Source organism: Sphingomonas sp. UYEF23, assembly GCF_040546165.1.
Classification (GTDB): Bacteria; Pseudomonadota; Alphaproteobacteria; order Sphingomonadales; family Sphingomonadaceae; genus Sphingomonas; species Sphingomonas glacialis.
The window spans coordinates 223705-315850 of the sequence record NZ_JBEPNG010000005.1 but is presented as its reverse complement, the minus strand read 5'-3'; the positions used below and the strand labels follow the sequence as shown (position 1 = coordinate 315850).

Here is a 92146-nt window from a genome sequence, read left to right as displayed (position 1 = left end):
CCACCGCTTGACCCACCCCCGCGCCGCGGGACACTATATCCACCCGGGTCACTTCTCGATGAAAATCCCGGGTCAACTCTCAGCGGAAATCAACAGAGAGTTTCAAGTTTTTCATTTCTCCCCCTGATGAACTGCTTGCGTTGGGCAACGGATCGTTCTCACGCGATGCGAAGGGAGCGGCCTTCATCCAAGGGACGCTTCCAAGCGCCCCGAAATGCCCCACTTGCCGTGGCTTTCTACATCGAAATGGCATGCAGGTAGGTCACATAAAGGCGAAGCGCGAAGGCGGCATGGGGGTCATCGAAAACTCGATGATGCAGCACCCTTTCTGCAATAGCACGATGGCTAATTAACGGTATCTCGCACAGGAACTATCGGATCTCGCATATCGGTTCGGCACGCCGCGCGCATAGTCTCCGAAACGGCATCAAGCTATTCCCCGGTTACGCTTCATAAGCCAGCCTAGGAACTTGCAGGACCGACGCAGTGAGCACCGCATTACAATTGCCCAAGGTAGAGTCTGCCGCGCCTCCAAGCCTTCGCTTGCAAAAACTGACGTGAAGGTGCGTGAAAAGCTTCCCATCCAGGCCCCACCGGAAGACCGTTACGGAAGCAACAGCGACGCGTCCCCGTATGAGTAGAAACGATAGCCATTCTCGATGGCATGGGCGTAAGCCTCTTTCATAAGCTCCGTCCCCATCAACGCACTGACCAGCATGAACAGGGTCGAGCGTGGCAGATGGAAGTTGGTCACCAGCCCGTCGATCCCGCGGAAACGATAGCCCGGCGTGATGAAGATCGCGGTATCGCCCTCGAACGGCCGGATCACCCCGTCCTCGCCCGTCGCGCTCTCGATCAGCCGCAGGCTGGTCGTGCCGACCGCGATCACCCTGCCCCCGGCGGCGCGCACCGCGGTGAGGCGGTCGGCGGTCGCCGCGTCGATCCGGCCCCATTCGGCGTGCATCTTATGCTCCGCAGTGTCGGTCGCCTTGACCGGCAGAAAGGTGCCCGCGCCGACATGCAGCGTCAGCGTGGCATGCGCGATCCCGGCGGCAGCGAAGCGCGCCATCAGGTCGGGGGTGAAGTGCAACGCCGCGGTGGGCGCTGCGACCGCGCCCTTTTCGGCGGCGAACATCGTCTGGTAATCGTCGGCGTCCTGCGCATCGGCGGCGCGGCGCGCGGCGATATAGGGCGGCAGCGGCATCCGCCCGGCGCGCTCGAGCAGCAGTTCGACCGGCTCGTCGCCCTGGAATTCGAGCGCGAAACTGCCGTCTTCGCCGCGATCGTGCGCGGTCGCGATGACGCCGCTGCCAAAATCGATCGCGTCGCCATCGCGCAACCGCCGCGCATTCCGGATGAAGGCGCGCCAGCGACGCGGCCCCTCGCGCTTGTGCAGCGTCGCGCCGATCCGCGAATCGCCGCGCGTCCCCTCGAGCTGCGCCGGGATAACGCGCGTGTCGTTGAACACGAGCAGATCGCCCGCGCGTAACGCCCCCGGCAGATCGCCGACGCTGCGGTCGTGCAGCGCAGTGCCCTCGACCACGAGCAGCCGCGCCGAATCGCGCGGCGACGCCGGGCGCAGCGCGATCCGCTCGGGCGGCAGGACAAAGTCGAACAGGTCGACGTTCATTGACCGCATGCTCCCCGCCGCGAAGACCTGGCTTACGCGGCCTTCTTCTTCGGTGCAGCGGCCGGCTTGCCCTTGAGCATCGGCTTCACCGCCGGCTTGCTCGGGGCAAGCGTAGCAGGCGCGATCGTCGGCTCGGGCGCCGGCGGCGCAGGCACATAGGCCGGCGGGCTGTCGGCGGCGATATAAGCGTGGAGGATGCGCGACGGGCGCGTCGGCGGCTCGCCGCGCGCGATCGTGTCGACATATTCCATGCCAGAGATCACGCGACCGAAGATCGTGTACTTCTTGTCGAGCTTCATGTTCGGGTTGAACACGATGAAGAACTGGCTGTTCGCGCTGTTCTCCGCCTTGGTCACCTGCTCGACGGTCGCGCCTTCGGCCGAGCCTTCGCGCGCTGCCGAGACCGCGCCGCGGACGTGCGGCAGCCAGTTGAACTCGGCGGGAACGTCCGGGAGCGTCGAACCGCCTGTGCCGTCGCCCTTGGGGTCGCCGGTCTGCGCCATGAAGCCTTCGATCACGCGGTGGAACAGCAGGCCGTCATAGAAATGCTGGCGCGTCAGCGTCTTGACACGCTCGACCATTTTCGGCGCGGCGTCGGGGCGCAGCCAGATGATCACGCGGCCGCCGGTCGACAAATCGAGGTACAGCAAATTCTCGGGGTCGGTCGCCGACGGGATCGGCGGGCGGCCGGCAGTCGTCACGACCGCGGACTTGGCGTCGTCCTTCTTCTTGTTGGCAAGGGCGGGTCCGGCGAGAAACGCCAGGAGAAGGACAAACAGGCTGGCAACGAAACGCATTATTTCCCCGCGAAATATCTCGGAATGGAGTTGCGCTTAGACCATGTGCCGCTTTGCGCCAAACTGAACGTTGCCGGGCAAAGGCGACCGAATTAGGGCCGCATGCCCTTTCGGCCGATCTGCTCGACGCGGTCGACGACGTCTTGCGCCACGCTCGGCGTCACGAACCGCGTAACCGGCCCGCCATGGAAAGCGATTTCCTTGACCAGCCGGCTCGCGATCGGCTGGAGCGCCACGTCGGCCATCAGGAACACCGTCTCGACGCGGTCGTTGAGCGCGCGGTTCATGCCCGTCAGCTGATACTCATATTCGAAATCGGTGACGCCGCGCACGCCGCGCAAGATGATGTTTGCCCCCTGGGCCTCGGCGAAATCCATCAGCAGCGAATCGAATGCTACGACGCTGACGCCCTCGATCTCAGCGGTTTCGCGCTCGATCATCGCGAGCCGCTCGTCGAGCGTGAACATCGGCGACTTGGACGCATTGGTCGTGACGCCGATGACGAGCCGGTCGACCAAGGTCGCGCCGCGCCGAATGATGTCCATATGCCCCAGCGTCACCGGGTCGAACGTCCCCGGATAGACGCCGATGCGATCGGTCAACGATCGCGCTCCAGCGTGAAGCGGGCGATATCGCGGAGCAGATCGGCTTCGGGGCCGAAATGCTGGAGATGCTGGATCGCCTGATCGACCAGCATCCGCGCCTGCGCGCGCGCGCGGTCGAGACCGAGCAGCGAGAGGAAGGTTTCCTTCCCCGCGCCTTCGTCCTTGCCGAGCTTCTTGCCGACGGCGGCCTCGTCGCCCTCGACGTCGAGAATGTCGTCGGCGATCTGGAAGGCGAGCCCCATGTCGCGCGCATAGCCACGCAGGCCCACGCGCCCCTCGGGCGGCACCTTGCCGAGGATCGCACCTGCCTCGACCGAACAGGCGATCAGCGCGCCGGTCTTCATCGCCTGGAGCCGCGTGACGGTCGGCAGGTCGAAGGTCGATTTCTCGGCCTCCAGATCCATCGCCTGCCCGCCCGCCATGCCCGACGGGCCGGCCGAGCGCGCGAGATCGAGCACCAGCTCGCTGCGCACGAACGGATCGGGATGCGTCGCGGGATCGGCGAGAATCTCGAACGCCAGCGCATGGAGGCAATCCCCCGCGAGAATCGCGGTCGCTTCGTCGAACGCCTTGTGCACCGTCGGCTTGCCGCGCCGCATGTCGTCATCGTCCATCGCGGGGAGATCGTCATGGATCAGCGAATAGACGTGGATGCATTCGATCGCGGTGGCGACGCGCCCGGCGCAATCGCGATCGACCGCGAACAGCCGCGCCGTCGCGAAAACGAGCAGCGGTCGCAACCGCTTGCCCCCGCCGATCGCGGCATGGCGCATCGCGCGATACAGATCGGCGCGCGGGTCATTGGGGATGGTGAGGAAGGTGTCGAGCCGGCGATCGACGTCGGCGCCGACCTGAGACAAGGCCGCCTTGAGCGACAGGGACGCTGCGGTCATGCCATCAACCTGCGGCAAAGGGCTGCGTGCCGACGGCACGCCCCTCGCTGTCGGTACGGATCGCTTCGATCCGCGCCTGTGCCGCCGTCAGACGGTCGTCGCAACGACGCCGCAATTTATCGCCGCGCTCATAGAGCGCGATCGCCTGGTCGAGCGGCGCATCGCCGCTCTCGAGCCTCGACACGATCCCCTCCAGTTCCTTGAGCGCCGCTTCGAACGTCAACTCTTCGATCGGTGTATCCATTTGGCAGCTATGCGGCACGCGAGCGTTTGGGGTCAAGGATACGCGAGGCCTCGGTTGCGTTTGTTGTTCGTCCCCAATGAGGAATACCCCATGTTTACCAGCATCGACCCCGCCACCGGCGCGCCGGGCCAATCCTATGCCGAGCTGACCGGCGCAGAAATCGAGATCAAGCTCCAGCGAGCGCACGACACCTTCCGCGAATGGCGGCTGACCGATCTCGCGACCCGCACCGCCCTACTCGAGCGAATCGCCGAGCAATTCGACGCCAATACCCAGCGCCTCGCCGAAACCGCGACGCGCGAAATGGGCAAAACGCTCAAGTCCGCCATCGCCGAGGTGCAGAAATGTGCGCAGGCGTTCCGCCATTATGCGCAGGAAGGCGCGGCCATGCTCGAACCGCGCAGCTTCCCCGGCGCGACCGCGACGTGGCATCCGATGGGTCCGGTGCTCGCGGTGATGCCGTGGAATTTCCCGTATTGGCAGGTCGTGCGCTTCATGGCGCCGACGATCCTGGCGGGCAATGTCGGGCTGCTGAAGCACGCGTCGAGCGTGCAGGGTTGTGGAGCGGCGCTCGAGGAGATGGTGATCGCCGCGGGCGGTCCAGCGGGGTTGTTCCAGAATCTGGCGATCAAGTCGGACAAGGTCGATGCGCTGATTGCCGATGATCGGATCGTCGCGGTGACGCTGACGGGCAGCGAAGGCGCCGGGATGAAGGTTGCCGAGGCGGCGGGCCGTGCGCTCAAGAAGGTCGTGCTCGAACTTGGCGGGTCGGACCCGTTCATCGTGATGTCCTCGGCCGATCTCGATGCGGCGGCCAAGGCCGCGGTGACCGCGCGCGTGCAGAATACGGGCCAGTCGTGCATCTGCGCCAAGCGGATGATCGTCCATGCTGACATCTACGACGCCTTCCTCGAGAAATTTTCGGCGGGGATGCAGGGGGTCGTCGCCGGCGACCCGATGGATGCGGCGAGCGACATGGGCCCGCTATCGAGCGAGGAGCAGCGCGCGACGGTACTCGGCCAGCTCAAGCTGTTCGAGCAGGCGGGCGCGAAGCTGCTGTTCGGCGGCGAGGCGCTTCCCGGCAAGGGCGCGTATATGTCGGCCGGCATTCTGGTCGACGTGCCGACTGATCACGAAGTCGCGAACGAGGAACTGTTCGGGCCGATCGCGATGCTGTTCAAGGCGGCGGATATCGACGAGGCAATCGGTATCGCCAATGCCGTGCCGTTCGGACTGGGCTCGTCGGTGTGGACTCAGGACCAAGCGGAGCGCGCGCGTTTCGAGCGCGATATCGAGGCGGGGATGATCGCGGTCAACAAGATGCTGGCAAGCGCGCCCGAGGCGCCGTTCGGCGGGGTGAAGCGCTCGGGACACGGGCGCGAGTTGGGGCCATACGGGCTGCACGAGTTCATGAACCTGAAGACCGTGCTGGGGTAAGGTGCCTCCCGCCCTCTCCCGCGAGCGGGAGAGGCTACGGAGACTTGGGTCGCGCTTCTTCAGCGCGGCCCTGGTCGTCGTCGGTGAGGGTCTTCCTTTTTTACGAGCGTCGAGAATCAGAAGAAAAAGATCCTCACCCAACCCTCTCCCGCAAAAGCGGGAGAGGGCTTTGAAGGCTTGCATTCAGTCCATCGTCAGCACGATCTTCCCGATATGATCCCCCGCCTCCATCCGCGCATGCGCAGCGGGGGCTTCGGCGAGCGGGAAGCTGCGGTCGAGGATCGGCTTTAGCCGGCCCGCTTCGACATGCGGCCACACCGTGCGGTGGAGTTCGTCGGCGACGAGGCTCTTGAACGCCGAATCGCGCGGACGCAGCGTCGATCCGGTCAGCGTCAGGCGGCGGCGCATGATGTCGAAGATCGGGATGGTGGCGGTCGCCCCGCCCTGCACCGCGATCGACACGTGCCGACCGTCTTCGGCCAGGCATTGGAGGTTGCGCGGCAAATAGTCGCCGCCGACCATGTCGAGCACGACCGCGCAGCCCTGGCCGTCGGTGATCTTGGCGACCCGTTCGACGAAATCCTCGGTCTTGTAATTGATCGCATGCGCCGCGCCGAGTTTCAGCGCCGAGGCGCATTTGTCGTCGGAGCCCGCAGTGATGATCACGCTCAGCCCGAAGATCGCGCCGAGGCTGATCGCCATCGTCCCGATCCCGCTCGTCCCGCCATGCACCAGCACGGTGTCGCCTTCGGTCGCATAGCCGCGCTCGAACAAATTGGTCCACACGGTGAAGAGCGTTTCGGGCAAAGCCGCTGCCTCGATCATCGACAAGGCATGCGGCACGGGCAGCACTTGCCCCGCCGCAACCGCGACATATTCGGCATAGCCGCCACCCGCGAGCAAGGCGCAGACGGGCTGCCCCATCAGCTCGAAATCGACGTCAGCGCCTTGCGCGACGACGATTCCCGACACCTCGAGCCCCGGGATCGACGGCGCGCCCGGCGGCGGCGCGTAGCCGCCCTTGCGCTGGAGCACGTCGGGCCGGTTGACCCCGGCCGCGGCCACACGGATCAGCACTTCATCGGGGCGCAGTGTCGGAACGGGCCGTTCGACCACGCGCAGGACTTCGGGTCCGCCCGGACCATCGGGGTCGATTGCGCGCATGGTATCCGGAATTCCGTCCATCGATCTTATGCCCCGTTTTGCCTGCGCGCCTTATTGACATGGCCGCTCGCCGGGTCAACGATCCCGCAATGGACTTGGACGAGATTCTCCCGAAACGCGCGGGCGATCCGCTCGCGGCGCTGATCGCGCAGGACCTCGACCCGTTGTCGGTCGCGGAACTTGAGGCGCGGGTTGCCGCGCTGCAAACCGAGATCGCGCGCACAACCGCGAAGATGGAACACGCCGCCAGCCATCGCGTTGAAGCCGATAATCTGTTCAAGTCTTGATGCGAGCCAGCCCTCCCATCCGCTATAAGATGGCAGTAAGGGCGGCGAACGATTTTCAAGTGCTTGCAGTGGCGGATACGCCTTCCAACATAGGCGCAAAGGGCTGCGCTTTCGCCGCAGCCCGCAAGGAGTGAAGACCTGATGCCATCCTTTGCCTCCGCGCTTGAAACCACGCTTCACAAGGCGTTGGAAGCCGCGTCGTCACGTCGCCACGAATATGCGACGCTCGAACACTTGCTGCTGGCGCTGATCGATGACGAGCATGCCTCGAAGGTGATGCAGTCGTGCAACGTCGATACCGCCGAGCTGACCGCGACCGTCAAACATTATCTCGATACCGAGCTCGAAGCCTTGAAGGTCGATGCGGCGACCGACCCCTCGCCGACCAGCGGCTTCCAGCGCGTCGTCCAGCGCGCGATCCTCCACGTCCAGTCGTCGGGCCGCGACGAAGTAACCGGCGCCAACGTGCTCGTCGCTCTGTTCAGCGAGCGCGAGAGCTATGCCGTCTATTTCCTGCAGCAGCAGGACATGAGCCGGCTCGATGCGGTGAGCTTCATCAGCCACGGCGTCGGCAAGGGCGGCGCGGCACCCGAAGCGTCAACTCCCAAGGGCGTCGAGGAAGAGAAGCCGCAAAAGCCCGGCGAGAAGGGCAAGAGCGAGTCTGCGCTCAAGCAGTTCTGCGTCGATCTCAACGAGAAGGCCAAGAAGGGCAAGGTCGATCCGCTGATCGGTCGCGGCCCCGAGGTTGATCGCACCGTGCAGATCCTGTGCCGTCGTTCGAAGAACAACCCGCTCTATGTCGGCGATCCCGGTGTCGGGAAGACCGCGATCGCGGAAGGCCTCGCGCGGAAGATCGTCGAGGGGAATGTTCCCGAGGTGCTGCTGCCGGCGGTGATTTACTCGCTCGACATGGGCGCGCTGCTGGCCGGCACGCGCTATCGCGGTGACTTCGAGGAACGCCTCAAGGCGGTCGTCACCGAGCTCGAGAAGATGCCCGATGCGATCCTGTTCATCGACGAGATCCACACCGTGATCGGCGCTGGTGCCACCAGCGGCGGGGCGATGGACGCGTCGAACCTGTTGAAGCCGGCGCTGTCGGGCGGCACGATCCGCTGCATCGGCTCGACGACGTACAAGGAGTTCCGCAACCACTTCGAGAAGGACCGCGCGCTGCTGCGGCGCTTCCAGAAGATCGACGTCAACGAGCCGACGATCGAGGACACGATCAAGATTCTCGCGGGCCTGCGCTCGGCGTTCGAGGACCATCACAAGGTCAAGTACACCCCCGACGCGATCAAGTCGGCGGTGGAACTCTCGGCGCGCTACATCAACGATCGCAAGCTGCCCGACAAGGCGATCGACGTGATCGACGAGGTCGGCGCGATGCAGATGCTGGTGCCGCTCGCCAAGCGCAAGAAGACGATCACGTCGCGCGAGATCGAGCAGGTCATAGCAACGATGGCGCGCATCCCGCCAAAGTCGGTGTCGACCGACGACACCAAGGCGCTCGAATCGCTCGAGACCGATCTCAAGCGCGTGGTGTTCGGGCAGAATGCGGCGATCGAGAAGCTGGCGTCGGCGATCAAGCTGTCGCGCGCTGGCTTGCGCGATCCCGAGAAGCCGATCGGCAACTATCTGTTCACCGGCCCGACGGGCGTCGGCAAGACCGAAGTCGCCAAGCAGCTCGCGACCATCATGGGGATTCCGCTCCAGCGGTTCGACATGTCCGAATATATGGAACGCCACTCGGTCTCGCGGCTGATCGGTGCGCCGCCGGGCTATGTCGGGTTCGACCAGGGCGGTTTGCTCACCGATGCGATCGACCAGCAGCCGCATTCGGTGCTGTTGCTCGACGAGATCGAGAAGGCGCATCCCGATTTGTTCAACATCCTGTTGCAGGTGATGGACAACGGTCGCCTGACCGACCAGCACGGCAAGACGGTCGACTTCCGCAACGTCATCTTGATCATGACGACCAATGCGGGTGCCAGCGACATGGCGCGCGAAACGCTCGGCTTCGGCAACCTCACCCGTGAGGGCGAGGACGAGCAGGCGGTGCAGAAGATGTTCACGCCCGAGTTCCGCAACCGTCTCGATGCGATCGTGCCGTTCGGCTATCTGCCGACCGAAGTGGTCGCGCGCGTGGTCGACAAGTTCATCCTGCAGCTCGAGCTGCAGCTGGCCGACCGCAACGTCCATATCAAGCTCGACGACGAATCGAAGACGTGGCTCACCACCAAGGGCTATGACAAGCTCTACGGTGCCCGCCCGATGGGCCGCTTGATCCAGGAAAAGATCAAGCAGCCGCTTGCCGAGGAATTGCTGTTCGGCAAGCTGGTCCATGGCGGCGAGGTGACGGTCAAGCTGAAGGACAACGCGCTTGCGTTCGAGATCACTTCGGCCCCACCCAAGAAGCCCAAGAAGAAGCCGGTGAGCCGCACCGACAAGGACACGACCACGGTAAAGTGACCGATATGACCGCTGGGTGCGAACACCGCGTTCGCGCCCGGCGGTCCTGTTTGCCGTAGAGACCGCTGGCCCGGCGATCGAGATTGCGCCCAGCCGCAATCCCTCCAGCCGCATTAACGGTCTTTTCGTCAAAGGCGCTCTATGGCGCCGCTATGCAAAGTGCGCCGCACTACCGTCTTTTGAGCCTTGTCGCCGCTTTTCTGCTGGCGCTTGGCTGGTCGTGCCCCGTCACTGCGCAGACCGACCGATCCGGCCAGCCGGTCTCTGTCTGTGTCGTCCGCGCCCAGCCTGGGATGACGCCGCAGTCGCTGTTTGTCGGCACGACACGCTTCGACTGCAATCCGCAACAGACGACGCTTGGCGGCGGCGATTATTGGGTGCGCTCGGTTCCGGTGCAGCGATCGGGTCCGGTCGAAATCCGCGTCGCCAGCCTGTGGCAGCGCGCCGTGACGCTCTACGCGCTCTACGCCGATGGCACGGTCGTATCGCAACGGCTCGATCAACAAGGCACGATGCGGCATATCCAGCTCGGCGCGATCGTCGGCCAGCCGCTGCCCGCGCGCGGTGCACCGCTGGTTCGATTGCTCTGGCATGTCGAAGGTGCTGCCAATCTGCGCGGCATCCTGCGCGATGCGCGGATCGCGACGCCTGAACAAGCCGTGCGATCGAACCTGCTGCTGGCCGCGCTGTATGGCGGGTTCGCCGGCCTGTGCATCGCGCTGTTCACCTATAATCTGGCGCTGTGGGCGACGCTGCGACATCGATTCCAGCTTGCGTATTGCGCGATGGTGCTGGGGTTGTTGTGCTACGCCATTTCCTCGTCGGGCGCGCTCGCCTGGGCTTGGCCCGAGCTTGCCAATAACGACCGGATGCGCATCAACTACCTTACGCTCGGCGTATCGGCGGTGGCTGCCCTGCTGTTTGCGCGGACCTTTTTCGAGCCGCGCGTCTTTGCAGGCGGGCTGGGGCGACTGTTCACCGTTGCCGCCGCGACGATGCTCGCGGCGACGCTCGGCTATGCGCTGTTCGGGCCGAGCAATGTCTGGCTGCTCGACCGCTGCTTCACCTTGGCGTTTGCCGGCCAATTGCTTGTCGTCGGGTCGATGCTGTGGCGCGCGTGGCGGACACGGAGCAACTATCTGTGGCTGTTCGCCCTCGCCTGGGGCGCGCCAGTATTCGTCGCCTGCTTCCGCGTGGCGAGCGGGCTCAGCCTGATCCAGTGGAACTTCTGGATCGACAATTCGACGATCGTGATGATGACACTCGAAGCCTTGCTGTCGAGCTTTGCGATTGCCTACCGCGTGCGCGTGCTCAGTCTCGAGCGCGATGCCGCGCGCGAAGGCGAGCTCGCCGCGCTGTTGCTCGCCGAGATCGATCCGCTGACCGGCCTGCTCAACCGCCGTGCCTTTCTGGCGGCCGCGATCGGGCGCACGGGCGAGCAAATGCTGCTCATCCTCGATCTCGACCATTTCAAGCTGATCAACGAAACGATCGGCCATGACGGCGGCGACGACGTGCTCCGCGCGGTCGCGCGCACGCTGCAACTGTCGGTTCCCGACGCGGCGCTCGTCGCGCGGATCGGCGGCGAGGAATTTGCGATCGTGCTTCCCGCCGACACCCCGATCGAACCCCGCGACATTCTCGATCGATTGCGCGCGACGCGGATGCCGTACGACGTCGCGGTGACCGCGAGCATCGGCAAATGCATTGGCCCATTGCACCGTGAAGTCGATTGGAAGGCGCTCTACGGCGCCGCCGACCGGGCCTTGTACGACGCCAAGAGCGCCGGGCGCGATCGCGCGCGGATCCGCGCGCTGCCCGACCGCATCGCCGCGTGAGACGCCTTGCCGCGAATCGGCACTGAGCGTACAAGCGCAGCCCAAGGGGATATGCTGTGCGCAACCGTCGCATCATGGTCGGGTTCGTCGCAGTCGTCGCGCTGATCGCGGTGGCGCGCCATCCGAGCGCCGATATCCAGATCCTCACCCATGATTCGACCGACCCCGCGCCGCATCGGATGAAGGCCGCGATCGATCTCGGTCTCGTCGGCATTTCGGTGCTGGTGACCTGGACGGGAAACCATTTGTAATCCGCTGACTATCCGCGGACGGCGCCGGTGGGTTGCCGGGAACGGAAGGCTTGCTTACACACATGTCAATGAGCGATCCTGAAGCCGTTTGGCACGAATCCTATCGTCACCCCACTGCCTGGGACAGCGTCTATCCGCCGCTTTCGGTGGTGGATATGTTCGATCAATCGGCCGCCAGCGCGGGCAAGGCGCCGCTGATCGATTTTCTTGGGCGGCAGTACAGCTATGCCGAGACGCTCGACGGCGCCAATCGCGTCGCGGCGGGGTTGCAGGCGCTGGGCTATGGTCCGGGTGACCGGATCGGGCTGTTCCTGCCCAATGCGCCGCATTATCTCGCGGCCTATTACGGCATCCTCAAGCTCGGCGCGACGGTGGTCAATTTCTCGCCGCTCTACACCGTTGCCGAGCTCGCACATCAAGTCGAGGATTCGGGGACGCGCGTGCTGTTCACGCTGTCCGCCAGCGCGCTGCTCCCGACCGCGCTGAAAGTGCTCGAGACCAGCCAGCTCGAGCGGCTGATCGTCGGGTCGATCGCGGGGGCGCTGCCCGCCTCGAAATCGATCCTTTACCGGCTGTTCAAGCGCAAGGAAGTCACGCCGCGCCCGAACGATCCGCGCATCCTGAGCTTTTCGGGGCTGATCGCCAATGATGGCAAGCACGCACCCGCGACGATCGATCCGATGACAGACGTCGCGTTGATCCAATATACCGGCGGCACCACCGGCACCCCCAAGGGCGCGATGCTGACGCACCAGAATCTGTCGGCCAATGCGCGGCAGGTAATGGGGATCGACCCGCACCCGAACGAACCCGACCGTATTCTCGGCGTGCTGCCGCTGTTCCACGTCTTCGCCAACACCTGCGTGCTCAACCGTACCGTGCTCAACCGCGGATGCATCGTGATGCTGCCGCGCTTCGAGGCTGGCGCGGTGCTCGGCGCGATCACGCGGACCAAGGCGACCGCGCTTCCGGGCGTGCCGACGATGTACCAGGCGCTGCTCGACCATCCCGACATCACCAAGACCGATTTCTCGTCGTTGCGCGTCTGCATCTCGGGCGGCGCACCGCTCGCCGCCGAGTTGAAGGCTAAGTTCGAAGCGGCGACCGGGGCGACCGTGGTCGAGGGCTATGGCCTGTCGGAAAGCTCGGGCGTGCTGTCGGCCAATCCGTACGAGCGGCCCGGCAAGACCGGCAGCATTGGCCAGCCGATCCCGTCGACGCATCTGCGGCTCGTAGACAAGGCCGATCCGACCCAGCCCCCGCCCCCCGGCGAGCCGGGCGAGATCGTCGCGATGGGGCCGCAGATCATGAAGGGCTATTGGAACCGGCCCGACGCCGATGGCGAAGTGTTCGTCACCAATGCCGCAGGGCGCTGGCTGCGCACCGGCGATGTCGGCACGATCGACGAAGACGGCTTCGTGCGGATCGTCGACCGGTTGAAGGACATGCTGTCGGTATCGGGCTTCAAGGTCTTCCCGAGCCAGATCGAGGCGATCCTGCACCATCATCCCGCGGTCAAGGAGGCGATGGTGATCGGCCTCCCCGATCCGTATCGCGGCGAGCAACCGCGTGCCTATGTCACGCTCAACGAGGAGGTCGCGGCGACCGGCGCGGAGTTGCGCGACTGGCTCAACCCGCAGCTCGGGCGGCATGAGCGCGTCGACGACGTAGTGATCCGCCTGACGATGCCCAAGACGATGATCGGCAAGCTCAGTCGCAAGGATCTGATCGCCGAGGTGATGGCGGAGGCGCCCAGCGTATGACCGCTTCCCCGCCCGTCATTCCCAAGAAACCGGGTGTCTGACTTTCTTGGGAATAGCGGAGTGGCTGCGCACCGTATGACAGTTGCGTGAAGGTCAACGATTCCGATTGTAACAATCTGTCTGCATAGACCCAAGACCAGTATGGCTTCGGGGTTGTCGACGATGGACGCTGTGACCAAGATCGCAATGAATGGTCTGTCGGGCGGCACGATCGCCGATCTGGCAGACTTCGCGCACTCGCAACCGTCGATTCCGGAGCGGACGATCAGCGAGCGTCGGCGCTATCGCACGATCTGGATCTCCGACATCCATCTCGGCACGCGCGGCTGCAATGCCGATCTGCTGATCGACTTTCTCGACCATGTCGACAGCGAGACGCTCTACCTCGTCGGCGACATCATCGATGGCTGGCGGCTGAAGAAGAAGTTCTACTGGCCCGCCGCACATAACGACGTCGTCTGGCGCCTGCTCAAGCGCGCCAAGCGCGGCGCGCATGTCGTCTACATCCCCGGCAATCACGACGAAGTCGTCCGCCAGTTCTGCGGGCTCGATTTCGGCGGCATCGCGATCCGCCGCAACGCGGTCCATGAAACTGCCGACGGGCGTCGGTTGTTGGTGCTGCATGGCGACGAATTCGATGCAATCACCCTCGCGCACCGCTGGCTGGCGCATGTCGGCGATGCGGCGTACGAATTCATGATGGCGCTCAATCGCTGGGTGAACGCCTATCGCCGCGCTTTCAGCCTGCCCTATTGGTCGCTGTCGAAGCATGCCAAGGCCAAGGTCAAGAACGCGGTGCAGTTCATCTCCAATTACGAAGAAATTGTCGCGCAGGCGGCTGGCGCGCGTGGTGTCGACGGGGTCGTTTGCGGCCATATCCACACCGCCGAGTTCCGTGATATCAACGGCATTGCCTATTATAACGACGGCGACTGGGTGGAAGGCTGCACGGCCTTGGTCGAGCATTTCGACGGGAGAATGGAATTGCTGCACTGGGCCGACGAGATTGCCGCGCGGGAAACGTCCCGGCCGACGGCGCAGATCGAGATGTTGGCGGCCTGACCCGCGTGCGGATCGCCATCGCCACCGATGCATGGAGCCCCCAGGTCAACGGGGTCGTGCGCACCTTGCAAGCGGTGCGTGCCGAACTCGAGCGCCAGGGCCATGAGGTGCTGATCGTCTCGCCCGATCTGTTCTATTCGATGCCGTGCCCGACCTATCCCGAGATCCGCCTGGCCTTTGCCAGCACCGCGAGCGTCGGCAAGATGCTCGCCGATTTCGCGCCCAACGCGATCCACCTCGCGACCGAGGGGCCAGTGTGCCTTGCCGCGCGGCGCTGGTGCCTGACGCGCGGGTTTCCCTTCACCACCGCCTATCATACGCAGTTCCCCGATTACGTCTCGGCGCGGACCGGGGTGAATCCCGAATGGGTGTGGCGCTACATTCGCTGGTTCCACTGGCCCGCCCAGTCGATCCTCGCCTCGACGCCGTCGATCGCAGCGACGCTCAAGTCGCATGACCTCACCAAGATCCGCCACTGGGGCCGCGGCGTCGATCTCGGGACGTTTGGTCCGCAAGTCGCCCCGCTTGCAGCGATCGAAGCGCTCAAGGCGACGAGCGGCGGGCCGATCCAGCTCTATGTCGGGCGCGTCGCGGTCGAGAAGAATATCGAGGCGTTCCTCACCGCCAAGCATCCCGGCACCAAGGTGATCGTCGGCGACGGCCCGGCACGCGCCACGCTCGTCGCGCGCTACCCCGACGCGCATTTCCTCGGGCCATTGTTCGGCGCCGATCTCGCCGGCGCCTATGCCGCCGCCGACGTCTTCGTTTTCCCGAGCCGCACCGACACGTTCGGCCTGGTGATGATCGAAGCGCTCGCCAGCGGCACCCCCGTCGCGGCCTACCCAGTGACCGGGCCGGTCGATGTGCTCACCCCGCAGGTCGGCGCGATGGACGAGGATCTCGACACCGCGATCGCCACCGCGCTGACCCGCGACCGCGGGGCGTGTGCCGCTTATGGCCAGACCTTTACCTGGGAAGCGAGCGCACGCCAGTTCCTCGGCGCGCTCGTTCCCGTCGAGCATCCCGAGGCGATCGCGGCTTGAGCGACTAGCGACGATGCGGTAAATTGTGGCGCTGCTGTTGGAGGTCGCACGATGGACGTACCTGTTGGGCCGCATTGGGAAAGCTTCGTCGAGACAAGTGTCGCCGAGGGCCGCTATGCGTCCGCGGTCGATGTCGTGAACGAAGGTCTGCGGTTGGTCGAAGAGCGCGATGCGAAGATCAAGGCGCTGCGCGAGACGCTGCAGGCGTCGATCGCCGAGAATGTCTGGCACTCTGCCGACGACGTATTTCGCAGGCTCCATGAAGATCTCGATGCTTGGGAGCGCGAGCGCGGCTGATGCGCCGCCTCAAAATGAGTCAGGCGGCGCAGCGCGACCTTAAGGCCATCGCGCGCTACATCGCAAACCAGAGCGGCAGCGACATCGCGCGCGGCTTGATAGACGGGGTGCGCGAGCATTGCGACCGCATCGCCGCGCTTCCCGGTTCGCTCGGGACTGCGCGGCCGGAGCTGGGCGCAGACCTGCGCAGTACGCCGCATCGTCGCTACATCATCTATTTTCGCTACACCGAGGACGCGCTTGAAGTGATCAACGTGTGAGACGCGCGTCGGGATACCGTCGCATATCTCGCCGAGCTCGACGCCGATCTCTAACAGACCGCAACCGCGCTTGCCCTCCCCTGCCATTCGCTCTACATTGCATGTCAGCAAAAGTGGCCGCTCCGAAAGGGGCGGCCCTTTCCGTTTTTGAGGAGTATCCCGTGGCCCAGCCGCTCATGCCGCACGCGACCGCCGCCTGGCTCGTCGACAATACCGCGCTCAGCTTCGAGCAGATCGCCGAATTTTGCGGCCTGCACATCCTCGAGGTCCAGGCGATCGCCGATGACACCGCCGCGACCAAGCTGACCGGCCGCGACCCGATCCGCGCGCACGAGCTGACGCAGGACGAGATCGACAAGGGGCAGGCCGATCCGGAGTACACGCTCAAGATCCTCAAGGGGCCCGAGCAGGTCCGCCGCACCAAGGGGCCGCGCTACACGCCGGTGTCGAAGCGGTCGGACAAGCCAGACGGCATTTCGTGGATTATCCGCAACCATCCCGAGATCAGCGACGGCGCGATCGGCCTGCTGATCGGCACGACACGCACGACGATCGCGGCGATCCGCGACCGCAGCCACTGGAACATCGCCAATATTACCCCGAAGGATCCGGTGACGCTCGGCCTGACGACGCAGCGCGAGCTCGATGCCGCGGTCGCCAAGGCCGCCAAGGCGGCTGGCCTCGAAGCTCCGGTCGACACGCGGCTCGAGGGTGACCGCGAAGCGCTGATCACCGAGCTGCGCGCGCAGCGCGACCAGCTTGCGCGCGACGCCGAAGCCGCCGAGAATGGCGAAGTCGTCGCCCCGCGCGCCGAGCCGACCGCCGAGACGCTGTTCAAGCGCTGATGTAATCTGTCACCCCCGCGAAAGCGGGGGTCCCGCTTCTACCGCCGGCCCGGAGAAGAAGCGGGATTCCCGCTTTTGCGGGAATGACGGCAGAAGGGGTCCGGGAAGTAAGATGACCCAGCCTCCTCGCTTCGATTTCACCATCCACGCCACCGACGGCAAGGCGCGGACCGGCGAAATCGCGATGCGCCGCGGCACGATCCGCACGCCGGCGTTCATGCCCGTCGGCACCGCCGCGACGGTCAAGGGCGTCAAGCCCGCCGACGTCCGCGCAACCGGCGCCGACATCCTGCTCGGCAACACCTATCACTTGATGCTCCGCCCCGGCGCCGAACGCGTCGCGCGATTGGGGGGCTTGCACGATTTCATGGGCTGGGACCGCCCGATCCTCACCGATAGCGGCGGCTATCAGGTGATGAGCCTCAGCGACCTGACCAAGCGCGACGAGAATGGCGTGACCTTCAAGTCGCACCTCGACGGTTCGCGCCACACGCTCAGCCCGGAGCGCTCGATCGAAATCCAGCGGCTGCTCGGCTCGGACATCGTGATGGCGTTCGACGAGCTGGTGCCGACCACCTCGACGCCCGAAGTGCAGGCAGCCGCAATGGCGCGCTCGATGCGCTGGGCCAAGCGCTCGCGCGATGCGTTCGACGGCGGTGGCGCGCACGCCGAGGGCGCCGCGATCTTCGGCATCCAGCAGGGCGCGCTCGACCAGACGCTGCGCGGCGACAGCGCGGCGGCACTGATCGACATCGGGTTCGACGGCTATGCGGTCGGCGGGCTCGCGGTCGGCGAAGGGCAGGAGGCGATGTTCGCGTGTCTCGACTTCGCGCCGGGCCAGCTCCCCGTCGACAAGCCGCGCTACCTGATGGGCGTCGGCAAGCCGACCGACATCGTCGGCGCGGTCGAGCGCGGGATCGACATGTTCGATTGCGTGCTGCCGACGCGGTCGGGGCGCACGGGGCAGGCGTTCACGCGCAACGGGCCGATCAACATCCGCAACGCGAAATTCGCCGAGGACCAGGGGCCGCTCGATCCCGCGTGCGGCTGCCCGACCTGCCAGCATCCCGAGCACGGTGGCAGCCGCGCCTATCTGCACCATTTGGTCCGATCCAGGGAAATCCTCGGCGCAATGTTGATGACCGAGCACAATCTGTGGTTCTATCAGGCGATGATGGCCGACCTGAGGGCAGCAATCGCGGCGGGGCGGCTCAAAGCCTTCGCCGATGCGTTCCGACAGGCATATGAGAGCCACGCAGAGAGGGTGTAATGTCCAAGATCAACGAAATCGAAGCCGCCGCGCTCGAACACAAGCGCGTCCGTGATGCCGCCGAAGCGAAGGGTGAGAAGCACGGCAACTGGCCGGTCGCGCCGATCGCGATCGGGGTCGGTGTCGGATCGGCCGCGCTGGCGGCGGCGCTGCTCTACGTGAACCGCTCGAAGAAGCCGTAAGCGCCGTCACCCCGGCCTTGTGCCGGGGTGCACCGTGCCGCGTGGTCACCGTGCGATCATCGAACGCTGCGCAAGCATCGGAGTGGCCCCCGGCACAAGGCCGGGGTGACGATGTATCGGGTGGTGTGCCATCTGATTGACACCGCCCCTGCCGCCGCGCGACACAGTGGCGCAACACCGCCCCCATCCGGAGCCTCCCTTATGCTGTCCCGTGCCGCCCTCCTGCTGGGCGCCGCCCTGCTCCCGCTCACCGCCGCCACCGCGCAACCCGCCCCAACCACACCCGCCCCCGCGATCAAGCCAATCGCCTTTACCGAGCGCACGCTCGCCAATGGCCTGCGCGTCTATGCGATTCGCGACACGACCACGCCCAACGTCTCGGTGCAGGTCTGGTACGATGTCGGCTCGAAGGACGATCCCGCCGGGCGTTCGGGCTTCGCGCACATGTTCGAACATTTGATGTTCAAGGCGACGCGCAACCTCGTCTCCGAACAGTTCGACCGGCTGACCGAGGATGTCGGCGGCAACAACAACGCCTCGACCAATGACGATTACACCGAATATCACGAGACGATCCCGGCGAACCACCTCCAGCGGCTGCTGTTCGCCGAGGCCGACCGCATGGCCGCGCTCGTCGTCGAGCCCAAGAGCTTCGCGTCCGAGCGCGACGTGGTGAAGGAGGAGCTGCGCCAGAACACCAACGCGCGGCCCTACGGCAAGCTGTTCTCGCTTTATTTCCCGGCCGTGTCCTACATGCGCCATCCGTACGCACGCGGGACGATCGGCAGCCTCGACAATCTCGAGAGCGCGCAGATCGACGATGTCCGCGCGTTCCACGCGACCTATTACCGGCCCGACAACGCCGTGCTCGTCGTCTCGGGTAATTTCGATGCGGCGCAGCTCGATGGCTGGGTCGACCAGTATTTCGCGAAGATCAAGCGCCCGACATCGCCAATCCCGCGCGTCACCGTGGCTGAGCCCGAGCGCACCAAAGCGACGCATTACGTCGTTCACGAAGCCAATACGCCGCTGCCTGCGGTGATGATCAGCTATCCGATCCCCGCCGACAACCATCCCGACGGCCCCGCACTGAGCGTGCTCAACGCGGTATTGTCGCAGGGCGAGAGCTCGCGGTTGTACGAATCGCTCGTCTATCGCGACCAGCTCGCGCAGAGCGCCGAGAGCGTGCTCGATTCGAAGCAAGGCCCGGGCAACCTCGCGGTGTTCGTGATCCTCGCAGGCGGCAAGACCGCAGCAGTCGGCGAGACAGCGCTGCGCCGTGAAGTCGCGAAGCTGCGCGATACCCCGGTGAGTGCCGCCGAACTCGCCGAGGCGAAGAACGAGATCCTGACGAGCGCACTCCAGGCGCGCGAGACTGCCGAGGGCAAGGGCCGCACGATCGCCTCGTCGGTGATCATCGACGGCGACGCGCGCGCCGCCGACCGGCAGCTCGCCGCGATCGGCCGCGTCACCGCCGCCGACGTCCAGCGCGTCGCCGCCAAATATCTGCGCGACCAGCGTTCGGCGACGATCCAGTATCTCCCCGAGGATGCGACCGCCAAGGCACCGCAGAACGACCGGATCGAAGTCGCCGATACCGTGGTGGTCTCGCCATTGGTCGCGCCCGGCAAGATCGAGGTGGTGACGCCCGCCAGCGCTGCCGACCGCATCGCCCCGCCACCACCCGCCGCCGCGATCGCCGCAGCCGCACCGCTGACCCACGAATTCGCGCTCGCCAACGGGATGCGTGTCGTCGTGGTCGAGAAGCACGACCTGCCGCTGCTCACCGCGTTGCTCGTCGCGCAGGGTGGGGCGGCCGACGACCGGCCCGATCGCGCCGGGGTCAACAGCCTCGCCGCGGACTTGCTAACCAAGGGCACCACGACGCGCTCGGCGACGCAGATCGCGCGGCAGATCGAGGCGCTTGGCGGTTCGATCTCGAGCGATGCGAGTTGGGACGGCAGCTCGATCGAGGTGACCGTCAAGTCTGACCAGGCGACGCCGGCACTGGCGATCCTCGCCGATGTCGCGCGCAACCCAGTCTTCGCGCCCGCCGAGATCGAGCGCGCGCGCGCGCAGACGATCGACGGCGTCCAGGTCGCGATCAAGGATCCGAGCCAGCTCGCCGGGCTCGTCGCCGCGCGCGCGGCGCTCGGTGCCTCGCCGTACGGGCATCCGCGCTCGGGCACGCCGATGTCGCTCAAGGCGATCACCGCGAGCGACATCCGCGCCGCCTATGCCAAGGCCTGGGCGCCCGCACAGGCGACGCTGGTGATCGTCGGCGACGTGACCCCGGCACGCGCCAAGGCGCTTGCCGAAGCCAATTTCGCCAGCTGGAAGGCGAGCGCGCCGGTCGGTCCCGATGGCCCGCGGCAGATCTACCCCTCGCCGCGCGTCGTCGTGGTCGACATGCCGGGCGCGGGCCAGGCCGGCGTCGTGGTGGCGCGCCCGGGAATCGCGCGCAGCGATCCGGCCTATTATCCCGCGGCGGTCGCCAATACGGTGCTCGGCGGCGGTTTCTCGTCGCGGCTCAACCAGGAAATCCGCATCAAGCGCGGGCTCGCTTATGGCGCGGGAAGCAGCGTGCAAGCCGGGCGTCTGCCGGGCGTCGTCGCCGCGCGGACCTCGACCAAGAATCCGAGCGCGCCCGAGACGGTGTCGATCATCCTCGCCGAGATGAAGCGGCTCGGCGCGGAGCCGGTCAGCGCGGCCGAGCTCGATACGCGTAAAGCGGTGCTGGTCGGCAATTTCGGCCGCGCGACCGAGACGACGGGCGGGATCGCCGGGACGGTCGGCGGCTATGTCGTCCAGGGCCTGCCGCTGAGCGAGCTCGGCCAGTACACGCAGCGCGTCTCGGCGGTCGATCCGGCGGCGGTGCAGGCGGCGGCGGCAAAGCTGCTCGATCCAGCGGCGACGAGCGTCGTGGTGGTCGGCGATGCCAAGCTGTTCCTGCCCGAGCTGCGCAAAGCGTATCCGAACGTCGAGGTGATCGGCGCGGACGTGCTCAAGCTCGACAGCGCGGCGCTGCGCTGAGCAAACCCATGTAACCGTCACCCCGGCCGCGCCGGGGTGACCGAACCGCTGCATTAACCACCAATCGTATCGTCGCGAGACACCCCTAAATCAGCAGCATCGCAGCGCGCCAAAATCGGCTACAGCGCGCGCGTGTATTTGCAGGCGGTCCTTGGCTGGGTGAAGATGCGGCGGCTGAGCAAGCTCGGTGCCGTGGGTCTGTGCGCGCTCGTGCTCGCGGGCGTATCGGCGCATGCGGCGCTTCGCGCGATCATCCTCCAGCACGCCAGGGCGGCGCAGCACGCCCCTGCGCCGAGCGGTTATGAGATCGAGGATCATTTCCCCGGCGCCGCGTATTTCAACGCGGCCGACGATGCGGTGCAGAGCGACAGCGCCCCGGCGCGCGGCGCGACCGGGACGATCGCACTCCCCGACCTGCCGCTCCCGGTCGGCGCGGCGGCGCTCGCGGGGGATACATCGGTCCGTCCCGCCCTCCCCTTTTCGATGGCGCGCGCGAGCGCGATCGACCGTGGCCGCGCGCTGCAATGCCTGACCACCGCGATCTATTATGAAGCCGCGAGCGAGCCCGACGCCGGGCAACAGGCCGTCGCGCAGGTGATCCTCAACCGCGTGCGGCACCCGGCCTTCCCGGCGACGGTATGCGGCGTGGTGTTCCAGGGTTCGGAACATACCGGCTGTCAGTTCAGCTTCGCGTGCGACGGCGCGCTCCAGCGTGGGAGCCCGTCGCAAGCTTATTGGCTGCGCGCGCTGAAGGTCGCCGCCGCGGCGCTCAACGGGCATGTCATGCCGCAAGTCGGGCTCGCGACGCATTACCACACCTATGCCGTCACCCCGGCGTGGAACCGGAGCCTCGTGATGACGGCCGCGATCGGCGCGCATTTCTTCCACCGCTGGCAGGGTGGCTGGGGCACGCCGGCGGCGTTCCGCCAGCCGTATCTGGGCGGCGAGCCGATCCCGGGCCCGCACCCGCGGCTCGATCCGCCGGCTCTTATGACGGCAGCCGTCGTGACGCCTGCGCTACCCGCCGCCAAGCCGGTCACGATTCAGCCGGCCTATACGCAAAGCGGCACCCCGATCGCCCCTGCAACCCCGGCCGCGGATACGCTGCCGGGTGACTCACAGATCCTCGATCGCTGGAAAGACTCGGGCAAGCCGCTGCGCTGAACTCGTCTTTCGGTAGCGCCGCGACCTCCCCCCGCTCGCCCTGAGCTTGTCGAAAGGCCGCGCTCCGCTTGCGCACGGCGCGCGAGCGGAGCGTGGGGCGTCGACAGGCTCAGCCCGAACGGAGCGCGGTATCTACCGTTCGCGACGAACCGCCCTTACTTCTTCACCGCCAGATACGTGTCGAACCACGCCCGCGTGCGCGCGACGACGTCGGCCGAATTGGCCGGCGCGCGGATGCCGTGGCCTTCCTCGGGATAGATCACCAGGCTCGTCGGTACGCCCATGTCCTTGAGGCCGTGCCAATATTCGATCGACTGCGTCGGCGGCACTTCGATGTCGCGCTCGCCGACATAGATGAAGGTCGGCGTCTTCGCGTTCTTGATGAAATTGACCGCCGAGACATCCTCATAGGCCTTGCGATCCTCGTACAGCGTCTTGCCGAAGAACGGCAGCATCCACTGGTCGATGCCGTTGGTGCCGTAATAGCTCACCCAGTTCGACAGCCCCGCCCCCGCGACGATCGCCTTGAAGCGGTTGGTCTGCGTGTTCGCCCACATCGCCATGAAGCCGCCATAGCTGCCGCCGGTGAGCCCGAGCCGCGCGTCGTCGACCGGGGCGACCTTCTCGACCGCATCGATCCCGGTGAGGATGTCGCGCAGATCGCCACCGCCGAAATCGCGCTTGTTGGCGGCGGTGAAGGCCTCGCCCTGGCCGTAGCTGCCGCGCGGATTGGGCAGGAAGATGTAATAGCCGGCATCGAGCATCGCGCCGTAGCCACCGCCGAAATACGGCACGTTCGCCGCCGACGGACCGCCATGGACGATCGTGATCATCGGCGCCTTCGTCTTGGGATCGGCGCCGAGCGGGGCGAGCAGCCAGCCCTGGACGTCGAAGCCCTCATTCTTCCAGCTGATGCTGCGCGCGGTCATCTTGGCCGGGATCGCGTCATTGTCGTGCGTGATCTGGACGGGCGCATCGACCGGGCCGGCGAAGATCGCTGGGGCATGCGTGAAGTCCTGCACCACCGTGGCGACGGTCTTGCCATCGGCGCTCCACGCGGCCTTGGCATCGCCCGCGGCGAGGTTCGACGGGCGGCTCCAACCGAGGCCGTCGGTGCTTGCGCGCTCGGCATAGAGCCCCATCCGGTCGCCACGCAGCGCGGTGCCGCGGATGGCGGCGTCGCGCCACACAAGCGACGTCACGGTCAGCTTGCTGTTGGGCTGTGTGTTGCTTGGTTCGCCGCCGGCGAAGGGCACGGTCCAGACATCGCCGCCGACCGAGCCGAAATCGCTCATCAACCCGCCGATATAGGCGACGGTCTTGCCGTCGGGCGATACGCGCGGGAAGTTGAGCTGCGTCTTGGGGCGGGCGATCGTGCGCACCGCGCCGGTCTTGGCGTCGACCGCGTCGAGCGTCGCGACCCACCAATTGTTGTCGCCATTGCCGAGCGCCGAGGTGACGACGAAGCCGCTGCCATCGGGCGTCCAGTCATATTCGTAAATGTAGCGATCGGCGGGTGAAAGCGGCTGGACCTTGTCCGCCGTCACGCTGCCGCTCACGTCGAACACGGCGAGCCGCTGTTCGTCGCTCTTCTCGCCGATCTCGCCGATCTGGCGCACGCCGGCCTGCGCAGCGCCCGCTTCCTTCGCCGCGCCGATCGTGACGAGCAAGGCGATGCGCGACCCGTCGGGCGAGAAGCGCGGTGTCTGTGCGATGCCGCTGACCGTCGCGACCGTATGCGGCTTGCCGTCATGATCGACGAACAGCGTGACGAGCCCCGCCTTCTTGTCGCGCGTGAGATAGGCCAGGCTCCCGTCTGGCGCGAAGGTCAGACCCGACACCGAACACAGGGCGCCGCACGGATCGAAGCTGCGCAGCACCTTGCCGCTCGTCGCGCGAATCGTGATGCTGGTCTTGCTGCCCTCCGCATCGATCGTCGCGATCCGGTCGCCCTCCGCCGACAGCGCGAGCCCGCCATAGGAATGCACCGTGGGTGCGGCGAGCGCCGGGCTGGCGGAAGCGGCGAGCAGAAAAGCGAACAGGCTGAGGCGCATGGCAGGGAAGCTCCGTCGAGTGATGGAGCGGGATAGCACAGTGCGGCGCGGGGGCAATCGCGTGTCGGCGCCGCGATCCGTTATGGCTTGCCCACCTGCGCGAGCAACACGTCGACCGCCGCGCTCAATTGCGCATCCGTGCCGGGGCCTTCGCCGAGCGGCCGCACCACCGTGACGTCGACCGGGCGCGGGTGCATTTCCATGTCCTGGCCGCGGCCGTCCTGGATTCGCGTGCCGGGCGTGCGCACCGACGAACCGTCGATCAGCGGCTCGCCGCCGGTGAAGATGATCCACCCCGCGGTCGGCTGCCCCACCACCTTGCCGAGGCCGAGCGCGCGATAGCCCTCGGTGAAATCCTCGGCGTCCGACAGCGACGATTCGTTGGTGACGAGCACGGTCGGCTTGCCGAGCGCACGCTGGCCGAGCGCCTGGCGGCCGGGCAGCGGGAACAGGTCGCGCGGCGTCATCGTCAGATAATTGGCGCGCGCGAACACGTCGATCGCATAGCCGTTGATGAAGCCGCCATTGTTGTTGCGGATGTCGACGACAACGCCCTGCCGCCGCTGATTCTCGGCATCGAGATCGAGATAGAGCTGGTCGAGCGATTCGGACGACATGTCGGCGATGTGGACATAGCCGAGCTTGCCGCCCGACAGCCGATCGACCAGCGCGCGGCGATCATCGACCCATTGGCGGTAGGCGAGCCCCGCCGCCGCGCCGACCGAGATCGGCCGGACGACGACGCTGCGCTGACCAGTCGCGCCAACGATGCCGAGCGCGACGCGGCGGCCGACGCTGTTCTCGAGCAGCGCATCGATATTGCCATGCGCGCCGATCGCGACGCCACCGACGCTGACGATCCGGTCGCCGGGAGCAATCTTTTCGATCGCCGCGGGCCCGAGCCGCACGACGTCGCGCACGATCAGACCGCGTCCCGCATCATAGGCGGCGCGATCGAAGCGCAGCCCGAGATCGCCGACGCGATTGGGGCGTGCGCTGCCGGGCGCGCCGGGACTGAGCGAAATGCCCGAATGCGAGGCGTTGAGCTCGCCGATCATCAGATTGATGATCCGCCGCTCCTCGTCGGGCGTGCGGGCCCCGGCGATATAGGGCTGGAAGCGCGCGCGCAGCGCCTTCCAGTCCTGGCCGTTGAACTTCGCATCGAAGAATTTGCGGTCGAGGATGCTCCACGCCTCGTCGAACACGATCTGTTTCTCGGTCGCGAAGTCGACGTCCATTTCGGCGCCGACCGGAATCGGCTTGGGCTTAGGGCTGTCGAGCGGCGTCGAAATCACGCGGCCGCCGTCGAGATAGAAGAGCGTCTTGCCGTCGCCCGCGAGCGCGAAATCGCCCTTCGGCCGATCGCTCTGCGTGAGTTGCTGCGCGACCGGCGGCTCGTCGGCGAGCTCGTCGAGGGTGTAGCTATAGAGGTTGGCGCGGCCCTTCTCGCGTGCGCGGAAGACGAGCGTCTTGCCATCAGGGCTGATCACCGGCGTATCGGCATTGAGCCCGAGCGGCAGAATCGTCGCGCGCGCGCGCAGGCCCTCCCACACGATCGACACCGGCTTCACCTTCGGCGCGGGAGGCGGCGGCGCGGCCCCCTTCTTCGCTGCGACGGGCAGCGGCTTGGGCGTCGGCGGCGTGGGCGTGTCAGACGGCGTGTCGGGCGTGCCGGGCTGCTTGCCGGGCTTGAACAGGTCGCTGAACTTGTCTTCCTTGAACTTTGGCACGTGCGGCAGCAGATCGATCCGCACGATCCGCGAATCCTCGCTGCGCTGCGCTGTGTCGAAGAGGATGTAGGTGCCGTCGGGCGACCAAGCGATCCCGCCCATCTGGCCGTTGGCGAGGAAACTGACCGGCCGCGCCGCGCCACCTGCGGCGGCGACGACATGGACGTTCACGAACGAGCGCGAATCGAGCAACGGGAAGGCGATATACTGGCCATCGGGCGACCAGGTCGGGCGCGGTCCATCGCGCTCGTCGGTCGCGATCGCGCCGGTGAACAGCGTACGATCGGCGCCGCCCGCGAGTGTCACGACGTGGAGCTCGCGATCGTCGAGGACATAGGCGGCCGACTTGCCGTCGGGCGCGTAGGTGGGCGCGGAGGCGATCCCCTGGCGCGTCAGCACGGTCTCGCGCCCGCTTGCGACGTCATATTCGACGAGGCAATGCGCGAGCCCGCGCTCCGAAATGACGAGCGCGCGGCGGCTGTCGGGCGACCAGACCACTTCGCGCTCGGCACCCGGCGTGTTGGTCACGCGCTGCGCCGTACCGCCGTCCTTGGCCGACGTCGCGAACACTTCGCCATGCCCGATCACCGCGATCTTCTGCCCGTCGCTCGAAAGCGCCAGGCGCGAGAAGCTCTGCAGCTGTTCGTGGCGGCGCGGCGTCGTGCTCGCAGCCCCGCGCAGCGTAATCGGCACCGCGGCGGCCTGCCCCGTCGCCGGATCGTAGCGCCACACACCGAAATCGCGCTCGAACACGACCCCCGACCCGTTTGCCGCCATCGACGGGTACAGAACGCGGCCGCTCGTGAAGTGCGTCAGCTGCTCGGGCGCCGCCCCCGCGCCGACGCCGACGCGCCAGAGATTCTCGGGCCCGCCCTTCGCGCTCATATAGACGAGGCTGGCACCGTCGCGGCTCCACATCGGCCAGGCGTGTTTCTCGCCATCGGCGAGGAGACGGCGATACGCCCCGCCCTCGGCGACGGGCTTGAGCCACAATTCGGTCTGGTCGATGTGCGAGGTACCGTTGCGCCACCACTGCCCCGCGCTGATCCCGCGCGTGTTGATCGCCAGCGTGCTGCCGTCGGGCGACGGCGCGGCCTGGAACTCGGCGAGATAGGTCTCGCGGCTGACCTGCATCGGCGTGCCGCCATCGACCGCGATGCGGAAGATGTCGGCCTGGCGGCCGACATCGGCGACGCCCGAGGCGAAGTACAGATATTTGCCGTCGGGCGACCAGGCGTCGAGCTCCTCGCCCGCCTCGGCATAGGTCAACCGCGTCACCGCGCCGCTCGCCAGATCGAGCACATAGATGTTGGCGTTGCCGCCGCGCGTCGAGGTGAAGGCGAGCTTGGTTCCGTCGGGCGAATAGAGCGGGCGCGCCTCGGTCGCCGCATCGGTGACGAGCGGGCGCGCGACACCGCCGTTCGCCGCGACCTCCCAGATGTCGCCGCCCGAGGCGAAGGCGATCAGCGCGCCGTCGGGGGAGAGCGTCGGCTCGGCGAAGGCGGGCCTGGCCTCCTGCGCCTGCGCGCGCGGTGCGGCCAGAGTGGTCGAGGCGAGCAGGCCCGCAGCCGCCAGCGCAAGGCGTTGAAATGTCATGAAGGAGCCCCGTTTCGTCGTTATCCCCGGCAATGAAGCGCAAAAGCCGGACGATCACAAGCCACACGCGTTTGCGCGGCTGGCGCGCAATCGCGGATGGTTTTGCAGGATCAGCATGCTAGCGCGGCTTCGTGACGAATTCGACGGACAGACGCGCGCTCCTGATGGGCGGCGGCGCGATCATGCTGCTGGCGCTGCTGCATGGCGCGCTGTTCTGGCCGGGGATCATGACGTGGGACGCGATCCGGCAATATGGCCAGGCGCTGAGCGGTCAGTATGACGATTGGCACCCACCGGCGATGAACTGGCTGTGGCGGCAGCTTGGCGCATTCGGTGCGGGGCCGGCGCCGATGCTGGTGCTGCAGCTCGCGCTCTATTGGGGCGGCACCGCCTTGTGGATGCAGGCGGCATGGGCGCGCGGACAGCGCGCGGCGGCGGGGGCGATCGGCTTGCTCGCACTGTCGCCGATCGTGCTGGTGCTGGTGGGCACGATCCTCAAGGACAGCCTATTCGCAGGCACGTTGCTGCTCGCGAGCGGCTTGCTCGTCGCGCGACCGGGGAGCCGCGCGGCGCGGATCGTCGCCGCGCTGCTGCTCGTCGCGGCGGCGACGCTGCGCTTCAATGCGGTTCCGGCGTGCCTGCCGCTGCTGTTGCTTGCCCTGCCGACCGCATGGCGGCGAACGTGGCCGCGGCTCGGCGCGACTGCGGTGCTTGCGGCGATCCCGCTGGTGCTCGCTTTGCCGCTCGCCAATACAGCGCTTCACGCCAAGCGCAGCGGCGTCGAACTGTCGCTGGTGATCTACGATCTCGGCGGGATCGGCGCGTTCGCCAGAACCTCCGTCTTCCCACCGACCGGCGTGGCGAACCCGATCGCAGTCAATGCCGACTGCTATTCGCCAATCTCGTGGGATCGCTACGCCTGGTGGGGGGCGGCACCGTGCGCGATCGGCTTCACCACGCTCGCCGCGCCGCTCAAGACCGGGCATGGCCCCTATGGCTGGTGGGCAGCCGCCGTCGCCGCGCATCCGCTCGCCTATGCGGTGCACCGCCTCGCGCATTTCGACCGCAATACCCGCTTTCTGGTCCACGATGCCGATCTGCCGGGCCTGTCACCGCAGTCCGATCCCAACCGCTGGGGCTTCACCGTCGCGCCGAACGGCTGGCGCAGCGCGCTCCAGCACGCCGCCGACGCGGTGCTGACGACACCGCCCGGCTGGCCGGTCTGCTGGCTGGCGCTCGGGCTCGGCTTGCTCGTGCTGCGCCCACGGCTCGGCGATGGCGATCCGGCGGTCGCGCTGGCGTGGTCGGCGGTGCTCTACGGCTTCAGCTATCTCCCGCTAAGCGTCGCTTCCGAAGTGCGTTACCACTTCTGGACGATGACCGCGGTCGGGATCGCGGCCGCGCTGGTGCTCTCGCAGCGCGCGACGTGGCGACTGCCGCGCTGGCGACTCGCGCTCGCGGCGGCAGTGCTGCTCGTCGTCGTCGCGGCCGGGGTCGTCGCGCGCGCGTGATGCCTCGAAGCGGTTTGAAGCGGCGCGTTCCTGCTCTAGGGCTGCGGGCATGAAGCGTTTCTGGACCCACGTCACCCTCGACAACACCCGCGCCGTCTTTCTCGACGGCAAGCCCGTGCGCACCCCCGGCCGCGTGCCGCTCGCCTTGCCGAGCGATGCGCTGGCCGAGGCGGTCGCCGATGAATGGCGCGCGGTCGAGGGCGAGATCGACCCGCGCGCGATGCCGCTGACGGGCCTCGCCAACGCCGCGATCGACCGGATCTCGCCCAACCCGGCATTGTTCGCGCAAGGGCTCGCCGCGTACGCCGAGAGCGACTTGCTCTGTTACCGCGCCGATTCGCCCGAGGATCTGGTCGCGCGGCAGGCCGAGGCGTGGGATCCGCTGATCGACTGGGCGCGGCTGCGCTACGATGTGCATGTCGAGGTCGTCACCGGCATCCTCCACCGCGCGCAGCCAGCGGCAACGCTGCAACGACTCGGCGATGCGATCGCCGTTCGCGGGCCCTACGAGCTGGCGGCGCTGTCGCCGATCGTGACGATCGGCGGCTCGCTGATCGCCGCGCTCGCGCTGGCCGAACAGGCCGCGACACCCGAACAGGTGTGGGACGCGGTGACGCTCGACGAAGACTATCAGGCCGAACGCTGGGGCCGCGATCCGCTCGCCGAGGCGGGGATTGCGACGCGGCGGCGCGATTTCGGCGCGGGCGTGCGGATGCTGGAATTGCTGCGGTAGGCGCTATCCTCGTCACCCCGGCCCTGTGCCGGGGTCCACCGGGATACGCGTCCTGCCCGCGAATACCGCTTTGCACCGTAGGCCCCGGCACAAGGCCGGGGTGACGGCTAAGAAGCGTTTATTTCTCAGGCAGCCGCCGGATGAAGCCGATCATCCCGCGCTGGCGCGAGCGCTTGAGCCGCTCGGCCGTCAGGATCGTCTCGACGCACTCGTAGCAATCGTCGAGATCGTCGTTGACCAGGACATAGTCATAGCCGTCCCAATGGCTCACCTCGGCCTGCGCGCGGTCCATGCGGCGGTCGATCACTTCCTGTGTGTCGGTCGCGCGATCCTCGAGTCGCTGGCGCAGCGTCTTGAGGCCTGGCGGCAGGATGAAGACGCGGACGACGTCGCCGCCAGCCAGCTGGAACAGCTGCTGCGCACCCTGCCAGTCGATATCGAACAAAATGTCCTGGCCGTGCTCGAGATCCTTGAACACGGTGTCGCGCGGCGTGCCGTAGCGCTCGTCGAACACGCGCGCCCATTCGAGGAACTGGTCGTCCTCCGCCATCGCGCGGAAGGTTTCCTTGTCGACGAAGTGATAGTCCTTGCCGTCGACCTCGCCCTTGCGCGGCGCGCGCGTCGTATACGACACCGACATCTTGATGCGGTTGCGCTCTTCCTTGAGCAGGCGGTTGGCAATCGTGGACTTGCCCGCGCCGGACGGCGAGGACAGCACGAACATCAGCCCGCGACGCTTGAAGTTCTTGGGCTGGGAGGAGCGATGATCGACCATGCGCGCTAGTGGCGCGCACCTGCCCCTCCCGTCAAGGTTTGGCGTGACTCAGTTGCGCGGCACATCCTCGCCGAACACGCGCGTCTTGATCTGGCCGAGGCCGCGCAGCACGAGCCAGCCGGTCGCGAAGGTCAGCGCGAGCGGGATCACCGCCTTGACGACATTGGCGACGATCACACCCTCGATCGCGCCGTCGATCGTGCTGTCGTCACCGTCGGAACCATCGATCGCAGCACCGATTGCAGCGCCGATCATCGTCGTGAAACTCATCGTCTTTCTCCAATTCGTTACGCTTAGCGCACGAAACGGGCGATGGTTCCGGTCGTGTCAGACCATCGTCTCGGGACGGACCAAGCGATCGAAGGTCGCTGCATCGACGAGGCCGAGCGCGAGCCCCGCTTCCTTGAGCGTCAGGCCTTCGTGGTGCGCGTGCTTGGCGATCCTGGCGGCATTGTCATAGCCGATCTCGGGCGCGAGCGCGGTGACGAGCATCAGCGAGCGATCGACCAGTTCGGCGATTCGGTCGCGATTCGGCTCGATCCCCTCGACGCAACGCTCGGCAAAGCTCGCCATGCCGACGGCGAGCAGGTCGATCGAGCGCAGCAGCGCCGCGCCGAGCATCGGCTTGAACACGTTGAGCTCGAGATGCCCCTGCAAGCCGCCGATCGTGATCGCCTGGTGATTGCCGATCACTTGCGCGGCGACCATCGTCAGCATCTCGCACTGCGTCGGGTTGACCTTGCCCGGCATGATCGAGCTGCCGGGCTCGTTTTCGGGGAGGTGGAGTTCGCCAAGCCCCGAGCGCGGGCCGGAACCCAGCAAGCGGATATCGTTGGCGATCTTGGTCAGCGCGACGGCGAGCGTGTTGAGCGTCCCCGAGACGTGGACGATCGGGTCGTTCGACGCGAGCGCCTCGAACTTGTTGGGCATCGTCTCGAAAGCGAGCCCGGTGAGCCGCGCGATCTCGGCGGCGATCGCGACGTCGAAGCCGGTGGGCGCGTTGAGCCCGGTGCCGACCGCAGTCCCCCCTTGCGCGAGCAATAGCATGTTGTGCGTGATCGCGGGTTCGATGCGGTGGTAGCAGCGATAGAGTTGCACCGCGTACCCTGAGAATTCCTGGCCGAGCGTGATCGGCGTCGCGTCCTGCAGATGCGTGCGGCCGATCTTGACGATATCGTGCCACGCGTCCGACTTCACTTTCACCGCGCGGTTGAGCCGGTCGAGCGCGGGGAGCAGCCGCTGCGTGGCGCCGATCGCGGCCGCGATGTGGAGCGCGGTCGGGAAGCTGTCGTTCGACGACTGGCTCATATTGACATGGTCGTTGGGGTGGACCGGGGTCTTGCCGCCGCGCTTCCCCGTCAACATTTCGTTCGCACGGCCGGCGATGACTTCGTTGACGTTCATATTCGACTGCGTGCCGCTGCCGGTCTGCCAGATGACGAGCGGGAACTGGTCGTCGAGCGTGCCCGCAGCGACTTCGGCGGCGGCCGATTCGATCGCGTCGGCGATCTCGGGGGCGAGGGCGTGCGCACGATTCACGCGGGCAGCGGCCTGCTTGACGATCGCGAGCGCGTGGATGATCGCGATCGGCATCCGCTCGGTCGCGGGGAAGGGGAAATTCTCGATCGAGCGCTGCGTCTGCGCGCCCCAATAGGCGGCGGCAGGGACTTCGATGGCTCCGAGCGAATCGGTTTCGGTGCGGGTGTTTTCAGCCATGCCAGACTCCGTCATGCCGGGCCCGTCCCGGCATCCACCGGGCCGCAAGACCGGACGGGTGGCATGTGCGGCACGGTAGACCCCGGGACAAGCCCGGGGTGACGGAAATGGCTCGCGATTTTGGTGAGACAGCCGTCACCGGAGTAAATCCCGTGACGTCGGACGCGGCGGGCCGCGCCGGCCGGCGGTTCGCGTCGCTTGCGCGACCGCCGCGCAGTTCGCGCGGCTCGCTCCCTACTTCTTTCTTTTGAAATCCACTGCGACGACGTTCGATCCATCCTCGACCGGCTTGTGCACCGGCTCGTCGTTTTCCGCGGTGTCGTGCGGCTCGGGGCCGTCGGGAATATCCTGCGCCTGGAAGCGCAGTTCGAAATTGACCGCAGGATCATGGAAACCCGTGATCGCCGAATAGGGAATGACCAGCTTCGAGGCGACTTGATTGAAGCTCAGGCCGACCGAGAAGCGCTCGTCATCGACGACCAGATCCCAATAGCGGTTCTGCATCACGATCGTCATCTCGTCGGGAAAGCGCTCGAGCAGTCGCTGCGGAATGTCGACGCCGGGCGCCTGCGTCTTGAAGGTGATGTAGAAATGGTGCTCGCCGGGCAGGCCACCATTGGTCGCCACCGACCCAAGGACGCGGCCGACCACGGCACGCAGGGCTTCCTGTACGATATCATCGTAGGGAATCAGGCTATCGGGCATGCCATCGCTCATGCGTCCTTGGGTAGCGCGGTTTGATGGCGGGTCAAGATTGCATGCGTCCCTAACGGCGCTATGGGAAGCAAATGCGCACCGCCACGATCACCCGCCGGACCAGCGAGACCTACATCGACGTCTCGGTCAACCTCGATGGAACGGGGGCGTTCCAGATTTCGACCGGGATCGGCTTCTTCGATCACATGCTCGAACAATTGAGCCGCCACTCGCTGATCGACCTCGACGTCAAGACTGTCGGCGATCTGCATATCGACCAGCACCACACCGTCGAGGACACCGGCCTCGCGATCGGCGCGGCAATCCTTGAGGCTTTGGGCGAAAAGCGCGGAATCCGCCGCTACGCCGACGCGCATTCGCCGATGGACGAGACGCTCACCCGCGTCGCGATCGACATTTCGGGGCGGCCGTATCTCGTTTGGAAGACCGAATTCTCGCAGAAGAAACTGGGCGAGATGGACACCGAGATGTTCGAGCATTTCTTCCACTCGTTCGCGCAGACCGCCGGCCTCACGCTGCATATCGAGACGCTGTACGGGTCGAACAACCACCACATCGCCGAGGCGGCGTTCAAGGGCGTCGCGCGGGCGTTGCGCGAAGCGGTCGAGCTCGATCCGCGGAAAGCGGGCGTGATCCCCAGCACCAAGGGGACGTTGTGATGCTCCCCTCCCGCTTGCGGGAGGGGCCGGGGGAGGGAACGACCTGGATCCCTGCGCTGCGCTTGCGGCACGCCCCTCCCCTAACACCTCCCGCAAGCGGGAGGGGGATTTGACGCTTGCCCTCATCGATTACGGCGCAGGAAATCTGCATTCGGTCGCCAATGCGCTGAAAGCGGCGGGCGGCACCGACGTGCTCGTCACCGCCGATGCGGATGCAGTGCTCAAGGCCGACCGCATCGTCCTGCCCGGCGTCGGTGCGTTCGGCGCCTGCGCCGCGGCGTTGCGCGGCGTCCCCGGCATGGTCGAGGCGCTCGAGCAGCGCGTCCGGCGCGACGGGGTGCCGTTCCTCGGCATCTGCGTCGGGATGCAATTGATGGCCGACACCGGCGAGGAGCATGGCGTCCATGCCGGGCTCGGCTGGATCCGCGGCAGCGTCCGGCACCTCACGCCGACCGACGCAACCGCCAAGGTCCCGCACATGGGCTGGAACGACGTCGTCCCGACCACCCCGCACGCGCTGATCGTGCCGGGCGAAGCGTATTTCCTGCACAGCTACGCCTTTGACGGGGCCGACACGCTGGCAACGACCGAGCATGCCGGCCCGGTCACCGCGGCGATCGGCCGCGACAATCTGCTCGGCGTGCAATTCCATCCCGAAAAGAGCCAGCGCTACGGTCTTGCGCTGCTGGAGAGGTTCCTGACGTGGCGTCCTTGATCATATTCCCCGCGATCGACCTCAAGGGCGGTCAGGTCGTCCGCCTCGCCGAGGGCGATATGGACCGCGCGACCGTCTATGGCGACGATCCCGCCGCGCAGGCGATGCTCTTCGCAGAGCAGGGTGCCGAATATCTCCACGTCGTCGATCTCGACGGCGCGTTCGCCGGCAAATCGGTCAATGGCGAAGCGGTGTCCGAGATCGTCAAGCGCTTCCCCGGCCATGTGCAATTGGGCGGCGGGATCCGTGACCGCGCCGGGATCGAGCGCTGGTTCGACATGGGCGTGTCGCGTGTGGTGATCGGCACGGCGGCGCTTGAGAACCCGGAGCTGGTGCGCGAAGCGGCGCGCGATTTCCCCGGCGGGATCGTCGTTGCGGTCGATGCCAAGGACGGTTTCGTCGCGACCAAGGGTTGGGCCGATGTCTCGACGGTCGAGGTCGCCGATATGGCGCGGCAGTTCGAGGATGCGGGTGTCGCAGCGCTGTTGTTCACTGACGTCGGCCGCGACGGGATGCTGAAGGGCGCCAATGTCCAGGCGACCGTCGATCTGGCGCGCGCGGTGAAGATTCCGGTGATCGCCAGCGGCGGCGTTAAAGGGATCGCCGAGATCCATGTGCTCGCGCTCCATGCGCGTGACGGGATCGAGGGCGTGATTACCGGGCGCGCGCTGTATGACGGCCGGCTCGATCTGGCGGCGGCGCTCGCCGTGGCGGCGGCGGCGTGAAAAGCATGTTCGCGCGAAGACGCGGAGGCGCGGAGATGGTGCGCGCGTCGCGACCGTCCCGAGTGATCCGCGAATGCAGAATGCGCTTCGCCCGACGCGGATGCCAGAGACTTGGCGACCCGTCTTCTTTCCTCCGCGTCTCCGCGCCTCCGCGCGAACCCATCTTCTTTTTCTTCAAAGCCGCTCGCCCATGACCGTCCGCGCTCGCGTCATCCCGTGCCTCGACGTCGCCAACGGCCGTGTCGTCAAGGGCGTCAATTTCGTCGACCTCAAGGACGCCGGCGATCCGGTCGAGCAAGCGCGTGCCTATGACGCCGCCGGGGCCGACGAACTCTGCTTCCTCGACATCGGCGCAAGCCATGAGGCGCGCGGCACGATCCTCGACGTCGTGCGGCGCACCGCAGAAGTGTGCTTCATGCCGCTGACCGTCGGCGGCGGAGTGCGCTCCGTCGAGGATGCGCGCGCGCTGCTGCTCGCGGGCGCCGACAAGGTCGCGGTCAATTCCGCCGCGGTCGCGCGGCCCGAGCTGGTGGCCGAGCTCGCCGACAAGTTCGGCAGCCAATGCGTCGTCGCGTCGGTCGATGCGCGCAAGGTTGATGGCGGCTGGGAAGTGTTCACGCATGGCGGCCGGCGGGCGACCGGGATCGACGCCGTCGCACATGCGCTGCGCCTTGCCGAGCTCGGCGCGGGCGAACTGCTCATCACCTCGATGGACCGCGACGGGACCAAGAGCGGGTTCGACCTGGCGCTGACGCGGACGATCGCCGACCAGGTGCGCGTGCCGGTGGTCGCGTCGGGCGGCGTGGGCGGGCTGGCCGATCTCGTCGCGGGGATCAGCGAGGGACATGCGAGCGCAGTGCTGGCGGCGTCGATTTTCCACTTCGGCGAAGTCAGCATCGCCGAGGCGCATGCCGCGCTTGCGGCGGCGGGGATACCGGTGCGGCGGCCGGTTACCAGCTGACCGCGGGACTTTCTTCCTTCCTTCTTTCTATATTTCTTCCCCGGCGGAGGCCGGGGCCCAGTCGCGAGCCGTTCGTTGGAGAGCGCTGCGCGTGCTGGCATGGGCCTTCGCGACTGGGCCCCGGCCTTCGCCGGGGAAGATAGAAGAACGGGAAAGCAAGGGGAGCGAAAGAAGCGGAAATTTAACAGCGCGATGCTACACACCCCGCATGCGCTTCCTCTTCGCCCTGCTGATCGCAAACCCCGCGCTCGCCGCGCCGCATAGCGGTGTCGTCAAGGTTCGCACCGGACCCGAACTCTCCGACATCGTCCTGTTCGTCGTCGCGGCGCTCGGCGTCTGGTTCGTGCGGCTGGCGATGCGCGCGCGCTTCGCCAAGCGCGGCACGCCCAAGGATTGACCTGCGCGCCCGCTTGGGCCAGCCCGCTTTGATGGCCGAAGATACACTCGACACGTTAGAGGCAACGATCCGCGCACGCCGCGGCGCCGACCCGACGACCTCCTACACCGCCAAGCTGTTCGCGAAGGGGCGCGGCAAGATCGCGCAGAAGGTCGGCGAGGAAGCGGTCGAGACCGTCATCGCCGCGCTGACCGAGGACAAGGCCGCGCTCGTCGGCGAGGCGACCGACCTGATGTTCCACCTGCTCGTGCTGCTCGCCGAGTGCGACGTGTCGCTCGACGACATCCGCGCCGAAATCCGCCAGCGCGAAGGCGTGTCGGGAATCGACGAGAAGGCCGCCCGGACGAAGGACTGACGCGCTCTTTCTTGCTCCCCTCCCGCTTGCGGGAGGGGCTGGGGGAGAGCATGTCGCACGCACCGGCGGGAGGTATGGGAGGACAGCCCCTCCCCTAACCCCTCCCGCAAGCGGGAGGGGAACTATGCCGATCGACGCGACGCAAGCCTATGACGACCAGAACATCTTCGCCAAGATCCTGCGCGGCGAGATTCCCGCGACGCGGCTCTACGAAGACGACTATGCGATCGCCTTTCCCGACATCGCCCCGCAGGCGCCGACGCACATCCTGGTGATCCCCAAGGGCGCCTATGTGTCGTGGGATGATTTCAGCGCGAGAGCCTCCGACGCCGAGATCGCCGGGTTCGTTCGCGCGGTCGGCACGGTCGCGCGCGATGCCGGGCTCGTCGCGCCGGGCTATCGCTTACTGGCCAATACCGGACACGATTCGCACCAGGAGGTGCCGCACCTCCACGTCCATATCTTCGCCGGCCGCGCGCTCGGGCCGATGCTGGCGCGCTAAGGGGATTGCGCGCCCACGTTTTGCGGTTAGGTTTCCCGCCAACCAAAACTTTCGCGCCGGCAACGATCCGGCCCAGGGGACTTATCGAATGGCGACACAGCCCACTACGGGTATTCTGAACCGCATGCTGCTCCGAAAAACCGTGGAGCAAGTTCAACGCGAGACACAGACCAGCCAACTCAAACGCACGCTCGGCCCCTGGAACCTCGTGTTCCTCGGCATCGGCTGCATCATCGGCGCCGGCATCTTCGTGCGGACCGGCAACGCCGCCGCGCTCCATGCCGGCCCAGCCGTCCTCATCTCGTTCCTGATCGCGGGCTTCGTCTGCGCGCTCGCCGGCCTTTGCTACGCCGAGCTGTCCTCCACCCTGCCCGTCTCCGGCTCGGCCTACACCTATAGCTACACCACGATCGGCGAGTTCGCCGCGTGGATCATGGGCGCGCTGCTGCTGCTCGAATACGGTCTCGCGGCGTCGGTCGTCGCGGTCGGCTGGGCGGGCTATGTCGTCAGCCTGCTCGGCGACTTCGGCCTCGTCATCCCGGTCGAACTGACTGGTCCGACCGGCCATGTCATCAAGCATGCCGTCGGCGGCGAGCTCGTCCCCGTGATCGTCAACGGCGCGCCGCTGACCTATCTCTTCAACCTGCCCGCCTTCCTGATCTGCGGCGCGATGACCGCATTGCTGATCATCGGCGTGTCGGAGAGCGCCAAGGTCAACAACGTCATCGTCGCGATCAAGCTGACCGTGATCATCGCCTTCATCGTCATCTGCGGCGCGTTCGTGATCGCGCACTTCGACACGCTCAAGTCCAACTGGCAGCCGTTCATCCCGCCGGCGAGCGGCGACAAGGGCGAGTTCGGCTGGGGCGGCATCCTGCGCGCCGCCTCGATCGTGTTCTTCGCCTATATCGGCTTCGAGGCAGTCTCGACCGCGGGCCAGGAAGCCAAGAACCCCGCCAAGGACATGCCGATCGGCCTGCTCGGCTCGCTGTTCGTGTGCACCGCAATCTACATCCTCGTCTCGATCGTGATGACGCTGATCGTCAACTACAAGACGCTCGACGTGCCGGATCCCGTCGCGGTCGCGGTCGACGCGCTCGGCCCGCAATGGGCGTGGTTCGCAAAGCTGGTGAAGGCCGGTGCGATCGTCGGGCTGACCTCGGTCGTGCTCGTGCTGATGTATGGCCAGACGCGCATCTTCTACACGATGGCGCGTGACGGCCTGCTGCCGCGCGTGTTCGCGACGGTCCACAAGAAGTTCCAGACGCCGTGGGTCAACACGCTGCTCGTCGGGCTGATCACCGCGGTCGCCGCGGCGTTCTTCGACATCAACACGCTCGGCGACATGACCTCGGTCGGCACGCTCGCGGCGTTTGCGATCGTCTGCCTGTCGGTGATCTGGCTGCGGCGCACCCACCCGGAGATCCCGCGCGGCTTCCGCGTACCGCTCTATCCGGTGGTGCCGGCGGTCGGCATCCTCACTTGCATCGCGTTGATCTTCACGGTCGAATCGCGCGTGCTGGTGTTCTTTGCCTGGTACACGCTGGCGGCGATCATCCTCTATTTCGCCTACGGTATGCACAACAGCCGGCTGGCAAAGGGCCTCGACGAGGAAGACGGCCCCGAGCTCGGCGAATATGTCGCGCCGGTGCATCGCCCGTAAGGGCAGGCGCCACGTAGGACACGAAAAAGGCCGGGGATCGCTCCCCGGCCTTTTTTGTGTCTGAGCCCCCCCCCCGAGGGGGAGGAGGAGTGCCCGTTCAACCCAGCTTCGACGCCACCAGCGCCTTCAAATCGACCTGCGCACGCGCGCCGTAATGCGAGATGATCTCGGCGGCGCAGACCGCGCCCATCTTGAGCGAATCGGCGATGCTCTTGCCCTGTGCCTGGCCGCGCAGGAACCCCGCGGCGAACAAATCGCCCGCGCCGGTCGTATCGACGACACGCTCGATCGGCTCGGCAGCGACGCTGACGGTCTCCCCGCCAGAGACAGCGATCGCACCCTTCTCGCTGCGCGTGACCACCAGCATCGGCACCTGCGTCGCGGCCTCGGCCACCGCCGCGTCGAAATCCTGCGTGTCCATCAGCGCGGTGATCTCGGCTTCGTTCGCGAACATGATGTCGATCAGGCCATCGGCCATCAGCTGGCGGAAATCGCCGCCGTGGCGCGAGATGCAGAACACGTCGCTGAGCGTGAAGGCGACCTTGCGGCCCGCTGCCCGCGCCACGTCGATCGCAGCGCGCATCGCCTGGCGTGGTTCCTCGGGATCCCACAGATAGCCCTCGAGATAGAGGATCGCGGCATTGGCGATCAGGTCACGGTCGAGTGCTGCCTCGGGCAGGAACTGCGACGCGCCGAGGAAGGTGTTCATCGTGCGCTGGCCGTCGGGCGTGACGAAGATCAGGCAGCGTGCCGTCGTCGGGTCGCCGTCGCGCGCAGCCGTCGTAAAGTCGATCCCCACCGCGCGGATGTCGTGCGCGAAGATGTCGCCAAGCTCGTCCTTCGCCACCTGGCCGATAAAGCCGCACTTGCCGCCCATCGCCGCGATGCCGGCGACGGTGTTCGCCGCCGAGCCGCCGCTCGCCTCGATCCCCGGGCCCATCTTGGCGTAGAGCGCATCGGCCTCCTCGGGCGAGAACATCAGCTGCATCGAGCCCTTGGTCATCGCGGCTTCGGCGAGGAAGGCATCGGTCGACTGCGACAGCACGTCGACGATGGCATTGCCGATCGCGACGACGTCATAAGTGGGCTCGGTCACGGGAATCTCCGATTTCTGAAAAAAATAGCGTTGCCGCGCCGTACCGGGGGGGTGCGGCGCGCGCAACTCTCCGTGGCCGGGAGCAAGCGCGGGGTGACGGGCCCGTGGGAGGCGGCTAGGACCAGCCCCATGTTGCGTGCGCTCCTCCTCTCGCTCGGCCAGCTCGGTGATCGCAAGATCGTCGCGGTGTTCCTCAAGTCGCTCGCACTGACCGTGGTGCTGATCGCCGCGCTCGGCGTCGCGCTGTGGTATGGCGCGACGGAAGCGGCGGCGGAGCGGGGTTGGGATCCGGCGGCCGGCGGCGTGCTGGGCGCGGTCGCGCTGCTCGCCGCGTTCGGGATCAGCTGGCTGCTGTTCCGCGCGATCGCGATCGCGGTGATGATGGCGTTTGCCGACGATGTCGTCGTCGCGGTCGAGGCGCGGCACTACCCGCAAGCGCTCGAGACCGCGCGCAGCGTCTCGCCCCTGCGCGGTGCCGGGCTCGGCCTGCGTTCGGCGGCGCGCGCGATCCTGGTCAATCTTGTGCTCGCGCCAGTCTATATCGCCTTGCTCGTCACCGGCGTCGGCACGTGGCTGCTGTTCTTCCTGGTCAATGGCTGGCTGCTCGGGCGCGATCTCGGCGAGCTCGTCGCGGCGCGGCACGTGCCGCCTGCGCTGATGCGAGACTGGCGCAAGACGGGCGCGGTCGACCGCTTCGCGCTGGGGGTTGCGGGGACCGCCCTGTTCATGGTTCCGATTGCGAACCTCTTCGTGCCGATCCTCGGCGCGGCGATGGCGACGCATCTGTTCCATTCGGGGCGAACGACATGAAGCTTTTTGGTGCAATTCTGGTGGGGCTGGCGCTGTCGGGCTGCGCCGCGAGCACAGCGACGACACCCGCCGCGCGGCCCGCAATGGTGCCGATCCCAACGGGCACGGCGGGGCTCGGCGGCGTGATCGGCGCGACCGCAGCGCACCTCACCGGGTTGTTCGGCGCACCCGTCGCCGATGTCCGCGAGGGGACAGCGCGCAAGCTGCAATTCAACAACGCGACCTGCGTGCTCGACGCCTATCTCTACCCGAGCGGCAAGTCCGAGCCGGTCGTCACCTATCTCGATGCGCGCCAGACCGACGGCTCGCCGATCGACCGCGCGAGCTGCGTCGGAGCGCTGCAAGTCGGGCGGCGGAAGTAAGGCTCAAGCGAGCGGGAGGTACGTCGATCCCGCCTACTTCATCCGTGCGTCCCCCCACGCCCCGGTTGGCGCGCGTTACCCCATCCCGTTCGTGCTGAGCTTGTCGAAGCACTGTTCTCTCTTTCGACGGTGGCAAGAAGGTCAGCCCTTCGACAAGCTCAGTGCGAACGGTGGGGGAGCGCGCTGAGAACGGTGGGGGAGCGCGCTATGACGCGGTGGCTAGCGCCGCGAACGCCCACTCCGCCGCCTCCGCCACGACGGGGTTCGGATCGTCGCGCAGTCCAGCGACCTGCGCGCGCAATCCCGCATCGCCGCTATTGCCCGCCGCGATCAGACAGTTGCGCACCATTCGGTCGCGCCCGATGCGCTTGATCGGCGAGCCGGCGAACACCTGGCGAAACCCCGCATCGTCGAGCGCAAGCAGGTCGGCGAGTTCGGGCGCGACCAGTTCGGCGCGCGGCAGGAAGGCGCGGTTGGCGTGCGCAGCGGCGGCGAACTTGTTCCACGGGCAGACCGCGAGACAATCGTCGCAGCCGTAGATGCGGTTGCCGATACCCTTGCGGAATTCGAGCGGGATCGGCCCGGCATGTTCGATCGTCAGGTACGAAATGCAGCGTCGCGCATCGAGCCGGTAGGGCGCGGGGAAGGCATCGGTCGGGCACGCGCGCTGGCACGCGTCGCACGATCCGCAGTGATCGGCGACCGGTGGCGGAAGCGTCCCGAAGGCGGCGATGTCGAGCGTCGTGTAGATCGCGCCGAGGAACAGCCAGCTGCCCTCGCTACGGCTCACCAGATTGGTATGCTTGCCCTGCCACCCCAGCCCCGCCGCCTCGGCGAGCGGCTTTTCCATGACAGGCGCGGTATCGACGAACACCTTGAGGTCGATCCCCGGCGCCTCCGCCACCAGCCAGCGCGCGAGGGCCTTCAGCGCGCGCTTGACCACATCGTGATAATCGCCGCCCTGCGCATAGGTCGAGATCCGCCCTACCCCGCCCTCGCCCGCCAATGCGAGCGGATCGGTCGCCGGGGCATAGCTCATCCCGAGCGCGATCACGCTCTTCACCTCGGGCCACAGCCCGGCGGGGGATTCGCGGTGGTGCGCGCGCTCCTCCATCCAGATCATCCCGCCGTGGAGACCCTCGCGCAGCCATTGCTGCAACCGCTCGGCGGTTCTGGGCGCAGCGTCCGCCGCGGCGACCCCGCACGCGACGAAACCGAATTCGCGCGCTTTTGCCGCAAGGCGCTGTTCGAGGGGCAAAGCGTCAACCATTGTCGCCCACATAGCGTGTTCGCGCCGCGCTTGTCGAAGCCCGGCGCGCTATACTACACAGCTAACACAGCGCTCCGTATCGGGGCCACGCGGCGGGGGTCTTCTTGGACAATCATCTGGCGGTCAGCGCCTCCGGCCTGATCAAGAATTTCGGCGGACGGCGCGTCGTCGACGGCGTCGACATCGCGGTGCCCAAGGGCGCGATCTACGGCGTGCTCGGCCCCAATGGTGCTGGCAAGACGACGACGCTGCGGATGCTGCTCGGCATCATCGAGCCCGATGGCGGCAGCCGCACGCTGCTCGGCCACGATCGCCCGCGCGATGCGAGCGACCGCGTCGGCTATCTCCCCGAAGAACGCGGGCTCTACCCGGCGATGCGCGCCAAGGAGGCGGTCGCCTTCATGGGTGCTTTACGCGGGCTCGATCTCAAGACCGGACGCAAGCGCGCGGTCGAACTGCTCGAGGCGGCGGGGCTCGGCCATGCGGTCGACACCAAGATCCGCAAACTGTCGAAGGGCATGGCGCAGCTCGTCCAGCTGCTCGGCTCGGTCGTCCACCAGCCCGATCTGCTCGTGCTCGACGAACCCTTTTCGGGGCTCGACCCGGTCAACCAGGAGCGGCTCGAAGCGCTGATCCTCGCCGAGCGCGATCGCGGCGCGACGGTGCTCTTTTCGACGCACGTGATGGCGCATGCCGAGCGGCTGTGCGACCGGCTCGCGATTATCGCCGGCGGCAAACGCCGCTTCGAGGGCACCGTCGCCAACGCGCGCGGGATGCTCCCGATGCGCGCGCACTATGTCCCCGAGCGCGACGATCCGACGATCGCGCAGCATTTGCCCGCCGACGCCCGGCACGGCGAGCACGGCTGGTCGTTCGAAGTCCCCGATGGCGGGGTCGAGCAGGCGCTCAGCCGTTTGATCGGTGCGGGCCACGGAATCGCCGGCCTGTCGATCGAACGCCCCGGCTTGCACGACGCGTTCGTGCGGATCGTCGGCGCTGCAGGACACACCGCCAAGGCTGCGACGGAGCACACCGCATGAGCGCGCACCCGATAAGCAACACGCGCCGCACGATCCGCCAGGCGATGACGATCGCACGGCGCGATTTCGTCGCGACGGTGTTCACGCCGACCTTCCTGCTGTTTCTGCTCTCGCCGCTGTTCACGATCGGCTTCGGTCTCGTCGGCGGGATGGGGGCGTCGACCGTGGCGAGCGGATCGAGCGAGAAGACGCGGATCGTCGCGATCGTCGAGCCTGCGCGGCAGGACGCGATGCGATCGGCCGATGCGCGGCTGCGCGATGCCTTCGCGCGCGGTGACCGCCCGCCCCTGCTAGCGATCGAAGCACCAGCCGCCGATCCCGAGGCCCAGGCGCGCGCCGCGTTCAAGAGCCGCAAGGGCATCGATGCGTCTGCGACGCTGTTCGGCGACCTGACCCATCCGACGATCCTGTATGACGGCCAGGGCCGCGCCGATGCGCGCTATCTCGCCTCGCTCGCCGAGGCGACGCTGCGCACCGACCCGGCGCAGACCAAGCCGCTCAGCATCGCGACGCTCAGCTCGATCGCGCGCGCCGCACCGACCGAGAGCGGCCACAAGCAAGCCGCCTTCATCGCCGTGTTCGGCATCTTCTTCCTCGCCCTGCTGCTCGCCGGCCAGGTCGTCGGCACGATGATGGAGGAGCGCAGCAACAAGGTGGTCGAAGTGCTCGCCGCAGCGGTCCCGCTCGAAGCGGTGTTCTTCGGCAAGTTGCTCGGGATGTTCGGCTCGGCGATCCTCTTCGTCGGTTTCTGGACGACGCTCGTCACGCAGATCGGCGGCATCCTGCCCGCGCGCTATGCCACCGCGATCGGCGAGATCGGCCCGGCGGTGGGTGCGCCGATGTTCTTCCTGTTGTTCTTCGCCTATTTCGCGATGGCGTATCTGCTGCTCGGCGCGGTGTTCCTCGGCGTCGGGGCGCAGGCCTCGACCGCGCGCGAACTGCAGATGATGTCGTTGCCGATCACGATCATCCAGGTCGCGATGTTCGGGCTTGCGTTGAAGGCCAGCGCCGCCCCCGATTCGATGCTCGCCAAGGTCGTCGAAATCTTCCCGCTCAGCTCACCCTATGCGATGGCGGCGCATGCCGCGAACCAGCCCGAGCTATGGCCGCATGTCGCAGCCCTCGCTTGGCAAGCGCTATGGGTCGCGATCGCGATCACCGTCGGCGCGCGGGCTTTCCGGCGCGGCGTGCTGCAATCGGGGAGTGGCCGGCTGTTCGGTCGGCGCAAGACTGTTGACATGAGTGTCAGTTAGACGTTCACTCCCCCAAAAGGAGAGGGACTATGGCGACTTTGGCGCAGGACGTGATCGATCGGTTCGACGTCAGTCGACCCGAACTCTACCGGGACGATGTCTGGCAGGCGCCGTTCCGCGAGCTGCGCGCGACCGCGCCAGTCCACCGCGTCGAGCATTCGGACTTCGGCCCCTATTGGTCGGTGTCGACATACAAGCCGATCGTCACGGTCGAATCGCTGCCCGATCTCTACTCGTCGCAGGCCGGTGGGATCACGCTCGCCGATTTCATTGAGAACAACCCGACCGACGTGCGGATGCCGATGTTCATCGCGATGGACCGGCCAAAGCATACCGGCCAGCGCCGCACCGTCGCGCCCGCCTTCACGCCGTCCGAGATGGTGCGGATGAGCGACAATATCCGCATGCGGACCGCCGAAGTGCTCGATTCGCTCAGCTGGAACACGCCGTTCGACTGGGTCGACACCGTCTCGGTCGAACTCACCACGCAAATGCTCGCGATCCTGTTCGATTTTCCGTGGGAGGATCGCCGCAAGCTGACCTTCTGGTCGGACTGGGCGGGCGATATCGAGGTCGTCAAGAATGAGGAGCTCCGAATCGAGCGGCTCAAGCACATGTACGAGTGCGGCGGCTACTTCCAGAACCTCTGGAACGCCAAGATCGGCAAGCCGCCGACGCCCGACCTGATCTCGATGATGATCCATTCCGACGCGATGGCGGAAATGGACCAGATGGAATTCCTGGGGAACCTGATCCTGCTGATCGTCGGCGGCAACGACACCACACGCAACACGATGAGCGCGGTCGCGTATGGGCTCGACCTGTTCCCCGACCAGCGCGCCAAGCTCGAAGCCGATCCCTCGCTCATCGCGAACACGGTGCAGGAAGTGATTCGCTGGCAGACGCCGCTCGCGCACATGCGCCGCACCGCGACGGTCGATTCCGAGCTCGAGGGGCAGCAGATCAAGGCGGGCGACAAGCTTGCGCTTTGGTATATATCGGCCAATCGCGACGAGAGCGTGTTCGAGGATCCCGACACGATCATCGTCGACCGCCCCAACGCACGACGCCATCTGGCGTTCGGCCACGGCATCCATCGCTGCGTCGGAGCGCGGCTCGCCGAGATGCAGATCGCGATCCTGCTCGAGGAAATGGCGAAGCGGCGGATGCGGGTGAATGTGCTGGGCGAACCCGAGCGAGTCGCGGCGTGCTTCGTCCACGGGTATCGCAAGCTGCCGGTGGAAATCAGCCGCTACTGACCCTACCCTGCCGTCACCCCAGCATCGTCCCGGGGTGATGGCTTAGGGAGGGAGGATTGCCCACCTCAGTTCGGCTTGGCAATCGCCTCGGCACGCACCGGCTCGGCATCCCCGGAGCAATCGCCATTCTGCCGCGCAACGACTGCGGGCGGTGCCTTGCGGCCCATCGTCCAGTTCGCTTGCATGCGGACCTTGGGATTGGGCGCACACCAGATCTCGCCGGTCTCGTTGATCGCGGTGACCCAGATGAGGTTATGCTCCTGGCCGTAATCGATCACGGCAAAGGCAAAGCCTGGCCCCTTGTCGAGCACGTGAACCGGAAGCGGCGGATCGAGCTGTTGCATCGTCATACGGCTTGAAGCGCGCGAAATCGTTTGGGGTTCCCCTATCCGCGCGTCACCCGATGCGTCCGGGGACCGCAAAATCGCGTAACTATCCCGCAGTCCGAGCGTATAAGGACTGTGACGCCAAGAGGATCCGACCGATGCACGACCGCCGCCATTTCCTCACCCTCGCCGGCACCGGTGCCGCCGCCTTCGCGCTGTTCGGCTGCAAGGGCGCGAGCGCTGGCCCGCCCGAGAAGTTCGAACTGACGCTGAGCGATGCGCAGTGGAAGGCCAAGCTCTCGCCCGCCGCGTATACCGTGCTGCGGCATGAAGGCACCGAAGCGCCGTATAGCAGCCCGCTCAACAAGGAGCATCGCGCCGGGATCTTCTCGTGCGCAGGATGCGCGCTGCCGGCTTTTTCGTCGAAGACCAAGTTCGAGAGCGGCACGGGCTGGCCGAGCTTCTGGGCACCGCTCGCCAATGCGGTCAAGTCGCGCACCGACAGTTCGCTCGGCATGGCGCGGACCGAAGTGCATTGCCGCCGCTGCGGCGGGCATCTCGGCCATGTGTTCGATGATGGCCCGAAGCCGACGGGCCTGCGCTATTGCATGAATGGCGTGGCGATGACCTTCACGCCGGGCAAGGCCTGACCCCCGCTCCCCGGCTACGGCCGGGGGGTCGATCAGCCGTGACGATCGTTCGACAGCGATGCCATGATCATCGGCGCGGCGTGGTCCTGCGTGTCGTCGCCGGTCGACTTGGCCGAATAGATGAAGCCCTTGGTCGGATAGGCCGAAGTACCGAGGCCACCCTGCGGGCCGTACCACACCTTGACTTCGCTCCAGTCGCCATTGGCCGAGACGTCGATTGCGCGGACGTCATGCTCGACGCCGCCGCGGCGCGACCAATTGGCGTGGGTCAACAGGACTTCGCGGTCGTTCACCACTTCGCTGACCATTGCGACATGGCCCATGCGCATCCGGCTGGTCGCCGAAAAAGCGAGCACTGCGCCGACCTTGGGGGCATGGCCACGCGCATAACGACCAGCGGCCTGGCCCCACCACGTGTTCGCGTTGCCGTGCAGGTCGATCCCCGACACTTCGCGCGCGAACGGCGCGCACTGCCAGAACTGCGCCATTGCAGGGGTCGCCGTCAGCAGGGCGCACGATACCACCAGCGCAAAACGCGCTGCTAAAGCCTTGAATGTCATGTGACCCCCCAAAGGTCGTTTGAACTCGTTGAGTGTCTCAAAGCAGGTCGCCGCGCCGCTGGAAACCCTGTCTCCCCGATGAACGGAACCTTTTCCGATGAAGCGAGTTGACCGCACGATGACTGCCCGTTTCGGCATCCGCCGACGGTCCGGAGCAGCGGTGCGCGCTCGCCAAGTCACGCGATCCCGGCTAAGAATCGCACCATGAAACCAACCACTGCCCGCCCGCGCCTCGTGCTTGCCTTGCTGATGGTTGGCGCCTCGCTGACAGGATGCTCGCGCGAGGCTGCGCCCGATGATGACGCTGCGCTCTACCAGTCGAACGCTGCGACGCTCACGCCGGGCGTCCAGCCGGTGCGTGTCGGCGAAGGCGGCCCGGCGTTTCGCGCCTGTGCCAGTGTCGGGCAGGTGGTGAACCTGTCCCCTGCCGGAGAGCGCTATCTTGCGGTACGCACCGCCCCATTCGCCGAAGCCGACGAAGTCGTCCGGCTCGGCGACGGCGCAAAGATGTATCTGTGCTCGCGCTCGCTCGATCAGCGCTGGCAAGGCGTAGTGATACCGCCCGCCGACTCGCCGACCAGCGATTGCGGCGTCACCGCCTCGCTCGCGGGTCCGCGCGCTTATGCCGGGCCGTGCCAATCGGGCTGGGTGTTGAGCGGCTTCGTCCAGCCATCGGCGGGTTGACGCCCAACGATCGTTTGGTAGCCTAGTATGGCGCTTCACAGCTACGAAACGCGCGACACGCCGCGCTTTTGAATTTCGGGTTTGCGAGCCGCGCCCGGATCGGGCATCGCGTCCCTGCACAGAAACGGCAGATGGCGGACCCATGGCACTCGACCCCGAAACCTTCGACGCATTGATCGACACGGTACGCCGCTTCGTCGCCGAACGGCTCCGCCCGCTCGAAGCCGCGGTCGAGGAAGCCGATGCGATCCCAGCCGATGTCGTGCAGGACATGCGCGAGATGGGGCTGTTCGGCCTGTCGATCGACGAGGAATATGGCGGTCTCGGCCTGACGATGCTCGAAGAGGCCAAGGTCGCGATCGAGCTCGGTCGCACCACGCCTGCCTTCCGCTCGACCTTCGGCACCAATGTCGGGATCGGCTCGCAGGGGCTCGTGATGGCGGGCAATGCCGAGCAGAAAGCGGCATGGCTTCCGCGCATCGCGAGCGGCGAGATCATCACCAGCTTCGCGCTGACCGAGCCCGACGTCGGATCGGATTCGGGCGCGGTGAAGACGCGCGCGACCTTCGACGGGCAGTCGTACCGGCTGAACGGCACCAAGCGCTACATCACCAATGCCGACAAGGCCGACCTCTTCACCGTGATGGCGCGGACCAGCGACACACCCGGAGCGCGTGGCGTCTCGGCCTTCCTCGTGCCGCGCGATTTGGCGGGCGTGTCGATCGGACATCCTGAGAAGAAGATGGGGCAGAAGGGCGCCAAGGTCGCCGACGTAGTGTTCGACGATGTCGTCGTCCCTGCAGAGAACCGCTTGGGCGCCGAGGGCGAGGGCTTCAAGATCGCGATGCGCGTGCTCGACCGTGGGCGGTTGCACATTTCGGCGGTGTGCGTCGGGGTGGCCGAGCGGCTGATCGCCGATTGCGTCGCCTATGCCACGACGCGCACGCAGTTCGGCAAGCCGATCGCCGAGCACCAGTTGATCCAAGGGATGCTCGCCGATTCGAAGACCGAGGCGCTGGTTGCGCGCGCGATGGTGCTCGAGACTGCGGCTGCCAAGGACGCCGGCAAGGACGTCGTGATGGAATCGGCCGCCGCCAAATATTATGCGAGCGAGATGGTCGGCCGCGTGGCGGACCGCGCGGTGCAGATTTTCGGCGGGGCGGGCTACATCGCCGATTACGGGATCGAGCGGCTGTACCGCGACGTCCGGTTGTTCCGCATCTACGAGGGCACCAGCCAGATCCAGCAAATCATCATCGCGCGCGAGACGATCAAGCGCGGCGGCTGAGCTCGTCGCAAGCCGCCGCCGTTTAAGGCGCACAACCAAATCCCCCTCCCGCCTGCGGGAGGGGTTAGGGGAGGGCAGTGACGGCAAGCGCCGCGCTTGAGGCACGCCCCTCCCCCAGCCCCTCCCGCAAGCGGGAGGGGAGCAAGAAAAAATCAGGAGAGAAGATGATGGACACCAATACCCTGTTCCGCCTCGACGGACGCGTTGCGCTCGTCACCGGGGGCTCGCGCGGCATCGGCAAGATGATCGCGGCGGGCTTCATCGCGCAAGGCGCGACCGTCTACATCTCGGCGCGCAAGGCCGATGCCTGTTTCGAGACCGCCAAGGAGCTCGGCGAGAAGTGCATCGCGCTGCCGCAGGACGTGTCGACCGTCGCGGGCTGCAAGGCGCTCGCCGCACAACTCGCCGAACACACCGACCGGCTCGACATCCTCGTCAACAATGCCGGCGCCGCCTGGGGCGAGCCGTTCGAGGCGTTCCCGGAAAAAGGCTGGGACAAGGTGATGGACCTCAACGTCAAATCGCCCTTCTTCCTGACGCAGGCGCTGTTCGAACCGCTCAAGGCCGCCGCGAGCGCAGGGCAACCCGCCAAGGTCATCAACATCACCTCGATCGACGGCCAGCGGCTCAACCCGTGGGAGACGTACAGCTACCAGGCATCGAAGGCGGCGCTGATCTATCTCACCAAACGGATGGCGGCGCGGCTCGTCACCGATCATATCAACGTCACCTCGATCGCGCCGGGCGCGTTTGCCAGCGAGATGAACAAGGCCGCGCGCGATCATGGCTCGGCGATCGCGCAGAGCATTCCGGCCAAGCGCATCGGCGTCGACGAGGATATGGCGGGCGCGGCGATCTACCTCGCGTCGCGCGCCGGGGATTATGTGATCGGTGATACGATCACGGTCGACGGCGGGCTGGTGCATGCCGCATTGGGGACAAGCATCGACGCGTAAGGCATCGTCACCCCGGCCTTGTGCCGGGGTCCACCGTGCAGCGCCGCCAGCCTTTGACATCGGTCGATACGCTCGAGGCCTGGTAGACCCCGGCACAAGGCCGGGGTGACGGTTGGGTTAGCTCGTCTGCGGATGATGCGGCGTGAGGATCAGCACGCCTTCCTCGACCCGCCACGATTTCAGCCGCGACAGGAAGTTCATCCCCACGACGTTCATGTCGCCGAACGCTGGTGACACCACCACCGGCAGGTCGCGCGCGACGACGTTGCCGATCCGCAGCACGGGGACCGTCGCGGTCTGCGCGGCGACGTTGCCGTTCGCGGTCTGCATCACCACCGGCATGAGCGAATCGTTCGGCTCGATCCCAGCGGCGGCGGCGGTATCGGCCGAGATCGCGGTCACCGTCGCGCCGCTGTCGACCAGCATCCGCCGCTCGATCGCGCCGAGCTTCACCCGCACCCAGAAATGGCCGTCGCTCGCCATCGGCACGCGCATTTCCTTGCCGACGACTTGCTGCCCGCCGATCTGGAAGCGCTGCGCCATCCGCGCGAACATCGGATCGAACTGCGCGCGCTCGGCGAACAGCAGCGCGACCACGACGACCGCGCCGACGGTCATGGCGAACGACAGCACGCGCCCGAACACCGGCACGCGCCGCGCCAGGAAGAGTATCGCCACGACGCCGGCAATCAGCAGGTACAGCGGCGCGTGCGGGCCAAGACGGGAGAGATCGGTCACGATCGCAATATAATATGCGGGCCTGCGTTTATGAAGGCTGACCGCTGCATATGTCCGCCCGAGTCACTCCATCGCAGACAGCAGCCGATCGACCGTCGTCGTCGCAAAGGCGGTGAAATTGTCGGCGACGCCATAGGGCAACAGAATATCACGCCCGAGCGCGAGCGCGCCGCAGCTGTACACCACATTGGGCACATAACCGTCGCGCTCGTCGGGGCTCGGGCGAAGGATCGGCTCGGGCGTGCGCGCGAGCAGCTTCGACGGATCGGCCTTGTCGAGCAGACACGCCCCGACGCAGTAATTGCGCACCGTGCCTACGCCGTGCGTGAACACCAGCCAGCCTTCGTCGACCTCGATCGGCGAGCCGCAATTGCCCATCTGGACGTATTCCCACGGATATCGCGGGCTGACGATCTTGCCGCCGCCTTCCCAGTGCAGGATGTCGTCGGAGCGATGCAGCCAGATGCTCTCGCTGTCCTGTCGCCCGAGCATGATATATTGCCCGCCCACGCGCCGCGGGAACAGCGCCATGCCCTTGGCCCCCGCCGCATCGCCGGTCAGCGCGCGCATGATAAAGGTTTCGGATCCGTCGCCCGACAGCAATTCGGGCCGCGCGGTCGAGCCGCTGAACGCGGTGTAGGTCCCGTGATAGGTCGTCGTGCCATCGTCTTCGGTGAAGCGCACCAGCCGCAGATCCTCGATCCCCTGATGCTGGCTCGGCAGCACGGGAAACAGCACGGTTTCCGAAATGTCGCGGCTGCGATCGACGCGGAGCGTCACCACGGCGCCCGCGGCGACGCTGTCGCCCTCAATGATCGGCGGTACCGCGACCAGGCTCGGCGGGTCGATCGCGATCCGCCCGCCAGGGACCCAGCTGCCCGACCGGAACGCCACCGACGAGACATGGCCCTCGCCGATGCCGCGCAGCGACACGATGAAGCGTACGCCCCCCTCCGGCGCCGTCGATTGGTCGTGCGCGAGGACCGCACTCGGGTTGAACAAGGCGGCGGCTTCGTACGAATATTCTTCGCTGAAATAGGCACCGATCAAGCGCTGCTGCGCGGTGTTCGCGGTCGGCCGCTCGGCCAGCGTTACGGCGATTTCCTCATAGCGCCGCACCAGCATCGCATCGACATCGCGGTGCCGCTCGTCGAGCGAATCGGTGGTGATGGCAAGCTCAGCGGCGAGCCCCGCAGCGTCGAGCGTCATCACGCGGTCGACGATCGCCTGCGTGCGGCTTTGCCCCTCGACCTGGAATGCCTTGGGATATTCGAGGCTGAACGGCCGCACCACCGTTCGCGACGGATCGGGACGGAGGATGACATCGGCATGGTCGAGAATCGGGTGTGCGTCCGGCATGGCAACTCCCTTGGAGGAAACGGCAGACTATCCCACCAGAACCGCGCCAACGTGCGAGGATCACGGTTGATCCAGATCAGCGGAGAATCAAAATACTACGCTGTGCAGCGGTACTTAGCCCGGATTCGGATCTTGTGACGCATCCGCGTGCCATGCCACCATCGCGTCGCTCGTGAAATGCCGGGCGTTGGGGGCAGCCGGATGATCACCTACCGAATCTTTGCAGCGGGTATCGGTCTCGTCGCACTGTCCGCGCCATTATATGCGCAACTGGTCGAGCCGGCACCGCTCGTCGCCGAGCAGCCCGCTTTGACAGTGCTCAATCAGCTCGGCGCAGCGCCGAACGATGCCGCGCGCCTCATCCTGTTCGATCGCGCGCTGGCGCTTCTCCCACAGCCGACCCCGCTTCGCGGGCACGTGCTGTGCGGCCGCGCCGCGGTGCTCGGTCAATTGCACCGTGACGACGAAGCCCGCCTCGGTTTCGACCAGTGCCGCCAATTGCTGCCCGACGAACCCAATGTGCTGCTGCCGATCGCCTTCGACGAATCGCACCGCCAGCGCCCGGTGGAGGCCGCGCAGCTGATCATCCGCGCCGCCAAGCTCAAGGCGTCCGCGCTGGACCATATCGATGCCGATTCAATGGCCACGGTGTTGCGCCAATTGGCCTATGTCGGGAAGGGCGATCTCGCCGACACGATGATCGATGCGTTGGTCGGCGCGGGCTATCCGCGCGACAATCCGGGCGTGTTTTCGCACTATACCCAGACTGCCATCCTGTACCGTTTGCGAACCGGCGATGCGGCGACCGCGACGCAACTCCTGCCCTCGGTGCTGAGCCCGCACGCTGGCGTCGCGATGCTCGTCGATCGCCGCTATGCGCCGATCTGGCCCGCGATCGGGGAGTGGGCGGGCAATGATCTGTCGGTCCAGCGCGGCGCGTTGCTGGCGGCGGCGCGCGCGACCTTCGAAACCAGCGAAACCCCGGAAGCCCGGCTCGCCTACGCGCAAGCGCTGGTCGACACGGGTCACCGCGGCGAGGCGATCACGCTGATCGAGCAATGGTTGCAGACCGACGCGGCGAACAAAGATAAGTGGGTGCGCAGCATGGCGGTGCTCAAACAGGGCCGCTGGCTGGCGGAAGCGGGGGATCGCGCCGAGGGCATCCGACGGATGCGCGCCGCGGTCGATGCCCCGGCGCAACCCGAATCGGGGATCGAGAACATCGTCCCCAATCTGGTCATGCAATTGCTTCTGGCGCAGGACTTTGGCGGCGCAATCGCGATGCTCGACCGCCATCCGCCAAGCGCAGACACGCTCGAAAGCCCGGTCGCGGCAGGCTATTTCGTCGCCCTGCGCGCGTGCGCGTTGCAGGGGCTCGGCAAGCACGACCAGGCCGTGGCGCAGCTCGCACGGCTCCGCAGCGTCTATCCCACCGCCAAAACCGCAGGCGACTATGCCGTCGCCTGCGTCGCGCCGATTGACGAGCAAGCCGCCCGTTGGATCGCCACCGTCCGTGATCCGGACACGCGGAACGATGCACTCGTCGCACTCGAAACCGCGCGCTATCGTGCGAAGCAGGCGCTGCCCGCGCTGACGCTCACCGAGCAGATGCTGCGCCGGATCGAATCGCGCACCGACGTCCGTCGCAGCTTCACCGAATTCGGGCGCCCGCTGCCCGACAGCTACGCGCCCGCGCTCGACGATTTCAACGTGCGCCCCGCCGCCACGCCGCGCGGCCCATCTCCGACGCCAGTCGCCTGACGCCGCGCCTCAGCGCGCGATGCCGCCTGCGGCGAGCACCGCCAACGTCACCAGCTCGCTGGCCGTGCTCGTCATCGGGGCGATCTGCACCGACTTTTCCATGCCGACGAGCATCGGCCCGATCACCGCGTCGCCGCCGAGCTCGCGCAGCAGCTTGGCCGAAATGTTGGCCGATTGCAGCCCCGGCAGGATCAGCACGTTGGCCGGCCCCGACAGCCGCGCGAACGGATAATTGGCGAGCTGCCGGGGGTTGAGCGCAACGTCGGGCGCCATTTCGCCTTCATATTCGAAGCTGACCTTGCGCGCGTCGAGCACCTTCACCGCGGCGCGGATATCGTCGAGCCAATTGCCCTCGGGATTGCCGAAGGTCGAATAGCTGAGGAAGGCGACGCGCGGCTCGTGGCCCATCCGCTTGGCGACCAGCGCGGTGCCCTCGGCGATGTCGGCGAGTTCCTCGGCATTGGGGCGTTCGTTGACCGTGGTATCGGCCATGAACACCGTGTGGCTCTGCCCGACCATCAGATGGATGCCGAACGGCGTGCGGCCCGCCTCGGGATCGATCACGCGGCGGACTTCGCGCATCGTGTGCGCATAGGTGCGCGTGATGCCGGTGATCATCGCGTCGGCTTCGCCGAGCTGGAGCATCACCGCGCCGAAGATGTTGCGATCCTGGTTGATCATCCGCTCGCAATCGCGACGCAGATAGCCGCGGCGCTGGAGCCGGCCATAAAGGAAGTCGACCATCCGCGGCACCAGCGGCGACTTGCGGCTGTTGTGGAGCTCATAGCTATCAGGATCGGTGACGCCCAATGCGCGCAACCGCTCGGGCACGTCGTCGCGCCCGACGAGTACCGGCGTGCCGTAGCCGCCATCCTTGAACGCGATCGCGGCGCGCAGCACGACTTCTTCCTCGCCCTCGGCGAACAGCACGCGCTTGGGATGCGCCTTGGCGCCTTCGTAAGCGAGCGTCAGCACCGAGGTGGTCGGGTTGAGGCGCGCCTTCAATTTCTCGCGATAGGCGTCGAGGTCGAGGATCGGCTTGGTCGCCACGCCCGAATCCATCGCCGCCTTGGCGACCGCGACGGGGACGATCTCCATCAGCCGCGGATCGAACGGCGCGGGGATGATGTAATCGGGGCCGAAGGTGTGGCGCACGCCGTAGGCGACCGCGACTTCCTCGGGTACCTGCTGGCGCGCGAGCGCCGCCAGCGCATGCGCCGCGGCGAGCTTCATCTCGTCGTTGATCGTCGTCGCGCGCACGTCGAGCGCGCCGCGGAAGATGAACGGGAAGCAGAGCACGTTGTTGATCTGGTTCGGATAATCCGATCGCCCGGTCGCGATGATCGCATCGGGGCGCGCCGCCTTGGCTTCCGGCGGGGTGATCTCGGGATCGGGATTGGCCATTGCGAAGATGATCGGCTTGGGCGCCATCTTCATCAGGTCGGCGGCGGGCAAAGCACCCGCGGCGGACACGCCGATGAACACGTCGGCACCGTCGAGCGCCTCGGCGCGCGTGCGCTTTTCGGTGACGACGGCGTGCGCCGACTGCCACTGGTTCACGTCGTCGCGACCCTGATAGATGATGCCGCCCAAATCGACCATCGTCAGATGATCGCTCGGCAGCCCCATTGCCTTGATCAGCTCGGCGCAGGCGATCGCCGCTGCGCCCGCGCCGTTCATCACCACCTTGGTGGTCTTGATGTCGCGGCCCGTCAGGAACAGCGCGTTGATCAGGCCGGCGGCGCAGATGATCGCGGTGCCGTGCTGGTCGTCATGGAACACCGGGATGTTCATCTTGGCGCGCAGCGTCTGCTCGATGATGAAGCATTCGGGCGACTTGATGTCCTCGAGGTTGATGCCGCCAAAGCTCGGCTCCATCAATTCGATCGCGTCGATCAGCCGGTCTGGATCTTCGGTCTTCAGTTCGATGTCGATCGCGTCGACATCGGCAAAGCGCTTGAACAGCACCGCCTTGCCTTCCATCACCGGCTTCGACGCGAGCGCGCCAAGATTGCCGAGCCCGAGGATCGCAGTGCCGTTCGAGATGACCGCAACGAGGTTGCCCTTGGCGGTGTAATCGTAAGCGAGGCTCGGGTCAGCGGCGATCGCCAGCACCGGCACCGCGACGCCCGGCGAATAGGCCAGAGCGAGGTCGCGCTGAGTCGCCATGGGCTTCGACGCGATGATCTCGAGCTTGCCCGGACGCCCCTCCGAATGGAACAGCAGCGCTTCGCGCTCTGAAAACTGGACATTCTGCGGATTGGTGTCTGTGGACATGCTCGGCCTTTCGGAATCGCCTGTGTCTGTAGGCAATGCCTTCCCCCACGTCACCCCGCAGATGCACGCTTCACGATTTGACACGATCGTTCGGCATGACGCGCCGCCAATTCGTTGCTAGTTGCCGGGCGATGGCGAGCACCCCCCCTACCCCGATGATGGCGCAATATCTGGCGCTCAAGGCCGACGCGCGCGATTGCCTGCTGTTCTACCGGATGGGCGATTTCTTCGAGATGTTCTTCGACGATGCGAAGATCGCCGCCGCGGTACTCGACATCGCGCTCACCGCGCGCGGCGAGCATGACGGCGTGCCGATCCCGATGTGCGGCGTCCCGGTCCATGCCGCCGACGCCTATCTCGCGCGGCTGATCAAGGCCGGCCACCGCGTCGCGATCGCCGAGCAGACCGAGAGCCCGGCTGACGCCAAGAAGCGCAGCGGCAAGACGCTCGTCGCGCGCGCGATCGTCCGCGTGGTGACGGCGGGGACGTTGACCGAGGAGGCGCTGCTCGACGCGCGCACCGCGAACTGGTGCGTCGCGATCGGCGAGGCCGCGGGCGGCGTCGCGGTCGCCGCCGCCGACATCTCGACCGGGCGTTTCGAGCTGATCGAGTGCGATGCGGCGAGCCTTGGTGCCGAACTCGCACGGCTCGCGCCGGCCGAGACGATCGCGTCCGAAGCGACGGCGTTTGGCGAAGCGGCGACAATGCTGCGCCCCCGCGCCGATTTCGACAGCGGACGGGGGGAGACGCGGCTCAAGGCGCTGTACGACGTCGCCACGCTCGACGGCTTCGGCCAGTTCGGGCGCGCGGCGCTCGCTGCGGCAGGCGGTCTCGTCGCCTATCTCGACCATACGGCCAAGGGCGCGATCCCCTTCCTGCGCCCCCCACGCCTCGCCCAGACCGCGCAGCAGATGGGGATCGACGCGGCGACGCGCGAAAGCCTTGAACTCACGCAGACCACCAACGGCGCGCGCAAGGGCAGCCTGCTCGACGCGGTCGACCGCACGGTGACGGCGGCAGGCGCGCGACTGCTGGCGGCCGATATCGGCGCGCCGCTGATGGACCGCGGCCGGATCGAGGCGCGGCTCGATCTGGTCACGTTGCTCGCCGAGGATGCGGGGTTGCGCGAGGCCTTGCGCGGGACGCTGCGCAGCATGGCCGACATTGGCCGCGCGCTCGGGCGGCTCGCGGCGGGACGCGGGTCCCCCCGCGATCTCGGGCAATTGCGCGACGGGCTCGACGGCGCATGGCGGCTCGGCGAGCGGCTCGGCAAGATCGAGCAGCCGCCCGCGCTGCTCGGCGAACTCGCGCCCGCGCTGCGCGGTCACGGCGCGCTGATCGACCTGCTGACGCGCGCGCTCGTCGCGAGCCCGCCGATCGACGCCTCGGACGGCGGCTATATCGCGCCGGGCTATGACGCAGCGCTCGATGACCTGCGCGATGCGGGCGCGGGCGGCAGGCGTGCGATCGCCGCGCTCGAGGCAGAATTCCGTAACCGTACCGGCGTCACCGCGCTGAAGATCCGCCATAACGGCGTGCTCGGCTATCATATCGAAGTGCCCGCGCGCTTCGGCGATGCGCTGATGAAACCCGACAGCGGCTTTACCCATCGCCAGACGATGGCGGGCGCGATCCGCTTCAACGCACCCGAACTCCACGAGGTCGCGCTGAAGGTGACGCAGGCCGGCGCACACGCGCTCGCGGCCGAAGCGGCGCATCTCGAGGATCTGATCGCCGCCGCGCTCGCCAAGCGCGAAGCGGTCGCCGCCACCGCGGATGCGCTCGCGCGGCTCGACGTCTCGGCCGGCCTTGCCGAGCGCGCGACCGAAGGCGGCTGGGCGCGCCCTGCCCTTGTCGATCACGCCTGTTTCGACATCGTCGGCGGGCGCCACCCGGTGGTCGAGGACGCGCTCGCAAAACGCGGCGAGCGCTTCGTCGCCAACGATTGCCGCCTGTCCGAAGACTCGCGGCTGTGGCTTGTCACCGGCCCCAACATGGGCGGCAAATCGACCTTCCTGCGCCAGAACGCCGCGATCGCGGTGCTTGCCCAGGCGGGCAGCTACGTCCCCGCCACCGCCGCGACGCTCGGCGTGGTCGATCGGCTGTTCAGCCGCGTCGGCGCGTCGGACAATCTCGCGCGCGGGCGTTCGACCTTCATGGTCGAGATGGTCGAGACCGCCGCGATCCTCGCGCAGGCGACGCCGCGCAGCTTCGTCATCCTCGATGAAGTCGGGCGCGGTACCTCGACCTATGACGGGCTGGCGATCGCCTGGGCGGTGGTCGAGGCGATCCACGAGGATAATCGCTGCCGCTGCCTGTTCGCGACGCATTATCACGAGCTGACGCGGCTCGCCGAGCGCTGCGACGCGCTGACGCTCCATCACGTCCGCGCGCGCGAGTGGAAGGGCGAACTCGTGCTCCTCCACGAAGTGTCCGAGGGGCCCGCCGATCGCAGCTACGGGCTTGCCGTCGCGCGGCTCGCAGGCCTCCCGCCTGCGACGATCGCGCGCGCGAAAGCGGTGCTGAGCAAGCTCGAGGCCGGGCGCGCCAAAACCGGCGGGCTCGCGGCAGGACTCGACGACTTGCCGCTGTTCGCCGCCGCGCTCGAAGTTGCCGAGGAGCAATGCGACGCGATCCGCGCCGAGGTCGAGACGCTTGACGTCGATGCGCTGACGCCGCGCGAGGCGCTCGAGACGCTCTACCGGCTCAAGGCGCTCGCGCGCGAATGACGCGGCACGGTGCGTCGGCGAGACCGGGTACCGCGGCGACCGGATGTCGTCACGATAAATACCGGACGGGGCTGGCGAGCCATTGACCGCCACCGCATCCGCGCGCGCTACGATCGTCATCGGCAAGGTTTACGGAACCAATACTAACAAACATAGGTTGTGCAGCCAGGTTCTTAAAAGGAGGATTGAAATGGCTGAGTATCGCGACACGACCGAAAAGGTTTACGTGGAAAAGAAGAGCAACACCGGCATGGTGATTGGCACGATCATCGTCCTGGCGCTCGTCGTCGTCGGTGTATTGTTCGCGACCGGCTTCTGGAGTGCGAACGTCAAGGGTGGCGAGATGCCGAAGATCAACGTCAGCGCCAAGGAAGGCGCGCTTCCCGATGTCGACGTGAAGTCGAAGGAAGTCGTTGTCGGCACCAAGAAGACCACGGTCGACGTGCCGACCGTTGGCGTCAAGGACGGCGACAAGTAAGCGCCCCTGCACGCTAACAGCGTATTACAGAGCGCCCCGTCAGCAATGGCGGGGCGTTTTTGCATCGGGTTGCCCGCGTGGACGCGCGCAGCCAAACCCCCTATCTGCACGCTATGGCCTCACGCTTCGAATCCGTCCCCCAGCGCCGTGCGATCATCGATCGGCGCGGTCTCGCCGATGCGCTTGCAGCGCTCGAGGGCGACAAGGCCGCGCTGCGCACGCAGGGCACCGCCTTGCTGAAGGCCGCACTCGACGCCGGCCGCGAAGAGATTGCCCGGCGGCTGATCGAACATCCCTCGCGCGGGCTCGAGATCGCCGCGAGCCAGGCGTTCCTCACCGACCAATTGCTGCGGCTGCTCTACGATTTCACGACCGAGCGGCTCTACCCCAACAGCAACCCGACCGCCGCCGAGCGCATCACGATCATCGCGGTCGGCGGCTATGGCCGCGGCGAAATGGCACCCTATTCGGACGTCGACGTCGGGTTTCTGACCCCGTGGAAGCAGACCGGCTGGACCGAGCAAGTCATCGAGACGATGCTCTACGCGCTGTGGGACCTGGGCATGAAGGTCGGCCATAGCAGCCGCTCGCTCGACGAGATGGTGCGCCAGGCCAAGAGCGACGTGACGATCCGCACCGCCTTGCTGGAGGCCCGCTATGTGTGGGGCGACCAGGAGGTCTATGACGAGGCCGCGCGTCGCTTCAAGGCCGAGGTCCAGGCCGACAGCGCGCGCCAGTTCATCGCCGACAAGCTCGCCGAGCGCGACGTGCGCCACCGCAAGATGGGCGACACGCGCTATGTCGTCGAGCCCAACGTCAAGGAAGCCAAAGGCGGCCTGCGCGATCTCCACGCGCTCTTCTGGATCGGCAAGTTCGCCTATAACGTCAGCGAACCCGCCCAACTGGTCGAAGCGGGGCTGCTCAGCCGCGCCGAATATCGTCAGTTCCACCGCGCCGAGAATTTCCTGTGGGCGGTGCGCTGCCACCTTCACGACATATCGGGCCGCGCCGAGGACCGCCTGACCTTCGACCTGCAGCGCGAGATTGCCGAACGGATGCGCTTTGCCGATCGACCGGGCAAATCCAAGGTCGAGCGCTTCATGCAATTCTACTTCCTGCAGGCGCGGACGGCAGGCGACCTTACCGGCGTGTTCCTTGCGCATCTCGACGAGAAGTTCGCTGCGCGCGGGCGTCGCTTCGGGTTGCCGACGCTGCGCCGGTCCCCCCGCAAGCTCAACGGCTTCATCGTCAACCGCGGGCGCCTGGCGATCCCGAGCGACGACTTCCTTGCGGAGAAACCGACGCGGCTGCTCGAACTGTTCGCGCTCGCCGACAAGCATGGCCTCGAAATCCACCCGCTGACGATGCGCGCCACCGCGCGCGACGCCAAGCTCGCCGACGACATCCGCCAGGACCCGACCGCCAACGCGCTGTTCCTCGACGTGCTGACCTCGCCGCGCGACCCGGAAATCGTACTGCGCTGGATGAACGAAGCCGGCGTGTTCGGCCGCTTCGTTCCGGATTTCGCCCGCGTCGTCGCGCAGATGCAGTTCGACATGTATCACCACTACACCGTCGACGAACACACGATCCGTGCGATCGGGCTGCTTGCAAAGATCGAGCATGGCGATCTCGAGGTCGACCATCCGCTCGCGACGGTCTTGCTCCATCAGATCGTGTCGCGCCGCGCGCTGTATGTCGCGGTGCTGCTCCACGATATCGCCAAGGGCCGCGGCGGCGACCATTCGATCCTCGGCGCCGAGGTGGCGCACAAGCTGTGCCCGCGCTTCGGCCTGTCGCCCGCCGAAACCGAAACCGTCGCCTGGCTCGTGCGCTTCCACCTGCTGATGTCGGCGACCGCGTTCAAGCGCGATTTGTCGGACTTCAAGACGATCCTCGACTTCACCGAGATCGTGCAAAGCCCCGAGCGGCTTCGGCTGCTGCTGCTGCTGACCGTCGTCGATATTCGCGCGGTCGGGCCAGGCGTGTGGAACGGCTGGAAGCGGCAGTTGCTCGCGACGCTCTACGACTCGGCCGAGGAAGTGCTGCGGCTCGGGCACAAACAGAAGGGCCGTAGCGAGCGCGTCGCGGTCAAGCAGGCGGCGTTGCGCGATCTGCTCGGCTGGAGCACGGCGCATTTCGACGCGCTGATCCGTCGGCTGCCCGAGCCCTATTGGGTGGCCGAGCCCGAGGACGTGATCGCCCGCAATGCGCGCTTGGTGGAGGAAGCCGGAGACGCGCAGCTATCGATCGCAGCGCAAGTCTATCCCGAGCGCGGCGCAACGCTCGTGACGATCTACGCGGCCGATCATCCCGGGCTGTTCTACCGCATTGCCGGCGCAATCAGCGTGGCGGGCGGCAACATCATCGACGCGCGGATTCACACCACGCGCGACGGCATGGCACTCGACAATTTCCTCGTCCAGGATCCGTTCGGCCGTCCGTTCGACGAAGCCGGGCAACTTGCTCGACTGAAACAGGCGATCGAGGACGCGCTCGCCAATCGCGGCAAGATGATTGATCGGCTGATGGCGAAGCCGCTTCCCCGTCCGCGCGCAGAAGCCTTCGCGATCGCACCCAACGTGCTGATCGACAACAAGGCGTCGAACCGCTTCACCGTCATCGAGGTCAATGCGCGTGACCGGCCGGCGCTGCTCCACCAGCTCGCCTACACGCTGTTCCAGTCGCGGGTGACGATCCATTCGGCGCATGTCGCAACCTATGGCGAGCGCGCGGTCGACACTTTCTATCTGACCGATCTGACCGGCGACAAGATCGCTGCGGCGGCGCGGCTCAAGACGATCGAGCGGCGCTTACTCGCCGCCGCGGCCGGGGAGCGGATGGCCGACGCGGCATGAGTCGCGATGCGCGGACGGCTTGTCGCCGCGGCGGGCGGCGTGGCATGGGCAGAGCGTGACCATCCAACCGCAGATCCTGGTCGACGCCGATGCCTGCCCGGTGAAGGACGAGATCTACCGCGTCGCGTACCGCGTCGACGTGCCGGTGATCGTGGTAAGCAACATGCACCTGCGCATCCCGGTCCATCCGCTGATCTCGCGCGTCGTCGTCGATTCGGGGTTCGATGCCGCCGACGACTGGATCGCCGAGCATGCGCATGCCGCGACGATCGTCGTGACCGCCGATATCCTGCTCGCCGATCGCTGTCTCAAGGCCGGCGCGGTGGTGATCGGGCCGACCGGCAAGGCCTTCACCAGCAGCTCGATCGGCAGCGCGATCGCGGTGCGCGCGATCATGGCGGATCTGCGCGCCGGCGGCGAGCAGACCGGCGGCCCGGCGCCGTTCCGCAAGGAGGATCGCTCGCGCTTCCTCTCGGCGCTCGATCTGGCGATCAGCCGAGTGCTGCGCGCGCGCTGACCCCGCTGCGCTGCGCCATTGGCGATCGCCCCGATCTGCCGTAAACCCCTGGGGGATAATCGATTCCCGCGACGCATCTTGCCCACGCATGCACGAAAGGAACGATCGATGCCGGTACTCGGAATTGGCGGCCTGTTTTTCCGCAGCAAGGATCCGGACGCACTGTCCGAATGGTATCGCCACCACCTCGGGGTCGGTGCGGGGTGCGTCTCGGTCGAGGGTGCGACCCCCGACGAATGGGCGTGGCAAGCGCAAGGCGGCCCCCTGGTGTTCGCGCCGTTTGCCGACGACACCGATTATTTCACGCGCGACAAGCCGTACATGCTCAATTTGCGCGTCCGCGATCTTGAAGGGCTGACGATCGCGCTCGGCCTGGCGGGGATCGAAGTCGTGACCAACGAGGATTGGAACGATCCGGCAGTCGGGCGCTTCGTGCGCATTCACGACCCCGAGGGCAATCCGATCGAGCTGTGGGAGCCGACCGTGCCGCCCGAGCACCCGGCCCGCTGAGCCAGGCGAACCCGCCGGCTCCGCTACAAAAAAGACGGCCCGCCCCTCGCAATCGAGGAGCGGGCCGCCCTTAATCCAGCATTAGGCGCGTCAGAAGCGCGAGCGCAGCGTCACGCCGTAGGTGCGCGGCTCGGCGAGGAAGGCCGAGTAGAGCGCATTGCCCGTTCCGCCGAAGCTTGCGACGTTGGCCGACGAGCCAGCGCCCTGGAACGGCGTGTTGAACGCGACCTGGATGTACTGCTTGTTGAACACGTTCTGTGCCCAGAACTCGATCGCCCACAGCTGATCCTTGCCGCGGATGCCGAGACGCGCATTGACCAGCGCAAAGCCGTCCTGCTTCTTCTCGGGCGCCAGATCCGACCCGGTGTTATAGTCGGAGGTCATGCGGCTATCGACATAGACCAAGCCAGACATGCCGTTCGAGCCGAGATCGGGCGTCCACGCCGCCGACGTCGTCACGACGTGACGCGGGGCGTTCGACAGCTGGCTGCCGGGGAGCAGGAACAACGCCGGATCGAGCGGTGCACCCGCCGAGTTGCCGACCAGATTGCGCGCAATCTTGGTGTCGGCGAAGGTGTAGCCTGCCGTCACCTGGAACTGGCGGATCGGCGTCATCGTCGCTTCGAGCTCGACGCCCTGCGAGATCACGCCGGGCTTGTCCGCCTTGCCCGTGCACTGGCCGGTCGCGGCCAGATTGTCGGTGTCGCCGCCGTTGAGGCTGGTCGAGCAGCCGATCAGGTTCTGCACGACGAAGACCGAGCCGTTGAAGGTGTTGAGCTGGAAGTTCTTGAACTCCGACCGGAACGCCGCGACGTTGAGGCTGAAGCCGCGCGTCTTGAACTTGGCGCCGAGTTCGTAGCTGTTGACCGTTTCCGCCGCAAACCGCAGCGCCGCCGCATCGGCATTGCTGCGCGGGCTGAACACGCCCGATGCACCGCCGAGTGGCGAGCGATCGAGGTTGTAGCCGCCCGACTTGTAGCCCTTGGCATAAGACGCATAGGTCAGCAGGCTGGGGATCGGCTTCCACGACAGCACCGCCGTACCCGTCACCTTACCCTCGCCGAAATTGTTCTGCAGGTTGAGTGCGTTGAGCGACGAGGACGAGTTGCCGGTGCAGCTCAGCGTCAGGATGCCGCCGATAAAGCCCTTGGCCGATGCCGGGACAGCGGCGCTGCTCAGCAGCGGTCCCAGATTGGCCTGCTGCACGGGGCAGACCGTGTTGGTGTTGTTGAAGTTCGCGCTGAAGGTCTTGGCTTCGTGCGTGTAGCGCGCGCCGAGCGTCAGCGAGACGGTGTCGGTGATGTGGAAGATGTTGTGCGTGAAGAACGCGTAATTCTCGCTCTTCTGGCGATAGACCGAACCGTTGTCGCCGACGTTGTTGACGCCGCCGCCGAGGCCCGGGCCACCCGTCAGGCGATCGAGCCCGCCGAGCACTGCGGGTGCCAGCGTACCGAACGCGCCAGTGACCGTCGCGCGGCCGATGGGCGAAAGGCAACCAGGCGCCCCGTTGTCCTGCAGCGCGGCATTCTGGCTGATGTTGGTGACCAGACGGCACGCGGCGAACGCGCCGTAATTCGCGCCGAACACCGCGTTGTCGACAACGCGGAGCGTCTCCTTCGAGTAGAAGCCGCCGACGAGCCAGTCGAGCTTGTCGCCGAAGGCCGACCCCTGGAGGCGCGCTTCCTGCGTGAAGGTGTGGAACTGGCGGTAGGCGTTGCCGTCGGCCGCGCGGTGCGTCAGATCGATATTGGTGTAGTCGACGTCACCGGCATTGCCGGATTTGTATTCGCGGTATGCAGTGATCGAGGTCAGCGTCGCGCCGCCGAGATTCCAGTCGGCCTGGAGCGACCCGCCATAGTCGACCGTCGTGTTGCGATACGTCTGGCCCGGCGTGATCGCGACTTCGCGGTTGAAGGTGCCCGGCGTGTTGCCGGCCAGCGGATAGGTCGCACCGGCACGGCGCAGGATGTCGACGATCGGATTGGCCGGGCTTACCGAAACGGCGCGGTCGTCATTGACCGAGCTGCCATTGGCCTGGACCGCATTCGCGGTCGGATCGAAGGTCTGCTTCTGGCTGTAATAGGTCGCGCCGCAGCAGCTTTCCTTGCGGTGCGAATAATCGCCGATCAGGCGGAAGCTGAGGTCGGCGGTCGGCTTGAACAGCAATTGCCCACGGACGAAGTAGCGGTCGCGATTGTTGACGCGCGACTCTGTACCGTTCGCCGGGTTGACCGTGCGGTAGAAGCCATCGCGATTGACGTAGACGCCGTCGAGACGGAACGCGAGCTGGTCGGTGATCGGCCCGGTGATCCCGCCAGCAAGGCGCTTCTGGTCGTAATTGCCGTAGGTGCCCTCGGCATAGCCGCCGAAGGTGAATTTCGGCGATGCGGTGATGATGTTGATGAGGCCGGCCGATGCGTTGCGGCCGAACAACGTGCCCTGTGGCCCGCGCAGCACTTCGACGCGGTCGATCTCGCCGAGTTCGTTGAGACCGACGCCGGTGCGGCTGCGATAGACGCCGTCGATGAACACCGCGACCGAGCTTTCGAGACCGGGATTGTCGCCGACGGTGCCGACGCCGCGGATACGCGCCGAGGCGTTCGATTCGCTGCCGGTCGAGGAAATCAGCAGCGACGGCGCCAGCTGGTTGAGCGCGCGAATGTCGGAACCGCCAGAATTCTGCAGCGATTCCTGCCCGACGGCCGAGACCGCGATCGGCACGTTCGACAGACGCTCGGAGCGGCGCGTCGCGGTGACGATGATGTCGCCGGCATTGTTGTCCTGGGTGGCGGCGGGAGCGGTTGCGGAGGTTCCGACCTGTGCGTCTTGTTGCGTGGTGGCGGGGGCAGTCTGGGCGAAAGCAGGTGCCGAGATCGCGACAGCAGCGACCGACAATAAGTACGCGGTTTTGCGCATTTCAGAACTCTCCAACGTTTTTTAGTTTTTTGGGTATTGTCGCCCCGAATAGCTACGCAAGGCTGAGCGTAAAGCAAAAAGCCCTGCGGAAACACGATTTAGAAGATAGGTGATGTAGTATGGCCACACCGGCCCAGCCGCGCGCGCGATGGCGGCCCCGAAATGACGCTACGTAATGCTGGGAATGCCCCGGGCCGGCGCGCAAACGCGTCGGCCAGCCCGGAAAAGGTTGTATTTCAGGACTTATTTGGGCGCGAGCACCATCAGCATCTGACGGCCTTCCATGCGCGGATAGGCCTCGACCTTGGCGGTCTCGGCGACATCGGCCTGGACGCGCTGGAGGAGGACCATGCCGAGCTGGCCGTGGCTCAATTCACGCCCGCGGAAGCGCAGCGTGATCTTGACCTTGTCGCCCTCGTCGATGAACTCGAGCACCTTCTTCATCTTGGTGTCATAGTCATTGTCATCGATGTTCGGACGCATCTTGATCTCCTTGATCTCCTGCGTCTTCTGCGATTTCCGCGCGAGGTTGGCCTTCTTCTGCGCCTCGTACTTGAACTTGCCGACATCAAGGAACTTGGCGACGGGCGGATCGGCGTTGGGCGACACTTCGACCAGGTCGAGACCGACCTCGCGCGCCTGCTCCATCGCCTCGCGGGTGTACATCACACCGAGGTTCTCACCGTCCTGGTCGATCACGCGAACCTTGGGCGATACAATGAATTCGTTGAAGCGAGGGCCATTCATCGGCGGCGCCTGGCGGGTCATCGGGGGTCGGATAGGTGTAGCTCCTGCGATTGTTTCAGGGACGATATAGGGCTTTTTCGGGCAAAACGAAAGGTGGCGTCGCGCATCTTCGTCGCGCGCTCCCCGGCGAAGGCCGGGGAGCGCAACCCGGTTACAGATCCGGGGCCTTGGCCGCCTCGGTCAGCATCGCGATCGCGTCGTCGAGCGTCAGGAACTGCTGGCGGTCGCTGCCCAATTGCCGCAGCGCGACCTTGCCTTCCTCGGCCTCGCGCTTGCCGACGACGAGCAGGTTGGGAACCTTCGCCAGCGAATGCTCGCGCACCTTGTAGTTGATCTTCTCGTTGCGCAGATCGGTTTCGACGCGGATCCCCGCCGCCTTGAGTTTCTCGGCGACCTCGCGCGCGTAATCGTCGGCGTCGGAGACGATCGTCGCGACCACCGCCTGCACCGGCGACAGCCACAGCGGGAAGCGCCCGGCGTGATGCTCGATCAGGATGCCGATGAAGCGCTCGAACGTGCCGAGAATCGCGCGGTGGAGCATGATCGGGCGATGCCGCTCGCCATCCGCGCCGACGTACGATGCGTCGAGTCGCTCGGGCAGCACGCGGTCCGACTGGATCGTACCGACCTGCCAAGTCCGCCCGATCGCATCGGTCAGGTGGAATTCGAGCTTGGGCGCATAGAAGGCCCCCTCGCCCGGCAGTTCCTCGAACTTGGCCTTGATCGAATCGCTGAGCTTCGATCCGAGCACCGCCTTGCGCAGTTCGTCCTCGGCCGTGTCCCACATCTCTTCGCTGCCGAAGCGCTTGTCGGGACGCAGCGCGAGCTTAACCGCATAATCCTCGAACCCGAGGTCGCGGTACACGCTGTCGAGCAGCTCGCAGAATTGCTGCACCTCGGCGACGAGCTGGTCCTCGCGCACGAAGATATGCGCATCGTCCTGCGTGAACTGGCGGACGCGCATAATGCCGTGGAGCGCGCCGTGCGGCTCGTTGCGATGGCAGCAGCCGAACTCGGCCATGCGGATCGGCAGGTCGCGATACGATTTGATCCCCTGGCGGAAGATCAGCACGTGCGCCGGGCAATTCATCGGCTTCAGCGCCATCAGGTCGGCGGTGCCGCTGAAGATCGCGGCGTCATCCTCGGTATTGGGGATCTCGTCGGGCACTACGAACATGTTCTCGCGATACTTGCCCCAATGCCCCGACTGCTCCCACTGGCGCGCGTCCATCAGCTGCGGCGTCTTGACCTCGGCATAGCCCGCCGCATCGAGCCGGCGGCGCATATAGGCTTCCAGCTGCCGCCACAGGATGAAGCCCTTGGGGTGCCAGAACACCGAGCCCTGCGCCTCGGACTGGAGGTGGAACAGGTCCATCTCCTGCCCGATCTTGCGATGGTCGCGCTTGCCGGCCTCCTCGAGCATCGTGAGATGCGCGTCGAGCTGCTTCTTGTTGAGCCAGCCGGTGCCATAGACGCGGCTGAGCATCGCGTTCTTCTGGTCGCCGCGCCAATACGCACCCGAGACGCGCGTCAGCTTGAACGCGTTGGGGTCGAGCTTGCCGGTCGAGGCGAGATGCGGTCCGCGGCACATGTCGAGCCAGGCGCCGGGGCCGTTGCCCGCCTTGTAGACCGTCAGTTCCTCGCCCTCGGGGAGTTCGGCGGCCCATTCGGCCTTGAAGGTCTCGCCCTCGGCCTGCCAGCGCGCGATCAGATCGGCGCGGCTCCACACTTCGCGGATCAGCGGCTCGTTCTTGGCAATGATGCGGCGCATCTCGGCCTCGATCGCGGGCAGATCCTCGTCGGTGAAGGGGCGATCCTTCGGCGCGAAGTCATAATAGAAGCCGTCGTCGGTCGAGGGACCGAAGGTGATCTGCGTGCCGGGGAAGAGATGCTGGACCGCTTCGGCGAGGACGTGCGCGAAATCGTGGCGCGCGAGTTCGAGCGCATCGGCCTCGTCCTTCGAGGTCACCAGCGCCAGCTGCGTGTCGCCCTCGAACGGGCGCATGATGTCGCGCAGCTCGCCGTCGATCCGCGCGGCGATGGCGGCCTTGGCGAGGCCGGGACCGATCGCAGCGGCCACATCGGCCGGGGTAGTCCCCGGGGCTACCTCGCGGACGGAACCGTCGGGCAGCGTGATGCGGAACATGGCGGACATTATCGCGGTCTTTCGTGGGACAATAGGAACCGGCGGTGACACCGGGAGCGCCGATATAGCCACGTGCAAGCGCGCCGTCATCCCCGGGACTGGTATGGCGGCACGGACACCCCATCTCGGGCATGGGAAACGGGGGAACGATGATGCTGACGGGTCTGCTGGTGTTCGCGATTGTGGTGCTCAAGCGCTTCCCGGAGACCGCTGCCGCGCGCTGGATGATGCGGATGGTCGGCGAGACCCTCACCGCGCTCGGCCGGGTTGAGCGCAAGCATCTGATCTTCCTTGCGCTGATGACGGTCATTCTCGTCGCGGGGACCGAACTGCTCGCGCTCGCCGGGCCGTTCGACATCGCGCTGGTGCTGCTGTGGGATATCTCGGCGTATGTCGACATCGTGCTGACGACGATGGTCGTCGCCACCGCGACACGCGGGATGACCGGCTGGCACGCGCTTGTTGCGCGGATCGCTTCGCGCCGGAGCCCGCGCGCGCGGCGTCATCGGAGCGCGCGCAAGGCAGCGCCGTCGGCGAATGATGACGAGCGACCGGCGGCGTTCGCGCGCGCCGCCTGATACACACCTAACGCGTCACCCCGGCCTTGTGCCGGGGCCCACCGTGCCGCGCGAGCTGAGCCTTCAGTGAGTGCGTCCCGGTGGACCCCGGCACAAGGCCGGGGTGACGAAGGTTGGTTGCCCTAACGAAAGACCCCTAGCGCAGCAGCACCAGCTCTTCCGCCATCGACGGATGCAACGCGACGGTCTGGTCGAAATCGTCCTTGGTCAGCCCGGCCTTCACCGCGACCGCTGCCGCCTGCAGGATCTCGGGCGAATCGGGCCCGATCATGTGGAGCCCGAGCACCTGCCCCGTCTCGGCATTGCACACCATCTTGTACAGCGCGCGCTCGTTGCGGCCCGCCAGCACGTTCTTCATCGGGCGGAAGTCGGACGTATAGACCTTCACCGATCCGAACTTGTTCTTGGCCTGTGCCTCGGTGAGGCCAACGCCCGCCATCGGGGGATGGCTGAACACCGCAGAAGGGATGTTCTCGTAATCGACGCGGTGCGGCTTGTTGCCGAACAGCGTGTCGGCAAACGCCTGCCCCTCGCGAATCGCGACCGGTGTCAGCTGGACGCGGTTGGTGACGTCGCCGACCGCATAGATGCTGTCGCAGGTCGACTTGTTGTCCGGATCGACCACGATCGCGCCCTTGTCGTCGAGCTCGACGCCGGCACTCTCGAGCCCCAGCCCCTCGGTGTTGGGCGAACGCCCCGTCGCGAACATCACGCAATCGACGTCGATCGGCTCGTGGCCCGTCATCGACACGCGCAGGCAGCCATCGGGCTGCTTCTCGATCCCGCGGAACGCCGCGTTGAAGCGGAAATCGAGCCCCTTCATCATCGAGATCTGGAGCAAACGGTCGCGGATCGATTCGTCATAGCCGCGCAGGATCACGTCGGTGCGGTTGATCAACGTGACCTTCGAACCGAATTCGTTGAAGATCCCGGCGAACTCGTTGGCGATATAGCCGGCACCCGCGATCAGGATGCGCTTGGGCACGGCATCGAGGTGGAACACTTCGTTCGAGGTGATGCCGAGCTCGTGCCCCGGGCATTCGGGGACGATCGGCGTCGCGCCGACCGCGATCAGAATGGTGCCCGCGGTGACTTCGCGACCGTCGCCGAGCTTGACCGAATGCGGCCCCGTCACCGTCGCGCGATCGAGGATGATCTCGACGCCGTTATTGGTCAGCGTGTCGGTATAGGCGCCGTTGATCCGGTCGACCTCCTCCATCACATTGTCGCGCAGGCGGGCCCAGTCGAACCCGAGATTCTCCGGCACGTCCCAGCCGAAGCGCTTGGCGTCCTTCAGATCCTCAGCGAAATGCGCGCCATAGACGAGCAGCTTCTTGGGCACGCAGCCGCGGATGACGCAGGTGCCGCCGACGCGATATTCCTCGGCCACCGCGACCTTAGCGCCGTGGGCCGCCGCGACGCGCGACGCCCGCGTGCCGCCCGAGCCCGCACCGATGACGAAAAGATCGTAGTCATACTCAGCCATGTCGTGTCCTTTTGCGGTCGCACAGATGCGGACCGTCGCTCATCTTTATCGTTGCCCGGCGCGGCGCATCGGCATCGCATCGATCGTCGCGACCAACGTGGCGCGATCGATCGGCGCGGCACGACGCAGCGCGGCATTGCCGTCCTTGCCGACCAGGACGATGCCGAACGCCGCCTTGGGCAGCCGCCAGCGCGTCCTGAGCGCCGCCGCGCTATCCGTCGCACCGCGCACGCTATCGCCGGTCACCTCGACGACCGTGACGTCACGATCGCCGAGCTCCTGCGGCATCGCTTCGAGCGAGGCCCGCTGCGCGATGCGTCGCGCATCGGCTTCGTTCGGCGCGGCGACGATCAGTACGCGGCGCTCGTACCGCATATCGGCGACCGTAGCCGCCGCGATCGCCGCCGCGAGCAGCATCACCCGAACGCGCGCTTGATCAGGTCGGTGGTCGACACGTCGAACTCCTGGTCGCCCGCGTCGGCGGCCTTTGCCATTTCCTTGCCGAGTTCGACGCCGAATTGATCGAACGAGTTGATCCCGAGCAGCACGCCGCTGACGAACACGCGCTGTTCGTAGAAGGCGATCAGCGCGCCGAGCGTGCGGGCGTCGAGATCGTCGATCAGGATCGTCGAGCTCGGTCGGTCGCCCGAATAGCTGCGCGCCAGATCGTCGTTGGGACGGCCCTTCATCAACGCCGCACCCTGCGCAAAGGCGTTGAGCAGCAACTGGCGGTGATGATCCTCCGACAGCGTATCGCCAGCCTCGATCACTGCGACGAATTCGACTGGCACGAGGTGCGTGCCCTGGTGGAGCAGCTGGAACACCGCATGCTGCGCGTCAGTGCCGACCCCGCCCCAGGTGATCGCCGCGCTCGGCCGGTCGAGCTTCTGCCCGTCGATCGTCGTGCCCTTGCCGTTCGATTCCATCTCGAGCTGCTGGAGATACGACGGCAGCAGCCGCAACCGCTCGTCATAAGCGAAGGTCGCGCGCGTCTCGGCGTGGCGGACTTGCGTGTAATAGAGATCGGCAAATGCCGCGAGCGCGGGCGCGTTCTGGCTGAGCGTGGTGTGCTGGAAATGCCGGTCCATCTCGGCAGCGCCCTCGAGCAGCTCGGCGAAATTGTCCCAACCGAGCGCGATCGCGGCGGGGAAGCCGATCGACGACCAGAGCGAATAGCGCCCGCCGACCGAATCGGCGAAGGGCAGCACGCGCGTCTCGTCGACGCCCCATTCGACTGCCTTGTCGGGATCGGCCGTCAGCGCGATGACGCGGCCATAGGCGTCCTCGACGCCCGCCTCGCCCATCCACTGCAGCACCGAATCGGCGTTGGTCAGCGTTTCCTTGGTGGTGAAGGTCTTCGACGCGATCACCAGCAGCGTCGCGGTCGGATCGAACTTCTTGAAAACTTCTTCAAGCGCGGCGCCGTCGATGTTCGAGACGATCGCGACCTCGTATGCGGTGTCCTCGCGCCCCAGCGCATCGATCAGCAGGTCGGGGCCGAGCGCCGAGCCACCGATGCCGACGTGGAGCACGTGGCGGATGTCACCAAGCGCACCCGCCGCGATCGCGTCGATCAGCGCGCGCATCCGCGCGTGGAGCGCGGCGGCCTTGGCGTTATCGTCCTCGCTCCCCTCGCCGCGCTCGGCGACGTGGGTGACCGAGCGGTTCTCGGTGACGTTGATGACCTTGCCCGAAAACAGCGCCTCGCGCTTGCCGTGCAGATCCTGCGCCTTGGCGAGCGCCTCGAACGCGGTGACCGCCTCGGTCGTCAGATGCGTCTTCGACCAGTCGAAATGGATCCCGGCGACGTCGACGCTGAAGGTCTCGAGCCGATTGGCATCCTCCGCAAACAGCGTCTCGAGCTTGGGCGAGGGCAAAGCCTCGATCGCGGTCCAGTCGGCAGACATGCAGGTACCTCATCGGTCGTGGGGAGGGAAACGATTCCCGCGCTAGATCGCCCTATCGAGGCGGCATTACAACCACCAGCTTGACGATGTGGGCCCGCAGCACCAAACCGCGCGCTATGGCCGATCCAACACCGCTCCGCGACCTTGCGCCGCGCAAATCCGAAACGCGCGAAACGCTCGTCTTCTTCCTCAAGCTCGCGATCGTCGTGTTCGTGTTCCGCAGCTTCGTGTTCGCGCCGTTCAGCATCCCGTCGCAGTCGATGCTGCCGCGGCTCTATATCGGCGACTATCTATTCGTCTCGAAGTGGAATTACGGCTATTCGCGCTGGTCGCTGCCATGGGGCGTGCCGCTGATCCCGGGGCGGATCCTCGGCCGCGATCCGGCGCGCGGCGACGTCGTTGTGTTCCGCGGCCCTCCGGGCGACGACCATGACGTGATCAAGCGCGTGATCGGCTTGCCCGGCGACAGCGTGCAGATGCGGGGCGGCCAGGTGATCCTCAACGGCCGTGCCGTGCCCAAGATCAAGATCGCCGACTTCACGATCCCGCTCTCGCCCAATTACCCCGGCGGCAGCGAATGCCCCGCCGAGTTCGAGGACATGAGCGCGGGCAAGCCGATCTGCCGTTACCAGCAATTCCGCGAGACGCTGCCGAACGGCAAGAGCTATGCCGTGCTCGACCGCGGCGAGCAGATCAATGCCGACGAGACGGGTGTCTACAACGTCCCCGCGGGCCACGTCTTCGTGATGGGCGACAATCGCGACGACAGCGGCGACAGCCGCTTCGCGCCGCCCGAAGGCATGGGGATGGTCCCGATGGAGCGGATCGAGGGCAAGGCGGTGTTCTCCTTCTTCTCGACCGACGGCAGCGCCAATTGGGTCCTGCCCTGGACGTGGTTCTCGGCGGCACGCTGGAGCCGCATCGGGGAAGGCTTTTGAGCGCTGACCTCGGCGCCTGGATCGCCGCGAGCCTCGGCCACACCCCACGCGACATCGCGCCGTTCGAGCGCGCGCTGACGCATGGCAGCCAGGCCAAGGCGAATTACGAGCGGCTCGAATTCCTCGGCGACCGCGTGCTCGGGCTGGTGATGGCGGAATGGCTGTTCGAGCTGTTCCCGAACGAGCCCGAAGGCGCGCTGTCGAAGCGCTTCAATGCGCTGGTGACGGGCGCGGTATGCGCCGATGTCGCGCGCGGCCTGGGCGTCGCGGCACAATTGAAGCTCGGCAAGCAAGCGCGCGACGATGGCGCGTCGGACAGCGACAATGTGCTCGGCGATGTGATGGAGGCGCTGATCGGCGCGCTCTACCGTGAGGCCGGGCTCGATGGCGCCCGCCGCGCGATCCGCACCGCCTGGGCCGACCGCGCCAGCCGCGAACTGACCGTGCCGCAGCACCCCAAATCGGCGCTGCAGGAATGGGCCGCGGCGAACAACCGCAAGGCGCCGGCGTACGAAGTGGTCGACCGCTCGGGCCCGCACCACGCGCCGCGCTTCCGCGTGAAGGCGGTGATCGGGACGTTCGCCGAGGCGGAGGCCGAGGGGAGTTCGAAGCAGGAAGCAGAGACCGCGGCGGCGACGGCGTTGCTGGAAAAGGTGCGGCAGGGGTCACGCGGGTAAGGCCCTTCGACAGGCTCAGGGCGAACGGGTATGTGGGGCTCGCTTTATATAGAGCGGGTCACTTCGATCGGCCTTGAGGATCGGGTTTTGAGTGGGGCACCCCCTTCCCCGTTCGCCCGGAGCCTGTCGAAGGGCCCTCGCAACGGGGGAGCGTTATGGCGTTCTGAACCTACATGCTGCGCTGCGCCGACGGGCACTACTATATCGGCCATACCGACAATCTCGAATACCGCATCGGCCAGCATCAGTCCGGCCTGACTGGCGGCTTCACCCACACCCGCCGCCCGGTCACGCTCGTCTGGACTCAGGATTTCCCCTCCCGTTTCGAAGCGCTCGAAGCCGAACGCCGCGTCAAAGGATGGACGCGCGCCAAGAAGGAAGCCCTAATCGCTGGCGATTGGGCGCGGCTTTCTTTACTGGCGCGCAATCGCCAAGATCGAACGAGCCCTTCGACAGGCTCAGGGCGAACGGAGGTGGGGGCGGGGTCCTTCGTTTCCCCCGTTCGCCCTGAGCCTGTCGAAGGGCCTGTACCGCCCAAGGACCGCTAATGACCGACACCCCCACCCACAAATGCGGCCTCGTCGCGATCCTCGGCGCGCCCAACGCCGGCAAGTCGACGCTCGTCAATGCGCTGGTCGGCCAGAAGGTCGCGATCGTCAGCCCGAAGGCGCAGACCACGCGTGTCCGGCTAATGGGCGTCGCTATCGAGGGCGACACCCAGCTGCTGCTGGTCGACACCCCCGGCATCTTCGAACCCAAGCGCCGGCTCGACCGCGCGATGGTCCAGGCCGCGTGGGGCGGGGCCGACGGCGCCGACGTGCTGGCCCTGGTGGTCGATGCCAAGGGCGGGCTGGGCTCGAAGGTCACCACCATCGCCGAGGCGATCGCGCACCGCCCCGAGCCCAAATATCTCATCCTCAACAAGGTCGATCTCGCCGACAAGGGCAAGCTTTTGCTCCATGCCGAGAAGCTCACCGCGATGGTGCAGTTCGACGAAATCTTCTTCGTCAGCGCATCGACCGGTGACGGCCTGCCCGAATTGAAGGCACATCTCGCGAACCGGATGCCCGAGGGCCCGTGGCATTTCCCCGAGGACCAGGTGTCCGACGCGAGCGAGCGCAGCCTGGCGTCCGAAGTGACGCGCGAGCAGCTGTACCTGCAGCTCCACGCCGAGTTGCCCTATGCGTCGACGATCGAGACCGAGCAGTATCTCGAGCGCGAAGACGGGTCGGTCGAGATCCACCAGCAGATCCTGGTCGAACGCCCGACGCAGCGCGCGATCGTGCTCGGCAAGGGCGGCGCGCGGATCAAGGAGATCGGCGCGCGCGCACGGACCGAGCTCGCCGGCATCATAGGTCGCCCGGTGCATCTCTATCTGCACGTCAAGGTTCGTCCCGGCTGGGACGACGAACGCGACGTCTATCGCGACATGGGGCTCGACTGGGTCGATTGATCCTCGCGCCCATGAAAACCCCGCGCCGCAAGCTGCGACGCGGGGTTTTGCACGCAAACGTCAGGGCTTAGCGGTAGCGCCAGCCGCCATGGTGGCGATAGCGGTTCTGCCAGTAGCGGCGACCGTCCCAATAGCCGCGATCGTAGCGGCGACCGACGATCAGGCGCGGACCACCGCGATAGACGGGACCGCCGACAAAGGCAGGCCCGCCACGCATCACGCGGCAATGGCCAGCGGGGCCGCGAAACGCGCCACGACCGCAGCCGTCGCGCGCGTCCGCAGCGGTAGTGGTGCCGAGCGTTGCAGCCCCGGTGAGGAGGATGGCGGCAAGAAGCTTTTTCATGAGACCCTCTCGATATAGCGTTAGAGCAAAGCCCGTCGGGCTGACCTCACAAACGAGAGGGGCGGCAACCCGTTCCAAAATGGCCATGCCGGGCCTGCTCGCTCATCCCGCCAGCATCGCATCGACCCAGTGCGGCACCAGGCTTCCCGCCGCGCCGAGCCGCGTTTCGTGGAAGAACGCGCTTCCCGCCGATCGCTCGAGATTGAGCTCGAGCGTGCGCGCGCCGGCATGCCGCGCGCCCTGGACGAAGCCCGCCGCGGGATAGACCGCGCCCGACGTCCCGATCGACACGAACAGGTCCGCCGTCCCGAGCGCGCGCTCAATCGTGTCCATCGCGTACGGCATCTCGCCGAAGAAGACGATGTCGGGGCGGAGCGCCGCCGCCCCGCACGCCGGGCACACCGACCCCGGCGGCAACGCGTCCAGCCAGCGCATGTGCGCACCACAGACAGCACACAGCGCCGATTGCAATTCGCCGTGCATGTGGAGCAACCGCTTGGCCCCGGCGCGCTCATGCAGATCGTCGACGTTCTGCGTCACGATCAGCAAATCCCCACCCCACTCGGCATCGAGCCGCGCCAGCGCGTGATGCGCGGCGTTGGGCTCGACGCGCGCCAATGCCGCTCGCCGTGCATCGTAGAAGCGGTGGACGAGCTCGGGATCGTGCGCGAGCGCCTCGGGCGTGCAGACATCCTCGACGCGGTGCCCCTCCCAGAGCCCGCCGGGCCCACGAAAGGTCGCGATGCCGCTTTCGGCCGAAATACCGGCACCGGTGAGAACGACGATGCTGCGACTGTCCTGCATCATCGAGGCTTAGCCGATCGGGCTGGAAGCTGCTATTCTTGCTGCAATTAAAACCGCGCTCGCAGTAGCCGTCCTTGCAATCCGCGGCGAAGCACGAGGCTGGGGCAATTCGCGCATGGCATGTCGCCCGGCCATTGGCTAAGGCCGCCGCGAACCTATCGGAAGGGAATGTGCGTGACCGCGATCGGGATCATTGGCAGCGCTGGGCGGATGGGACATGCCTTGGCGGCGATCGTCCCCGATCTGGGCGCGACGCTCGCCGGCGGGATCGACGCGGGCGGCGACCCTGCGGCGCTGGCGCACGGTTCGGACGTGCTGGTCGATTTCTCCTCGCCTTCGGCGCTCGAACGCACGCTCGCCGCCGCGCGCCGGACGGGAACGCCGATCCTGATCGGCACGACCGGCCTCGCTGCCACGCACCACGCGATGATCGACGCCGCCGCTGCCGACATCGCAGTGCTGCAAACGGGCAACGTCTCGCTCGGCGTGACGCTGCTCGCCAAGCTCGTGCGCGACGCCGCCGCGCGGCTTGGGCCCGAATGGGACATAGAAATCTCCGAATTCCACCATCGCCACAAGGTCGATGCCCCCTCGGGCACCGCCTTGCTGCTCGGCGAAGCGGCGGCGGCCGGCCGCGGCATCCCGCTCGCCGAAGCGCGCGTCGCGGACCGTGCCGGGCTGACCGGTGCGCGTTCCGAGGGCACGATCGGCTTTTCCAGCTTGCGCGGCGGCTCGGTCGCGGGGGACCATCAAGTGATCTTCGCCGGCGAAGGCGAGCGGATCGAGCTCGGCCACCGCGCCGAGAACCGCGCGATCTTCGCGCGCGGCGCGATCACCGCGGCACTGTGGCTCGTCGACAAGCCGGCCGGGCGCTACGGGATGGACGAGGTGCTCGGCGTGTGAAGCGCGCCGAAATCGTCGAATTCTACGCGCGGCTCGCCGCCGACAATCCGCATCCCGAGACCGAGCTCGAGGCGGGCAACCCGTTCCAGCTCGTCGTCGCGGTCGCGCTGTCGGCGCAAGCGACCGATGTGGGCGTCAACAAGGCGACGCGGCGGCTGTTCGAAACGGTGACGACGCCGCAGCAAATGCTCGATCTCGGCGAGGATGCGCTGAAGCAGCACATCAAGACGATCGGCCTGTTCAACACCAAAGCCAAGAACGTCATCGCGCTCTCGCAGCGGCTGGTCGACGTCTATGGCGGCGAAGTGCCGAACGACCGCGACGCGCTCGAGACGCTCCCCGGCGTGGGGCGCAAGACCGCCAATGTGGTGCTCAACGTCGCGTTCGGCGCCGAGACTTTCGCGGTCGACACGCACATCTTCCGCGTCGGCAACCGCACCGGCCTCGCGCGCGGGAAAACCCCGCTCGCGGTCGAGCTCAAGCTCGACAAGGCGACCCCGCAACCGTTCCGGCTCCACGCGCATCACTGGCTGATCCTGCACGGTCGCTATGTCTGCAAGGCGCGGCGGCCCGAATGCTGGCGCTGCATCGTCGCCGATCTCTGTGCGTTCAAGCCCAAGACGCCGCCGCCCAAGGCTGCGCTGCCGAAGGAGCCCTGACATGCGCCTGCTGTTCGCCGCCCTCACCCTCGCCGCCTTCGCCGCCCCGAGCGTCGCACGCGACCGCACCCCCGCCGCGACGCCTGCGGGTGTGCCGCAAAGCTGTATCCCCCTCGCATCGATCCGCGAAACGCACGTGCGCGACGACCGCACGATCGATTTCATCACGAGCGGCAAGGTCGCCTATCGCAACACCCTGCCCTTCGCCTGCCCGAGCCTCGGGTTCGAAGAGCGCTTCAGCTACGCGACGAGCCTCAGCCAGTTGTGTTCGACGGATACGATAACGGTGCTGTATTCGGGCGCCGCCTTGTCGCCCGGCGCGACATGCGGCCTCGGCCAATTCCAGCCCGTGACGCTCGCGCGCAACTAGGGCTGGCGTCACCGCGCGGGCTTTGCTAGTCGGAGCTCCAGGCACCCGTAGCTCAGCTGGATAGAGCGCTGCCCTCCGAAGGCAGAGGCCACTGGTTCGAATCCAGTCGGGTGCACCAAAGGTTTCCGCCGTGCGAGGTGAGCGTCGTTACAGCACGCAACCGGTACCCCTGCTCGCCGTGCAACCCGCCCGAAATGAATAAGCGGCTTGGCCGAGCGGGGCTGGCCGCCGGCGCGAAGGTCTGCCTGCTACCATTCCGGCGTCCCGCCGGGAGCAGGGCATCGCCGGCCCCGAACGATGGTTAGAGCCGGTGCGCGCAAATTGCCCAGGGGCGTCGGCTTTTGGCTCAACTGATAGAAGCTTCGCGGTGCACCAACCGCATCAGCCAGCGCAGCGCATCGTCCAGGACACTGCGACGATCGGCATCGATGATAATTCGCCCGGGGATGGGCTGGATGAAGGCTGGGCTTCGATTCGACCGTTCGAGCGCAGCGAGGAAACGCAGACGATAGAGCGCCTCGCGGGGTTTCAGATGGTTCTGCGTGTCGGAGTTCACCGCAATCGGCCCGCCGTTGATCGATGCGAGCAGCGGCTGGTCGAGCGATTGCACCGCCGCCCGCCCGATCTCGAGCAGCTTTGCCGATCGAGCGGACCGCGCGACATCGTCGGGCACAAACCGCCCACGCGCGGACTCTTCGATACGCGCAAGTCCCGTCTCGCCGATATAGGCCTGAATGTCGGCCCGGTCACGGCTGACGATTCGCGCGACGACCTCGCCGCCGCCGACCCAGCGTCCGACGTGGATCTCGGCGCGCAGGTCGGCGACAATTCCGTCGATCGGCGCGCGCAGCACAAGCCGCTCCGCCATTTCCCCGGCCCCCTGCAGCCGCGCTCGCTCGGCGGCAAGCTCTCGTTCGATCACCGAGCGGTTGGACAGATCGACGCGATCTGCACTCGATCGCGCGAGCCGCGTTTCGAGCCCTGCGATGCGGGCCTCACTCCCTTTCTGGCTGGCGCGCAATGCAGGTGCGCTCAATTCGGCGATTATCTGACCGCGACGGACCAATTGCCCGTCGGTGACTCGCACCGCGTCGATCCGCGCGGCATCCCCGGCGACGAGCGGTTCCGACTCGATCGGCGCGAGCACCGCGGGAGCGGTTACATGCCGGTCGAGCGGCAGGACCAGTGCGACCAGCGCCAGCCCCGTCAGGCCCAGCGTCCAACGACCGCGCGAGCTTCGCACGACGTCCCCGCGCAGACCGATCCAGGCGCGCAATTCGGCAACGATGGGGCGCACGATGAACACTCCGATCTCGACGGTGAACAGCAAGATGCCCGCCAGCTTGAAGAAGAAATGATAGACCAGCAGTGCGATGCCCAAGAACAGCACGATCCGATAGATCCAGGTCAGCCACGCGTAGCCGACAAGGAACAGGCGCAACCGCGGCGGCATCTCCTCGGGGGGCGCATGGTGCAAACCGAACAGGAGCTCGCGCATTTGCCAGCGCCCGAAGGCAAAGGATCGGGCCTGGAGATTGGGTACGCCGAGCAGGTCTGACAGGACGTAATAGCCGTCGAACCGCGTCAGCGGGCTGAGGTTGATGAACAAGCTCAGGATCCAGCTGGATGTGGCGAGGACGAACATCGCGCTGCGCAGCGCGCCGTCGGGAAGCCAGAGCCACACGAAGGTGCACAGGGCTGCGGTGATCAGCTCCGCCGCGACTCCGGCGCAGTCGATCGCGATGCGCTGGCGCCGCGACCGCAGCCGCCAGGCGCTGGTCGTATCGGTGTAGAGCACCGGCATCATCACGAGGAAACTGACTCCCATCGATGCCACGCGACAACCGAACCGGGTCGCGGTCAGCGCATGCCCGAGCTCGTGGATGACCTTCACCGCCGACAGGCCGAGCGCGTAGACGAGCACCCCCTGCCAGCTGAAGAAATAGAGGAAGGAGGTCGCGAAGACATCCCATTGGCGCGCCACCATGATCAGGTCGAAGAGCACCAGCGCGACGAAAAACCACAGCGTCTTGACCGACCACAGCGGCTTGAACCACCGCATCGCCGCCTCCAGCCGGGCCGCGGGGCGGACCAACGGAACGCGGAAGAACAGATAATTGTCGAGCATCCACTTCCACCACGCACGACGCAGCTCGGCGCGGCGATCCTGCATCGCCGCGACGACATCCCCCATCGGCGTTACGACCAGCTGGTGCTCGAGCGAAAAGGCGACGACGCGCTGCAAGGCGCGGTTGGCATCTGTATCGTCCAGCCCCTCTGCCGCCAGCGCATCGCCAAGCTCGGCGAACGAGCCGCGCGCCCAGCACGCAAAGATCGCATGTTCGATCCGCCCGAGACGATAGAAGGCGTGCCGCAAGGGATCGAACAAGGTCCAGCCCGGCGCCCCTCCGATCAGCGGCGTGCCGGGCTCGATCCGCAATTCTTGCCGCAGCGGTGGCAGGGAAACCGGCACGGGCGCAGCCAGCGACGCCATTACAGCCCGATCGTCTGGCGCAGCGCGGCGATCGGCCTGCGTAGAAGCGCATACGAGAGCGGCGCCCAGCTTCCGTACAGCTTGGCGGTGCCGCGCGACCCGATGCGCGGCGGCGCACCCTCCGGCCGGGCGATCACCGCAAAGGACAGAACGCCCTCGGGCGTGGGGCGGGCCTGATAGCTCGCCGAGACCACGCGACCTTGCAGCGCCCACATCGGCTCCGCATCGAGCCACACCTGCATCGGCGCGCCGGCGCTCAGTCGCAGCTGCTCCTTGGCGGGCAGCTCGACGTGGAAGGCGACACCGCGGGGATCGACGATCTGGACGATGGGATCGCCGACATTGACGGCCCGCCCCTCCCAGTCGCGACGGTCGCTATACAGCACCATCCCCGCGCGCGGGGCGAGCACTTGCGATTTAGCCATCACGTCCTGGGCATAGCCATAATCGGATCGCGCGAGATCAGCCTCGGCCTGCAGCTGGGCAATGTCATGCGCTTGCGTGGCGTCGGCAAAGGCTGCGCTGGTCGCGCGTTCCAGCTTAGCTTTCGCGACCGCCAGCCGCTCCTCTGCCTGCGCAAGTTCGTTGCGGACCTTCACGTCCTCGAACACCAGCACAGGCTGTCCTTGACGGACCTTCGTGTTTGGCGCGACCGCAATCTCGCGGATGACGCCGGCGAACGGCGCCGAAACGATGTAGGGCCGCGACGCGACCACCTCCATTGGCGCCAGCACACTCATCCGCACCGGGAACAACGCGATCACCGCCGCCGCCACCAGCAGCCAGCGGCGCTGGCGGTGCGTCGGCAGCCACAGCTTGCGCACCGGACGGTTTGCGGTCAGCGCCAGCCAGGCATGCGCGATGGTCTCGCCGGCGCGGGCGATCCGCGTCGCCTCGCGGGGATCGAATAGCGTGGAGCGGGCGAGGAGCAGGCCCGCGAAGGTCCTTCCCGCGCGGTCGACAAGCGGTTGCCAATGCCATGCGTGGAACGGATATTCGGCGAGCGCCGGGTCGTCCGACAGGAGCGCAGGATCAAGGCTTGCCGGGTTTGGCGTAGACGTATCGGCAAGATGCGCTGCAAGACAGGACTCCACTGCCTGGATCAACGGCGCATTGCGGTCGACGATTGCGATGCTGGACGCGCAGACCACCTGGAGCTTGGTTCCAGCCATCGCCTCGCGCAGCACGAAGGCCTGGTCGTACGCCACGATTCGGCGTAAATCGTTGGCAACGAGATAGCATAGTTCGGATACGCTCGGCTGGCGGCGCACCTCACCCTCGAACTGCATCAGAGCGTTCAGCGACCCGGTAGCGCCCCCTTCGACACGCAGGGGAATCGGGAGCGCCGCCTCAGCCGCGCTTGTCATGCGCTGGCCCCGCGGGGGCAATGCCGGTCGGAACCGGGTCGATCGCAGGCGGTTCGGTTTTGGCCGACGCGTTGAGCGGCTGCCCCCCCTGTCCGGCGCGGGCGTCGTCGAAGACCGCCGAGCCGCTCATGCCGGCGAGGATCAGGCCGTCTGGCCTCGTGATCACGCCGGTGACCTTGATCGACTTGCTGACCGGATCGACCGCAGCACCGAGCCGCTGCACGCGCGCTCGCACCGATTTGCCGGTTTCATCGATGATGAAGGTGAATTGCGCACCGTGGCCGATCCACGTGAGCCAGCGGCTCGGGACGATCATCTCGATCTCAACCGAGCTCCCGCTTTGAATTTTGAGCAGCGGCTGCCCACTGGCGGCGATGTCGTTGCGCCGTGCGATCTGCTCGACCACCTTGCCCGCAAACGGCGCGCGCACTGCACAGTCGGACATCTGCGCCGCAACCGCCTTGGCCTCGGCATCGGCCTTGCCGAGATTGGCGCGGCTGACCGCAACCTCATTCTTTCCGGTCGCTTCATACCTGTCGAGTTCGACCTGCGTTTCATAGGTCTTGCGATAGGCCGCAGAGGCTGCCTGCGCGGCGCGCAGCTGGGCCTCGGTGGAAAAGCAATCGAAGCGCACCAATACCGCGCCAGCCCCGAAGGCCTGGCCCTCCCCGAACGGCATTGCGAGGATTCGCGCGGTCATACGCGATGCCACGGTCGATTCGCTGGAGGCATTCACCACGCCACGGATCCGCTCCACGACGGGAAGCGGCGCCGGGCGGGCGATGACGGCGGGCTTGGCCGGTTCGGCCTTGACTGGCGCGACCGTCTCTTCTGGAAACTTTTCGACATCGCGCTGCGCGCCTGCCACATAGCCGAGCACCGCCGCGCCAGCGACGCCGAGCGCCGCCAGCACCCAGGGCCGGCGGGACGGAGGAGAAGCGCCTTCGACAGGCGCAGCCGGAATCACGGAATCAAGCTTCATTTCGGCACCGATGCACTCATTCGCGCGTTCCATAAGGATGCCAGCGAGGCGGACATAGTCTGTACATTCTCCCGCCCGGTAAGGTCGGCGCCATAGCTGTCGACGCCCATCGAGCTGTACAAATTGGCATACGCATTCTGAGCGTCGGCATAAGCGATGTCGTATTTAACCTCGGCGACGAGCGTGTTCATCTCCTCGCGCAACTCGGTCTGCTGGCTCATTGCACCCGCCCGATATCCGGCCTGGATCTGGTTCATGATCTTGCCCTGCACCGACATCTGATGCGCCGCGGTCTCCAGTTCCGCGGTAAGATGCGCATAGCGCGCGCGCGCGACGTGAACCTGCGTGATGACAGCCATGGTCAGCGCGAGTTCACGCTGCTGCAGCAAATCGTCTTGCGCCCGCACGGCCTTCTTTTGCGCCGGGTAGCGGAACACGTTCAGGACGTTCCAACTTGCGCGTGCACCCCATTGGATCCAGTCCTGGTTGAACAAGAAACTGTTGGAATCCACGTTCGCGCCGACGATGCCGCGAAAACTGGGCAGTGCGCGGAGCAGCGCGGCGTCGAGTTCCTTGGCATTGATCCGCTGGCGATAGCTGACCTCGCGCAGTTCCGACCGGTTGTGCAACGCGGCCATCATCATCTCTTCGCCGCTTTGACGAATCGGTGGAAGCGCGCTGTCGCGGTCGGGCAAGACCAAGCTGAACTGCGTTCCGGGCTTCAGGTTCATCAGCGCCGCCAACTGCGCCTTGGCAATGACCAGTTCGCGCTGCAGGCGGCGAACCTGCGCTTGGATATCGACCAATTCGCGCTGATAGGTAAGCGCGGTGAGCGGTGCCGAGAGGCGGCGTTCGGCAAGACGTTCCGAGTTGGTGAGCGTGGTGGATACCGAATTCTCGAGCGTCTGCAGCTTGGTCAGCAGCCGTTCGGCGCTGACCGCACGCCAATAAGACGTGCGTACGTCCTCGATGATCCGAGACGACACCTTCCGCCGCTGTTCCTCGGCAATCATCACCTCGTCGGCACGCTGCTTGGCGCGAACGTAGGACAGGCCGAAGTCAAGGACGTCCCAGCTGAGCGTCAAGTCCCCGGTGAAGACATTCCTTTCGGAAGAGGTCGAGGGTTCGAGCGACTGCCGGCGGCTGAGCAGCGACAGCGAGCTCGCCCCGGAAAAATTGCTGCGCCCCGCATAGCCGCCGTTCGCAACCAATTGCGGCAGCATATCGTAGCGCGAAAGGTCCAGCTCACGGACCTTCAGCGCGTTGTTCATCATCTCGACCTTATAATCGAGATTGTACTTCAGCGCGCGTGCCATTGCCTCGTAGAGGTCTATTGGCCCAGTCACGGGTTCCTGCTCGGCATCGACCAGCGCAAAGTTGCGGTCCGCGGTTTTGGCAATTTGTGAAACGGTCAGCGGTTCGGGCTTCACCGCGCAACCCGCGACGAGCGCAAGCAGCGGTAACCCAGCGAGTTTCAAGACGTTCATTGCGTCATTCCTTGCGCATGATCTGAAAATGCATCCGCCAGCGTGGCGGCTTCACGTTGAGAAGCAGTGCGCGCCGCGAGCAGCGTGCGCGACAGGGGCTCGGCCGCGCCGATCTGCTTGTCGGCGATCGGGACATCGAGCTGGATCTCGCCGGTCGCACCCTGGACGATGACCGGAATGTCGATCGTATGACCGTCGCCGCGGATCGCGCGGACGACCAGGTGCAGTTCCTCGGCATTGGCCGGACGCTCGACGATCGCCAGGCCACGCTGGTCCATCGTCACCCACTCGGGCAGCCGCGATCCGTCGCGCATCCGCAACCGATATTCGGTGATCCTGGAGGCATTGTCCGGCCCAACATCCCGCATTTCAATATAGATTACGCGATCGCGGACGATCGACTCGATCATCACTTGGTCGTTGCCGGTCGCGAGGTGCCGAACCGAGAAGCCCGTCAGCGCCTTCGGCGCGAAATCGTCCCAGCGCGGGTCGAACATCTGGTCGACAGGGTCGCGCAGATTTTGGACGCGGTCGAGGTAGCGTATCGTGTCGTTGACGGCGTTCATGGTGGCGTGCCCCCGATCGGCCATGCCGCCCAGCCAGCTGATCCCGTTCACCGCCGTCAATAGCGGACGATCGCCGCCCAGATCGGGGGTGCCGTGCAAGCTGCGAAACGCATTGACCGTATCGCCGATGATCAGCGGGATCGTGATGAAGTCACGCGACTGATCGCGGACGCCATCCATGCGCACGCCATCGGGTATGCCGGGCTGCGGATAAAGGCCAAGCAGGGCGTTCACATCGGCCGAAGCCTGGGTGACTCGCACCGTCGCGACCGAAACGTCGAAACCGCCCCGACCGTCGCTGACGACGTAGCGGATTGTGGCAATGCCCTGGAAACCGATCGGCGCGACGTAGGCGAGCGTTCCGTCCGGGTTGATCGTGACCGTCCCGACATCGGCGGTAGCCGAGAAGAGCGAGACCGAGTCCGCATTGGCATCGCTGGCATTCGCCAGCACCGGGATGCTGTAAATGACTCCGCCGATCGCATCGATCGCCTCATCCCCGTCTACTGGCGGCGTATTGACCCGCGTCACGACAACAGCGGCAGTCGACGTGGCGAACCCGCCCTTGCCGTCGCTGATCGTGTAGGTGAGCGTGTCGGTACCGAAAAAGCCGGGATTGGGCGTGTAGCGCACGGTCCCATCGGGCAGGATCGTGACAGTTCCGTTCGGGGCGGTCGCGCCCACCACCGACAGTCGATCTCCCTCGACATCGCGGTCGTTGCTCAACACGTTGATGACAACCGGCACGCCCTCGTTCGTGGCGGCCCGGTCGGCAACCGCGACCGGCGGATCGTTGACCGGCGCGACGATCACGGTTGCAGTGGCGCTTGCCGTGCCCCCGCTGCCATCGCTGATCGTATAGGCGATCGTCGCGGTGCCGTTGAAATCGGCTTTGGGCGTGAAGGTAATCGTGCCGTCGCGATTGATCACCACCGTGCCATCGGGCGAGCTAGCCGCGGTGACGGTCAGCGTGTCCCCGTCGACGTCGCGGTCATTGGCAAGGACCGACACCGTGACCGGGGTGTCCTCGTTCGTGGTCGCCGTATCGTTGGTCGCGATCGGCGGATCGTTGACCGGCGTCACGCTCACCGCGACGCTCGACGTGGCGAACCCGCCCTGACCGTCGCTGATCGTGTAGGTGATCGTGTCGCTGCCGTTGAAGTTGGGATTAGGCGTGTAGCGTACCGTCCCGTCGGGCAGGATCGTCACCGTCCCGTTTGCGGCACTGGCGGCGGTCACCGTCAGCGGGTTGCCGTCGACGTCGCTGTCATTGGCGAGCACCGCGACGATGACCGGCGTATCCTCGGCGGTGGTCGCGCTCGACGGATTGGCGACCGGCGGATCGTTGACCGGTGTCACGCTCACCGCGACGCTCGACGTGGCGAACCCGCCCTGACCGTCGCTGATCGTGTAGCGGATCGTGTCGCTGCCGTTGAAGTCGGGATTGGGCGTGTAGCGCACCGTTCCGTCGGGCAGGATCGCCACGGTGCCGTTTGCGGCAGTAGCGGCGGTCACCGTCAGCGGGTTGCCGTCGACGTCGCTGTCATTGGCGAGCACCGCGACGATCACCGGCGTATCCTCGGCGGTGGTCGCGCTCGATGGATTGGCGACTGGCGGATCGTTCACAGGCGTCACCGTGATGGCAACGGTCGCGCTCGCGGTGCCGCCCTTGCCGTCGCTGATCGCATAGGCGACCGTCGCGACGCCGTTGAAATCGGCGTTGGGGGTGAAGGTGATCGTCCCGTCGGCGTTGAGCGTGACACGGCCGTCCGGCGAGCTCGCCGACGTTACCGTCAGCGTGTCCCCGTCGACGTCGCGGTCGTTGGCAAGGACCGACACCGTGACCGGCGTGTCCTCGTTCGTGGTCGCCGTATCGTTGGTCGCGACCGGCGGATCGTTGACCGGCGTCACGCTCACCGCGACGCTCGACGTGGCGAACCCGCCCTGACCGTCGCTGATCGTGTAGGTGATCGTGTCGCTGCCGTTGAAGTCGGGATTGGGCGTGTAGCGCACCGTTCCGTCGGGCAGGATCGCCACGGTGCCGTTTGCGGCACTGGCGGCGGTCACCGTCAGCGGGTTGCCGTCGACGTCGCTGTCATTGGCGAGCACCGCGACGATGACCGGCGTATCCTCGGCGGTGGTCGCGCTCGACGGATTGGCGACCGGCGGATCGTTCACGGGCGTCACCGTGATGGCAACGGTCGCGCTTGCGGTGCCGCCCTTGCCGTCGCTGATCGCATAGGCGACCGTCGCGACGCCGTTGAAATCGGCATTGGGGGTGAAGGTGATCGTGCCGTTGGCGTTGAGTGTCACGCGGCCGTCCGGCGAGCTCGCCGACGTCACCGTCAGCCTGTCCGCGTCGACGTCGCGGTCGTTGGCGAGGACCGACACCGTGACCGGGGTGTCCTCGTTCGTGGTCGCCGTATCGTTGGTCGCGACCGGCGGATCGTTCACAGGCGTTACGCTCACCGCGACGCTCGACGTGGCGAACCCGCCCTGACCGTCGCTGATCGTGTAGCGGATCGTGTCGCTGCCGTTGAAGTCGGGATTGGGCGTGTAGCGCACCGTTCCGTCGGGCAGGATCGCCACGGTGCCGTTTGCGGCACTGGCGGCGGTCACCGTCAGCGGGTTGCCGTCGACGTCGCTGTCATTGGCCAGCACCGCGACGATGACCGGCGTATCCTCGGCGGTGGTCGCGCTCGACGGATTGGCGACTGGCGGATCGTTCACAGGCGTCACCGTGATGGCAACGGTCGCGCTCGCGGTGCCGCCCTTGCCGTCGCTGATCGCATAGGCGACCGTCGCTACGCCGTTAAAATCGGCATTGGGGGTGAAGGTGATCGTGCCGTTGGCGTTGAGTGTCACGCGGCCGTCCGGCGAGCTCGCCGACGTCACCGTCAGCGTGTCCGCGTCGACGTCGCGGTCGTTGGCGAGGACCGACACCGTGACCGGGGTGTCCTCGTTCGTGGTCGCCGTATCGTTGGTCGCAACCGGCGGATCGTTGACCGGCGTCACGCTCACCGCGACGCTCGACGTGGCGAACCCGCCCTGGCCGTCGCTGATCGTGTAGCGGATCGTGTCGCTGCCGTTGAAGTCGGGATTGGGCGTGTAGCGCACCGTTCCGTCGGGCAGGATCGCCACGGTGCCGTTTGCGGCAGTGGCGGCGGTCACCGTCAGCGGGTTGCCGTCGACGTCGCTGTCATTGGCCAGCACCGCGACGATGACCGGCGTATCCTCGGCGGTGGTCGCGCTCGACGGATTGGCGACCGGCGGATCGTTCACAGGCGTCACGCTCACCGCGACGCTCGACGTGGCGAACCCGCCTTGGCCGTCGCTGATCGTGTAGGTGATCGTGTCGCTGCCGTTGAAGTCGGGATTGGGCGTGTAGCGCACCGTCCCGTCGGGCAGGATCGCCACGGTGCCGTTTGCGGCAATGGCGGCGGTCACCGTCAGCGGGTTGCCGTCGACGTCGCGGTCATTGGCAAGGACCGACACCGTGACAGGGGTGTCCTCGTTCGTGGTCGCCGTATCATTGGTCGCGACCGGCGGATCGTTGACCGGAGCGACGATCACGGTTGCAGTGGCGCTCGCGGTGCCGCCCGCGCCATCGCTGATCGTGTAGGTGATCGTCGCAGTCCCGTTGAAATCGGCGTTGGGCGTGAAAGTGATCGTGCCGTCGGAATTGATCACGACCGAGCCGTCGGGCGAGGTGCCCGTGGTGACGGTCAGCGGATTGCCGTCGATGTCGCGATCGTTCAGCAACACCGCCAGCGTCACCGGCGTGTCCTCGTTCGTAGTCGCGGTGTCGGCTACGGCTACCGGCGGGTCGTTGACCGCCGTCACCGTCACGTCGACGGTAGATGTGGCGAATCCGCCCTGACCGTCGCTGATCGTATAAGTGATCGTATCGCTGCCGTTGAAGTCGGGATTGGGCGTGTAGCGCACCGTCCCGTCGGGCAGGATCGTCACCGTCCCGTTCGTGGCCGTCGCGCGCACCAGCGACAGGGGATCACCCTCGACATCGCGGTCGTTGCCCAGCACCGCGATGACAACTGGCGTATCCTCGTTCGTTACGGCCTGATCGGCAGCCGCGATTGGGGGATCGTTGACCGGGAGAACCGTGATCGTGGCGGTTGCCGTCGCGGTTCCGCCGCTGCCGTCGCTGTTCGTGTAAGTGAGCGTCGCGACACCGGTGAAGTTCGCCGCCGGGGTGAAGCTGATCGTTCCGTCGGGATTGATCGTCGTCGACCCCTGCGCCGAAGTGGCCGCAATGATGGTCAGCGGATTGCCATCGACATCGCTGTCGTTGAGCAGCACCGCCAGCGTGACCGGCGTGTCCTCCTGAGTGGTCGCGGCGTCGTTCGCGGCAACCGGCGCGTCGTTGACCGGGGCCACCGTGATCGCGACCGTGGAGGTGGCGACACCGCCATTGCCGTCGCTGATCGTATAGGTGATCGTGTCGGTGCCATTGAAGTCGGCATCGGGCAGGTAGGTCACGGTGCCATCGGCATTGATCGTAACCGTCCCGTGTGGTGCCGTCGCGGACACGACGGTCAGCGGATTGCCGTCCGGGTCGCTGTCATTGGCGAGCACGGGCACGACAACAGCAGTGTCTTCCACCGCTGTGGCGCTCGACGGGTTGGCGATCGGCGCGTCGTTGACCGGCGTGACCGTGGCCGCGACCGTCGCGGTGGAGGTGGCGCCCGCGTCGTCGCGGATCGTGTAGGTGATCGACGTCGCGCCGTTGAAATTGGCGTTTGGAGTAAACGTGATCGTCCCGTCGGGATTGATCTTGACCGTTCCGTCGGGCGAGCTTGCGCTCGTCACGATCAGCTGGCCGCCTTCGCGATCGGTATCGTTAGCGAGCACCGGGATTGTCACCGGCTGATCTTCGGCAGTCGTCGCGGTATCGTTGGTCGCGACCGGCGGATCGTTGACCGGCGTCACGCTTACCGCGACGCTCGACGTGGCGAACCCGCCCTGGCCGTCGCTGATCGTGTAGGTGATCGTGTCGCTGCCGTTGAAGTCGGGATTGGGCGTGTAGCGCACCGTCCCGTCGGGCAGGATCGTCACCGTCCCGTTTGCGGCACTGGCGGCGGTCACCGTCAGCGGATTACCGTCGACGTCGCTGTCATTGGCCAGCACCGCGACGATTACGGGCGTATCCTCGGCGGTGGTCGCGCTCGACGGATTGGCAAC

Annotated in this window: 80 protein-coding genes and 1 tRNA gene (1 of these 81 cut by a window edge); 49 read left to right on the top strand and 32 right to left on the bottom strand. The window is 66.5% G+C overall.

All coding sequences use genetic code 11. The features are described 5' to 3' along the window. Positions 1-604: 604 nt before the first annotated feature. The 5 genes from queA to ABIB28_RS12040 form a co-directional block, all read right to left on the bottom strand. The gene (gene queA, locus ABIB28_RS12060) at positions 605-1630 is read right to left on the bottom strand and encodes a tRNA preQ1(34) S-adenosylmethionine ribosyltransferase-isomerase QueA (protein ID WP_354288317.1); all 1026 of its coding nucleotides are present in this window, start codon (positions 1628-1630) and stop codon (positions 605-607) included. Positions 1631-1662: 32 nt separating this feature from the next. Continuing rightward, positions 1663-2427 carry a peptidylprolyl isomerase gene (locus ABIB28_RS12055; protein ID WP_133190235.1) on the bottom strand — a complete coding sequence of 255 codons (765 nt, stop codon included), beginning with the start codon at positions 2425-2427 and terminating at the stop codon, positions 1663-1665. A 92-nt stretch (positions 2428-2519) separates the two neighbouring features. Continuing rightward, positions 2520-3029 (bottom strand): pantetheine-phosphate adenylyltransferase, encoded by a 510-nt coding sequence (gene coaD / locus ABIB28_RS12050; RefSeq protein WP_354288316.1) that lies wholly within the window; start codon positions 3027-3029, stop codon positions 2520-2522. After that, entirely contained in the window at positions 3026-3925 is a 900-nt protein-coding gene (locus ABIB28_RS12045; protein ID WP_133190245.1) for a polyprenyl synthetase family protein, read from the bottom strand. The genes coaD and ABIB28_RS12045 overlap by 4 nt, the downstream gene beginning before the upstream one ends. 4 nt (positions 3926-3929) lie before the next feature. Next, entirely contained in the window at positions 3930-4169 is a 240-nt protein-coding gene (locus tag ABIB28_RS12040; RefSeq protein WP_010185119.1) for an exodeoxyribonuclease VII small subunit, read from the bottom strand. Positions 4170-4178: 9 nt separating this feature from the next. Here ABIB28_RS12040 and ABIB28_RS12035 point away from each other — a divergent pair, with 9 nt between their 5' ends. After that, positions 4179-5606 carry an NAD-dependent succinate-semialdehyde dehydrogenase gene (locus ABIB28_RS12035; protein WP_354288315.1) on the top strand — a complete coding sequence of 476 codons (1428 nt, stop codon included), beginning with the start codon at positions 4179-4181 and terminating at the stop codon, positions 5604-5606. Between the two features lie 183 nt (positions 5607-5789). On the opposite strand, the gene ABIB28_RS12030 is transcribed toward ABIB28_RS12035, so the two are convergent. Beyond that, on the bottom strand, positions 5790-6770 hold the full coding sequence (locus ABIB28_RS12030) for an NAD(P)H-quinone oxidoreductase (RefSeq protein ID WP_322160638.1): 981 nt from the start codon (positions 6768-6770) through the stop codon (positions 5790-5792). Between the two features lie 89 nt (positions 6771-6859). Between ABIB28_RS12030 and ABIB28_RS12025 the strand changes: the two genes are divergently transcribed. From ABIB28_RS12025 to ABIB28_RS11960, 14 genes are all read left to right on the top strand, one after another. Then, on the top strand, positions 6860-7057 hold the full coding sequence (locus tag ABIB28_RS12025) for a DUF1192 domain-containing protein (protein WP_354288313.1): 198 nt from the start codon (positions 6860-6862) through the stop codon (positions 7055-7057). Between the two features lie 141 nt (positions 7058-7198). Beyond that, the gene (clpA, locus tag ABIB28_RS12020; protein WP_133190253.1) at positions 7199-9526 is read left to right on the top strand and encodes an ATP-dependent Clp protease ATP-binding subunit ClpA; all 2328 of its coding nucleotides are present in this window, start codon (positions 7199-7201) and stop codon (positions 9524-9526) included. 179 nt (positions 9527-9705) lie between these two features. Next, positions 9706-11364 carry a GGDEF domain-containing protein gene (locus ABIB28_RS12015; RefSeq protein ID WP_354288311.1) on the top strand — a complete coding sequence of 553 codons (1659 nt, stop codon included), beginning with the start codon at positions 9706-9708 and terminating at the stop codon, positions 11362-11364. Between the two features lie 56 nt (positions 11365-11420). Further along, positions 11421-11615, top strand: a complete 195-nt coding sequence (locus ABIB28_RS12010; RefSeq protein WP_133190257.1) for a hypothetical protein — start codon at positions 11421-11423, stop codon at positions 11613-11615. Between the two features lie 68 nt (positions 11616-11683). Beyond that, on the top strand, positions 11684-13378 hold the full coding sequence (locus ABIB28_RS12005; RefSeq protein ID WP_354288310.1) for an AMP-binding protein: 1695 nt from the start codon (positions 11684-11686) through the stop codon (positions 13376-13378). Positions 13379-13540: 162 nt separating this feature from the next. Next, complete coding sequence (locus ABIB28_RS12000; RefSeq protein WP_189677151.1) at positions 13541-14440, top strand: UDP-2,3-diacylglucosamine diphosphatase; 900 nt, start codon at positions 13541-13543, stop codon at positions 14438-14440. 5 nt (positions 14441-14445) lie between these two features. Beyond that, positions 14446-15483: a glycosyltransferase family 4 protein gene (locus tag ABIB28_RS11995; protein ID WP_354288309.1), complete on the top strand. Its 1038-nt coding sequence runs from the start codon at positions 14446-14448 to the stop codon at positions 15481-15483. A gap of 51 nt (positions 15484-15534) precedes the next feature. Next, positions 15535-15780 carry a type II toxin-antitoxin system ParD family antitoxin gene (locus ABIB28_RS11990; RefSeq protein WP_189677149.1) on the top strand — a complete coding sequence of 82 codons (246 nt, stop codon included), beginning with the start codon at positions 15535-15537 and terminating at the stop codon, positions 15778-15780. Further along, on the top strand, positions 15780-16040 hold the full coding sequence (locus tag ABIB28_RS11985) for a type II toxin-antitoxin system RelE/ParE family toxin (RefSeq protein ID WP_354288307.1): 261 nt from the start codon (positions 15780-15782) through the stop codon (positions 16038-16040). Before ABIB28_RS11990 ends, ABIB28_RS11985 begins: the two co-directional genes overlap by 1 nt. Before the next feature lie 161 nt (positions 16041-16201). Beyond that, entirely contained in the window at positions 16202-16885 is a 684-nt protein-coding gene (locus ABIB28_RS11980; protein ID WP_133190267.1) for a DUF1013 domain-containing protein, read from the top strand. Between the two features lie 112 nt (positions 16886-16997). Continuing rightward, the gene (gene tgt / locus ABIB28_RS11975; protein WP_354288305.1) at positions 16998-18155 is read left to right on the top strand and encodes a tRNA guanosine(34) transglycosylase Tgt; all 1158 of its coding nucleotides are present in this window, start codon (positions 16998-17000) and stop codon (positions 18153-18155) included. Then, positions 18155-18337, top strand: a complete 183-nt coding sequence (locus ABIB28_RS11970) for a hypothetical protein (RefSeq protein ID WP_133190271.1) — start codon at positions 18155-18157, stop codon at positions 18335-18337. The genes tgt and ABIB28_RS11970 overlap by 1 nt, the downstream gene beginning before the upstream one ends. A gap of 201 nt (positions 18338-18538) precedes the next feature. Continuing rightward, complete coding sequence (locus ABIB28_RS11965; RefSeq protein WP_354288303.1) at positions 18539-21370, top strand: M16 family metallopeptidase; 2832 nt, start codon at positions 18539-18541, stop codon at positions 21368-21370. 132 nt (positions 21371-21502) lie between these two features. Beyond that, the gene (locus ABIB28_RS11960; protein WP_354288301.1) at positions 21503-22534 is read left to right on the top strand and encodes a cell wall hydrolase; all 1032 of its coding nucleotides are present in this window, start codon (positions 21503-21505) and stop codon (positions 22532-22534) included. A 155-nt stretch (positions 22535-22689) separates the two neighbouring features. Here the strand turns inward: ABIB28_RS11960 and ABIB28_RS11955 are convergent, their stop codons facing one another. Then, positions 22690-24588 (bottom strand): S9 family peptidase, encoded by a 1899-nt coding sequence (locus tag ABIB28_RS11955; RefSeq protein WP_354288300.1) that lies wholly within the window; start codon positions 24586-24588, stop codon positions 22690-22692. 80 nt (positions 24589-24668) lie between these two features. Beyond that, positions 24669-27914 carry a S41 family peptidase gene (locus tag ABIB28_RS11950; protein ID WP_354288299.1) on the bottom strand — a complete coding sequence of 1082 codons (3246 nt, stop codon included), beginning with the start codon at positions 27912-27914 and terminating at the stop codon, positions 24669-24671. A gap of 131 nt (positions 27915-28045) precedes the next feature. Here ABIB28_RS11950 and ABIB28_RS11945 point away from each other — a divergent pair, with 131 nt between their 5' ends. Both ABIB28_RS11945 and ABIB28_RS11940 read left to right on the top strand, forming a co-directional pair. Continuing rightward, positions 28046-29425: a hypothetical protein gene (locus tag ABIB28_RS11945; protein WP_354288298.1), complete on the top strand. Its 1380-nt coding sequence runs from the start codon at positions 28046-28048 to the stop codon at positions 29423-29425. A gap of 49 nt (positions 29426-29474) precedes the next feature. Further along, positions 29475-30158, top strand: a complete 684-nt coding sequence (locus tag ABIB28_RS11940) for an ATP12 family chaperone protein (RefSeq protein ID WP_354288297.1) — start codon at positions 29475-29477, stop codon at positions 30156-30158. Between the two features lie 118 nt (positions 30159-30276). Here the strand turns inward: ABIB28_RS11940 and gmk are convergent, their stop codons facing one another. The 4 genes from gmk to ABIB28_RS11920 form a co-directional block, all read right to left on the bottom strand. Beyond that, a complete protein-coding gene (gene gmk, locus ABIB28_RS11935) occupies positions 30277-30933 on the bottom strand; it encodes a guanylate kinase (protein WP_189677141.1) in 657 nt (218 codons plus the stop codon). Positions 30934-30981: 48 nt separating this feature from the next. Next, positions 30982-31203, bottom strand: coding sequence for a hypothetical protein (locus ABIB28_RS11930; protein WP_354288295.1), 222 nt, complete (start codon positions 31201-31203; stop codon positions 30982-30984). 57 nt (positions 31204-31260) lie between these two features. After that, complete coding sequence (gene fumC, locus ABIB28_RS11925; protein WP_354288294.1) at positions 31261-32649, bottom strand: class II fumarate hydratase; 1389 nt, start codon at positions 32647-32649, stop codon at positions 31261-31263. A 234-nt stretch (positions 32650-32883) separates the two neighbouring features. Further along, positions 32884-33366, bottom strand: coding sequence for an SspB family protein (locus tag ABIB28_RS11920; RefSeq protein WP_133190285.1), 483 nt, complete (start codon positions 33364-33366; stop codon positions 32884-32886). Between the two features lie 71 nt (positions 33367-33437). Here ABIB28_RS11920 and hisB point away from each other — a divergent pair, with 71 nt between their 5' ends. The 8 genes from hisB (at position 33438) to ABIB28_RS11880 (ending at position 39343) form a co-directional block, all read left to right on the top strand. Continuing rightward, a complete protein-coding gene (gene hisB, locus ABIB28_RS11915) occupies positions 33438-34025 on the top strand; it encodes an imidazoleglycerol-phosphate dehydratase HisB (protein WP_354288292.1) in 588 nt (195 codons plus the stop codon). A 109-nt stretch (positions 34026-34134) separates the two neighbouring features. Further along, a complete protein-coding gene (gene hisH, locus ABIB28_RS11910; protein ID WP_354288291.1) occupies positions 34135-34740 on the top strand; it encodes an imidazole glycerol phosphate synthase subunit HisH in 606 nt (201 codons plus the stop codon). Continuing rightward, a complete protein-coding gene (hisA, locus tag ABIB28_RS11905) occupies positions 34728-35465 on the top strand; it encodes a 1-(5-phosphoribosyl)-5-[(5-phosphoribosylamino)methylideneamino]imidazole-4-carboxamide isomerase (RefSeq protein ID WP_133190291.1) in 738 nt (245 codons plus the stop codon). The genes hisH and hisA overlap by 13 nt, the downstream gene beginning before the upstream one ends. 190 nt (positions 35466-35655) lie before the next feature. After that, positions 35656-36426, top strand: coding sequence for an imidazole glycerol phosphate synthase subunit HisF (gene hisF / locus ABIB28_RS11900; protein ID WP_354288289.1), 771 nt, complete (start codon positions 35656-35658; stop codon positions 36424-36426). A 208-nt stretch (positions 36427-36634) separates the two neighbouring features. Further along, the gene (locus ABIB28_RS11895) at positions 36635-36823 is read left to right on the top strand and encodes a hypothetical protein (RefSeq protein ID WP_354288288.1); all 189 of its coding nucleotides are present in this window, start codon (positions 36635-36637) and stop codon (positions 36821-36823) included. Between the two features lie 31 nt (positions 36824-36854). Further along, on the top strand, positions 36855-37178 hold the full coding sequence (locus ABIB28_RS11890; RefSeq protein ID WP_133190297.1) for a phosphoribosyl-ATP diphosphatase: 324 nt from the start codon (positions 36855-36857) through the stop codon (positions 37176-37178). 124 nt (positions 37179-37302) lie between these two features. Then, a complete protein-coding gene (locus ABIB28_RS11885) occupies positions 37303-37680 on the top strand; it encodes a histidine triad nucleotide-binding protein (protein ID WP_322160677.1) in 378 nt (125 codons plus the stop codon). A gap of 124 nt (positions 37681-37804) precedes the next feature. Then, the gene (locus ABIB28_RS11880; protein ID WP_133190301.1) at positions 37805-39343 is read left to right on the top strand and encodes an amino acid permease; all 1539 of its coding nucleotides are present in this window, start codon (positions 37805-37807) and stop codon (positions 39341-39343) included. 97 nt (positions 39344-39440) lie between these two features. Here the strand turns inward: ABIB28_RS11880 and ABIB28_RS11875 are convergent, their stop codons facing one another. Beyond that, on the bottom strand, positions 39441-40439 hold the full coding sequence (locus tag ABIB28_RS11875) for an adenosine kinase (protein WP_354288286.1): 999 nt from the start codon (positions 40437-40439) through the stop codon (positions 39441-39443). A 129-nt stretch (positions 40440-40568) separates the two neighbouring features. Here ABIB28_RS11875 and ABIB28_RS11870 point away from each other — a divergent pair, with 129 nt between their 5' ends. Beyond that, a complete protein-coding gene (locus ABIB28_RS11870; RefSeq protein ID WP_354288285.1) occupies positions 40569-41249 on the top strand; it encodes an EI24 domain-containing protein in 681 nt (226 codons plus the stop codon). Next, on the top strand, positions 41246-41611 hold the full coding sequence (locus ABIB28_RS11865) for a hypothetical protein (protein ID WP_133190307.1): 366 nt from the start codon (positions 41246-41248) through the stop codon (positions 41609-41611). The genes ABIB28_RS11870 and ABIB28_RS11865 overlap by 4 nt, the downstream gene beginning before the upstream one ends. Positions 41612-41816: 205 nt before the next feature. On the opposite strand, the gene queG is transcribed toward ABIB28_RS11865, so the two are convergent. Beyond that, complete coding sequence (gene queG, locus ABIB28_RS11860) at positions 41817-42881, bottom strand: tRNA epoxyqueuosine(34) reductase QueG (protein ID WP_354288284.1); 1065 nt, start codon at positions 42879-42881, stop codon at positions 41817-41819. Positions 42882-42985: 104 nt separating this feature from the next. Here queG and ABIB28_RS11855 point away from each other — a divergent pair, with 104 nt between their 5' ends. Genes ABIB28_RS11855 through ABIB28_RS11845 form a run of 3 tightly spaced genes read left to right on the top strand, consistent with a single transcriptional unit; the run spans position 42986 to position 46433 of the window. Then, positions 42986-43921 carry an ABC transporter ATP-binding protein gene (locus tag ABIB28_RS11855; RefSeq protein WP_354288282.1) on the top strand — a complete coding sequence of 312 codons (936 nt, stop codon included), beginning with the start codon at positions 42986-42988 and terminating at the stop codon, positions 43919-43921. Then, positions 43918-45174: an ABC transporter permease gene (locus ABIB28_RS11850; RefSeq protein ID WP_354288280.1), complete on the top strand. Its 1257-nt coding sequence runs from the start codon at positions 43918-43920 to the stop codon at positions 45172-45174. Before ABIB28_RS11855 ends, ABIB28_RS11850 begins: the two co-directional genes overlap by 4 nt. A 29-nt stretch (positions 45175-45203) precedes the next feature. Beyond that, positions 45204-46433 carry a cytochrome P450 gene (locus ABIB28_RS11845; protein ID WP_354288279.1) on the top strand — a complete coding sequence of 410 codons (1230 nt, stop codon included), beginning with the start codon at positions 45204-45206 and terminating at the stop codon, positions 46431-46433. A gap of 65 nt (positions 46434-46498) precedes the next feature. On the opposite strand, the gene ABIB28_RS11840 is transcribed toward ABIB28_RS11845, so the two are convergent. Continuing rightward, positions 46499-46783, bottom strand: coding sequence for a hypothetical protein (locus ABIB28_RS11840; protein WP_133190315.1), 285 nt, complete (start codon positions 46781-46783; stop codon positions 46499-46501). A 134-nt stretch (positions 46784-46917) separates the two neighbouring features. Between ABIB28_RS11840 and msrB the strand changes: the two genes are divergently transcribed. Continuing rightward, positions 46918-47409 carry a peptide-methionine (R)-S-oxide reductase MsrB gene (gene msrB / locus ABIB28_RS11835; protein WP_189677130.1) on the top strand — a complete coding sequence of 164 codons (492 nt, stop codon included), beginning with the start codon at positions 46918-46920 and terminating at the stop codon, positions 47407-47409. Between the two features lie 32 nt (positions 47410-47441). On the opposite strand, the gene ABIB28_RS11830 is transcribed toward msrB, so the two are convergent. Continuing rightward, a complete protein-coding gene (locus ABIB28_RS11830) occupies positions 47442-47969 on the bottom strand; it encodes a CHAP domain-containing protein (RefSeq protein ID WP_354288277.1) in 528 nt (175 codons plus the stop codon). A 204-nt stretch (positions 47970-48173) separates the two neighbouring features. Between ABIB28_RS11830 and ABIB28_RS11825 the strand changes: the two genes are divergently transcribed. From ABIB28_RS11825 to ABIB28_RS11815, 3 genes are all read left to right on the top strand, one after another. Beyond that, positions 48174-48653: a hypothetical protein gene (locus ABIB28_RS11825; protein WP_354288276.1), complete on the top strand. Its 480-nt coding sequence runs from the start codon at positions 48174-48176 to the stop codon at positions 48651-48653. 142 nt (positions 48654-48795) lie between these two features. After that, entirely contained in the window at positions 48796-49941 is a 1146-nt protein-coding gene (locus tag ABIB28_RS11820; RefSeq protein ID WP_133190323.1) for an acyl-CoA dehydrogenase family protein, read from the top strand. 167 nt (positions 49942-50108) lie between these two features. Further along, the gene (locus tag ABIB28_RS11815; RefSeq protein ID WP_354288275.1) at positions 50109-50897 is read left to right on the top strand and encodes an SDR family NAD(P)-dependent oxidoreductase; all 789 of its coding nucleotides are present in this window, start codon (positions 50109-50111) and stop codon (positions 50895-50897) included. 117 nt (positions 50898-51014) lie between these two features. Here the strand turns inward: ABIB28_RS11815 and ABIB28_RS11810 are convergent, their stop codons facing one another. Together ABIB28_RS11810 and ABIB28_RS11805 are read right to left on the bottom strand one after the other, a co-directional pair. Next, positions 51015-51635, bottom strand: a complete 621-nt coding sequence (locus ABIB28_RS11810; RefSeq protein ID WP_354288274.1) for a retropepsin-like aspartic protease family protein — start codon at positions 51633-51635, stop codon at positions 51015-51017. A 63-nt stretch (positions 51636-51698) separates the two neighbouring features. Further along, complete coding sequence (locus ABIB28_RS11805) at positions 51699-52994, bottom strand: glycoside hydrolase family 130 protein (RefSeq protein WP_354288273.1); 1296 nt, start codon at positions 52992-52994, stop codon at positions 51699-51701. Between the two features lie 201 nt (positions 52995-53195). Between ABIB28_RS11805 and ABIB28_RS11800 the strand changes: the two genes are divergently transcribed. After that, positions 53196-54755, top strand: a complete 1560-nt coding sequence (locus ABIB28_RS11800) for a hypothetical protein (RefSeq protein ID WP_354288272.1) — start codon at positions 53196-53198, stop codon at positions 54753-54755. Between the two features lie 9 nt (positions 54756-54764). Here ABIB28_RS11800 and ABIB28_RS11795 read toward each other — a convergent pair whose 3' ends face one another. Further along, positions 54765-57032, bottom strand: a complete 2268-nt coding sequence (locus tag ABIB28_RS11795; RefSeq protein ID WP_133190331.1) for an NADP-dependent malic enzyme — start codon at positions 57030-57032, stop codon at positions 54765-54767. Positions 57033-57187: 155 nt separating this feature from the next. Between ABIB28_RS11795 and mutS the strand changes: the two genes are divergently transcribed. The 5 genes from mutS (at position 57188) to ABIB28_RS11770 (ending at position 64124) form a co-directional block, all read left to right on the top strand. Beyond that, positions 57188-59761: a DNA mismatch repair protein MutS gene (gene mutS, locus ABIB28_RS11790; protein ID WP_354288320.1), complete on the top strand. Its 2574-nt coding sequence runs from the start codon at positions 57188-57190 to the stop codon at positions 59759-59761. A 190-nt stretch (positions 59762-59951) separates the two neighbouring features. Next, on the top strand, positions 59952-60239 hold the full coding sequence (locus tag ABIB28_RS11785; protein WP_354288270.1) for a hypothetical protein: 288 nt from the start codon (positions 59952-59954) through the stop codon (positions 60237-60239). Positions 60240-60352: 113 nt separating this feature from the next. After that, the gene (locus ABIB28_RS11780) at positions 60353-63097 is read left to right on the top strand and encodes a [protein-PII] uridylyltransferase (RefSeq protein WP_354288269.1); all 2745 of its coding nucleotides are present in this window, start codon (positions 60353-60355) and stop codon (positions 63095-63097) included. 55 nt (positions 63098-63152) lie between these two features. After that, on the top strand, positions 63153-63614 hold the full coding sequence (locus ABIB28_RS11775) for a YaiI/YqxD family protein (protein ID WP_354288268.1): 462 nt from the start codon (positions 63153-63155) through the stop codon (positions 63612-63614). A gap of 108 nt (positions 63615-63722) precedes the next feature. Then, a complete protein-coding gene (locus tag ABIB28_RS11770) occupies positions 63723-64124 on the top strand; it encodes a VOC family protein (protein ID WP_354288267.1) in 402 nt (133 codons plus the stop codon). Between the two features lie 90 nt (positions 64125-64214). On the opposite strand, the gene ABIB28_RS11765 is transcribed toward ABIB28_RS11770, so the two are convergent. The 3 genes from ABIB28_RS11765 to thrS all read right to left on the bottom strand — a co-directional run bounded on the left by ABIB28_RS11765 (position 64215) and on the right by thrS (position 69942). Beyond that, positions 64215-67040: a TonB-dependent receptor gene (locus ABIB28_RS11765; protein WP_322160708.1), complete on the bottom strand. Its 2826-nt coding sequence runs from the start codon at positions 67038-67040 to the stop codon at positions 64215-64217. A gap of 243 nt (positions 67041-67283) precedes the next feature. After that, entirely contained in the window at positions 67284-67787 is a 504-nt protein-coding gene (gene infC, locus ABIB28_RS11760; protein WP_354288266.1) for a translation initiation factor IF-3, read from the bottom strand. 151 nt (positions 67788-67938) lie between these two features. Next, positions 67939-69942, bottom strand: coding sequence for a threonine--tRNA ligase (thrS, locus tag ABIB28_RS11755; RefSeq protein WP_354288265.1), 2004 nt, complete (start codon positions 69940-69942; stop codon positions 67939-67941). Positions 69943-70085: 143 nt separating this feature from the next. Between thrS and ABIB28_RS11750 the strand changes: the two genes are divergently transcribed. Next, complete coding sequence (locus ABIB28_RS11750; protein WP_354288264.1) at positions 70086-70511, top strand: hypothetical protein; 426 nt, start codon at positions 70086-70088, stop codon at positions 70509-70511. A gap of 136 nt (positions 70512-70647) precedes the next feature. Here the strand turns inward: ABIB28_RS11750 and gorA are convergent, their stop codons facing one another. From gorA to pgi, 3 genes are read right to left on the bottom strand one after another with little or no spacing between them, the layout of a single operon-like run. After that, positions 70648-71997, bottom strand: coding sequence for a glutathione-disulfide reductase (gorA, locus tag ABIB28_RS11745; protein ID WP_189677118.1), 1350 nt, complete (start codon positions 71995-71997; stop codon positions 70648-70650). A gap of 45 nt (positions 71998-72042) precedes the next feature. Further along, positions 72043-72414, bottom strand: a complete 372-nt coding sequence (locus tag ABIB28_RS11740) for a DUF4174 domain-containing protein (protein WP_354288263.1) — start codon at positions 72412-72414, stop codon at positions 72043-72045. After that, a complete protein-coding gene (gene pgi, locus ABIB28_RS11735; RefSeq protein WP_189677117.1) occupies positions 72414-73904 on the bottom strand; it encodes a glucose-6-phosphate isomerase in 1491 nt (496 codons plus the stop codon). The genes ABIB28_RS11740 and pgi overlap by 1 nt, the downstream gene beginning before the upstream one ends. A gap of 116 nt (positions 73905-74020) precedes the next feature. Between pgi and lepB the strand changes: the two genes are divergently transcribed. From lepB to era, 4 genes are all read left to right on the top strand, one after another. Then, positions 74021-74842 (top strand): signal peptidase I, encoded by an 822-nt coding sequence (gene lepB / locus ABIB28_RS11730; RefSeq protein ID WP_354288262.1) that lies wholly within the window; start codon positions 74021-74023, stop codon positions 74840-74842. Beyond that, positions 74839-75519: a ribonuclease III gene (gene rnc / locus ABIB28_RS11725; RefSeq protein ID WP_189677115.1), complete on the top strand. Its 681-nt coding sequence runs from the start codon at positions 74839-74841 to the stop codon at positions 75517-75519. The genes lepB and rnc overlap by 4 nt, the downstream gene beginning before the upstream one ends. A 173-nt stretch (positions 75520-75692) precedes the next feature. Continuing rightward, a complete protein-coding gene (locus ABIB28_RS11720) occupies positions 75693-76067 on the top strand; it encodes a GIY-YIG nuclease family protein (protein WP_354288260.1) in 375 nt (124 codons plus the stop codon). Then, the gene (gene era / locus ABIB28_RS11715; RefSeq protein WP_354288258.1) at positions 76067-76972 is read left to right on the top strand and encodes a GTPase Era; all 906 of its coding nucleotides are present in this window, start codon (positions 76067-76069) and stop codon (positions 76970-76972) included. The genes ABIB28_RS11720 and era overlap by 1 nt, the downstream gene beginning before the upstream one ends. Positions 76973-77039: 67 nt before the next feature. Here the strand turns inward: era and ABIB28_RS11710 are convergent, their stop codons facing one another. Further along, positions 77040-77315: a GCG_CRPN prefix-to-repeats domain-containing protein gene (locus ABIB28_RS11710; protein WP_189677112.1), complete on the bottom strand. Its 276-nt coding sequence runs from the start codon at positions 77313-77315 to the stop codon at positions 77040-77042. Positions 77316-77417: 102 nt separating this feature from the next. Beyond that, positions 77418-78119 carry an NAD-dependent deacylase gene (locus ABIB28_RS11705; RefSeq protein WP_354288257.1) on the bottom strand — a complete coding sequence of 234 codons (702 nt, stop codon included), beginning with the start codon at positions 78117-78119 and terminating at the stop codon, positions 77418-77420. 174 nt (positions 78120-78293) lie between these two features. On the opposite strand from ABIB28_RS11705, the gene dapB reads away from it, so the two are divergent. The 4 genes from dapB to ABIB28_RS11685 all read left to right on the top strand — a co-directional run bounded on the left by dapB (position 78294) and on the right by ABIB28_RS11685 (position 80169). After that, the gene (dapB, locus tag ABIB28_RS11700; RefSeq protein ID WP_354288256.1) at positions 78294-79022 is read left to right on the top strand and encodes a 4-hydroxy-tetrahydrodipicolinate reductase; all 729 of its coding nucleotides are present in this window, start codon (positions 78294-78296) and stop codon (positions 79020-79022) included. Then, positions 79019-79681, top strand: a complete 663-nt coding sequence (gene nth, locus ABIB28_RS11695) for an endonuclease III (protein WP_189677111.1) — start codon at positions 79019-79021, stop codon at positions 79679-79681. Before dapB ends, nth begins: the two co-directional genes overlap by 4 nt. 1 nt (position 79682) lies before the next feature. Next, a complete protein-coding gene (locus ABIB28_RS11690) occupies positions 79683-80051 on the top strand; it encodes a hypothetical protein (protein WP_133190363.1) in 369 nt (122 codons plus the stop codon). Positions 80052-80092: 41 nt separating this feature from the next. Further along, positions 80093-80169, top strand: a tRNA-Arg gene (locus ABIB28_RS11685). A gap of 228 nt (positions 80170-80397) precedes the next feature. Here ABIB28_RS11685 and ABIB28_RS11680 read toward each other — a convergent pair. The 5 genes from ABIB28_RS11680 to ABIB28_RS11660 form a co-directional block, all read right to left on the bottom strand. After that, entirely contained in the window at positions 80398-82545 is a 2148-nt protein-coding gene (locus ABIB28_RS11680; RefSeq protein WP_354288255.1) for a site-2 protease family protein, read from the bottom strand. Beyond that, positions 82545-83732, bottom strand: coding sequence for an efflux RND transporter periplasmic adaptor subunit (locus ABIB28_RS11675; RefSeq protein ID WP_354288254.1), 1188 nt, complete (start codon positions 83730-83732; stop codon positions 82545-82547). The genes ABIB28_RS11680 and ABIB28_RS11675 overlap by 1 nt, the downstream gene beginning before the upstream one ends. Before the next feature lie 163 nt (positions 83733-83895). After that, the gene (locus tag ABIB28_RS11670; RefSeq protein WP_354288253.1) at positions 83896-84894 is read right to left on the bottom strand and encodes an efflux RND transporter periplasmic adaptor subunit; all 999 of its coding nucleotides are present in this window, start codon (positions 84892-84894) and stop codon (positions 83896-83898) included. Then, positions 84891-86381, bottom strand: a complete 1491-nt coding sequence (locus ABIB28_RS11665) for a TolC family protein (RefSeq protein ID WP_354288252.1) — start codon at positions 86379-86381, stop codon at positions 84891-84893. Before ABIB28_RS11665 ends, ABIB28_RS11670 begins: the two co-directional genes overlap by 4 nt. Then, positions 86378-92146, bottom strand: partial view of an Ig-like domain-containing protein gene (locus ABIB28_RS11660; RefSeq protein ID WP_502958240.1) — the end only. The gene runs 8139 nt beyond the window's last position; the window shows 5769 of its 13908 coding nt (coding positions 8140-13908); its start codon lies beyond the right edge, outside the window; its stop codon occupies positions 86378-86380. The genes ABIB28_RS11665 and ABIB28_RS11660 overlap by 4 nt, the downstream gene beginning before the upstream one ends.

Excerpts from the sequence above, each read along its gene's own strand:
- queA (WP_354288317.1), bottom strand. The coding sequence starts at position 1,630 with ATGAACGTCGACCTGTTCGACTTTGTCCTGCCGCCCGAGCGGATCGCG.
- ABIB28_RS12055 (WP_133190235.1), bottom strand. The coding sequence starts at position 2,427 with ATGCGTTTCGTTGCCAGCCTGTTTGTCCTTCTCCTGGCGTTTCTCGCC.
- ABIB28_RS12045 (WP_133190245.1), bottom strand. The coding sequence starts at position 3,925 with ATGACCGCAGCGTCCCTGTCGCTCAAGGCGGCCTTGTCTCAGGTCGGC.
- ABIB28_RS12040 (WP_010185119.1), bottom strand. The coding sequence starts at position 4,169 with ATGGATACACCGATCGAAGAGTTGACGTTCGAAGCGGCGCTCAAGGAA.
- ABIB28_RS12035 (WP_354288315.1), top strand. The coding sequence starts at position 4,179 with ATGCGGCACGCGAGCGTTTGGGGTCAAGGATACGCGAGGCCTCGGTTG.
- ABIB28_RS12030 (WP_322160638.1), bottom strand. The coding sequence starts at position 6,770 with ATGCGCGCAATCGACCCCGATGGTCCGGGCGGACCCGAAGTCCTGCGC.
- ABIB28_RS12025 (WP_354288313.1), top strand. The coding sequence starts at position 6,860 with ATGGACTTGGACGAGATTCTCCCGAAACGCGCGGGCGATCCGCTCGCG.
- clpA (WP_133190253.1), top strand. The coding sequence starts at position 7,199 with ATGCCATCCTTTGCCTCCGCGCTTGAAACCACGCTTCACAAGGCGTTG.
- ABIB28_RS12005 (WP_354288310.1), top strand. The coding sequence starts at position 11,684 with ATGAGCGATCCTGAAGCCGTTTGGCACGAATCCTATCGTCACCCCACT.
- ABIB28_RS12000 (WP_189677151.1), top strand. The coding sequence starts at position 13,541 with ATGGACGCTGTGACCAAGATCGCAATGAATGGTCTGTCGGGCGGCACG.
- ABIB28_RS11990 (WP_189677149.1), top strand. The coding sequence starts at position 15,535 with ATGGACGTACCTGTTGGGCCGCATTGGGAAAGCTTCGTCGAGACAAGT.
- ABIB28_RS11985 (WP_354288307.1), top strand. The coding sequence starts at position 15,780 with ATGCGCCGCCTCAAAATGAGTCAGGCGGCGCAGCGCGACCTTAAGGCC.
- tgt (WP_354288305.1), top strand. The coding sequence starts at position 16,998 with ATGACCCAGCCTCCTCGCTTCGATTTCACCATCCACGCCACCGACGGC.
- ABIB28_RS11970 (WP_133190271.1), top strand. The coding sequence starts at position 18,155 with ATGTCCAAGATCAACGAAATCGAAGCCGCCGCGCTCGAACACAAGCGC.
- ABIB28_RS11965 (WP_354288303.1), top strand. The coding sequence starts at position 18,539 with ATGCTGTCCCGTGCCGCCCTCCTGCTGGGCGCCGCCCTGCTCCCGCTC.
- ABIB28_RS11955 (WP_354288300.1), bottom strand. The coding sequence starts at position 24,588 with ATGCGCCTCAGCCTGTTCGCTTTTCTGCTCGCCGCTTCCGCCAGCCCG.
- ABIB28_RS11950 (WP_354288299.1), bottom strand. The coding sequence starts at position 27,914 with ATGACATTTCAACGCCTTGCGCTGGCGGCTGCGGGCCTGCTCGCCTCG.
- ABIB28_RS11940 (WP_354288297.1), top strand. The coding sequence starts at position 29,475 with ATGAAGCGTTTCTGGACCCACGTCACCCTCGACAACACCCGCGCCGTC.
- gmk (WP_189677141.1), bottom strand. The coding sequence starts at position 30,933 with ATGGTCGATCATCGCTCCTCCCAGCCCAAGAACTTCAAGCGTCGCGGG.
- ABIB28_RS11930 (WP_354288295.1), bottom strand. The coding sequence starts at position 31,203 with ATGAGTTTCACGACGATGATCGGCGCTGCAATCGGTGCTGCGATCGAT.
- fumC (WP_354288294.1), bottom strand. The coding sequence starts at position 32,649 with ATGGCTGAAAACACCCGCACCGAAACCGATTCGCTCGGAGCCATCGAA.
- ABIB28_RS11920 (WP_133190285.1), bottom strand. The coding sequence starts at position 33,366 with ATGAGCGATGGCATGCCCGATAGCCTGATTCCCTACGATGATATCGTA.
- hisB (WP_354288292.1), top strand. The coding sequence starts at position 33,438 with ATGCGCACCGCCACGATCACCCGCCGGACCAGCGAGACCTACATCGAC.
- hisF (WP_354288289.1), top strand. The coding sequence starts at position 35,656 with ATGACCGTCCGCGCTCGCGTCATCCCGTGCCTCGACGTCGCCAACGGC.
- ABIB28_RS11895 (WP_354288288.1), top strand. The coding sequence starts at position 36,635 with ATGCGCTTCCTCTTCGCCCTGCTGATCGCAAACCCCGCGCTCGCCGCG.
- ABIB28_RS11890 (WP_133190297.1), top strand. The coding sequence starts at position 36,855 with ATGGCCGAAGATACACTCGACACGTTAGAGGCAACGATCCGCGCACGC.
- ABIB28_RS11885 (WP_322160677.1), top strand. The coding sequence starts at position 37,303 with ATGCCGATCGACGCGACGCAAGCCTATGACGACCAGAACATCTTCGCC.
- ABIB28_RS11880 (WP_133190301.1), top strand. The coding sequence starts at position 37,805 with ATGCTGCTCCGAAAAACCGTGGAGCAAGTTCAACGCGAGACACAGACC.
- ABIB28_RS11870 (WP_354288285.1), top strand. The coding sequence starts at position 40,569 with ATGTTGCGTGCGCTCCTCCTCTCGCTCGGCCAGCTCGGTGATCGCAAG.
- ABIB28_RS11865 (WP_133190307.1), top strand. The coding sequence starts at position 41,246 with ATGAAGCTTTTTGGTGCAATTCTGGTGGGGCTGGCGCTGTCGGGCTGC.
- queG (WP_354288284.1), bottom strand. The coding sequence starts at position 42,881 with ATGGTTGACGCTTTGCCCCTCGAACAGCGCCTTGCGGCAAAAGCGCGC.
- ABIB28_RS11850 (WP_354288280.1), top strand. The coding sequence starts at position 43,918 with ATGAGCGCGCACCCGATAAGCAACACGCGCCGCACGATCCGCCAGGCG.
- ABIB28_RS11845 (WP_354288279.1), top strand. The coding sequence starts at position 45,204 with ATGGCGACTTTGGCGCAGGACGTGATCGATCGGTTCGACGTCAGTCGA.
- ABIB28_RS11840 (WP_133190315.1), bottom strand. The coding sequence starts at position 46,783 with ATGACGATGCAACAGCTCGATCCGCCGCTTCCGGTTCACGTGCTCGAC.
- msrB (WP_189677130.1), top strand. The coding sequence starts at position 46,918 with ATGCACGACCGCCGCCATTTCCTCACCCTCGCCGGCACCGGTGCCGCC.
- ABIB28_RS11830 (WP_354288277.1), bottom strand. The coding sequence starts at position 47,969 with ATGACATTCAAGGCTTTAGCAGCGCGTTTTGCGCTGGTGGTATCGTGC.
- ABIB28_RS11825 (WP_354288276.1), top strand. The coding sequence starts at position 48,174 with ATGAAACCAACCACTGCCCGCCCGCGCCTCGTGCTTGCCTTGCTGATG.
- ABIB28_RS11820 (WP_133190323.1), top strand. The coding sequence starts at position 48,796 with ATGGCACTCGACCCCGAAACCTTCGACGCATTGATCGACACGGTACGC.
- ABIB28_RS11815 (WP_354288275.1), top strand. The coding sequence starts at position 50,109 with ATGGACACCAATACCCTGTTCCGCCTCGACGGACGCGTTGCGCTCGTC.
- ABIB28_RS11805 (WP_354288273.1), bottom strand. The coding sequence starts at position 52,994 with ATGCCGGACGCACACCCGATTCTCGACCATGCCGATGTCATCCTCCGT.
- ABIB28_RS11800 (WP_354288272.1), top strand. The coding sequence starts at position 53,196 with ATGATCACCTACCGAATCTTTGCAGCGGGTATCGGTCTCGTCGCACTG.
- ABIB28_RS11795 (WP_133190331.1), bottom strand. The coding sequence starts at position 57,032 with ATGTCCACAGACACCAATCCGCAGAATGTCCAGTTTTCAGAGCGCGAA.
- mutS (WP_354288320.1), top strand. The coding sequence starts at position 57,188 with ATGATGGCGCAATATCTGGCGCTCAAGGCCGACGCGCGCGATTGCCTG.
- ABIB28_RS11785 (WP_354288270.1), top strand. The coding sequence starts at position 59,952 with ATGGCTGAGTATCGCGACACGACCGAAAAGGTTTACGTGGAAAAGAAG.
- ABIB28_RS11780 (WP_354288269.1), top strand. The coding sequence starts at position 60,353 with ATGGCCTCACGCTTCGAATCCGTCCCCCAGCGCCGTGCGATCATCGAT.
- ABIB28_RS11770 (WP_354288267.1), top strand. The coding sequence starts at position 63,723 with ATGCCGGTACTCGGAATTGGCGGCCTGTTTTTCCGCAGCAAGGATCCG.
- ABIB28_RS11765 (WP_322160708.1), bottom strand. The coding sequence starts at position 67,040 with ATGCGCAAAACCGCGTACTTATTGTCGGTCGCTGCTGTCGCGATCTCG.
- infC (WP_354288266.1), bottom strand. The coding sequence starts at position 67,787 with ATGAATGGCCCTCGCTTCAACGAATTCATTGTATCGCCCAAGGTTCGC.
- thrS (WP_354288265.1), bottom strand. The coding sequence starts at position 69,942 with ATGTCCGCCATGTTCCGCATCACGCTGCCCGACGGTTCCGTCCGCGAG.
- ABIB28_RS11750 (WP_354288264.1), top strand. The coding sequence starts at position 70,086 with ATGCTGACGGGTCTGCTGGTGTTCGCGATTGTGGTGCTCAAGCGCTTC.
- gorA (WP_189677118.1), bottom strand. The coding sequence starts at position 71,997 with ATGGCTGAGTATGACTACGATCTTTTCGTCATCGGTGCGGGCTCGGGC.
- ABIB28_RS11740 (WP_354288263.1), bottom strand. The coding sequence starts at position 72,414 with ATGCTGCTCGCGGCGGCGATCGCGGCGGCTACGGTCGCCGATATGCGG.
- pgi (WP_189677117.1), bottom strand. The coding sequence starts at position 73,904 with ATGTCTGCCGACTGGACCGCGATCGAGGCTTTGCCCTCGCCCAAGCTC.
- lepB (WP_354288262.1), top strand. The coding sequence starts at position 74,021 with ATGGCCGATCCAACACCGCTCCGCGACCTTGCGCCGCGCAAATCCGAA.
- ABIB28_RS11720 (WP_354288260.1), top strand. The coding sequence starts at position 75,693 with ATGCTGCGCTGCGCCGACGGGCACTACTATATCGGCCATACCGACAAT.
- era (WP_354288258.1), top strand. The coding sequence starts at position 76,067 with ATGACCGACACCCCCACCCACAAATGCGGCCTCGTCGCGATCCTCGGC.
- ABIB28_RS11710 (WP_189677112.1), bottom strand. The coding sequence starts at position 77,315 with ATGAAAAAGCTTCTTGCCGCCATCCTCCTCACCGGGGCTGCAACGCTC.
- ABIB28_RS11705 (WP_354288257.1), bottom strand. The coding sequence starts at position 78,119 with ATGCAGGACAGTCGCAGCATCGTCGTTCTCACCGGTGCCGGTATTTCG.
- ABIB28_RS11690 (WP_133190363.1), top strand. The coding sequence starts at position 79,683 with ATGCGCCTGCTGTTCGCCGCCCTCACCCTCGCCGCCTTCGCCGCCCCG.
- ABIB28_RS11680 (WP_354288255.1), bottom strand. The coding sequence starts at position 82,545 with ATGGCGTCGCTGGCTGCGCCCGTGCCGGTTTCCCTGCCACCGCTGCGG.
- ABIB28_RS11670 (WP_354288253.1), bottom strand. The coding sequence starts at position 84,894 with ATGAAGCTTGATTCCGTGATTCCGGCTGCGCCTGTCGAAGGCGCTTCT.
- ABIB28_RS11665 (WP_354288252.1), bottom strand. The coding sequence starts at position 86,381 with ATGAACGTCTTGAAACTCGCTGGGTTACCGCTGCTTGCGCTCGTCGCG.